This window comes from Plantactinospora sp. KLBMP9567, assembly GCF_033446045.1.
GTDB lineage: Bacteria > Actinomycetota > Actinomycetes > Mycobacteriales > Micromonosporaceae > Plantactinospora.
Map to the genome: position 1 here is coordinate 1 of NZ_JAWQRR010000022.1, position 115,343 is coordinate 115,343.

The following is a 115,343-nucleotide window of genomic DNA, read 5'->3' on the forward strand; positions in this document are numbered from 1 at the left end:
AGTCGGTCATGCAGGCCGACAAGGACCACAAGGATAAGAGTGACAAGAGCAAGAGCGACAAGGACCGTAAGGGCGGTAAGCCGTCGCGGGACAAGCTCGTGCCGCATGGTGTCCGGGGTGAGCAGTCCCGGATTCCGTTGTCGGGTGAGCAGTCCGAGAATGTGAAGGCGATCGTGAAGGCCACGAAGAAGGCTGGTCTGGACGAGCGTGCCGCGGTGATCGCGGTCGGTACCAGCCTTCAGGAGTCGAAGCTGGAGAACCTGGGTCATCTGGGTGACCGTAACGACCACGACTCGCAGGGGCTGTTCCAGCAGCGTCCGTCGTCGGGTTGGGGAACGCCGGAGCAGATCACCGATCCGGAGTACTCGACCACCGCGTTCCTGAAGGGACTGCGCCAGGTTGACGGTTGGCATGACCTGCCGCTGACTGCCGCGGCGCAGAAGGTGCAGGTGTCGGCGTACCCGGACGCGTACGCGCAGTGGGAGGACCAGGCTGCTGACCTGGTCGCCAACACCTGGAACAACAGCTAACGAACGAACAAGCAAGCGACACACCCGCTGGCCGGGTCCCCACCACGGGGACCCGGCCAGCGGCGTCTCCACCCCCGGGTGCCGGCCCAGTCGTACCGTCGAGGCCGTCTCACATGTCGGTTAGCCCGCGCCGCGCGGGCATCCTGACCAGTCACTCGGCGGCGGCCGGCGCGTCGGAAGTCCTTTCAAGAAATTTGGCGAGTGACTTGCGGATGTCTTCGGCGGTTCTGGTCCATACAAAGGGTTCCGCGCTCTTGGCCCAGGTGGCGACCCATCGGCGGACGTCTCGGTTGCGAGGGCGCCGGCCCGGGTGACCGCCGGGGCCGAGGAGGTCCTCGACGGCCAGGACGAACCAGCGTTCCACCTGGTCGAGCCAGGACCAGCCGGCCGGAGTGAAGTGGACGTGGAACCGGGGGTGCCGGTCCAGCCACGTTCCGACCGTCGGCGTCCGGTGGAGGTCCTGGTTGTCGCAGACGACGTGCACCTGCAACTCGGCGGGGACGGCCCGCTCGATCGCGACGAGGAACCTCCGGTATTCGACGCCCCGGTTACGGCGCTGCCGTTGACCGGTCACGATGCCGTCGACGGGGTCGAACGTGCCGAACCGGCTGGCCGGGCCGGGGCGCCAGAGGTCCGCAGCCGGATGTCGGGGCGTCGCCGGGGTGGCCGGCTGGGGGCGGTGTCGGTCCCGCCCCGGGGGTCTCGGGTCCACGCAGAGCACGACCGCCCGGTCCGGCGGGTTGTGGTAGAGGCCGACCACGTCGACGACCCTGGACACGAAGGCCGGATCGGTGGCGAGGGTGAACCCGTCCTGGACGTGCGGCTTGAGGTCGAACCGCCGCCAGATCCGCCCGACCGTCGACGGGGAGAGTCCGCTGTGCGCGGCCATCGACGCCCGCGACCAGCGCCGGGCGTCCTGTGGCATCGACTCGAACGTGGCGTGCAGCACCTGCTCGACCTGGTCCGCCCCGACCGACGGCCGGCCGGCGCGCCGCTTGTCGGCGAGCCCGGCAATCCGCTGCGCCGCGAACCGGGACCGCCACTTGCCTACCGTCGGCAGTGAGACGTCGAACCGGGCCGCGACCTCGGTGTTCGTGGCGCCGTCGGCGCAGGCCAGCACGATCCGGCAGCGCAGGGCGTACGCCTGCGTGGAGTGTGCCGCGCGGGCACCCCGGATCAACAAGGCCCGTTCCTCGTCGGTAAGCACTAATTCGATCTTTCCCCGCCCCCGTGTCATGGGCGCGATTATACATCGACGTAAACGAATTAAAGGCGCGTACCGTACGGCGTGGTGCCGGTGTCGGTGGCACGATAATCCCCTCCTGGACAGCCCATGGAAGTCGTCGGTATGTTCCCGACCAGTACCCGAGGTGAGGGAAGTCCGCTGTCGCAACGTCGCGGTGGCCCCGTGGAATGACATGGAGACCGCCCTAAGTGACCACGAGCGATCTGCAACTACAGATGACATCGATCTGCACGGAAGTGCTCAATCGGTCTACTCTCGGACCCGACGACGATCTGATCGAACTCGGCATGGACTCGGTCGCCGCGGTCGAGATCGTCACCCGGGTCGAGACGACCTACGGGGTGGACGTCGTCGACGTCATCTTCGACACCCCCACGGTGAACCGCCTCTGCGACGTCGTCTCCGGAGCCACCCGACGTGGCAAACCCCATGCCGCCGCCTAGCCCGCTGGCCGAGCCGGATCCCGCGGTCACCACCAACCTGCTCGACCTCGTCTCGGGCGCCGCCGAGGCGTACGGCGACCGGCCGTACCTGCTGCCGGCCGAGGAGGGCGGCCCGGCCGTCACCTTCGCGGACGTGCTGACCTTCACCAGGGGCTGCGCCGCGCTCCTCGACGAGTACGACGTGCCGCCGGGGGCCCGGGTCGCGACGGTCATGCACAACTCGCCCCTGGCGGCGCTGCTGTTCCTCGGCGTCATCGCCGCGCAGCGCACCCTGGTGCCGCTGAACCCGAAGTCCGGGGCGGGTGAACTGGACGCACTCCTGGCCCACTCCGGGCCGGTGTTCGGGTTCGGACCCGCGTCGGCTGCGGCACAGCTGCGGGCCGACCTGCCCTGGAGATCCGTCGACGACGAGGCGGCGGTCCTCGCCGACATCCTGGCCCGGGGTGCGGCGTACCGGGGGGAACTGGCCGGTCGCGGCGCCGACGGCGGAGGCGACGCCGAAATCGTCTACACCTCGGGATCCACGGGTACCCCCAAGGGGGTCGTGCTGTCCCACCGGGCCCTGCTCGCCAACTCGCTGGCGATGGTGCACTGGGCGGACGCCGGACCGGACGACGTCCTGCTCAACGTCGTTCCGCTGTTCCACGCCGGCGGCCAGGGGTTTCCGACCCTGACCCCGCTCTGGTCCGGCGGCCGGACCGCCTGCGTACGCTCCGAGCTGGCGATGGTGCGGTTCTGGCACTATGTGGACCGCTACCACCCCACCTGGACCCTGGTGGTCAACGCCTACCTGGCGAACCTGGTCGAACGCCCGGAACGACCGGCCGCGAGCCGGCTCAAGGGCGTGCTGGCCGGCGGCTCGGCGCTCAGCCCGGAACTGATCCACCGGTTCGAGAGCACCTTCGACATCCCGGTCTACCAGGTGTACGGGATGACCGAGATGACCTCGCTGACCACCGTGGAACCGCGGGACCGCAAGCCGGGCGAGCCGCGTACCGCCGGAGCGCCGGTGTCGTTCGCCCAGGTCCGGGTGGTCGACCCGGCGGGCCGCGACGTTCCGGCCGGTGAGAACGGCGAGGTGCTGCTCAGCGGCCCGAGCATCTTCACCCGGTACGAGAACGCGCCGGAGCTGACCCGGCAGCGGTGCAGCGACGGCTGGGTCCGCAGCGGTGACCTGGGACATCTCGACGAGAACGGCGAACTGTCCATCGTCGACCGGATCGACAGCATGGTCATCGTCAGCGGCGAGAACGTCTATCCGGCCGAGATCGAGAACGTCGTGCCCCAGCTCGAAGGCGTCGAGGATGCGGTGGTCGCCGCCCTGCCGCACCCGGTGACCGGCGTGGAGCTGGTGCTCGTCTACCGCCTGCTCCCCGGTGCGGTCGCCCGGGACGACGAGTGGCGCGGCGCGCTGCGCAGGAACCTCAGCACCTTCAAGGTGCCGCGCCGGTTCGTCGCCGTCGAGGAGATCGGCGTCGACAGCTTTCCGCGTACGCCACTCGGAAAGATCCAGCGACCGGAGGTCCAGCGACTGGCGATCGCACACCTGACCTGAGCGGTATGGCGACCGCGGTCCGGAGAAACGGGGGACATCTGTAAAAACGGTGTGGCGGACAAGTTACAGCAACGTTTAGCGACGGGAACGCAGATTCCTTTTTGGTCCCAATAGTGTGTGGTTGTCGACGCGAGGTGGTTCTCCATGTCAGTCCAGATCTTCGACGACGAGGAAGTCGTAGTCCGCACTCCTGAAGAGCTGAAGCGCATGCCTCGCGGCTATCAGAAGGCGCTGATCAGCCAGATCATGATCAATACGGAGGGCGAGCTCTCCGGCGGGGACGACTACACCATGATGTTCCTGCCGCTGGCCCCGAACGCCGAGGAGCGCCAGGTGTGTGCGGAACGCGCGGCGGAGGAGTACGACCACTACAAGATCGGCAAGCGCGTACTCGCCGAGATCGGCATCGACACCTCGCACATGGAGAGCCAGACGATCGAGGAACGCCGGCTCTTCGCGGACAAGCGGCTGCACCAGTGCACGACCTGGGCCGAGCGGGGGATCTACTCCTACATCGGCGAGGAGAGCGCGCTGATCATGATCAAGGAGTTCGCGCAGGGCAGCTACAAGCCCTGGGCCGACGCCGTCCGGACGATCATCCTCGACGAGAAGATCCACATCGCGCACGGCGCCCGGGTGTGCCGCAACCTGGCCACCACCGAGGAGGGGCGCGCGCAGTTGCAGGCCGGGCTGAACCGGCTCTGGCCGGTCTTCCGGGACCTCTTCGGCACGCCGGAGTCCGAGCGCGCCAAGCGGGCGGTCCGGTACGGGCTGCGCAGGACCACCAATGCCGAGGCGCTGGCGCAGTGGGAGAAGACCGTGACCCCGCGCATCCACGCCCTCGGCCTCGTCGTGCCCGACTGAACCTTCCCGCCTGAACAGCGCGCGGCGCACGCGCCCCGACCTGCCGCTTGCGGCCACGACCGACCGCGGGCGGAGGTCGAGGAGGAACACCCCGCGCGCCGATCAGCCGGACCCGAGGACCCCGAAAGGACGTCGTGCCATGCCCACGCCGATCGTGATCAATCCACGGACACCGTCCCGCCGGGAGGCGAAGGCCAAACTGCACGCGTTGCTGGCCGGCCGTCCCGACCTGGCCGAGCGGCTCCAGGTGGTCCGGGACATGGGGCTGCGGGTCAGCGCCTGCGAGGTGCACCTCACCACCACCTGCAACATCCGCTGCAAGGGATGCTGGTATTTCGAGGGCGGCTTCGACGGCGCCGTCCGGGAGACCTCGGACCCGGTGCTGATCGCCGAGTTCGTCGACTCGCTCGTCGCCCGGGGCGTCACCCAGGCGACCCTGATCGGCGGGGAACCGACGCTGGTACCCGCGCGGATCGCGCCGTTCGTCGAGCGGCTGCCGTACATCACCATCTCGACGAACGGGCTGCGGCCGGTACCGCGCGCCGGGCTGGAGAGCGTCGCGGTCGCGATCAGCCTGTTCGGGGGCGGCCCGCTGGACGACGCCCTGCGCGGGTACCGGGTGAACGGCTCGGCCTTCTCCGGGCTCTTCGAGACCGCGCTCGGGCACTACCGCAACGACCCGAGGGTGATCTTCGTCTTCGCGCTCTCCGAGGAGGGCCTCCAGTACGTCGAGCCGACCGTGCGGGCGATCCGGGACAACGGCAACCAGGTCACCTTCAACTTCTACTCCGCGCACGGCAGCGATCACGCGCTGCGGATCGAGAACGAGCAGCGCACCCTCGACGAGGCGTTGCGGGTCAAGGAGTCCTATCCGGAGACCGTGGTCAGCCACCCGTACTTCATCGAGACGCTCATCTCCGGGCGTACCCACTGGGGTGGGCAGTTCGGTTACGACGTCTGCCCGAGCATCAGCGTCGACCACCCGGACCACGCCGAGCGGATCCGCAACGGCAACCCGGTGCTGGACGGCTTCGCGGTCTACGGCGCCGACTACCAGACCCTCCAGTTCTGCTGCACCTCCGGCAACTGCGCCGACTGCCGGGACAGCCAGGGCGTCTACAGCTGGCTGCTGGTCAGCATGAACCGGTTCCTCGACGACGTGGGCCGGCTGGAGACCTGGCTGGACCTGGCCGAGAGCTACTGGCGGCAGTGGTACTGGGCGCAACTGCACTCCGCCAACTTCGCCCGCCGCGCACCGATGGCGGCCTAGCCACCCGATCCGACCGAAGGAGCCCGCGTATGTCCTCGCCATCGACCTCCGTCACCGCCTCCGCCGTCGAGGAGCGTCTGCGCGCCGAGCTGATCGACCTCGGCGTCGACGAGGAGGCGATCACCCTGGACGCCAAGTTCGACAAGCTCGACATCGATTCGCTGGACGTCGCCGACCTGATGGCCATGGTGGCCAAGGAATACAAGGTGGAGATCCCGCGCAGCGAGCTGGCTGACGTCACGATCGGGCAACTCGTCGAGCGGATCGTGGCGGGCGTGTCGCGTTGACCTCGCTGCTGAGCCTGGACAAACACACCTATTTGGTCACCGGGGTCCTCAACAACGAGTCGATCGCCTGGCACGTGGCGGCCGCGCTGCAACGGGAGAACTGCGAGGTCGTGCTGACCTCGTACGGGCGGGTCGCCCGGATCACCCGCAAGGTGGCGGAGCTGCTGCCGTCCCGCCCCGAGGTGCTGGAGCTGGACGTCATGTCCGACCAGAGCGTCGACGCGCTGGCCGCCACGGTCGAACGCCGCTGGGGGCACCTGGACGGGGTGGTGCACAGCATCGCCGCCGCACCGCCGGAGGCGCTCGGCCCAGGGTTCGGCAGCACCCCGGCCGGCGAGGTGCTCGACGGGTTCCGGGCATCGTCGTACTCGTTCCAGCAGCTCGGCACCGCGCTGGCGCCGCTGCTGGCGCGGGCGCCCGGCGGTGGTGCGGTGGTCGGGCTGACCGTCGACTCCGCCCGGGCGCTACCCGGCTACGGCTGGATGGGCGTCTACAAGTCGGCACTGGAGGCGATCGCCCGCTATCTGGCGATGCACCTCGGACCGTCCGGCATCCGGGTCAACCTGGTGGCCGCCGGCCCGATCGAGACGGTCTCGGCGCGCGGCGTGGGCACCTTCGCCGCGCTCGCCGAGCAGTACGAGCGGTGGGCGCCGCTCGGCTGGGACCGGGCCGACCCGACCCGGGTGGTCGGGGCCGTGCTCTTCCTGCTCTCGGACCTGTCCCGCCACACCACCGGGCAGGTGGTGCACGCCGACGGCGGGATGCACGCCGTGTTCGGCGGAGTCGACCCGGCCGCCGGCAGCACGGCGTCGCGGCCGGACGCCACGGCCGGCTGACCACATACTGCGGGGAGGGAACGTGCGTCTCGTCGTCAAGGGGACGAGCGAACCGCTGGTGGGCGAACTCGACGTACCGGCGTCGAAGTACCACGCCCACCGCGCGCTGATGCTGGCGTCACTGGCCGACGGGACCAGCCGGATCCACGGCGGCTGCGGCGCCGGCCACGTGCAGCACACCATCCGGGCCCTGCGCGACCTCGGCACCTCGGTCACCGTCACCGGCGACACCTTTCTGGTACGCGGCGGCCGCTACCGACCGCGCCGCCCGGACATCTCGGTCGGCAGCTCCGGCACCACGCTGTACTTCCTGACCGGGCTGACCGCACTGGCCGAGACACCGGTGACCATCACCGGCCAGAAGTACTTCCGGCGCCGGCCGATCCGGCCGCTGCTCGACGCGCTGGCCGGAATCGGCGTGGAAATCACGTCGGCGGACGGGTTTCTGCCGATCCGGGTCGCCGCCCGCCCGCCGGCCGGGGGCCGGGTGGAGATCCCCGGCACCCTCTCGCAGTGGATCTCCAGTCTGCTGCTGGTCGGCGCGTTCGCGACCGGCCCGACCGTGGTCGAGGTGGTCGGTCCGTTCAACGAGCGCAGCTACGTGGACCTGACGATCGCGATGATGCGACGGTTCGGCCTGCACGTGGCGGTGCACGGCGGCGGGCGGCGGTTCGAGATCGAGCCCGGACAGCGGCCCACCCCGGCGGTGGTGCACCTGCCGCCGGACGTCGGCGCGGCGGCGTTCGGCCTGGCCGCGACCGCCCTGCATCCGTCCGACGTGCTGTTCCGCAACCTGCCGGCGGTCGCCCCCGGCGAACTCGACCATCCGGAGGCCGACCTCTTCGAGAGCCTGCGGGTGATGGGGCTGCCGCTGCTGCGCGACCCGGCGACCGGCTTCCTCCGGGTCCGGCACGACGGGTCCAGGCTCGATCCGGTACGCGTCGACTGCCGCGCCGTGCCGGACATGCTGCCGGTACTCAGCGTGCTCGGCGCGCACGCGCACGGCAGCACCGTACTGGAACACGTCGCGCATGTCCGGCTCAAGGAGTCCGACCGGGTCACGGCGATGCTGCAACTCAACCGGATGGGCGGGCGGCTGCGGCTGGACGGCGACCGGCTGGTCTGCGAGGGCGTCCCCCGGTTGCGCGAGGCGGACCTGTCGTCGTTCAACGACCACCGGGTGCTGATGGCGCTGGCGGTGGCTGCCACCCGGGCCGGCGGGCAGAGCCGGTTGACCTATCCGAACGCGCACCGGATCTCCGATCCGCAGTTCCTCGACCAGATGAACTCGATCGGCCTGAACATGTCGGTGGACCGCTCCCGCGTCATCCGCACCCCGCGCCGGCCCGCCCTGCCCACGCCGGCCCGGCTGGCCGCGACCCCGGTCTCCGAGCTGGTCCGCCGGCACGCCCGGGAGCGCCCGTACGCCGACGCGGTGGTCGAGGTCGAGTCGCCGGGGCGGCCCGGTGGAGTGCTGAGTTGGCGCGACCTCGACCGGCGGGCCGACCAGGCGGCGGCCCTGCTGCTGGAGCTCGGCGTCGCCCCGGGCGACGTGGTCGCCTGGCAACTGCCGAACTGGCCCGAGTTCGTGGTGCTCGCGCTGGCAGCCACCCGGATCGGGGCGGTCTGCTGCCCGCTGATGCCGTTCTTCCGGGAGCGGGAGGTCGAGTCGCTGCTGCGCCGGTCCCGGGCCCGGGTACTGGTGATCTGCGCCGAGTTCCGCGGCCGGGCGTACGTCGCCGAGACCGTGTCGGTGCTGGACCGGCTCGCCCCGCCGGAGGTGGCCCACGTACTCGTGGTCGGCGGCACCGGTCCGCTGCCGGCCCCCACCGGCGGCGTGCGGTGGCAGCGGTTCGCCGAGGCGCTGGCCCGGCAGCGGCCGCACCCCGCGACCCTGGCCGCGAGGGCACCCGCCCCGGACGCCCTCGCGCAACTCCTCTTCACCTCCGGCACCTCCGGAGAGCCGAAGGGCGTGCTGCACCGGATGGCGACGCTGACCCGGGCCGCCGCCATGCAGGCCCGGCACCTCGGACTGACGGCGGAGGACCGGCTCTTCATCCCCTCGCCGCTGGCCCACCAGACCGGCTTCCTCTACGGGATGTGGCTCGGCTTCGTCCTCGGCGCCCCGGCGGTGCTGCAACCGATCTGGGACGGCCCGGCCGCCCTGGCCGCGCTGCACCGCACCGGCGGCACCTTCGTGCAGGCCGCCACCCCGTTCCTGGCCGACCTGGTCGAGGCGGTCGAGGACGGCGGCAAGCCGCCGCCGGCCCTGCGGGTCTTCGTCGCCACCGGCGCCGCCGTGCCGCGCGCGCTCGCCGAGCGGGCCACCCGGACCCTGGAGGCGGCCGTCTGCGGGGCGTGGGGCTCCACCGAGTCCTGCCTCGGCTCGCTCTCCGCGCCCACCGACGAACCCGCCCGGGCCTGGGGTACCGACGGCCGGGCGCTGCGCGGGGTCCGGCTGCGGGTGACCGACGACCACGGCAACGTGCTGGCGGCCGGGGCGGAGGGCAACTTCGAGGTGACCAGCAACTGCCTCTTCGCCGGCTACCTGGACCATCCGGAGTGGACGGCGGCGGCGCTCACCCCGGACGGCTGGTACCGCAGCGGCGACCTGGCGGTGATCGACGAGGCGGGCTTCGTCCGGATCACCGGCCGGGTGAAGGACGTGATCAACCGGGGTGGCGAGAAGATCCCGGTGGCCGAGGTCGAGCAGTTGCTGCACGGCCACCCCGCCGTCCGCGAGGTCGCGATCGTCGCGATGCCGGACCGGCGGCTCGGCGAGCGGGCCTGCGCCTTCGTCGTACCGAGGCAGCCGGTCACCTTCGCCGAGCTTCGGCAGTTCCTGGACGAGCACCGGGTGGCCAAGCAGTACTGGCCGGAACGGCTGGAGACCGTGCCCGAACTGCCCCGCAACGTGGTGGGGAAGGTGCAGAAGTTCGTGCTGCGGGAGCGGCTGCGCGACACACCCGGCGAGGAGGAGCAGTGACCGGCAACGACGACCCCTCGTTCGCGACCCTGGTACGCGAGGTCGAGTCCTTCGTACGCGGACCCGGCGAGGAGTACGCGGCGACGATCGAACGTACCCGTGCGGTCCCACCCGAACTCTGGACCGAGCTGCGCGACCGGGGCTACCTCCGGCTGGCCGCCCCCGCCGAGTACGGTGGCGCCGGCCTTTCCTTCAGCCGCTACCTGGAACTGCTCGAACTCTTCTCGATGTCGCACGCCTCGATGCGGATGATCGTGCACGTCTGCAACGGCGTCTGGCGGGCGATGGACCAGTTCGCCACCGACGAGCAGCGCAAGCGGTTCGTGCTGCCGCAGGTAGCCGGGGACCTGCGGGTGGCGTTCACGCTCACCGAGCCGACCGCCGGCACCGGGGCGGACCTGCGCGCCAGCGTGGTCCGGGACGGCGACACCTACCACCTCTCCGGCGAGAAGCACCTGATCACCTTCGGGGCGAGCTGCGACTACTGGCTGCTCTTCGCCCGGCTCGCCGGCACCAGCGGCAAGGACGGCACGGTCGCCCTGATGGTGCCCCGGCAGGTGCCCGGGGTACGGGTCGAGCCGATGCCGGACACCATGGGCGTACGCGGCACCGACCACGCGCACCTGATCTTCGACCGCGCGCCGGTACCGGTGGCGAACCGGCTCGGCGAGGAGGGCGCCGGGCTGGCGGTCGCGCTCGGCGGCTTCCTCACCCCGAGCCGGATCGGGGTCGCGATGACCTGCGTCGGCCTGGCCCGCCGGGCCCAGGAGCTGGCGGTCGCGCACGCCGGCCGGCGGATCACCTTCGGCAAGCCGCTGGCGGCCCGCCAGGCGGTGTCGTTCGCGCTCGCCGAGAACGCCGCCGACATCGAGGCCGCCCGGCAGCTCACCCTGCACGCCGCCCGGCGGTGGGAGGCGGGCCAGCCCGACGCCGGGGCGCTCTCCTCGATGGCGAAGCTGGTCGCGGTGGAGATGCTGACCCGGGTCACCGACAAGGCGCTCCAGGTGCACGGCGGCATCGGCTACTGGGAGAGCAGCCCGATCGAGCGCGTCTACCGGGACGCCCGCGCCCAGCGGTTCGAAGAGGGCACCAACGAGATCCAGAAGACCGTGATCGCCCGAGAGATCCTGGGAGGGATCCGGTGACCAGCTATCAGGGTACGACCGCGTTGATCACCGGCAGCTCGCGCGGCATCGGGCGGGCGCTGGCGCTGACCCTGGCCCGGGGCGGCGGCACGGTGGTGGTCAACTACAAGAAGAACGCGGAGCTGGCGGAGCAGACCCGCAAGGAGATCACCCAGCTCGGCGGTACGGCGCTCACCGTCGCCGCCGACGTCGAGCAGCCCGAGGAGGTCGACCGGCTCTTCGCGGCGGTGGAGGCGGAGTTCGGCCGGCTCGACTTCTTCGTCTGCAACGCGGCGGCCAGCTCCTTCAAGAACATCCTCGACCTGAAGCAGCACCACCTCGACCGCTCCTACGCGATGAACACCCGCTCCTTCGTGCTCGGCGCCCAGCATGCGGTACGGCTGATGCGCGACGGCGGGCGGATCGTGGCGCTCTCCAGCTACGGCAGCATCCGCGCCTATCCCACGTACGCGAACCTCGGCGCCGCCAAGGCCGCCATCGAGGCGTGGGTCCGCTACATGGCCGTCGAGTTCGCCGGTCGGGGCATCAACGTCAACGCGGTGAACGGCGGCATCATCGAGACCGAGTCCTCCGAGTACTTCTACAACGTCCCCGGGATGGCACCGCTGTCCACCGTGCTGCCCCGGATCCCGAAGGGCCGGATGGGCAGCCCCCAGGAGGTCGCCGGCGTCGTCGCGTTCCTGCTCTCACCGGCGGCCGAGTACGTCACCGGGCAGACACTGGTGGTCGATGGCGGCCTGTCGATCGTCGCCCCGCCGTTCACCCAGGACCTGAGCGCCCCGCTGAACCTTTCTCAACCTGAACAGCGCGGCGTGCCCGTGCCGACTTCCGCCTGCGGCCAGGACGGACCGCAAGGGGAGGTTGAAAAAGGTTCACTCACATGACCTTCCTGGACAACGTCTTCCGGGCCGGCCGGATCGGAGCGCTGGTGCTGCCGCACCGGGTGGTGATGGGCGCCATGCACCTCGGCTGGGAGACCCGGGACGACGGGGGAGCGGCGCTGGCCGCGTTCTATCTGGCCCGGGTCCGGGGCGGTGCCGGGCTGATGGTCACCGGCGGTGCGGCGGTGAGCCCGGCCGGTGCCGGCGGCGCCGGGTACGGCGTGCTGACCGACCCGGCGTTCCGGCACCGGCTGCGCCGGGTCGCCACCGAGGTGGCCGAGGCCGGTGGCCTGCTCGCCCTGCAACTCTTCCACGCCGGCCGGTACGCCAAGCCGGGCCGGGCCGGCCCCCGGCCGGTCGCGCCGTCCGCGGTGTTCAGCCCGTTCTCCCGGCAGCTTCCGGAGGCGCTGCCGGGCACCGAGGTGGAGCGCACCGTCCGGGACTTCGCCCGGGGCGCCGTGAAGGCCCGCGAGCTCGGCTTCGCCGCGGTGGAGATCATGGGCTCCGAGGGGTACCTCGTCGACCAGTTCCTCTCCCCGCTGACCAACCAGCGCGACGACGAGTGGGGCGGCGACCCGGTGCGTCGGATGCGGTTCGGCGTCGCCGTGGTCCGGGCCGTCCGGGAGGCGGTCGGTCCCGACTTTCCGGTGGTCATGCGGATGACCGGGGACGACCTGATGGCCGGCGGTACCGACCGGGAGACCGTACTCCGGTTCGCCCGCGCCCTCGCCGACGCCGGGGCCGACGCGCTGAACGTCGGGGTCGGCTGGCACGAGTCGCCGACCCCGACCGTGCAGGCGATGGTGCCGCCGGCGCACTGGGTACCGGTCGCCACGGCCATCAAGGCGGCGGTCGGCGCGCTACCGGTGATGGCGAGCAACCGGATCGCCCGGCTGGCCCAGGCCGATGCGGTGCTGGCCGGTACCGCCGTGGAGTTCGTCTCGATGGCCCGGCCGTTCCTCGCCGATCCGGCACTGGTCGACCGGAGCCGTCGGGGCCTGCCGGTCAACGTCTGCGTCGCCTGCAACCAGGCCTGCATCGACCGCTCCCTGGTCGACAGCCCGGTCTCCTGCATGGTCAACCCGGCCGTCGGGCGCGAGCCCGTGCCGGCGGCGGCGGAACACGGCGGGCGGCCCGGCACGGTCGCGGTGCTCGGCGCCGGCCCGGCCGGGCTGACCGCCGCCCACCGGCTGGCGCTGGCCGGGCACCGGGTAACGGTCTACGAGGCGGACCGGGACGTCGGCGGCCAGTTCCGGCTGGCCTGCCGGGTGCCGGGCAAGGCCGACTACGCGGACGCGATCGGCTACCTGGTCGCGGAGCTGACCCGGCTCGGCGGCGACATCCGCACCGGCCGGCCGGTCACCGCCGCCGACCACGGGCTGCTCAGCCGCTACGACGGGATCGTGCTGGCCACCGGGGTACTGCCGAGACCGGTACCGATCCCCGGTGCCGACCTGCCACACGTGCGCGACTACGCCTCGGCGTTCTCTGCCGGGGCGCTGGCGGAGCGGGTGGTCGTAATCGGCGGCGGCGGCGTCGCGGTCGACCTGGCCCACCTGGCCAGCCATCCCGCCCCGGACCGTCCGGCCCGGCAGGTGACGGTCCTGCACCGGGGTGACCGGCTCGGACCCCGGCTGGGCCGGTCGACCCGCTGGGCGATCCTCGCGGCCCTGCGCGACCAGGGGGTGCGGATCGTGCCGCGAGTCCGGGACCTGCGGATCGACGCCGACGGCGTGCACCTGGTCGACGCCGAGGGGACGCCCCGGACGGTACCTGCCGACACGGTGGTGATCGCCGCGGGCCAGCTCCGCAACGACGTTCTGACGGCGACGGTACGCCGCACCGGGGTCTGGTACCGGGTCGTCGGCGGCGCCCGGGACACCTCGGGGCTGGACGCCGTCCGGGCGTTCGACGAGGGCTACGCCGCCGCGCACGCGTTCTCCCGGGTCCGCGCACGAGACCGGGTCGAGGAGCAGGTATGACCAGTTCGGAGCGGAAATCCGCGCTCGGGGTGCTCCGGCGGGTCGCTGCTGACCGCTGGCGGATCCTGCGGCTGCTGCCCCGGGCCGGGTGGCCGGCGGTGACCGTCGCGATACTCAACAACCTGCTGCTGGCCGCCGCACCCGTGCTGTTCGTCGTCGAGACGAGCCTGCTGGTCGGCCGGCTGCCCGCCGCGGTCCGCGACGGGGTGGACTCGGCCGCCTTCGACCGGCTGGTGACCGCGTTCGTGGTAGCGGCCGGGGCGCTGTGCGCGCAGCAGGTGCTGGCGCAGCTCCAGGTCGCGACCGGGCTGCTGGTGCAGCGCCGGATCGACGGCGAGGTCGCGGACCAGCTGATGGACGCCGCGCTGAACAGCGTCAGCATGGCGCCGCTGGAGGACCAGGCCCGGCTCGACCAGCTCACCGAGGCGTCCCGCGAGGTCGAGCACGGCATCCAGAGCCCCGGAGCGGCCTGCGCCGGGATGCTGGCCCTGGTCGCCCGCTACGGGCAACTGGCCGGGTACGCGGCCGTGGTCGGCGCCGTCTTCTCCTGGCCGGCCGGGATCGGGCTGCTCGTCGCCGTCCTGGTGTTCCGGCACGGCCAACGCGGCGGCCTGCGCAAGTACGCGGCGATATACGGCTCGATCGTGCCCCGGGTACGGAAGCTCAGCTACTTCCGTGGCGTCGCCACCGGCCTGCCGGCGGCCAAGGAGATCCGGATCTTCGGCCTGCTGCCCTGGCTGCGCGACCAGTACCGGTCGGCGTACCTGGACTGGATGCGTCCGGTCTGGGCGGAGCGGCGCCGGGTCTACCTCAAGCCCTACTTCGGGTACACCGCGCTCGGGCTGCTGGTCGTGGTCGCGCTGCTCGCCGCGCTGGGCCGCAGCGGGGCGACCGGGCAGGTCGACCTCACCCAACTGGCACTGGTCGTCCAGGCCACCCTGGCGGCGATCCAGTTGGGTGACTTCTATCCGGAAGCCGACGTGCAGACCCAGTTCGGCATGAACGCCTACCGGGCGGTGCGGGACTTCGACGCCGGGATGCGCGCCTCGGCCGACCCGACCACGGCCACCGGACCGCCCGGTGCCGCCGCACCGGCTACGGCTGCCGGACCGACCGGCACCACCCCGGCGCTCGCGGCCCGGCCCGGCACCGAACCGGCCGTCCCGGCGGCGATCAGCTTCGAGTCGGTGTCGTTCCGCTATCCGCACCGGGCCACCCCGGTCTTCACCGGCCTGGAGCTGACCCTGCGCCCCGGGGCCTGCACCGCGATCGTCGGGCTCAACGGTGCCGGCAAGACGACCCTGGTCAAGCTGCTGACCCGGCTGGCGATCCCGGACTCGGGCCGGATCACGGTCGGCGGGCGCCCGATCGACGATATCCCGACGGCCCGCTGGCGGCGGAGCCTCGCCGTCATCTTCCAGGACTACCTGCGCCACCAGAGCAGCGCGGCGGACAACATCGCGCTCGGCGCCGTCGAGTACGCCGGGGACCGGGCCGGCATCCGGGCCGCCGCCGAGGCCGCCGGCATCCTCGACGCGCTCGACGCACTTCCGCTGGGCCTGGAAACGCCACTGAGCAGCCAGTTGCGCGACGGGGTGGAGCTCTCCGGCGGCCAGTGGCAGCGGCTGGCCATCGCCCGCGCGCTGTTCGCCGTCCGGCACGGTGCCTCGGTGATCGTGCTCGACGAACCGACGGCGAGCCTGGACGCCCGGGCCGAGGCACGCTTCTTCGACGAGGTGGTCGCCGCCACGGCCGGGGTGACGAAGGTGCTGATCTCGCACCGGTTCGGCACCGTCCGCCGGGCGGACCACATCGTCGTACTCGCGCAGGGGCGGGTCGCCGAGGAGGGTACGCACGAGGAACTGCTGCGCCGGGGCGGCCGGTACGCCCGGCTCTTCGCACTCCAGGCGGCACGGTTCCGCGACGGGCCCGGCCGTACCCCGGTGGGTACCGCCGGAGAGCGGGGGGTCGGATGAGTCGAGGACTGCCCTCGGCCGCCTGGACCCTGTGGCGGACGTCGCTGCGGCAGGACCGGCGCAAGGCGGTCACCGCGCTGGCCCTGGTGGTTGCCGGTGCGGCGGCCTGGCCGCTGGTGGCGGTGCTGCTGCGTACCCTCTTCGACGCCGCGAGCGCCGGGCGCCCGCTGGCGGCGAGCCTGGCCGGGATCGGCGTGGCCGTGCTGCTGATCGCGGGGCTCACCCTCGGGCACTTCGCGCACATCGCCTACTTCGAACTCTCCGAACTGGACGTGCTGCACCTGCACCAGGAGCTGATGGCGGCCACCAACGGGTCGTCCGGGATGGCGCACCACGAGCGGCCCGAACTCGCCGACAAGGTCGCGGTGCTGGAGCAGGACATCGAGCAGTTGCGGGTCGGTCTCCAGGCGGTGCTGACCGGGGTCGGGCTGGCCGTCGCCATGGCGCTGACCACGGCGGTACTCGGCTCGCTGCACCCGCTGCTGCTGCTCCTGCCGCTGGTCGCCGTACCGCCGCTGCTGGCCGGCAGGTGGGCGGAGCGGATGGTGGACCGGAGCCGTGAGGCCACCGCCGAGACCACCCGGCGGGCGCTCGGGCTGTTCCGGCTGGCCACCTCCGCCGCCGCCGGCAAGGAGCTGCGGGTCTTCGGCCTGGCCGACGAGGTACGGCACCGGCACCGTGGACTGTGGCAGGACGCCACCGGGCGGCTGTGCCGCAGCCAGACCGTGGCGAGCCTGGTCCGGATGCTCGGCCAGTCGGCGTTCGCGGCCGGCTACATCGCCGCGGTACTGGTGATCCTGCGCGACGCGGTCGCCGGCCGCCGCAGCGCCGGTGACGTCATCCTGGTGATCGCGATCGCCGCCCAGGTCAACCAGCAGGTGGCCGCGGCGGTCGGGGTGTTGCAGGACCTCCAGCGGCTGCGCAGCGTCTACCACCGGTTCGACGAGGTGCACGAGCTGGTCCGGGCCGACGAGCCGGCTCCCGCCCGGTCGCCCGGCACCCTCGCCCCGGCGCCGGACCGGCTGCGCGACGGCATCCGGCTGGTCGGCGTCGCCCTGCGGTATCCGAGTGCGTGCCGGACCGTGCTCGCCGACCTCGACCTGCACCTGCCGGCCGGCAGCACGGTCGCCGTGGTCGGCGAGAACGGCGCCGGCAAGACCAGCCTGGTCAAGCTGATCTGCGGTCTGCTCCGGCCGACCGCCGGCCGGATCCTGGTGGACGGCGTCGACCTGGCCGAGCTGTCGGCGCCGCACTGGCGCGAGCGGATCGCGGCCGGCTTCCAGGACTTCGTACGGTTCGAGCTGCCGGCCCGGCGCACCGTCGGTCTCGGCGACCTGCCCCGGCTCGACGACGAGGCGGCGGTGCGTACCGCGCTGGACCGGGCCGGCGCCGGCGACCTCCCCGGAGCGCTGGAGGCGGGCCTGGACACCCCGCTCGGCAAGAGCTATGCCGACGGCGTCGAACTCTCCGGCGGCCAGTGGCAGAAGCTCGCCCTCGGCCGGGCGCTGATCCGGGACGATCCGCTGCTGGTGGTGCTCGACGAGCCGAGCGCGGCGCTGGACGCCGAGGCCGAACACGCGCTGTTCGAACGCTACCGGCAGCAGGCCGCCCGGGTCGGCCGGCGTACCGGTGCGGTCAGCGTCTTCGTGTCGCACCGCTTCTCCACCGTCCGGCTCGCGGACCTGATCGTGGTACTCGCCGACGGCCGCGTCGAGGAGGTCGGCAGCCACGCCGAACTCGTCGGCGCCGGCGGCCGGTACGCGGAGATGTTCGACCTGCAGGCCAAGGCGTACCGATGAGCAGGGCGGCGGGATCCTGCGCGACCCAGGTAGGGAGGAGATCGCAGTGACCAGTGCGACGTACACCGGGGAGTTCGACCCGTTCTCCCCGGAAGCCATGGACGACCCGTACCCGGCGTACGCCGAACTCCTCCGGCACGAGGAGCCGCTGTACCTGGAGCAGCGGGACATGTGGCTGGTGATCCGCTACGACCACGTCCGCGCGGCGGCGAAGGACCACCCGGGCCTCTCCTCGGCCGAGGGGATCGCCTACCACCGTTCGGCGCTGCCGGTGCTCTTCGGCATCGACCAGCCGGACCACACCCGGCTGCGCGGGCTGATCAGGCACGCCTTCTCGCCCCGCGGTGTGCAGGTCTGGCGCACCTTCATCGAGCGGGCCTGCGCCGAGCTGCTCGACGAGGCACTGGCGATGGGCGACGTCGACATCGTGCAGCAGGCGATGATCCCGCTGCCGGTACGGGTCATCACCACCATCGTGGGGGTACCGGGCGACGACCTCACGACCCTCAAGCTCACCGCCGGGGTGCTGGAGAGCTTCATCCCGAACGCCCGGGTCGGGCCGCCCGCCGAACTCGAGCCCGACGACCCCGCCGAGTCGGCACTCCGGCTCAAGGCCGCCAAGCAGACGCTCTCCGCCGTCGCCGGCCTCACCGGCTTCCTGCGTGGCGTCCTCGAACAGCGGCGCGCCCAGGCGCCCCGGGGCGACCTGGTGTCGAAGCTCTTCGCGGTGGAGCAGGACCGGGTGAGCGAGGACGAGATCCTCTGGCTCTGCCTGACTCTCCTGGTCGGCGGCCAGGAGACGATGACGCACTTCCTGGGCAGCATGGTGGATGCCCTGCTGCACCACCCCGACCAGTTCCGGATGGTGCGCGAGCGGCCCGAGCTGATCCCGGCGACGATCGAGGAGACCGCCCGGTTCTATCCGGCGGTCCAGAACGTCTTCCGGACCGCCACCACCGACGTGGTGGTCGGCAACACCCGGATCCCGAAGGACGCCCGGGTGGAGCTGTCGTTCGCGGCGGCGAACCGGGACCCGCGCCGCTTCCCGGACCCCAACCGGTACCGGATCGACCGGGTCACCGACGGCCACCTCGGGTTCGGCGCCGGCATCCACACCTGCGTCGGCGCGCACCTGGCCCGGCTCCAGGCGGCGACGTTCCTGCGCCTGCTCATCGAGCGCACCGACGACATCGAACTGATCGGCGAGCTGGTCAAGGTGCAGAGTCCGGCGTTCCGGGGGCTCGACCACCTGCCGTTGCGGCTGACCCCGAAGTCCGGCACCGGAGCGCCGGCCGGTGCGGACAGCCGAGCCGGAACGTCCCGAGCGGGAGAATCCGAGTGACTGACGTGACCGGGACCGGCCGGGCCGGTACCGCGACCGGGCCGGACTCCGTCCGTCTGGAGTTCGCCGCGGGCGAGCCGGCCACCGCGCCGTTGACCTGGGCCCAGCGGGTGATGTGGGGACCGATCCAGTGGTTCGGCAAGGAGGCGAGCCAGTTCAACCTCACCGGTACGCTGGTGCTCGCCGCGCCGGCCGACCAGGCCCGGGTGCTGGCAGCCCTGCGTACCCTGGTCGAGCGTCACCAGGCGTTGCGGAGCCACTACGTCGACGCCTCGGACGGGCCCCGGCAGCGGGTCGCGGCCGAGGGCTGCCTCGGCATCACCGTGGCCGGCGACAGGTCCGACCCGGCCCGGGTCCTCGACGAGCTGACCGCGCGGCTGTCCGAGGCCGCCTTCGACCACGAGGTCGAGTGGCCGCTCCGGCTCGGCTGGACCGTCGACCGGGCCGGCCGGGTGACCGGGATCGCGCTGGCCGGATCGCATCTGGCCCTCGACGGCTGGGCGTTCACCACCCTGGTCGACCTGCTGCGCGAACAGTTCGCCGACGAGCCGGGAGAGCTGCACCCCGGCGCGGGTGCGGGTGCGGCCGAGTCCGCGGACGACCGGTGGCCGAACCCGGTTGCCCTGCCCGACCGCTCCCGCTCCGGCCCCGGCCACGTCGGCGAAGGGGCCGGGGCGGCGCCGACCGGCGCGCCGGCCGGACCGACCGCTGCCGGCTTCCAGCCGGTCGAGCAGGCCGTCCTGCAGTCCTCACCCGAGGGCGAACGGCAGGGCCGACTCGCGTTGCGGCACTGGGAAGACGCCCTGTCGGCGTCGCCGGCCTCGATGTTCGACCTGCCCCGGGCGGAGACCGGCGACCACCCCATCGAGCGGCACCTGCTGGACTCCGTCGCGGCCGCCGAGGCGGCGTCCTGGCTCGCGGCGCGCACCCGGACGTCCTTCTCCAGCGTGTTGCTCGGGCTGACCGCGATGATCCTGACCGCGTACAACGGCCACCACACCTGCGTACTCAAGCTGATCGCCGGCAACCGGCTCGACCGGCGCAGCCGCGAGCTGATCGCGATCAACGCCCAGGACGCCTTCCTGGCGTTCCCGGTGCCGGAGACCGATCTGCTCGACACCGTCCGGCAGGTGCACCGTCCCGCCTTCGACGCCTACCGCCGCGCCCAGTACGACCCGGTCGCGCTGGACGCCCTGCTCGCGGAGACCGGCCGGCGGCGGGGGGTCGGCTTCGACCTGTCGGCGTACTTCAACAACGGGCACCGGGGCAACGACTGGCCGCCGGCCAGCCCGGACCTTCCGGCGGTGCGGCTCGACCGGCTCCGCCGGGAGTCCCGGTACACCCGGCTCGACCCGCTGTCCAAACACGACATGAAGTTCATGGTCGCCGCCAGCAACCCCGGCGGCGGGGTGTGCCGGCTCGGGCTGCTGGTCGACACGGCGTACCTGCCGGGGGTGCTCGGCGAGGTGATCGTGCGGGGGATCGAGACGTTGCTCTGCGACGCGGTCACCGGTGAGGTCCGGTCCGCCGACATCGCCGCCAGGGTCGGCATGACGCCCGCCCGGCGCGGCCCGGACTGGGTGCGTACCCCGGACGGCTGGGTCCGCCCCGACGACGTCGCGGAGCTGGTACGCGAGGCCGCCGGCGGCGCCACGACCGGGGTGTTCGCACCGGTCCGGGTCGATCCCCGGGGCACCCGGGAGCTGACCGCGTACGTCGCCGCCGGATGGATCTCGCCCGAGGAACTGCACCGGCGGGTACTCGATGCGCTGCCCGGCCGGCCCGGCCTGGTGGCGCCGGCCGAGTACGTGATCTGCGAGCCGGTCCGCCGGATCGGCGCCGGCTTCGACGCGTGGCGGGACGCCACCGTCGTCGCCACCGGATCCGGGCGGCCCGGGTGAGCGGACGGGGCTCGAAATCATTATCGTGGGTCGATCTCAGGTGCACCTGTGGCGACCGGTAGTGTGCGCTGAGTAGTTGGAGGGATGTCGGTGGGGAACGGGAGTTCTCGCGGGATGATCGGGGACGGCGTCGTCATCACCGGCATCGGCGCGGTCACGCCGCTCGGCCTCGACCGGGACAGCACCTGGCAGGGCCTGCTCGCCGGTAAGTCGGGCGTCGGCCCGATCACCGCGTTCGACGCGGGCGACCTGGCCACCCGGATCGCCGCCGAGGTGCGCGGCTTCGTACCGGAAGAGCACTTCACCGCCAAGCGGATGCGCCGGATGGCGCGGTTCAGCCAGTTCGCGGTGGTCGCCGCCCGGGAGGCGGTCGCCGACGCCGCGCTCACCATCGACCCGGACCTGGCCGAGCGGGTCGGCGTGGTGGTCAACGCCGCGGTCGCCGGCTTCGACACGGTCGAGGCGGCCACCCGCAGGCTGACCGGGCCGGATCCGGCCGCGCCCGGCGCCCACTTCGTGCCGGCCTCGCTGACCAACATGCCGGCCTGCGAGGTCGCCATCGACCTCGGCGCGCACGGCCCGGTCAACGCCAGCGCGCTGGCCTGCGCCAGCGGCACCTACGCGCTGCTCGACGCCGCCCGGCTGATCCGGGCCGGCGAGGCCGACGTGGTCGTCTGCGGTGGCACCGACGCGGCGATCACGCCGGTGATGTTCGCCGGCCTGGTCAGCATGGGAGCGATGTCGGAGCGCAACGACGACCCGACCGGCGCCAGCCGGCCGTTCGCCGCCGACCGGGACGGGTTCGTCTTCGGCGAGGGCGCGGTCGTGATGGTCCTGGAGTCGGCCGCACACGCCCGGCGGCGCGGCGCGACCTGGTACGCCGCCGTCGCGGGCGGGGCGCTGACCTCCGACGCCTTCCACGTCAGCGCGCCCCGGCCGGGCGGGGTGCACGCCGCCGCGGCGATCCGGCAGGCCCTCCGGCGCTCCGGGGTACGCCCCGAGGCCGTCGACTACATCTGCGCACACGGCACCTCCACCAAGGCCAACGACCTTACCGAGACCGTCGCGATCCGCTCGGTGCTGGGCGAGGCCGCCGACCGGGTCACGGTCAGCGCTCCGAAGTCGATGCTCGGCCACCTGATCGGGGCCGCCGGTGCGCTCGGCGCGATGGTCTGCGCCATGGCGATCCGGGAGCGGGTCGTGCCGCCGACCATCAACCTCTACCAGCCGGATCCGGAGTGCGATCTGGACTACGTGCCGCACCAGGCCAGGGAGATGCCGGTGCGGACCGCACTGACCAACGCGTTCGGCTTCGGCGGGCAGAATTGCGTCGCCGTGTTCACCGATGCACCGTCGCCGGGAGATTGCGAATGACTATTCAGTTTCCGTTGACCCGCACCGACCACCCGACTCCGGAGCAGACCCGGGAGGAGATCCTCGCCGATCCCGGGTTCGGCCGGCACTTCACCGACCACATGGCGACGGCCGTCTGGACCCCGGACGCCGGATGGCACGACCACCGGGTGAGGGCGCTGGCGCCGTTCACCCTGCACCCCGGCTCGGCGGTACTGCACTATGCGCAGGAGATCCTCGAAGGACTGAAGGCGTTCCGGCACGCCGACGGCAGCGTGTGGCTGTTCCGGCCGGCGCTCAACGCCCGCCGGTTCGCCGCGTCGGCCCGCCGGATGATGCTGCCCGAGATGGACGAGGAGACCTTCGTCGAGAGCGTCGCCGCGCTGGTCCGCGCCGACGACGCCTGGGTGCCGGTGTACGGCGGCGAGCAGTGCCTCTACCTCCGGCCGTTCATGTTCGCCTCGGAGGCGTTCCTCGGGGTACGCCCGGCGAAGCACGTCAGCTACTGCGTGCTGGCCTGCCCGGCCGGGCCGTACTTCCCGAACGGTCTCACCGGGGTGACGCTCTGGATCAGCACCCGGTACAGCCGGGCGTCGATCGGCGGCACCGGCGCGGCGAAGTGCGGCGGCAACTACGGTGCCAGCCTGGCCCCCCAGTTCGAGGCGCTGGAGCACGGCTGCGACCAGGTGCTCTACCTGGGCGGGGAGAACCGGCGCAACATCGACGAGTCGGGCACCATGAACGTCTTCTTCGTGACCCGGGACCAGCAACTCGTCACCCCGACCCTCGGCACCATCCTGGACGGCGTGACCCGGGACAGCGTGCTCAGGCTGGCCGCCGAACACGGGCTCACGCCGGTCGAGCGCTCGATCGACATGGACGAACTGCGCGACGGGCTGGCCGGCGGATCGATCACCGAGGCGTTCGCCGCCGGTACCGCCGCGGTGATCACCCCGATCGTCGGGCTCAAGAGCGAGGAGTTTTCCAGCACGGTCGGCGACGGCAAGCCGGGCACGTACACCCAGCAGTTCCGCGAGCACCTGCTGGACATCCAGTACGGCCGGACCGTCGACACCGCCGGCTGGATGTACCGGGTGAACTAGTGAGCGCACCCGTCGCCGTCGTCGGGATGGCCGTCCGCGCGCCGGCCGGGGTGAGCAGCCTCGAAGCGTACTGGTCGGCCGTCGTGCACGCCCGTGACCTCACCAGCGAGCTCCCCGCCGACCGGCGCGGTGCGTTCGGGGCGCAGTGGGACGGCATGGTGACCCGAGGCGGCTACCTGGACGCCCCGTTCGACTTCGACCCGAAGTTCTTCGGCATCTCGCCGAAGGAGGCCCGGGTGATCGACCCGCAGCACCGGCTCCTGCTGGAGGTGGTGTGGGAGGCGTTCGAAGATGCCGCGATCCCGGTCGCCGAGGTGGCGGCGGGCACCGGCGTCTTCGTCGGGATCACCGGCCGGGACTACCGGCAGTGGCTTTCCGGGGAGCCGAACCCGTACTCGACGATCGGCAACGGGCACAGCTTCGCCGCCGGCCGGATCGCGTACACCCTCGGGTTGCAGGGGCCGGTGTTCGCGCTGGACACCGCCTGCTCGTCGTCGCTGGTGTCGGTGCACCAGGCCTGCCGGGCGCTGGCGGCGGGTGACTGCGACACCGCGGTCGCGGGAGGGGTCAACCTGATCCTGGCGCCCAGTACCACCCGCTGGGTGAACCAGACCGGCGCGCTGTCGCCGGACGGCCGCTCGCGCCCGTTCGACGCCGCCGCCAACGGGTTCGTCCGGGGCGAGGGGTGCGGCATGCTGGTGCTGAAGCGGCTGGCCGACGCCCGCCGGGACCGGGACCGGGTCCTCGCGGTGCTGCGCGGCACCGGGATCAACCACGACGGTCGGACGCCGGCCTTCACCGCGCCGAACATGTCGGCGCAGGCGAAACTCATCGACTCGGTGCTGGCCGCCGCCGGGATCTCCGGGCAGGAGATCGGTTTCCACGAGGCGCACGGCACCGGGACCCCGCTCGGCGACCCGGTCGAGATGGCCGCGATCGTCGCCGCGCTGGGCCGCCGCGCCGACCGGCCGCTCTACGTGGCCTCGGTGAAGGGCAACGTCGGGCACACCGAGGCGGCGGCCGGGGTGCTCGGGCTGGTGAAGGCGATCCTCTGCCTGGTCCGGCGCACCATCGCGCCACAGGCGAACTACCGGACGCTGAACCCCCGGATCGACCTCTCCGGGACCGGTATCACCATCCCGGTCCAACCGGTGCCCTGGGAAGGCCGGCTCGGCGACTGCGCCTCGACCAGCTCGTACGGGATGAGCGGCACCAACGCGTACGCGGTGCTCTCCCCGGCCCCGCCGGTCGACCCGGCGGTGGAGCTGCCGGCGGCACCCGGGTTCCTGGTCTCGGCCGCCACCCCGGGCGCGCTGGCCGCGCTGGCCCGCCGTTACGCCGAGCACCTGGGCACGCTGCCCGACCGCGACTATCCCGCCTTCGCCGGCACCGCCACCGCCGGACGTACCCGGCTGAAGCACGCGGTCTGGGTACGCGCCGCCGAGCCGCGCGACGCGGTGCCGGCGCTGACCGCGCTCGCCGCCGGCTCGGCGCACCCGGCCGTCCGCCCGCTCGACCCCGACGAGCCGGTGCCGATCCCGCCGGGCCGCGCGGTCGTCTCCCTACCGGGCTATCCGTGGCAGCGCGGCAACTATCTGGCCACCGTCTCGGCGTGACCGTCGGCCAGCGCGACCCGGGTGGCCCGGGAGGGGAGCGCGAAGTGCAGCGTCGAGACCGCGACCAGGTGCTCGCGACCGTCGCTGACCCGGACGTCCACCACCGCCGAGCGGCTGGCCAGCTTGACCACCTCGGCCGCCACCCGCAGGATGCCGGGCTCGGCCGGTTCGAGGAAGCTGACGCTGCTGTGCGCGAGCGCCATCGCGGGTGTCGGGCCGACCAGGACGTTGACCGCGACGAACCCGGTCAGGTCGATGGCCCAGAACATCGCCGGCCCGGAGATGGCGCCGTCCAGCCGGCGCTCGAGCCCGTCCGGGCCGGCGGCGCAGACCACCCGGGGACCGTCGACGGTCTCGATTCGCAGCCGGTCGGTGCCGGAGATGACGTCGGCGAGCCAGGCGCGCGCCTTGTCGAGCGGCATCACCGCTTGGCTGCGCATAGAGCACACTATATGCGTCGATCAGGTTGCCACCCGGACGACGCGGCGTCGACGCGCCGGTCGCGGCAACCTGGGCATCGACGCTTATGGATTGCGCCGGGGTGTGGCGGAGCGTACCGTGCATCCACGAGCCGGATCATCCAGTAACGAGCCAACGGACTGTGCCCATCCCACCCCCGAGAGCAGGGCAGCGATCGTCGGGGGCCCACGCCGGTGGCCAGCCCGTCCTGCCCCGGTACCGGGGCCCTCAGCCTGAGGTAGGTCATGAAGAGACGACTCGCTGCCTTCGGCGCCGTGCTGCTCGCGGTCGCCAGTTCCGTCCTGATCTCCGTGGGACCGGCGGACGCCGCCGTAGGCCTGCACGTCAGCGGCCGGAACATCGTCGAGGCGAACGGCCAGACGTTCGTCATGCGCGGCGTCAACCATCCGCACGTCTGGTACACCAACCAGACCAGCTCGTTCGCCAACATCAAGGCGCTCGGTGCCAACACCGTGCGCGTCGTACTCGGCAGTGGCAAGCGGTGGGGCCCCTCCACCGACGTCGGCGCCGTGATCTCGCTGTGCAAGCAGAACCGGCTGATCTGCGTCCTGGAGGTGCACGACACCACCGGCTACGGCGAGGAGGCGGCGGCCGCCTCGCTCGACGAGGCGGTCGACTACTGGATCAGCCAGAAGAGCGCACTGGTCGGTCAGGAGAACCACGTCGTCATCAACATCGGCAACGAACCGATCGGCAACACCGACGCCGGGCAGTGGACCGCCGCCACCACCGCGGCCATCGCCAAGATGCGCGCCAACGGCTTCCAGCACCTGCTGATGGTTGACGGACCCAACTGGGGCCAGGACTGGCAGTACGTCATGCGGGACAACGCCCAGACGATCCTGGACGCCGACAGCCAGCGCAACACCGTGCTGTCGATCCACATGTACGCCGTCTTCAACACCGCCGCCAGCATCACCGACTACCTCGACCGCTTCCAGTCCAACGGCTGGCCGCTGGTCATCGGCGAGTTCGGCTGGCGGTTCAACTCCGGCGAGGTGGACCACGAGACGATCCTGTCCGAGGCGAACGCCCGCGGCCTGGGCTATCTCGGCTGGTCGTGGAGCGGCAACACCGACCCGATCCTCGACATGGCCACCAACTTCGACCCGAACCAGCTCACCAGCTGGGGCGAGCGGATCTTCAACGGCGCCGACGGCATCAGGGCGACCGCCCGGCAGGCCACCGTCTACGACAGCGTGACACCGGGCCCGACCACTCCGCCGGTCACCCCCACGACCGGGCCGCCGGTGACCCCCACCGGCACCCCGCCGGGCGGGAGTGGTGGCTGCACCGCCACGTACGCCGTGGCCGGCCAGTGGACCGGTGGCTTTCAGGGCGACGTACGGGTGACCGCCGGTAGTTCGGCCGTCAGCGGTTGGACGGTGACCTGGACCTTCGCCAACGGCCAGCGCGTCTCGCAGGCCTGGAACGCGACCGTGACCAGCAGCGGGTCGAGCGTGACCGCCCGCAACGTGAGCTACAACGGCAGCCTCGCCGCCGGGGCGAGCACGACCTTCGGCTTCCTCGGGTCGTGGACCGGCACCAACAGCGCGCCGACGCTGTCCTGCACCGCGAGCTGAGCCTGCGGGCGGTGCGGCCCGGGTCGGGGCGACCCGGCCCGGCCGTACCGCCCTCGCCGCTCCGACCGGCGAAGCCGGTGACGCCCCGGGACCCTGCCGACCGCCGCCGGGCCCGGGCGCGCCGCCGAGCCGCCCGTACCTACGCCGCCGGCCGGAGCGGAACCCGCTGCCGGCGACCGATGGTCCGCTGCCGGCGACTACCGGTCCGGCTGCTGTCGCCCGCCGGTCACCGCCGGGTAGACCCGGGTCTCGGTCGCCTTGACCGCGGCCCAGAGCGGCTGCCCCGGGGTCAGCCGGAGCTGGGTGGCGGCCGCCGGGGTGATGTCGGCGGCGACCTGGATCGGGCCGGTGAGCTGGATCCGCAGGTTGTCACCGTGGCGTTGGATCGCCGAGATGGTGGCCGGCCAGATGTTGCGGGGGCTGCCGTCGGGGCGGCCGGGGTAGAGGGCGACGGCGGAGGGCGGGAACGCGACGAAGACCTCTCCGTGCGGGTGGTCGGTGGTGGTGAGGGAGAAGTCGTCGCTGATCCGTACCGCGTCCCCGTCGGCCCGGCCGCGATAGAGGTTGAGCCCGACGAGTCGGGCGACGTAGTCGGTGCGGGGTTGCGCGGTGATGGTGGCGGCGTCACCCTCCTGGACGACCCGGCCGTTCTCGACGATCACCAAGCGGTCGGCCAGGACGAGGGCGTCGAGCGGGTCGTGCGTGACCAGCAGGGTGGCGCCGGGATGCGCGGCGAGGTGGCGTTGCAGTTCGGTACGGGTGTCGAGCCGGGTCCGGGCGTCGAGTGCGGCGAGTGGCTCGTCCAGGAGCAGGAGTGCGGGGTCGACGGCGAGGGCGCGGGCCAGGGCGACCCGCTGGGCCTGCCCACCGGAGAGCTGCCGTGGTTTCCGCCGGGCCTGTCCGGCCAGACCCATCCGGTCGAGCCACTCGGCGGCGCGCAGCCGCGCCTGCCGGCGGTCGGCGCCGTGCCGGCGTGGCCCGAAGGCGACATTGTCGAGCGCGGTGAGGTGCGGAAAGAGCAGGTAGTCCTGGAAGACCACGCCGATCGGCCGCCGTTCGGGCGGGGTCCAGCGATTCCGGTCGGGCCGGTCGAGGTCCCGGCCGGCGAGGGTGATGCGTCCGCCGGTGAGCGGCAGCAGGCCGGCGAGCGTCCGGAGCGCGGTGGTCTTGCCGGCACCGTTCGGGCCGAGCAGCGCGACGACCTCGCCGGCGCTGATCCGCAGCGGGAGGTCGAGCCGGAAGGCGCCCCGGTCGGCGACCAGGTGCGCGTCGAGCAGCGGCGCGCCGGCCTCGGCACCGGCCCGGGTCACGGAGACGGCGGTCACGGGCTGGTGATCCAGCGGTCCCGCAGGCTGGCCAGAATGGCCACCGAGACGGCGAGCAGCAGCAGACTCAGCACGATCGCCGCCTCCAGGTCGGTCTCCAGGGCCAGGTAGACGGCGAGCGGCATGGTCTGGGTGCGGCCGGGGAAGTTGCCGGCGAAGGTGATGGTGGCGCCGAACTCGCCGAGCGCCCGCGCCCAGCACAGTACCGCCCCGGCGGCGATGCCCGGCGCCACGAGCGGCAGCGTGACGTGGATGAAGGTGGTCCACCGGCCGGCGCCGAGGGTGGCCGCCGCCTCCTCGTAGCGGGTGTCGGCGCCGCGCAGCGCCCCCTCGACGGCGATGATCAGGAACGGCATCGCGACGAACGCCTCGGCCAGGACCACCCCGGCGGTACTGAACGGCAGAGTGATTCCGAAGGTGCTGTCGAGCCAGCCGCCGAGGAGCCCCCGGCGACCGAAGACGAGCAGCAGGGCGACGCCGCCGACCACCGGCGGCAGGACCAGCGGGACGGTGACCAGCGCGCGTACGACCCGGCGGCCGGGGAACTCGACCCGGGCGAGCAGCCAGGCCAGTGGTACGCCGAACAGCAGGCAGAGCAGGGTGGCGAGGGTGGCGGTCTGTAGGGACAGCCGGAGCGCGGCGAGTACTCCCGGCTCGGTGAGCCGGTGCGGCAGCGTGCTCCATGGTGCGCGTACCAGCAGGCCGATCAGGGGCAGCACCAGGAAGAGCAGGCCCAGCGTGGCGGGGATGAGCAGCGCGGCCGGCACCTGGCCGGTACGCCGTCGTCGCCGGGGCGATCGGCTCCTTCCGGACGGGGTCGCCGCGGGTACGTCGTCGAGGAGGGACACCGGCTACGGCGCCTGGAATCCGGCGGCGGTGAGTACGCCCCGGCCGGCGTCGGAGAGCACGTAGCCGACGAACGCCTGCCCGGCCGCCTTGTTGGGCGCGTCCTTCAGCACCACGATCGGATAGTCGTTGACCGCCCCGGCCGACTCGGGGAACTCGATTCCGTCGACATCGCCTGCGGCGGCCCTGGCGTCGGTCCGGTAGACCAGCGCCGCGTCGACCTCGCCGAGCCGCACCTTCGACAGCGCCGCCTTCACGTCCTGCTCCAGGGTGACCGGCGTGAGCGTCACCCCGGCGGCGGTCAGAGCCTTCTTGGCCGCCGCTCCGCACGGCACCTGCTCGGCGCAGAGTGCCACCTTGGCGCCGGGCCTGGTCAGGTCGGCCAGCCTGCTCACCGCGCCGGGGTTGCCCTTCGGCACGGCGATCACGAGTTGATTCCGCGCGAAGGTGCTCGGGGTGCCGTCGTCGTTACCGGCGTCGGTGACGGTCTTCATGTTGGCCGGCGCGGCGGCGGCGAACACGTCCGCCGGGGCGCCCTGGTTGATCTGGTTGGCCAACGCGGAGCTGCCGGCGAAGCTGAAGGTGACCCGCACGCCCGGGTTGGCGGCCTCGAAGTCCCGGCCGAGCCGGGTGAACGACTCGGTCAGCGACGCCGCCGCGAAGACGGTGACGTTTCCGGTGATCCGGGTGCCGCTGCCGTCCGGCGCCGGGCTTGCGGCGTCGTCGCCGTTGCCGCACCCGGAGAGCCCCAGCACCGCCAACGTGGTGAACGCGGCCAGGGCGGTCCGGGATGGCGCTGCTCTCACGGACTGGTCCTCCCTCGGCTGCCGGCGGTCGTCGCGGGCTTCTCCACCACGACCGTGGTTGACTTGATCACCGCGACCGCCACCGAGCCGACCTGCAGGCCGAGGTCCTCGACGGCTTCCCGGCTCATCAGCGACACCAGCCGGAACGGCCCCGCCTGGATGTCCACCTGGGCCATCACGGTGTCCTTGACCACGGCGGTGACGATGCCCCGCAGCCGGTTGCGCGCCGACGACTCCTCGGTGCGCTCCTCCGGCTCGCCTCCCTGCGCCTGGACGAATCCGGCGAGCGTCGCCCCGTCGATCAGCCGGTGCCCGTAGTCGTCGCGCAGGGCGGGCAGGCGTCCGGCGTCGATCCAGCGGCGTACCGTGTCGACGCTGACGCCGAGCAGTTCTGCGGCCTCACCGATCCGGAACATCGTCACCCGGCCAGGTTACCGATCCGCATCTGCAATGTGAAAGTGGTTGGGCGGTTTGCATCTGCCGCAGTGGGTAGCGGGATGCCCCCAGCACCTGCATGATGGAGCGATGGCTGGCGACGTGCGTCCCGTACCGGCATGGCCCACCCTGACCGGTGAGCAGGCCCGCCGGTGGGCCGAGGTCCTCGGCCATCTTGCCGCCGCCCTTCCGACTGGTGCGGCCACCGTGCTGGTCGACGGCGGTCCGCTCGCGGGCGTCGTCGCCGACCGCCTCGCCGACACGCTCTCCGCCGCCGGCCGCCCCTGCGCCCGGCTCACCGACACGACGCCGCTGGCCGACGAGGACACCTGGTGGGCCGGCCGGAGCCCGGAGACCGTCGCGCTGGCCGACGGGTCTCGCTGGCAGGCCCGCCCACCCACCGGGCGCTGGGACGTGGTCGTCCGGCTGCGCACCCGGCCCGCCCAGCCGGGCGGGCCCGCCGCCGACGGGGAAAGCGGCGACATCGTCGTCGACCTGCGCGATCCGACCTGGCCGGTGATCCGGCAACTCTCCGACCGGCTCGCTCCCGTGCATCGCTGGTACGTCGGTGAGGCCCGTGCCTTCTTCGGCGTCCGCGCCGCCACCTGGGACGCCAAGTTCGGCGACGACCTGCCCGCCTACGCCGCCGCCGTCGCGGAGGCACGACTGCCGGCCGGGGGAGTGGCGGTGGACGTCGGCTGCGGCACCGGTCGCGCGCTGTCCGCGCTCCGGCGCGCGGTCGGGCCCGCCGGGACCGTGATCGGACTCGACCTCACCCCGCAGATGGTGACCGCGGCCGCGACGCGCGGCCGGGACGCGACCGCCGCCCTGCTGATCGGCGACGCCCGGCACCTTCCGCTCGGGGACGCGACCGCCGACGTGATCTTCGCCGCCGGGCTGCTCACCCATCTGCCCGACCCGGTGGCCGGGCTCGGCGAGCTGGCCCGGGTCACCCGCCCCGGCGGTCGCCTGGTGCTCTTCCATCCGTCCGGCCGCGCCGCGCTGGCCGCGCGGCACGGCCGGACCCTGCGCCCCGACGAACCGCTCGCCGAAGACCCGCTCCGCCGGTCGGCCCGGCGCGCCGGATGGCAGCTCAGCAGCTACGACGACGCGGCGCACCGGTTTCTCGCCACCGCCGTCCGCCAGCCGGGCTGATCTCCCTTTGCCCAGTCGACCGGGCCGGTCGCTCAGCCGGCCGCAGCCGGTGTCGCTGCCCCGGGTCGACCTGGGTGAGCGGACGGTCCAGGAGGGCAACCCCCGGGACGGTTACCTACCAGGTGCCGGCCCAGGTCCCCGGCAGCGGCAACGGCCAGGTACGCGTCTTCGTGGTGGACTCCGCTGACCGGGCTCGCCACGACCAGCGCACTGACCGTCACGCCCGGCAGCACCACCATCGCCATCCCGATCGCGCATCTGCGGCCGGGGCCGAGTACCCGACCGGGCGCCCCGCACCCGACGGGACACCGCACCGCCGGTCGGTGCGTCAGCGGGCGACGAGCGCGCGGAGTACCCTGCCGATCTCCTCCGGCGCCTCCTCGGCCATGAAGTGCCCGGCCGAGGTGGTCCGGTGCACCAGGTCCGGGGCCCAGGCCCGCCACAGCGCGGCGGCGTCGTAGCCGAGCGCCGCCCCCCAGTCCTGCTGGACGACCGTGACCGGCATGGCCAGCCGGCGGCCGGCGGCCCGGTCCGCCTCGTCGTGCGTGACGTCGATCCCGGCCGAGGCGCGGTAGTCGGCGACGATGGACGGCACCGCCTCGCGGGACGCCCGGAGATACTCCGCCCGCACCTCCGGCGGGATCGCCCGCGGGTCCCGGGCCCAACCGTCCAGGAAGTAGCCGAAGAAGGCATCCGGACTGGCCGAGATCATCTGCTCCGGCAGGCCCGGCGGCTGGGCCATCAGGTAGAGGTGGAAGGCGACGGCGGCGCGGGCGCCGTGCAGGACGTCCCACATGTCGAGGGTCGGCAGCACGTCGAGCGCGGCGAGGTGCGAGATCGCGTCCGGGTGGTCGAGGCCGGCGCGGACGGCGACCAGGGCGCCCCGGTCGTGGCCGGCGAGCGCGAAGCGCGGGTGGCCGAGTTCCCGGGCCAGGGTGACGACGTCGGCGGCCATGGTCCGCTTGGCGTACGTCCCGTCGTCGCGGACGGCGGGCTTGTCGCTCGCCCCGTAGCCGCGCAGGTCCGGGCAGATCACGGTGTGCTCGGCGGCCAGGTCGGCGGCGACGTGCCGCCACATCAGGTGAGTCTGCGGAAAGCCGTGCAGCAGCACGATCGGGCTGCCCGCACCGCCCACCGCCACCGACAGCGTCACGTCGTCGTCGACCCTGACCCGACGGTAGTCGAAGCCGGAAATGGCAGCAGCCATGGTGTTGTCCTCTCCTGGTCGGTCCTGCCCGGCTGGGCCCGTCCAGCGTGCCGATCGCCGATGAGCAACCGATGAGCGCGATACGTTGGTCGCCTCGGCGCGGAAGGGTGAATCGGTGCAGGTCAGCTTCGGGGTGCTCGGGCCGGTCGTCGTCTGGGACGCCTCCGGAGCGCCGATCGACGTGAAAGGGCCGAAACACCGCGCCGTGCTGGCCCGGCTCGTCGTCGCGCGCGGTCGGGTCGTCCCGGTCGGCCGGCTCGTCGACGCCCTGTGGCCGGAGCCTCCGCCGGGTGCGGTGAGCGCGGTCCGGACGTTCGTGGCGGCGCTGCGGCGCGCGCTGGAGCCGCACCGGCCACCGCGCGAGCCGGCCCGGCTGCTGGTCACCGAGGGACCGGGGTACGCCCTCCGGACCGGGCCGGAGACGGTCGACGCCTGGCGGTTCGAGGAGGCCGTCGGCGCCGGCTCCGCCGGACCACCTCAACCGGCCCTCGACCGCCTCGACCGGGCGCTCGGCTGGTGGCGAGGGCCCGCGTACGCCGGCTTCGACGACGAGTCGTGGGCCCGCCCGGAGCGCGGCCGGCTCGAAGAGCTACGGCTGCACGCGGTCGAGTCGCGGGCCGAGGCGCTGCTGGCGCTCGGCCGGGCCGCCGAGGTGGTGGCGGATCTCGACGCCCACGTGGCCGAGCATCCATGGCGGGAGGAGGCGTGGCGGCTGCTGGCCCTGGCCCTCTACCGCACGGACCGGCAGGGGGATGCGCTGGCCGTGCTGCGCCGGGCCCGCCGTCTCCTCCTCGACCAGCTCGGCGTCGACCCGGGTCCCCGGCTGCGCCGGCTGGAGACCGACATCCTCCGGCAGACCGACCCGGAAGCCGGCCCCGCACCGTGGGCGGCCGACCGGGTCTGGGCGGAGGCCACCGCGGCCTACGACCGGGCGGTGGCGTCCGGCGCCCGGGCCCGGCTGGAGTCCACGGTCGGCCTGCTGCGAAGTCTCGCGGTGGCCGGCGGAGGCGGACTCGAAGCCGCCCGGGAACAGCGTTTCGCGGCCATCGCCGCCGCCGAGCAGCTCGGTGACCCCGAACTCACCGCGCGGGTGATCGGCGGCTACGACGTACCGGCGATCTGGACCCGTTCCGACGACCCGGCGCAGGCGGCCCGGATCGTCGCGGCGGCCGAACGGGCTCTGGCCGCCCTGCACCCGGACGCGTCCGCCGCCACCCGGGCCCGCCTGCTCGCCACGATCGCGGTGGAGTCCCGCGGCACCCGGGCGGCACGCGGGCCCGAGGCGGCCCGGGAGGCGGAGCGGACAGCCCGGCAGTTGGCCGACCCGGCTCTGCTGGCCTTCGCGCTCAACGGGGTGTTCATGCAGAGCTTCCGACGCGCGGGGCTCGCCCCGCAGCGCGACGAGGTCGGCGCGGAACTGGTCGCGCTCGCCACCCGGCACGACCTGCCGACCTTCGAGGTGCTCGGCCACCTGATCCGGCTCCAGGCCCGCAGTGCGCTCGGGGACTTCGCCGCGGCGGACGCGCACGCGGCCGAGGTGGACCGGGTCGCCGAGCGGCACGAACGGCCGCTGGCGGCCGTCTTCACCCGGTGGTACCGGGCGATGCGGCTGGCCGCGACCGGGGCGCCGGCGCAGGAGGCCGAGGCCGGGTACCGGGCCGCGGCGGCACAGCTCGCCGGCGCCGGCATGCCCGGGGTCGAGCGGGGACTGCTGCCGCTGGCCCTGCTCTGCCTGCGGGTCTGGCACGGCCGACCGGCGTCCGCCGCCGAGCACACCGACTGGGGCCCGTACGCGCCCTGGGCCCGACCACTCGTCCTGTTGGCTCGGGACCGTCCGAACGATGCCGCCGTGGCGCTGCGCCGGACCCCGGATCCGCCGCACGACCTGCTCGTCGAGGCGCTCTGGTGCCTCACCGGCCAGGCGGCGATCATGCTGGACGACCGGGCGATGCTGGAGCGTGCCCACGCCGCACTCGCACCGGCGGTGCACGAGCTGGCCGGGGCCGGCAGCGGCATGCTCACCGCCGGCCCGGTCGCCGAGCACCTCGACCGGCTCGGCGCCGCCCTCGGCCGCACCGCCGCCCGGGACCTGTCCGGCTAGCGCGGCCCGCCGGCGCCCACCCCGCGCCGGTCGAACCCGCCCTGCCCGATCCGGCGGTCGCAGGCAGGATCAGGCAAGAGGTAGGGAGGATAGTTCTATCTGCCGGGCAGGTCGGGCTGCTGTAGTGGAATGGTCCACATCTCCGACAGGACGCTTGGGAGCCCAGACATGTCGCTCGATTCCTACCTCACCCTCGGCCGCTCCGGGCTGCGGGTCAGCCCCTTCGCCCTCGGCGCGATGAACTTCGGCGAGGAGGGCGGCTGGGGCAGCTCGGTCGAGGAGTCCGAGAGGATCCTGCAGGCGTACCTCGACCGCGGTGGCAACTTCGTCGACACCGCCAACTTCTACACCAACGGCCACTCCGAGGCGATCCTCGGCGACTTCTTCGCGGCCCGACCGGGCCTGCGCGACCGGGTCGTACTGGCCAGCAAGTTCTTCGGCAACATGTACCCGGGCGACCCGAACGGCGGCGGCGCCGGCCGCAAGGCGATCGTCGCCCAGCTGGAGCAGACGCTGCGGCGGATGAAGACCGACTACCTCGACCTGTACTGGCTGCACAACTGGGACGCGCACACCCCGGTCGAGGAGACCATGCGGACCCTCGACACGTTGGTCACCGCCGGCAAGATCCGCTATGTCGGCTTCTCCAACACTCCCGGCTGGTACACGGCGCAGGCGCACACCATGGCACTGCTGCGCTCCTGGACGCCGGTCATCGCCCTCCAGGTCGAGTACTCGCTGCTGGCCCGTACCGTCGAGGGTGAACTGGTCCCGCTGGCCCGCGACGCCGGGATGGGGCTGACCCCGTGGAGCCCGCTGGCCGGTGGATTCCTCACCGGCAAGTACCGTCGCGGCCTCGCCGAGGTGGCCGACACCCGGCGTGGCCAGATCACCGGCGGCCCCACCGAGGCCCAGTACGTCGTCATCGACGCGCTGACCGCCGTCGCCGCCGAGGTCGAGGCGAGCGAGGCCGCGGTGGCCCTCGCCTGGCTGCGCGCCCGCCCCACGGTCACCGCACCGATCCTCGGACCACGCCGCGTGGCGCACCTCGAGGCCAACCTGGCCGCACTGGACGTCCGGCTCAGCGAGCAGCAGATCGCGGTACTCGACGAGGCGTCGGCGCCGAAGCTGAACTACCCGTACGACCTCAACCGGCAGACCGGCGCGATGCTGCAGTTCGGCGGTGCCACCGTCGACGGCGTCTCCTCGGCCGGCTATCCGCCGCTGCTCCAGGACAGCACCCGGTACTGAGGCGGGGCCCCGCCGGAGCGTTGGCGGCGGAGGCCACCCGGGGCGCCGAGGGGCGCGGCCCGACCCGGCTACAGATACCTGCGCGCTCCGGCGTACTCGTGGGCGTACCGGTGCTCGTCGAGCTTGACGTACTCGACGCCGCTCTCCTCGGTGTCGGTGTTCGTCGGCGCGTCGACCAGGTAGCCGTCACCGGCGTACATGCCGACGTGGTGCACCCGTCCGGTGCCGTTGTTGCGGGCGAAGAAGACGAGGTCGCCGGGGGCGAGCCGGTCCCTGGCGACCGGAGTGCCGGCGTTGGCCTGGTCCTGGGCGTCCCGGGGGATGGTGATGCCGTGCGCGGCGTACACGGAGTGGGTGAGCCCGGAACAGTCGAAGGCGAATCCGGTGGTACCCGCCCACAGGTACGGCAGGCCGAGGAACATCCGGCTGGCCGCCACCAGGTCCGGGCCGGTCGGCCGGGGGATGTCGGCGGACGAGGCGTACACCGAGACGTCCGAGGCGGCCAGCCACTTCGTGCCGTCGCTCGGAGTGGCCACCAGCACCGCCCGGTCGAGCCGGGCCAGCACCGGTAGCCGGGTGTTGTAACTCAACTCCATCGCCCGGCGGGTCCGGCGCGGGTCGTCGTAGAGCCAGGTCGTGGGGGTCTGCACCAATGCGAACGGACGACCGGCGAGGCGCGGGAAGACCGTCGGTTCGGTCAACTGCGCCGTCGGCAGCCAGCCGGGGTAGCCGAGCTCGTGCCGGGGGGTGGGCTGACCGGGTACGACCACCTTCACCCAGTCGTCGGATTCCTCCAGGACCAGCACCCGCTGACCGTAGGTCGCCTGGGTCTCCAGGTCGCCGATGAGCCAGCGCCGCTCGGCGAGGGTCATCCCCGCCGTCCAGGCCCGCAGGTCCACCGGGTTCGTGATGGAGGGCAGGTCGACGGGACGCTGTCGACCGGGCTCCACCCACAGGGTGGCCGCCGAGACGTCGACATAGCCGACGGGTGGCTCGGCGAGGTCTGCCGGGCCGGCGGCGCGGGCGACCGGTGTCGTCGTGAGCAGCGAGCCGAGGACCAGCGGGGTGGCCAGGAGGGTGCGGCGCGGCAGTCGTGTCACGGCGATATCTTCCACCACGACAACCTCGCACGACAAGAACCTACATCGATGCCCCGGGTCCCCGGGTGCCGGACCTGGCTACCGGGCGCCCCGATCGACGGCTACCGCGACCGGGTCGCCCTCCGGGCCGTCGTCGTCTTCGCCGTACTCCTGCGGGCGCCCGCCGCTGTGGCCCTCTTCGCGGCGGCTTTCCTCGGGGTGGCCTTCCCCGCCGTAGCCTTCTTCGCGGTGGCTTTCTTCGCGGTGGCTTTCTTCGCCGGCTTCGCGGTGGCCTTCTTCGCCGGCTTCGTGGTCGCTTTCTTCGCGGTCGCCTTCTTCGCGGTCGCCTTCTTCGCCGGTACCCGCTTCGACGGTGCGGTCCGCGTGGCCGGGGCGGCCTTCTTCGCCGCCTTCGCCGCAGAGACCGCCCGCTTCTCCGGGGTCTTCGCGGCGGTCGCCCCGGTGGCCCGTCGGGTGGCGGTGGCTACCTTCTTCGCCCTCGCGCTGCTCTTCGCCGGGGCCTTCTTCGCGCCGGTGGCCTTGCGGGCCGCGGCGGGCCTGGTGGGGGTGCGCTTGCTGCCGCCTCGACCGTCCGCCGGCCGTCTCCCCTGGGTGACGGTGGATCGGATCGGGCCTGCTCGTCGTGCGTTGGCCACCTCGACTCCTCCTCGTCCGGTACGACCCCGGCGGACCGGTACCGCCGCAACGGCGGATCGTCCGGCGGGTGGGTCCCCGTCCGGAGACGCTGTCTCCCCACCGCGCGAGCCGCTAAACACGCTCCGGCCCGCACCCGGCCCGCACCGGCCGGGTCCGGCGGTCGGGGCAGGCCGGAAAGCGCGGCGCCCGGCCAGGATGTCCCAGCCGGGCGCCTGTCCGAAACACCCGCCGCCGTCGCCGGCCGACCCGCCACGCCCCGACAGGGGCGGCGAGCCGCACCGGATCACCGGACGGCCCGGCTCAGAAGACCGGTACGCCCTCGCGGACCAGCCGCCAGTTCGGCTGGAAGAAGTCGGCCGGGTCGATGCTGCCCTTGGCCTGCGCCCAGTCGATCAGCAGTTGGCGGATCTCCTGCTGCTCGTTGTAGATCTGCGGCTTCACGATGCCGGGGAAGTTGCCGCCCCCGCTGCGCCGGTAGTTGTTCACCGCGATCACGAACTGGTCGGTGTCGGCGACCGCCGCCCCACCGGCCGGATGGGTCAGCCTGGTGATCCGCTGGCCCACCGGGCTGCTGATGTCGATGTCGTAGTCGACTCCGGAGATGGTGTCGTAGTTGTAGTCCGGCACGCTCGGGTCGTTGAGCTGCGCCGGGTCGACCGGCGCGCCTGGGGAGAGCGTGCGGAAGTACTTCGCCGAGTACTCCAGGTAGGCGCGCAGCTCGGCGCCGCTGACCAGTACGGCCTCCAGGGTGTTGTCGTAGATGTAGAGCCCGGCGACGTCCTTGATGCGTACGTCCCCGGCCGGGAAGACCGCTGTCCGGCTGAACGGCGCGGCGATCGACAGCACCGGTAGGTCGGCGTACTCGCCGCCGGCCAGCGCGGTGCTGACCGTGTCGGTCTGCACCCGGTTGATGTAGTCGAGGATCGGGGTGTCCTTGTAGCGGGACTCCGCCGCCGACAGCTCGACCGCCGAGGTGGCGACCACCTGGTTGACGTACGCGACCGTCTTGCCGTGTTGCCGGCGTACCGCCGCGAGCACCTTCGGGTCCTCGGGCACGGTGTTGCTGTTCAGCATCGTGGCCCGCTTGCCGGTGATCCGCCAGCGGTTGCGGTCCCGCTCCAGGGTGAAGTCCATCCGGGTCAACCGCTGGCCCCACTTCGACGGCTCCGACATCAGCACCCGTTCCCCGGTCCGGGTGTTGGTGACGAACCGCTCGACCACCTCGGCGTGGGCGTGCCCGAACAGGATGGCGTCGATCCCGGGCACCTGCTCGGCGATCATCGCGCACGGGTTCTCGTTCGGCAGTTCCGGCCCGTAGCTGGAGGTACCGCTGTCGCCGCCGTGCGCGGAGACCAGCACGATGTCGGCGCCGCGCTGGCGCATCACCGGTACCCACTTCGCGGCGGTCGCGACCATGTCCTCGAAGCGGAGCCTGCCCTCGACGTGCCCCCGGTCCCAGATCGCGCTGCCGGGGTTGGTCAGGCCGAGGATGCCGACCCGCAGCGTTGGCGCCCCGGGCCCGAGCGACACCTTCTTGATGAGGTACGGGGTGAACGCCGGCTTGCCGGTGCGCTCGTTGACCGCGTTCGCGGCCAGGGCCGGGAAGCCGAGCTGCTTGATCCACTTGTCCAGCAGCGGCAGCCCGTAGTTGAACTCGTGGTTGCCGAGCGTCACCGCGTCGTAGTCGAGGATGTTCATCGCCCGGGCCATCGGGTGCGTCTCGCCCGTTTCGGTGATCGGCTCCTGCTTGGCGTAGTAGGTCGCCAGCGACGTGCCCTGGATGGTGTCACCGGCGTCGAGCACCAGCGTGGCCCTGCCACGCCGCTCGGCCCGGATCTGCTTGACCAGGCTCGCCAGCTTCGCCACGCCGACGTCGTTGTGCGCGCTGTCGTCGTATTCGGCGTCCCGGTAGTAGTCCCAGTTGTAGACGTTGCCGTGGGTGTCCGAGGTGCCGAGTACGGTCAGGTCGTAGGTCTTCGGCCTGGTCTGCCGATGCGCCTGCGCCGGTGCGGCCCCGACGAGCGGTGCCGCCGCGGCGGCCGCGGCGACGGCGAGCACCTGGCGTCGCGAGGGGCCGGGAAGAGGGGTCATGCCGCGCCTTTCCTAGACTTGGGGAGCGCCGGGTAGGCGCGCCGACGGCACCATAACGACCGGTCGCGGGTCACGCCAGCCGAGCCGCCGGTGGACAACCCCCGGCCATCCGGGCTCCGCCCGGCGGACGGCTGCCGGTCACCCGCCCGCCGGTTCCGCCGCCCGCCGGCCGGTGCATCGGGGCACCCGGCCGTCGGACCACCGCTGTCTCGCCGGCCGGCCGCACCGTTGGCTCGCCGTCGGACCACCGGTGTCTCGTCGGCCGGCCACACCGGCGGCCCGGTTGTCGGGTCGACCAGCCCGTCTTGGTCCGGCCGACGGCCGGGACGAACTGGCCCGGATGATGGACCGTTACTGCGACGAGGGCGCCACCGGTAAGGCCAGGGCCACCAGGAACCCGTGCCGTTCGTCACGTCCGGCGCCCGCGCATGATCATGAGACTTGATCGTCCGGGTCGGCTCCGTAGGATCTCGATATCCCCGAGGTCCGGGTGCGGACCCGCCACGACGGAGGCGTCCGAGACCTCGGCGGCAGCGGCCACGGCGGTACGACCAGGCGGGGGAGAGACGGATGAGCCTGCGCGAGGATGCGGCGGAGATCCAGGCCGAGCTGGCCGGGCTGCGCCGGGAGCTGCACCAGATCCCGGAGGAGGGCCTGCACCTGCCGCGTACCCAGGAACGGGTGCTGGCCGCGCTCGAACCCCTGCCGTTGGAGATCAGCATTGGCACCGGACTCTCCTCGGTCACCGCCGTGCTGCGCGGTGGTGCGCCCGGACCGGCGGTGCTGCTCCGGGGCGACATGGACGCGCTGCCGATCACCGAGAGCAGCGGTGTCGACTACCGCTCCCGGCACGACGGGGTGATGCACGCCTGCGGGCACGACCTGCACACCGCCGGCCTGGTCGGGACCGCCCGGCTGCTCGCCGCCCGCCGCGACGACCTCGCCGGCGACGTGGTCTTCATGTTCCAGCCCGGCGAGGAGGGCTACAACGGCGCCGGACACATGATCGACGAGGGGGTACTGACCGCCGCCGGTAGCCCGGTCGAGGCGGCGTACGGGCTGCACGTGCTCTCGTCCATCCTGGACCGGGGAGTCTTCTCCTCCCGCCCCGGCCCGCTGATGGCCGGCTCGGCAGGTCTCTTCGTCACCGTCGTCGGGGCGGGCGGGCACGGTTCCCGACCGCACGTGACCCTGGACCCGGTGCCGGTGGCCTGCGAGATGGTCACCGCGCTACAGACGATGGTCACCCGCCGGTTCGACGCGTTCGAACCGGTGGTGCTCACCGTCGGCACCTTCCACGCCGGAACCCGACGCAACGTCATCCCGGACGAGGCGAGCTTCGAGGCGACGGTACGGGCCTTCGACCCCGCCGTGCACGCCGAGCTGGGCCGGCACGCCGTCCAGCTCTGCGAGCAGATCGCGGCGGCGCACGGCCTGCGCGCCGAGGTGCGGTACGAATCGGAGTATCCGGTCACGGCCAACGACCCCGACGAGCACGAGTTCGCCGCGTCGACCGTCCGGGAGTTGTTCGGCGCGGAGCGGTTCGTCGACATGCGCCACCCGATGACCGGCTCGGAGGACTTCTCCCGGGTGCTCGGCCGGGTGCCCGGAGCCTTCGTCTTCCTCGGTGCCTGCGCCACCGACGACCCGGATACGGCGCCCGGCAACCACTCGCCCCGTGCCGTCTACGACGACAGCGTGCTGGCTGACGGCGCGGCGTTCCTCGCCGAGCTGGCCACCCGGCGGCTTGCTCGACCGGCCCCCGGCCCGCTTCCGAGCACGCCCTGACCCGGAGCCGGGGAGCGGGGGCAGCCCTGCCGCCGGCCCACCCCGCGATCGTCTTCGGTTACCTGCTGCCGCCGCTCGGTCGACCAGGGCGAAGGCGGCTGGGTCCAGAAATTGTGCTCCACGGTGCTGCCCGTGGTGCCGAAAGTACTCACCACCCGGTTCTGCTTGCCCACCGGTGCGGGCGCGGCCCGCGCCGGTGGTAGTGGACGCCTAGTGTTCATGCAGAACAGCCTATCGTCCTAGGATGCCGTACGGGTAGTGCGGGCACACACGCCGGAGGACCACGAAGACGGCAACCGCAGCCGATCCATGCCGGGCCTCCGGTTGCCGTGCCGCCGCCGGCGGCATATCAAGGACGCAACCTGACCGTGGAGGGGCAATGAGGCTCACCAAGAGGGCAACATCCCGGATGGCGGTGACGGTCGCCGTGGCCGTCGCCCTGGTCGCCGCATCGCCGCCGGCCAGCGCCGCACCGGGCGCCGCCGGCCAGCTCGGCGCGGCACCGAAGACGCCGACCGCACGCGGGTACGGGGGCGCCGTGTCCACCGTCGACCCGACCGCCACCGCTGTCGGCCTGGAGGTACTCCGTCGCGGCGGCAACGCGGTCGACGCGGCGGTGGCCGCGGCCGCCACGCTGGGGGTGACCGAACCGTTCTCGGCCGGCATCGGCGGTGGCGGCTTCCTCGTCTACTACGACGCGGGTAGCCGACGGGTGCACACCGTCGACGGCCGGGAGTCGGCGCCCGCCTCGATCCGGGAGGACTCCTTCGTCGACCCGGCCACCGGCACTGCGTACCCGTTCCAGCAGGCCCGGGTCAGCGGGCTGTCGGTCGGCGTACCCGGAACGCTTATGACCTGGCAGGAGGCACTGCGCAGGTGGGGCAGCCGGCCGCTGGCGGCGGCGCTCGCCCCGGCTGTCGAGGTCGCCGAGCGGGGGTTCGCGGTCGACCCGACGTTTCGGCAGCAGGTGGCGGAGAACGCGGCGGCGTTCGCCCAGTTCGACGCGACCCGGAAGCTCTACCTGCCCGGTGGCCAGCCGCCGGCGGTCGGCACCACGCTGCGCAACCGGGACCTGGCCGACACCTACCGGCAGATCGCCCGATCCGGTGTCGACGTCTTCTACACCGGACCGATCGGCGCGGACCTGGTCGCGGCGGTGCGCCGCCCGCCGGTCGCCACCGACCCGGCCGTGCCGTGGCAGTTCCCGATCCAGGCCGGCGGGATGACCCGGGCCGACCTCGCCCGCTACGAGCTGCGGTTCCCCGCGCCGACCCGGTCGGACTACCGGGGCTACCAGGTGTACGGCATGTCGACGCCGTCGAGCGGCGGTGTCGCGGTCGGCGAGGCGCTGAACATCCTGGAGCGGTTCGACCTGTCGAAGCTGACCGTCACCGAGGCGCTGCACCACTACCTGGAGGCGAGCGCCCTGGCCTTCGCCGACCGCAACCGGTACGTCGCCGACGGCACCTCCCGGCGGATCCTCGGTGAACTGCTCGACGACCGGTACGCCGCCGAGCGCGCCTGCCGGCTCGACCCCGCCCGGGCCGCACCGAAGCCCGTACCGCCCGGCGACCCCGACGGCCGGTACGGCGACTGCGCGACCGCGGCGGCCGGTGCCGAGGCCAACCCCGGGCGGAGCACCACGAACCTGACGGTGGCCGACCGCTGGGGCAACGTCGTCGAGTACACCCTGACGATCGAGCAGACCGGTGGGAACGCGATGGTGGTGCCCGGACGCGGATTCCTGCTCAACAACGAGCTGACCGACTTCACGTTCGCCCAGACCCCGGGCGCCGCGCCGGACCCGAACCTGCCCGGGCCGGGCAAGCGACCACGCAGTTCGATGTCGCCGACGATCGTGCTCGACGACGGTCGCCCGTTCCTGGCCCTCGGCACCCCCGGCGGCGCCACCATCATCACCACCGTGCTGCAGATCCTGGTCAACCGGATCGACCTCGGGATGTCCCTGCCACAGGCGTTGGCGGCACCCCGGGCTTCGCAGCGCAACAGTGCCGCACCGCAGGCGGAGCCGGCCTTCGTCGCCGCGTACGGCGGCGCACTCGGTGCGCTCGGCCATCCGGCGTTCGCCGTCACCGCCGAGCTGGGCGCGGCCACCGCGATCGAGTTCACCGGTCGGCACGGTCTGCTGGCGTCGGCGGAACCGGTACGGCGCGGCGGCGGGGCGGCCGGTGTCGTTCAGCCCGGTCGGTGGGCGGCGTCGGGGTGAGAGGATGTCGGGATGCCGGCGCTGACGTTGCCCAGGGTGACCTACCTCGGCGGGCATCCCGACCGGACCGGGCAGAGCGCACAGCTCACCGTCGTCCTCGACCGCTCCGGCATCGTGGTACGCGGACGGTTCCGCCGCTTCCTCGGGTTCCGCTGGCCCGACCTGCGCGGACTCGACGTACGGTCACCGGACATCGTGACCTTCGTACTGTCGACGTCGCTGTCCGAGGTGGACGCCGACGGCGCGACGCTGCACCTGCAGACCGACCGCGGGCTGTCCCGGCTGCACGTCAACGGCGTCCGCCAGGCCGACCTGCGGGCGGCGCTCGCCGGGTGGGTGACCCGGGAGGCCGGGCCGGACGCCCCGTTGCCGGCGACACCGCCGCCCGCCCCGCGCCAGGTCGACGGCCAACTCGGTACGGTGCGGATGGCCCTCGACGTCTGGCGGGCGGCCAGCCTCGGCCGGGAGCCGCTGGCCGACCGGAGCACCCTGGCCTACCGGCTGGCGGTCGCCGAGAACCATCGGTTCGGCGGGGCGTTCACCGAGGCCGTCGCCGTGCTCGGGCCGCTGGCGGCCGAGGCCGCCCGGGCGTTCGGTCCGACCGACGACGACACGTTGAAGGTCCGCAACGCGCTCGGCCAGACGTACCTCGCGGCCGGGGCGGTGGACGACGGGTTGGACGTGCTGCGCGAACTGGTGGCGGTGACCGAGCACCTGCACGGCGTCGACGGCGAACTCACCCTGGTGTTCCGGAACAACCTGGCGGTCGGCTACCAGCAGGCCGGCCAGTACGCGCTCGCCATCGACCTGCACGGGCGCAACGTCCGGCACACCGAGCGGCGGCGCGGGCCAACCGACCTGGAGACGATCGGCCGGCGCAACAACCTGGCCGCCACCCTCGCCCTCGCCGGCCAGCGGGAACGGGCGATCACCGGGTACTGGGCGGTGCTCGACGCGCTGGCCGGCGCCGATCACGCGCTGGGGGTCACCGCCCGGCAGAACCTGGCCATCCTGCACAACCCGTCCTGGCGGCCCTGACCGTCGCGACGCCTCGGCCGCGCCGTCGGTAACCGTAGGGGCGCCGGAGCGCTTGAGTAGCGTGCGGCCGGCACGCCGTCAGCCGTGCAGCAGCGGCAGTGGCAGCGGGGGAGCAGAGCCGGCGGGCGTGATCGGGCGGAGTTGGCGTACCACGTCGTCCTTGCGGACGATCGCGCTGATCTCCGCCCCGGTCTCGGCGGTGAGTCGACCCTGGCCGGACAGTCCCAGATGGGTGGCGAGCTTCCGTCCGTAGAGGTCCACCGCGGCCTCGACCAGGTCGGTGTAGACGCCGACGGCGAGCCGGGCACGGTACCGGGCGGTGAGCAGGGCCACCGCCCCGACGAACAGGGCCGGCCACCAGAGGGCGCTGAGAAGCACGTACAGCACACCCCAGCCGGCGAGCCGGGCCGCCGAGGCGCAGCGGTCCTGCACCGCCGTCACCTCGCCGCGTACCGCCTCGGGCAGCACCAGCCAGAGGCGTGGCCACACCGTCGTCAGGTCGATCGCGTAGCTGCGGTGTACCCGGACGTCGGCCGCGTGCAGCCGGTCGCCGATCCAGGTCGGCCGCTCCGCCGCCACCAGGCCGATGGCGTCCCGCCGGGCGATCGCCCGCCGGGCCCGGGCCCGGGCCGCCGGATCGGCCGGATCGGCCAGCAGCGCGCGTTCCGCCTCCGCCACCTCGGCGTCCGCTGTCGCCCACCGCCGCTGCCGGGACCCGGCCAGCCAGCGCAACACCGGCGCCGAGCCGGCCAGTCCCCAGGTCCACTCGACGAGCAGGCCCACCGCCCCGGCCAGCAGTCCGGCCGCGGCGGCGCCGAGCAGGAATCCGGCCGCGGCGATCAGCAGGGTCGCGTTGCGCCCGCTGGTCGGGGTGGCGCCGACCGTCCCCAGCCAGGTGCCGAGGACCCGACGGTCGACCGCGTGGCGGTGCCCGAGTACCTGCGCCAGCACCACCGCCCCGGCGAAGAGCGCCCCCGGCACCATCAGGGTGGCGGTCCACCGGGTCACCAACTGCTTGCCGAGCTCGGCGAGGAACGCGGTCACAGCGTGACCCTGGTCTCGACGAAGGGCAGCCCGGTCAGGGCGCAGGTCGGCCGGTCACCGTCACCGGCCCGCTCCGCCCGGGCACATGCCTGTCGGTTCGGGCAGGTCCAGCCGGTGACCGTGGGATGCCCGCCGCCGCCCCGCCAGGTCTCGAAGCCCCGGCTGCCGGTGGTCAGCCCGTCGACGCCGTGCCGGGCGAACACGACGTCGAGCCGGTCCAGGTCGGCTTCGAGTTGCCGGTCCAGCCGTCCCTGCCCGATCGCGTCGGCGATCCGGTCCAGCACGTCGGCGGCGCCGAACCGCTCGGCGTACTCCCGGAGTTGTCCGCCGCCCGCCTGGCCGCAGAGCCGCCCGATGCGCTGCGCGACGAGTTCCATGTCCGCTCCCCGTGCGTCGGCCGGCCGGATTCCGCTGACACAGTAACGCCCACCGCACCGCGTCGTCGCGAGGTGCGGGCACCCGGTGGCATCGCCTCGCGCCCACCACCCCGGTCGGTGAGACTGTGTGGAGACTGTGTGCCGGAAGGCGACCGCGGGTCAGCTTCGGTAGCCCGGCCGGACGATGGGACGCAGCGATGTCGAGAAGCGACCTGGACCTGATCACCGCCGCCCTCGACGAGTACGAGCGCAGCGCCGATCCGTCGATCCCGCTCGACGCGGATCTGGCCGACGCGGCGCAGCGCCTCGGCCCACAGGTCGGTGACCGGGGCCCGGGTCGGCAGGTGGCGGGGGTGCTGGCTCGGCTGCACTGGTGCCGCTATCTGCTGCTGCCCGGGCTGGACGGGCTGCGGGAGCGCCGGGCGGCGGTCGAGTTGTTCCGCCGGCTCCAGCTCCGGGAACCGGATCTGGTGCCCGAGCCGCTGCGCGACGAGTGCCGTGAGCCCGGTCCGTCCGGAGTCGACGAACTCTCCGCCGTCCTGTTGAGCCGGCAGCAGGCGGAACGGGTCGACCGCCTGCGGCAGCGGCACCTGGCCGGCGACGATCGGGCGCTGCGGATGCTGGTCAGCCTCTACCGGGAGTGGCTCCCGTACGCGGCCCGGCAGCGTGGCTGGCCCGGCGTTCTGCTTCAGGCCGCGCTGCTGACCGACCTCGCCGACGCGCTGCTCGCGGTCGCCGAGCACGCCCTTGACGGACGCAGGTACGAGGACGCGCTGGACACTGCCACGAAGGCGCTGACGGTCACCGCGGTCCGGGACCCGCACCGGCCGGCCCGGCTCACCTTCCGGGGCCGTCTCTTCGAGCGGTACTTCGACGAGGGTGCCGGCCCGAGGGCGCTGGAGATGGCGGTCGGCGACTACCGTCGGGCCGCGCAGCTCGGCTGGCATCGGCGGCCGACGGACCTGGACCTCGTCGGTCGGCTCGGTGCCGCGCTGCGCCGCCTGTCGGAGCTGCCGGAACAGCCGTCGGTGGAGATCCTGCTCGAGGCGACGGCGGCCTGGCGGGACGCGGTGACCTCGTCGGTCCCGGAGGATCCGGAGCTGCCGTCCCGACTGGGGCGGCTCAACGAGGTCGGGAACCTGCTGGCCCATGCGGTCGGCCTCGAACCGGTGCGTACCGTGCTGGGTGCCGCCCAGGAGCCGGGGCTGCTGGACCGGCTGTTCCGGCGTACCGGGGAACTGGCCGACCGGGTCGGCATCGACACCTCGCCGGAGGTACTGGCCGAGCGGCTCGACTCGGCCCTGGTGCTGTGCGCCGCGGTGCCGGCCTTCGACCCCGCCCGGCCGCGTGCCCTGCTCCTGCTCGGCCAGGCGGAGCACGACCGCTGGCAGCACGGCGGTGAACTGGACGGGGCCGAGCGGGCCGCGATCTGTGCCCAGATCGCCCTGGACGCCGCCGGCCCGGAGCATCCGCTGCGCCGGGAAATCCTGAATCTGCTGGCCGGTGCGGCCGGTGACGCGGGACTGCACAGACGCTCCGACGAGCTGGTCGAGGTGGCCGTCGGCGCCGCCCGGGCCGCCCTGGAGTTGGCCGACGCGCACCCGGAGGCCCGACCGACCCAGCTCGGCGTGCTCGCCGACGCGTACGCCCGGGCCGGACGGCTGGCCGGCGACTGCGACGCCCTGGACCAGGCGGTGCGGCACCAGCGGGAGGCGGTCGCGCACACCTCGGCCGACCAGGAGGTGTATCCGCTGCGGCTGATGAGCCTCGCCAGCATGCTGGTGCACCGCGACGCCCTGGCACCGGACGACTCGCTGCTCGCCGAGGCGGTGGAGGCGAACGGGCGTGCGCTCGCCGCCCTGCCCGGCGACGACTCCCGCCGGGTCGGCTTCACCTACAACCTGGCGAGCAGCCTGTCCCAGCACGCCCTTCGGCGTAAGGACCCGGTGGAGCTGCTGGCGGCCGAGCAGGTCTTCGAGGAGGCGTTCGCGCTGCTGCCGCCGGGTCATCCCGACGAGCCGCGGATCCGTAGTTCGATCGCGGAGATGCGGTACCAGCGGTTCGTGCTCGGCGGTGACCTGGACGCGCTCACCGCAGCCGTGGCACTGGCCCGGCAGGCGCTCGACGAGACTCCGGCCGGGCACCACTGGTGGCCGATCCGCGCCCTGATCCTGGCCCGGGCATCGGCCGAGCTGGCCGGCCTGGGCGGGCCCGAGGCGGCGGCGGCACGCGCCGAGGCGATCGCCACCTACGCCGCGATCGCCGCCTCGCCGATGACCGATCCGCAGCGCCGGATCGACGCCGAACGCCGCCAGGCCGAACTCGCCGTCGACGCGGCAGATCCCACCGCCCGGCTGGCCGCGCTCGAGCGTGCCGTCCGGCGGATCCCCTCGGTGATCAGTCGGTCGACCGCCGGCCGGCGCCGGCTGGACGCCATCGCGAGACTCGGCGGGCTGGCGTCCGAGGCCGCCGCCGTCGCGGTCGCGGCGGGAGATCCCGACGCCGCCGTGGAACTCCTGGAGCGGGGGCGCGGCCTGCTCTTCAACGAGGCACTGGACATCCGCGTCGGCGGAGCGGAGCTGGCTGCCGTCGATCCGCTGCTCGCCGCGGACCTGGCCAGGGTCGAACGTGAACTGGCCGAGGCGGACGCGTACACGCACGTCCGCAAGTTCATCATCGAGGTGGAGCGGACCACGGCGTCCGGCGAGTCGCTGGCCAAGAGCACCCGGGAGTGGGATCCCCGGACCGGTTGGCTGCCGCGGACCCGCGAACTCGCCGCCGAGCGGGACCGGCTGGTGGCCCGGATCCGCGCGTTGCCGGGCTTCGCCGACCTGCTGCGGCCACCGTCGCTGCCGGTGCTCCGGGAACGGCTCCGGGGCCTGCCGGTGGTCGTGGTCAACACCTTTGGCGACCGGGGCGACGCCCTGCTGGTCCCGGCGGAGCCGGGACGGCCGGTGGACCTGGTCCGGCTGCCCGAGTTGCGCGAGGCCGCCGTCCAACGCCAGGTCACCCGGATGTACGCGGCCGTGCTCGACGCGACCGACCCGGCGGTACCCTTCGACCGGCGGGTCGCCGCCCAGGAGGACCTGCTCGACGTGCTGGCCTGGCTGTGGGACGCCGTCACCGGGCCGGTACTCGACCGGATCGCCCCGGCGGAGGGTCCGGCGCCGAGGATCTGGTGGTGCCCGGTCGGCTCGCTGGCCCGGCTTCCGCTGCACGCGGCCGGTCACCACCGCGCGGCGGACGGGTCCCGTACGGTGCTCGACCGCACCGTGTCGTCGTACACTCCGACGCTCAGCGCGCTCGCCCACGCGGCGACCGGGCGGCCCCGGCCACCGGCCACCGCAACGGCGGCGGTCGTCGGCGTACCGGGCGCACCGCGGTTGTCGGCGCTGCCGGAGGTACGCGCCGAGGTCGAGCAGGTCGCCCGACTGATCCCCGGTTCCGCTCTGCTCAGCGGGACGGAGGTGGCGCTGCGCGATGTCGAGGACCTACTCCGGGTCCACCCGATCGCGCACTTCGCCTGCCACGGCGCCGCCGACACCAGTGCCAACGCGATGCTCGGCGGTGGCCTGCGACTTGGTGCGGCGACGCTCAGCCCGCACCTGGTCCGCTCGTACCGGCTGGACCGCCCGGAACTGGCCTTCCTGTCGGCGTGCAGTACCGCCGAGGCCCATCCGACCTTCACCGACGAGCCGCTGCACCTGGCGTCGGCGTTCCAGCTCGCCGGGTTCCGTGGGGTCGTCGGCACGATGTGGCGTACCACGGACAGTGCCCGGGTCGCCGAGGCCTTCTACGGCACCCTGACCGGCGGTGGCACCAGGCCACCGGAGACGGCCGACGCCGCGCGGGCGCTCATCGACACGGTGCGGGCGCTGCGCGACGAGTTTCCGTCGACTCCGACCCGATGGGCCGGATACCTCCATGTGGGGCTGAACCGGCCACTCTCCCCGGCTCCGACCTGACGGACCACCGGCGTGGACGGGGCGACCGGACCGGGGCGCCAAGGCCACCGGGAGGCGGGCTCCCCGGCCTGCTGGTCGGTCGGTGGGGCTGCCGGCCGTCCCGGCGGTGGGACGGTCGGGCGGGTTACGTCGAGCGGCGAGTGCGGGCGACCGGTCCTGGGGGGATGTGGTTGCGGAGCATGCGGAGCATGGCGTGGAGGACGTCGACGCGGCGTCGGGCCAGGCAGATGATCGCGGCGTTGTGCTGTGCCGGCGGCTTCTTGCGGTCGTCGTAGAGCCCGGCTGGTCGGCCGGGAGGGTTCGGCCATACTGGTCCGCCATGGACCTGGACGAGTATCAGCGGGGCGCCCTCCGTACGGCCGCTCCACGTGACAAGAGGAACGAGCTGCTCCACCTGGTGCTCGGGCTGGTCGGCGAGTCGGGTGAGATCGCTGAGAAGTTCAAGAAGTGGGTCCGCGACCTCGACAGCGAGGAGTCGCGGATCGACCGGGCCGACATCGCCAAGGAGCTCGGTGACGTGCTCTGGTACGTGGCGGTGCTCGCCGACTACCTCGACCTGTCGCTGGACGACATCGCGACGGCCAACCTGGCCAAGCTAGCCAGCCGTCAGGGCCGTGGCGTGCTGGGTGGTCATGGCGACAACCGCTGAACCGGCCAGGTCCTGGGCGCCACCGCTCATCCGACCGCCGAGATGCCAGACTCTGATTGTCGGTCCGCCGCCGATCGACGATGACGTACGGACCGCGCGGTTAGCGACCTCGCGTCGGCCGGAGTGTCGCGAGACGGGCATGCCGTACGTTCGGCCGTCGGCCCGCGCCAACAACACGCAGAAGCTCGGGGTCGGAACGGGTCCCCTCAGTACCATCTCCGAGGTGTACGCCGCGATGTCCGGTTCGATTTCATGATCGAGTCGGGTGGGTGGAATGTTGGTGGCCTGCCGGTCGTTACATTCACCGTGCGGCTGAGTGTCACCGCCTGTGAGCTGGGCTGGTGGCGGGGTCTCCGGGAATGATCCGGGGCCGCCGGTCGTTACATATGGTGTTCGCCCGAGTACCGGCATCCCCCCGCAGGTGATCGGGCGTTCTTGTGTCCCTGGAGACCAGCGTCAGCGTGTGTCTCGGGACGAGGTTTCGTTTCCAATGGCACCCCGCGTCCCCCGCTGGGGTGTTTATCCCCGATTGGAAGGACCATCATGAACAAGACTCTGTTCAGCCGATGGCTCCCGGCCGTCGAGCAGACTTCTCTGGTTCGTAGGACCGCGCTGGGTGTGGCTGGTCTGGCGTTCGTCGGCGGCGCTGTCGCCGGCCCCGCCGTGGCCGCGCAGGCCGCTCCCGAGCATGCCGGCTCGCCGGTGTCGCAGTCGGTGTTGCAGGCCGACAAGGACCACAAGGATAAGAGTGACAAGGGTAAGAGTGACAAGGACAAGGGCAAGGACCGTAAGGGCGGTAAGCCGTCGCGGGACAAGCTCGTGCCGCATGGTGTCCGGGGTGAGCAGTCGCGGATTCCGTTGTCGGGTGAGCAGTCCGAGAATGTGAAGGCGATCGTGAAGGCGACGAAGAAGGCTGGTCTGGACGAGCGTGCCGCGGTGATCGCGGTCGGTACCAGCCTTCAGGAGTCGAAGCTGGAGAACCTGGGTCACCTGGGTGACCGTAACGACCACGACTCGCAGGGGCTGTTCCAGCAGCGTCCGTCGTCGGGTTGGGGAACGCCGGAGCAGATCACCGATCCGGAGTACTCGACCACCGCGTTCCTGAAGGGACTGCGCCAGGTTGACGGTTGGCATGACCTGCCGCTGACTGCCGCGGCGCAGAAGGTGCAGGTGTCGGCGTACCCGGACGCGTACGCGCAGTGGGAGGACCAGGCTGCTGACCTGGTCGCCAACACCTGGAACAACAGCTAACACAGGAAACCGAAGGCCGGATCCCACCCGGGTCCGGCCTTCGGCGTGTCCGGGCCGATCCCGGCTCGGGCCGGGGCGTGCGGTCCGGGCGCCCGGTTCAACCGGCCGACGCGGTCGCCCCGGCGGAGTGCCTGCGGCCGCGCAGAGCGTCCGTGACCGCGACTCCGGCCAGCACCAGGGCGGCCACGGCCGGTACCGGCCGAGCGGAGGCAGCCGCAGCAAGCCCGGCACGGCCGCGACGAGTACGAGGATCGCGGCGGGGCGTACCGGGGAGACGCGACCGAAGACCTCGTACTCGAAGAGGGCCGACCGGCCAGGAAGAGTGCCGGACCGCCCAGGATCGTGGCGACCCACCCGGTTGTCGGCTCGCCGGTCGGACCCACGATGGCGAGTTCGAAGCCGGCGGCGGTGGCGGCAACCCCGGCGACCATCACCACGTGGTTGTACGGCGAACTCTGGCTGAACCGTGCCGGACGCCTGGGCGCCCCGATCGCGGCGGGCAGCACCTGCCCGGCGCAGTGTACGTAGATCCGCCACAGCAGGACGGTGCTGCCGAGGGTCACCCCGAACCCGGCCAGGTGTACGGCGGTGAACCCGGTACGACTCATCGCCAGCCCGATGATCAGGATCGCGTCGCCGAGCGAGACGATGAAGAACTGCTGAAACCGCTCGCCGAAGTGCTCGGCCACGCTGAGGAGTTGGGCGGCCCGGGGGCGCCGGACAAGGCGGGGCACGACAGGGTCAGCGAGGCCAGCCGGCCAGTTTCGCGCGGATCTTCCGGACCTGTGCGGGGTCCCGGCCGTACCGGGCGAAGCGCTGGTCGGGCAGCCGGTCCAGGTAGCGGCCGGCGGCGGTGATGTCGTCCGGCTCGATCGCCGGATCGTACTCGGCGGCGAGCCGGATCAGGTCGTCCACGGCGTACCGGTCGAGCGCCGCCGCGACGTCGATGTAGTCCCGGACCTCGCGGCGGGTGACCAGGGCGGCGGTCTTGCTGGCCACCAGGTCCTGGACGTGCATGACCGGCCCGAGGTCCATCACCACCGGGCTGCGGTGCCGGTCCAGCCGCCCCAGGCTGAGCCGTAGCCGCCGCCCGCCCCGGCCGACCAGGAAGTCCTTCATGTCCAGCTCGAACCCGCTGAACAGCCCGGCCAGGTCGCTCGACGGGTCCTCGTCGACGACGGTGAAGCCGGCCGCCTCGAGCGCGGTCCGGACCTCCGCCCCGGCGCTGGCCGCCGCGCCGTCGACGTCGGCGAAGAGGTCGACGTCCTCGGTCGGCCGGGAGACCAGGCCGTGCGCCGCCCAGGCCACCCCGCCGCCGAGCACGAATCCGTGCTTGTCGGCCACGGAGAGGGCGACCCGGGCGACCTGGCGGTAGAAGTCGTCGAGATGGGTGGTGGTCATGCCGCCCGGCGATCACCGGCGGCCAGTGACGGGTGCCGCCGCTCCCACGCCGCCCGGACCCCGCGCGGCAGGTTCAGTGCGGACCAGATCCGGCGGAGCACCCGGCCGTTGAGGAACCGGCGCAGGTCGTCGGAGCGGGTGCTCTCGCGCAGGACGTTCTCGTACATCCAGAGCAGTTGGTCCGGATCGTCCAGGTCGAAGCTGCGCTCCGGCCCCCACATCAGGCGCAGCGGCAGCACGACCGTGCCCCGGGTCGGGCCGGTCAGTTCGGCGACGGTCGGGGTCACCACGGCAGGCCGGCCCGGGCGGGCCAGGTGGACCACGCCGGTTCCGGCCGCGGCGGCGTACTGCATGCGCTCAGGGTAGCCGGAAGCTGGCGGGTACGGATCGTCCGTACCCGATTTTGCTGGTCTGTCCGGCCTGCCGCCGCCCCCGGACCGGCCCGGACCCGGCGTCGTGACCGCCGGTCCCGGTCGTGACCGCAGGACCGGACCGGCGGCCGACGCCAGCCAGGCAAATCCGGAATGCCGGACTGGGCGGGCTGGTTGTTTATCTCGGTACGCCCGTGAGCTCAGCCCCCTGGACCGCGGGCGTACCTCCCTTGTGCGCTGGGGCTGCCCCCAGCGCGTCGCAGTGCCTCCCGGAATCCAGACGAAAGGGCAACCATGAATCCGATCTTCGGACGATGGCTCCCCGCCATCGCGGAGACCGCTCGCACGCGGTGGCTTCCCGCCATCGCCGCACATCCGGTGACGCGCCGGCTTCCGGCCGTCGCGGAAACCCCGATCGCCCGCCGGTCCGCGCTGGCCGTCGCGGGCCTCACCTGCGCGGCCGCCTGCTCGGCCGTGGCCGGCCCGGTCGGTCTGGTGGCCGCCTCCGGGCACCCGGGCGCGCAGCCGGCGGCGTACAGCCAGTCGATGCGGGACGACGACTCGCACGAGGACGACCGCAACCGGCCCGCCGAAAGCGGAAACTCGGACCGCAGGGCGTCCCGGGACAAGCTGGTCCCGCACGGCGTGCAGGGCTACCAGTCCCGGATCGACCTCGACGACGAGCAGCGGGACAACGCCCGCGAGATCGTCCGGGTGGCCCGGAAGCTCGACATGGGTCAGCGGGGCGCGGTGATCGGCGTGGCGACCGCTCTCCAGGAGTCGAAGCTGCGCAACCTCGGGCACCTGGGCGAGTGGAACGACCACGACTCGCTCGGGCTGTTCCAGCAGCGGCCGTCGTCCGGCTGGGGCTCGCCGGACCAGATCCGGGACCGCGACTACTCCTCGGCCGCGTTCTTCGAGGGGCTCAAGCGGGTCGACCGCTGGTGGGACCGGCCGCTGACCGACGCCGCCCAGGCGGTGCAGGTGTCCGCGTACCCCTACGCGTACGCGCAGTGGGAGGACCAGGCCGCGGATATCGTGCAGGACGTCTGGTCGCGGTAACGCCGTTGACGGAACCGTTTCGGGGAGGCCCGGCCACGCGCCGGCCTCCCCGAGCCGTCAGCTGGCCCGGAAAACCAGCCGACCCGGTCCGTCCTCGGGGACGTCGCGCTGGCGAGCAGCCGGCAGCGGGCAACCGGCCCGGGCGGCCGCTCAGATCCAACTCTTCCGGCGGAACACCACGTACAGGGCGATCGCCAGCCCGAACGTCACGACCAGCGAGACGATGAACTCCGCCGGGGTGTGCCGCCAGGGGAAGGCGAGGTTCTGCCCGAAGAACCCGGTCACCGCCGTCGGTACGGCGATCACCGCCGCCCAGGCGGTGACCTGCTTGACGATCAGGTTGAGCTGGTTGTTCTGCAGCATCAGGTTCGTCTCGAGCATGGTCGTGTTCAGGTCGCGCAGCGAGTCGCTCCACTCGATCACCCGCAGCACGTGGTCGTACAGGTCCTGGTAGTACGGCAGCATCTCCTCATCGACGGTGTGCATGGTGGGACGCATCAGGGCGTTCACCACCTCCCGCATCGGCAGGGTGACCTGGCGGAGCCGGACCAGGTCCCGCCGGGCGAGGAAGATCTGCCGCTGCACCTCGTTGCGGTCCATCTCGCCGGCGGCACCGGCGTCGCCGCCCCGGCCCGCGTCGCCGGCCCCGCCCGCCCGACCGTCCTTGAACATCGAGCCCTGCACCCGCTCCAGCGTCGCGTCGAGCTGCTGCACCGCGGAGAAGTGGCCGTCGATCAGGGTGTCGAGCAGGCCGTAGAGCAGGAACGCGATCCCGTGCGGGGCGAGTTCGGCGCTCTCGTCCCAGCGGGCCAGCACGTGCCGGATGTCGAACTTGTCGGTGTAGCGGACCGTCACCAGGGCCCGGGGTTTGATGAACGCCGACAACTCGTCGTCGGTCAGCCCGCCGTCCGCGTCCAGCCGCACCATGTAGGTGTTCAGGAACAGGTGCGTGTCGTACCGGTCGAGTTTCGCCCGCTGGGCCTGCTGGACGATGTCCTCGACCGCCAGTTCGTGCATCCCGAGTTCCTCGGCGAGCAGCTTCAGGTCGTCCTCGGTCGGCCGGCAGATGTCGAGCCAGATCACCACCCGGTCGTCGCCGGCGAGCCGGTCGCCGACCTCCCGCGCCGGGAAGCCCTGGTCGACGAGGGCGCCGTCCCGGTACATCCGGGTGTTGCTCACCTGCACGCCGTCTCTTCCCCCACGCACCTGACGGTAGGCCGACGGTGCCGGCCGGCGTGCTGGTTCGTCGAACCTCGGCCGCCGTTGGTGATGGCGACGCGGACGAGGTCCCGCCGGGCGGGAGGAGCCCGGTCAGCCGCGCTCGTCCGGCGGCGCCGCCTGCCAGTGCCAGCGCCGCACCCGGGGCCGGCCGGGCAGCTCGGTCCGGCCGGTGGCCCAACGCAGTGCCGACCACGGGTCGACCTCGGCCAGCTCGGCGGCGACCTGCGGAAACATCCGAGCCAGCACCCGGGCGCAGACCTCGGCCGGCGGTGCGAGGGTCAGCCCGAGGGCCCGGGCGATGTCGTCGCCGTGCAGCAGCGCCTCGACACAGCCCATCCCGGCGAAGCCGGCCGGGTCGCCCATGCCGTAGGGGTGCCAGGCCCGCACCGCCGCCGGGGCGGTCCGGACCATCGCGGCGAGGACCCGCCCACTGCCCTCGACGAACTCCAGCAGCTGGGCCGGGGTCGCCTCCGGGGCGACGGTGGCCAGGAACCGCACGTACCGGTCCGCGGGGCGGGAGCCGAGCTGCATCGCGTACGACAGCAGGCAGTCGCCGAGGTGCTCCCCGGTGTGCCAGCAGTCCCAGTCCAGCCCGTCCGCCGGAACACGCCAGTCCCGGTCGGTGCCGGGCCGGAGCGTGTCGACGACACTGGCCACCGCCGTCTCCAGGTCGTCCGCGCTGACGGCCATCGCTACCTCCGTACGGTGGATCGGTTGGTGGTCAGCGGAGACCGTACCCGCTCCGGCCGACGGCCGGGCGCCCGCCGGGACGCTCCCGGCGACCGCCCGGACCGGCGACCGGGCGACCTGCGCCGGTCAGTCCGGCCGGCATCGTCACGCCGAGCGGTTCGCCCGGGGTGAACGTCGCCGGCATGCTGCCGAAGCCGTTGATCACGCCGAGGCTCTCGTTCTGCTTGGTGGCCGCCCGGTCGATGGCGATGTCCGGCATCCGTTCGAGCACCCGCCGCACCATCAGCGGGAACCAGGCGCGGGCATGGTTGAGCCCGATGCAGCGGTGGATGCCGAGCCCGAAGCTGGCGTGCCGGTTGGGGGAGCGGTCCAGCCGTACCTCGTCGGGGTCCGGGAAGACCGACGGATCCCGGTTGGCGGCGGCGAAGGACATCATCACCCGGTCGCCGGCCCGGATCTGCTGCCCGCCGACCACCACGTCCCGGGTGGCGGTCCGGGCGAAGTCCATCGCCGGCGGGAAGACCCGGAGGAACTCCTCGGTCGCGTCTTCGCAGAGCGCCGGATCGGCCATCAGCGCCGCCCGGTGCTCGGGGTGGTCGGCCAGCCAGAGCATGGTGTGCGCGAACAGCGCGGTGGTGGTGTGCAGGCCGCCCTGGATCACCAGTAGCGCGATGCCCACCACCTCCTCTCGACGGGCAGCGGTGCGCCGTCGACGGTGGCCCTGGCCAGACCGCTGAGCAGTCCCTCGCCCGGCTCCTCGCGCAGCCTCGGCACCTCGGCGGCGATGGCACTGCCGAGCTGCCCCATCACCTGGACGTTGCGCGGGTAGTCGGGGTCGCTCGGCGGCGAGGCCGCGACCCAGTGCATCGGCCCGGCGTACGTCTGCCAGTCGTCCAGCGGGAGCCCGATCAGCTTCATGGTGGCCAGCGCCGGCAGCGGGTTGCCGTAGTCCAGCACGAGGTCGATCCGGCCGCCCGGGCGGACCCGGTCCAGCAGGGCGTCGGCGGCCTGCTCGGCGAAGGGCAGCGAGTCGCGGGCCGCGCTCGGCGAGAAGTACGGGCTCATGATCCGCTGGTACGGGCCGGCGAAAATTTCCGGTGGATTTCCGGCTCCGCCGGGTTTCGGCGCTTTTCCTCGGGGCACCGTCTGGCTGACCTACCCTCGGGTGGTCGGGAAACCGGCCTCGCCATCGCAGGAGGTGCTGAGGTATGGGGGTCCGCACCTGGATCGAGGGGTGGCCGGTCTACCGCCAGCTCACCGGCACCGACCCGCTCGGCCGGGGTACCGCCGCGAAGTCCGCCCGCTCCGCCGAACTGACGCCGCGTACCGACACCGCCGACTCGGTCGCCCGGTCCATCTGCCCGTACTGCGCCGTCGGCTGCGGCCAGCGGGTCTACGTCGCAGGCGGCCGGGTCACCCAGATCGAGGGAGACCCGGACAGCCCGATCTCCCGGGGCCGGCTCTGCCCCAAGGGCGCCGCCAGCCTGGGCCTGGTCACCAGCGACCTGCGGCAGCAGCGGGTGCTCTACCGCCGTCCGTACGCGACCGAGTGGGAAGAGCTGGACCTGCCGACCGCGATGGACATGATCGCCGACCGGGTGCTCGCCGCCCGGGACGCCACCTGGGAGGACGTCGACGACCAGGGCCGGCCGCTGCACCGCACCCTCGGGATCGCCAGCCTGGGCGGGGCCACGCTGGACAACGAGGAGAACTACCTCATCAAGAAGCTGTTCACCGCGATGGGCGCGATCCAGATCGAGAACCAGGCCCGGATTTGACACTCCGCCACGGTCCCCGGTCTGGGGATCAGCTTCGGTCGCGGCGGCGCGACGGACTTCCAGCAGGATCTGATCAACAGTGACTGCGTCATCATCCAGGGCTCGAACATGGCCGAGGCGCACCCGGTCGGCTTCCAGTGGGTGATGGAGGCGAAGGAGCGGGGCGCCAAGGTCATCCACGTCGACCCCCGGTTCACCCGGACCAGCGCGCTCGCCGATGCCTACGTGCCGATCCGGGCCGGCACCGACATCGCGTTCCTCGGCGGCATCGTCCGGTACATCCTGGACAACGAGCTGGACTTCCGGGAGTACGTCGTCGCGTACACCAACGCGGCCACCATCGTGAGCGAGGACTTCCAGGACACCGAGGACTGCGACGGGCTCTTCTCCGGCTACGACCCGGACCGGACCAGCTACGACCAGACGAGCTGGCAGTACGCCGGGCACGAGGGTGACGGGCAGAACGACACCGCCACCGAGCGGGAGAGCGCGGCCGGGCTGCGGCACGAGTCGCACGGACCACCGGTGGACCGCGAGGCGGAGCGGGACGAGACGCTCCAGCACCCGCGTTGCGTCTACCAGATCCTCCGGCGGCACTACGCCCGCTACACCCCGGAGATGGTCGAGCGGGTCTGCGGGGTGCCCCGGGAGAAGTTCGAGGAGGTCGCCCGGGCCTGGGTGGCGAACTCGAACCGGGACCGCACCACCATGCTGGTCTACTCGGTCGGCTGGACCCAGCACAGCGTCGGGGTGCAGTACATCCGGACCGGGGCGATCATCCAACTCCTGCTCGGCAACGTCGGCCGACCCGGCGGCGGGGTACTGGCGCTGCGCGGGCACGCCAGCATCCAGGGCTCGACGGACATCCCGACGCTGTTCAACCTGCTGCCCGGCTATCTGCCGATGCCGAACCACGCCCAGCATCCGACCTTCGACAAGTGGTACGACAGCATCCAGCACCCGGGCCAGAAGGGCTTCTGGGGCAACGCCCGGGCGTACGCGGCGAACCTGCTCAAGGCGTACTGGGGAGCGGCGGCCACCCCGGAGAACGACTTCTGCTACGACTACCTGCCCCGGATGAGCGGCGACCACGGCACGTACCAGACCGTGTTCAACATGATCGACGGCAAGGTCAAGGGCTACTTCCTGCTCGGGCAGAACCCGGCGGTCGGCTCGGCGCACGGCCGGGCCCAGCGGCTCGGCATGGCCAACCTGGACTGGCTGGTGGTCCGCGACCTCTTCATGATTGAGAGCGCGACGTTCTGGAAGGACAGCCGAGAGGTGGAGACCGGCGAGATCGCCCCGGAGCGGTGCCGTACCGAGGTCTTCTTCCTGCCGGCCGCCTCGCACGTGGAGAAGCCCGGCAGCTTCACCCAGACGCAGCGGCTGTTGCAGTGGCGGGAGAAGGCCGTCGAGGCACCCGGCGACTGCCGCTCGGAACTCTGGTTCTTCTACCACCTCGGCCGGATCATCCGCGGCAAGCTCGCCGGCTCCACCCGGCCGCGCGACCGGGCCCTGCTCGACCTGGCCTGGGACTATCCCACCGAGGGCCCGCACGCCGAGCCGGATGCCGAGGCGGTGCTGCGGGAGATCAACGGGTACGAGGTCGCCACCCGCCGCCCGCTGAGTTCGTTCGTGGAGATGAAGGACGACGGTTCGACCCTCGGCGGCTGTTGGATCTACACCGGGGTCTTCGCCGACGGGGTCAACCAGGCGGCCCGGCGCAAGCCCGGCGGCGAGCAGAACTGGGTCGCCGCCGAGTGGGGCTGGGCCTGGCCGCTCAACCGGCGGATCCTCTACAACCGGGCCTCCGCCGACCCGGAGGGGCGGCCGTGGAGCGAACGCAAGCGGTACGTCTGGTGGGACGCGGAGCGGGGAGAGTGGACCGGGTACGACGTACCGGACTTCGAGAAGACCAAGCCGCCGTCGTACCGGCCGGACCCGGACGCGACCGGAGTGGCCGCGCTGGCCGGCGACGACCCGTTCATCATGCAGGGCGACGGGAAGGGCTGGCTGTACGCGCCGGCCGGAATACTGGACGGGCCGCTGCCGACCCACTACGAACCGGTCGAGTCCCCGGTACGCAACCCGCTCTACGGCCAGCAGGCGAATCCGACCCGCAAGACGTACGAGCGGCCGGACAACCCGACCAACCCGAGCCCGCCGGACCCGGGTACGGACGTATTCCCGTACGTCTTCACGGTCAGCCGGCTCACCGAGCACCACACCGCGGGCGGGATGAGCCGCAACGTCCGGCACCTCGCCGAACTGCAACCGGAGATGTTCGTCGAGGTCGGGCCCGAGCTGGCCGTCGAGCGCGGCCTGACCCACCTGGGCTGGGCGCACCTGGTCACCAGCCGGGGCGTGATCGAGGCGCGGGTGATGGTGACCGACCGGCTGACCCCGCTGCGGATCGAGGGCCGGATCATCCACCAGGTGTGGCTGCCGTACCACTTCGGCAGCGCCGGGCTGGTCCGGGGTGAGCCGGCCAACGACCTGTTCGGGGTCACCCTCGACCCGAACGTGTTGATCCAGGAGAGCAAGGTCGGCACCTGCGACATCCGGCCCGGGCGGCGCCCGACCGGACCGGAGGTGCTCGACTACCTCGCCGACTACCGGCGGCGGGCCGGCCCCGACGGGCACTACCCGCCGGTCGTGACCGCCGGACCGGACGTGCCCCCGGGCGCCGGACCCGCGCCGGGTGAGCCGGCGTCGGCCGAGCGCGGGCCCGGCGCCGGGGCGGGATCGGCGGGGCGCAGGGCAGACGGCGGCGACCCGGAACGGGAGGGATGAGCATGGTCGAGACGCGGCGCCCGGACGCGCCGGTCAACCCCGCCGAGCAGGCCGGTCACCTCGACCCGCCACCCCGGATGGGGTTCTTCACCGACACCAGCGTCTGCATCGGCTGCAAGGCCTGCGAGGTGGCCTGCAAGGAGTGGAACCTCGTACCGGAGAGCGGGCTCGACCTGCTCGGCATGTCGTACGACAACACCGGGGCGCTGACCGCCAACTCGTGGCGGCACGTCGCCTTCGTCGAGCAACCCCGGCCGGTCGGCTGGCAGTCGTCACCGCCGCTGGCCGGTACCCCGGGCGGGCCGCCGATCACCCCGGCCACCGCCGAGGCGGCCGCCGGTACCAGCACCGACCAGGGGAGCAGGCCCGGGGTGCCGCGGGCCCCGGAACCCGGACCGGCCGGTCGGATGGCGGACGGAACCCAGTTCCTCGGCATGCCCAGCACCGAGCTGCCCGGTCGGGAGCAGGACCGGGACGGGCGTACCGACCTGCGCTGGCTGATGATGTCGGACGTCTGCAAGCACTGCACCCACGCCGCCTGCCTGGACGTCTGCCCGACCGGCTCGCTGTTCCGCACCGAGTTCGGCACGGTGGTGGTGCAGCAGGACATCTGCAACGGCTGCGGCTACTGCATTCCCGCCTGCCCGTACGGAGTCATCGACCAGCGCAAGGGCGACGGCCGGGCGTGGAAGTGCACGCTCTGCTACGACCGGATCGGTGCCGGGCGCACGCCGGCCTGCGCCCAGGCCTGCCCCACCGAGTCGATCCAGTACGGCGAACTCGACGAACTGCGCGAGCGGGCCCGGGCCCGGGTCGAGCGGCTGCACGCCGACGGCGTCCCCGAGGCACGGCTCTACGGGCACGACCCGGACGACGGTGTGGGTGGGGACGGCGCATTCTTCCTGCTGCTCGACGAGCCCGAGGTGTACGGCCTGCCGCCGGATCCCGTGGTGACCACCCGGGACCTGCCCCGGATGTGGCGCCGGGCCGGGCTGGCCGCACTCACCATGACGGCCGCCGCGGTGGCCGCGTTCGTCGGGCGGCCCTGGTGAGCGGCCGGATCGGGCCCGTCGGCCGACCGGCGGTGCCGGGTCGGCACGACGGGCGAATCGGGGAGGCGCCATGACCGGGCCAGGACCGGACGGCGGCGGCCCGCTCGGCGAGCGGCTCCGGGAGGTCGCGGACGGCCTCGGCCAGCGCAACGGCGGGGAGCTGCGACGCCGCTCCGCGCGGCGCGGCGATGGGGGACCGGGGGTCGTCGCCGGGCAGCCGGTGGTCGTCCCGCCGGCCGAGTTCAGCTCGTACTACGGGCGGCCGGTGGTCAAGGCGCCGGTGTGGCGCAAGGACATCCCGGCGTACCTCTTCACCGGTGGGCTGGCCGCCGGATCGGCGCTGCTGGCCGCCGGTGCGGACCTGACCGGTCGGGCGGCGCTGCGCAGGGCCGGCCGGCTCGTCTCGCTCGGTGCGGTCGGTGCGAGCGCCTACTTCCTGGTCAACGATCTCGGCCGGCCGGACCGGTTCCACCACATGCTGCGGGTCGCCAAGCCGACCTCGCCGATGTCGATGGGCACCTGGATCCTCGCCGCGTTCGGGCCGGCGGCCGGACTTGCCGCGGTGAGCGAGATCGCCCCGGCGCTGTCCCGGCGCGGCGGGCTCGGGCTGGTCCGCCGGCTGCTGCCTCCGGCCGGCCGGGTCGCCGGACTGGTCGCGGCGGCGGCGGCACCGGGGCTGGCCACGTACACCGGGGTGCTGCTCGCCGACACCGCGATGCCGGCCTGGCACGACGCGTACCCGGACCTGCCGTTCATTTTCGGCGGTAGCGCGCTGGTGGCCGGCGCGGGCGCCGGGCTGGTCGCCGCACCGGCCGCGCAGAGCGGCCCGGCGGCCCGGCTGGCGGTGGCCGGCGCGGTGGTCGAGACGTTCGCCGAGCGCCGGATCGCCCGGATGGGGCTGACCGGCGAGCCGTACCGGACCGGCCGGCCGGCCCGGCTGATCCGGGGCGGGCAGTTGCTGCTGGCCGCCGGTACCGCCGGCGCGCTGCTGGCCCGGGGCAACCGGACCGTCGCGGTGCTCTCCGGTGCGGCCCTGGTCGCCTCCTCGCTGCTGACCCGGTTCGGGGTGTTCGAGGCCGGGGTCGCCTCCGCCCGGGACCCGAAGTACACGGTGCTGCCGCAGCGGGAGCGGCGGGCGAGACGGGGGGCCGGCGCCGGCCCGTAGCCACGAGCGGGTGCCGGCCATGAGCCGAGACGGGGGTCACGGGACAGTCGAACCCGTACGGGGACAGCGCAGCCCGACGGCGGGCGTCCCCGGCGTGACCGGCCGCACGTTCCACCGGCCCGGGGTGGCGCGGTCCGGTGCTGCGGGACGTATGGTGGGCGGGCTCGGACGACCGGACCATGACCGGATTTCCGCGACTGCCGGGCCGCCCCGGACGGGCAGGGCGGGGAACGGACGTCAGGTGCCCGGCTGGCACACCTGGCACTTCTCCGGACGCTTCGGTCGAATCTCGTGATCGTCTCCGGTTGCGGGACGCTCGATGCCCGCAGTGACCCACGGCGCCGGCCGATGAGCCGGGACCCTGTGAATTTGTCAAGACCAGGTCACGAAATCTTGCGAAACTTCCTCGCTTTCCAATAAGTTCCTCCAGGCAACAAAAGTATGTCAGCCGGTCTGACGACCTGCCCGGAGGCAACAATGATGTTGATGACGCGGCGCGGCGACCAGCCGCTGGACGCGCGCGGTTCCCTCTGGCGCCCCGACGACGGGCGGCCGGCCCCGGCTGCCCCCCGCCGGCCCGCCGTACCGGCCCGGACCGGGGAGCGTCGGCGATGAGTGACGCTCCCGTGCTGCTGGAGATGCGCGCGATCACCAAGGAGTTCCCGGGGGTCAAGGCGCTCTCCGACGTCAACCTGGTGGTCCGGCGCGGCGAGATCCACGCGATCGCGGGCGAGAACGGCGCCGGCAAGTCGACCCTGATGAAGGTGCTCAGCGGGGTGTACCCGTACGGCAGCTACTCCGGGGAGATCATCTATCGCGGTGAGGAGAGCCGGTTCCCCGACATCCGGGCCAGCGAGCAGGCCGGCATCGTGATCATTCACCAGGAACTCGCCCTGGTGCCCGGGATGTCGATCACCGAGAACATCTTCCTCGGCAACGAGCCTCAGCGCGGCGGTGCGATCGACTGGAAGAGCGCGAACCGGCAGGCCCTGGAGCTGATGGCCCGGGTCGGCTTGCGGGAGGACCCGGACACGCTGATCAAGGACATCGGCGTGGGCAAGCAGCAGCTCGTCGAGATCGCGAAGGCCTTCGCCAAGGACGTCAAGCTGCTCATCCTGGACGAGCCGACCGCCGCACTGAACGAGTCCGACTCGCAGCACCTGCTGGACCTGCTGCGCGGCTTCAAGCAGCGCGGCATCACCTCGATCATCATCTCGCACAAGCTCAACGAGATCGCCGAGATTGCCGACTCGATCACCATCCTGCGGGACGGCAAGACCATCGAGACCCTGGACGTCAAGGCGGACGGGGTGGACGAGGACCGGATCGTCCGGGGCATGGTCGGCCGGGAGCTTTCCAGCCGGTTCCCCGACCACACCCCGAAGATCGGCGAGGTCTTCTTCGAGGTGCGGGACTGGACGGTCCGGCACCCCATCTCGGCCGACCGGATGGTGGCCAAGGGCTCCAGCTTCACCGTCCGGCGGGGCGAGATCGTCGGGTTCGCCGGGCTGATGGGCGCCGGCCGTACGGAGCTGGCGATGAGCGTCTTCGGTCGCTCGTACGGGGTCTACCAGGGCGGCCAGATCTTCAAGGACGGGCAGGAGATCGTGCTGAAGTCGGTGGCCGACGCCATCAAGCACGGCCTGGCGTACGTCAGCGAGGACCGCAAGTCGCTCGGCCTGAACCTGCTCGACGACATCAAGACCTCGGTGGTCTCCGCCAAGCTCTCGAAGATCACCGGACACGGTGTGGTCGACCCGGTACGCGAATACCAGGCGGCCGAGGGCTACCGCAAGAGCCTGCGGGTCAAGGCCCCGAACGTCGACGAGGGCGTCACCAAGCTCTCCGGCGGCAACCAGCAGAAGGTGGTGCTGGCCAAGTGGATGTTCACCGACCCGGACCTGCTCATCCTCGATGAGCCGACCCGGGGCATCGACGTCGGCGCCAAGTACGAGATCTACGGCATCATCCAGCAGCTCGCCGACCAGGGGAAGGGCGTCATCGTCATCTCCTCGGAGCTGCCGGAGCTGATCGGCCTCTGCGACCGCATCTACACGGTCTTCGAGGGCACCATCACCGGCAACATCGAACGGCGGGACGCCGATCCGGAACTCCTCATGAAGCAGATGACCTCAGCGAAGAAGGCGCAGATCCGGTGAGTCGCATAAAGGAACTCCAGAAGTCCCTGTTCGCGGGGACGACATCCAACGCCCGGCAGTTCGGGATGATCTTCACGTTGGTGGCGATCGTCCTGCTGTTCCAGATCCTGACCGACGGGCTGACGCTGAACTCGAGCAACCTGATCTCGCTGGTCAGCCAGTACTCGTACATCCTGATCCTGGCCATCGGGATGCTGATGGTGATCGTCGCCGGCCACATCGACCTGTCGGTCGGCTCGATCGCCGCCTTCGTCGGCATCGTGGTGGCCCGGGCCATGCAGGACTGGTCGCTGCCCTGGCCGGTGGCGATCCTGTTCGGCCTGCTGGTCGGCGCCGCGATCGGCGCCTGGCAGGGCTTCTGGGTGGCCTACATCGGGGTGCCGGCGTTCATCGTCACGCTGGCCGGGATGATGCTCTTCCGGGGCGGCAACCAGTTCATCGGCAGCGCCGACACCATCCCGGTGCCGGAGGGCTTCAAGGTGATCGGCGCCGGCTTCCTGCCGGAGGTCGGCCCGAACACCGGCTACAACAACCTCACGCTGCTGCTCGGGTTGCTCGTCGCGGTGGCCATCGTGGCGCGGGAGTGGAAGGTCCGGCGTACCCGGCGGGAGATGGATGCCGACGTCGCGCCGATGTGGATCTCGCTGATCCGGGTCGCCGTGCCGGTCGCGGTGATCCTGTACGCGGCCTTCCGGTTCGCCGGCGGCCGGGTAGGTACCAGCTTCCCGGTCTCCGGCATCATCCTCGGCGTACTCGTGGTGATCTACTCCTTCATCACCCGGAACACCGCCGGTGGCCGGCACATCTACGCCGTCGGCGGCAACTCCCGAGCCGCGGAGCTCTCCGGCGTCAAGCTCAAGCGGGTCAACTTCCTGGTCATGATGAACATGTCGATCCTGGCCGCGCTGGCCGGCATGATCTTCGTGGCCCGGTCGGCCGCCTCCGGGCCGCAGGACGGCATCGGCTGGGAGCTGGACGCCATCGCCGCGGTCTTCATCGGCGGCGCGGCCGTCTCCGGCGGCCTCGGCACCATCAGCGGGTCGATCGTCGGTGGCCTGGTGATGGCGGTGCTCAACAACGGTCTCCAGCTGATGGGTGTCGGCTCGGACCGGGTACAGATCATCAAGGGTCTGGTTCTGCTGCTGGCCGTCGCCCTCGACGTCTACAACAAGAACCGCGGGCGTTTCTCGATCATCGGATCGGTGACCCGCCCCTTCCGCCGGGAGACACCCACCGGGCCGGCGCCCACGCCCAGTGTCGAGACGGGTCAGGAGCCCGCCAAGACTCCGGTGGCCGGCTGACGGTCACCGCCGGTGGGGCGGAAAACCTCCGCCCCACCCCCCACCACCTTGTTAAGAAGGGCAACCTGCAATGCGTAGATTCCTAGCCAGGGGTGTCGCCGCCGGCGCCATCGCCCTGCTGGCCCTCACGGCCTGCTCCGAGCGGTCGGGCGACGGCGGCGAGGAGGCCGGTGCCGAGAAGGGCTTCGCCGCCAACTCGCTGATCGGTGTGGCGCTGCCGGCCAAGACCTCCGAGAACTGGGTGCTCGCCGGTGACCTGTTCACCAACGGGCTCAAGGAGGCTGGTTTCCAGTCCGACGTGCAGTACGCCGGAGCCACCAGCACGGTCGCCGACCAGCAGGCGCAGATCTCGGCGATGGTCACCAAGGGTGCCAAGGTGATCGTCATCGGCGCGACCGACGCCGCGCAGCTCACCACCCAGGTCGAGCAGGCCAAGCAGAACGGTGCCACCGTCATCGCCTACGACCGGCTGATCAAGAACAGCAAGGACGTCGACTACTACGTCGCGTACGACAACTTCAAGGTCGGCCAGCTCCAGGGCCAGGCGCTGCTGGAGGGCATGAAGGCGAAGAAGCCGAACGGCCCCTACAACATCGAGCTCTTCTCCGGCTCGCCGGACGACAACAACTCGGGCGTCTTCTTCGACGGCGCGATGGACGTGCTGAAGAAGGAGATCGACGCCGGCAACGTGGTGGTCGGCTCGGGTCAGACCGACATCAAGCAGACCGCCACCGACGGCTGGAAGGCCGAGAACGCCCAGCGGCGGATGGACTCGCTGCTCACCTCGACCTACAGCAGCAAGACGCTGGACGGTGTCCTCTCCCCGAACGACACCCTGGCCCGGGCGATCCTGACCTCGGTCAAGGGCGCCGGCAAGCCGCTGCCGGTGGTCACCGGCCAGGACTCCGAGGTGGAGTCGGTCAAGTCGATCGTGGCCGGCGAGCAGTACTCGACCATCAACAAGGACACCCGGAACCTGGTCAAGGAGACCATCGAGATGGTCAAGGCCCTCCAGGCCGGTAACGACCCGAAGACCAACGACACCGAGTCCTACAACAACGGTGTCAAGGTGGTTCCGGCCAACCTGCTGGAGCCGCTGATCGTCACCAAGAAGAACGTGGTCGAGGCGTACGCCAACGACCCGAAGCTGGCCCCGCTCACCGCTGGCGCCAAGTAAGCAGCAGTAGCAGCGGGTTGCACCGTCCGGGTCCCCGGGATCGACGATCCCGGGGACCCGTCCCGCGTTCTCGGCCGGTCACCACCGTTCTCAGCCCGCGACGACCAGGGTTCGCCCGTCGTCCCGGGCCGGCAGCAGCTCGCCGATCACCGGATGGCCGGGCAGCTCACCGGCGACCAGCAGGCCACCGGAGGTCTGCGCGTCGGCCAGCAGCAGCAACTCGTCCTCGGAAACCCCGGCGCTTTCGAGGTGCGGCCGCACCCAGGCCAGGTTCCGCCGGGTGCCGCCGCTGACGAAACCCTCGGCCAGCGCCGCCCGGGCCCCGTCCAGATAGGGTACGGCCGACGCGTCCACCCGGGCGGTCAGCCCGGAGGCCCGGGCCAGCTTGTGCAGGTGACCGAGCAGCCCGAAGCCGGTCACGTCGGTGCCACAGCGGATCCCGGCCGACACCGCCGCCGCCGAGGCTGCCCGGTTCAGCCCGGTCATCGCCGCCACCGCCCGCGGAAAAACCTCGCCGGTCTGCTTGTGCCGGGAGTTGAGCACCCCGACGCCGAGCGGCTTGGTCAGGGTCAGTGGCAGCCCGGCCCGGCCGGCGTCGTTGCGGATCAGCCGCTCCGGGTCGGCGATCCCGGTGACCGCCATCCCGTACTTCGGCTCGGGGTCGTCCACGCTGTGCCCGCCGGCGACGTGGCAGCCCGCCTCCCGGGCGACGTCCAGCCCGCCGCGCAGCACCTCGGCGGCGAGGGCCAGCGGCAGCACCTCGCGGGGCCAGGCCAGCAGGTTCACCGCGACCACCGGGGTGCCGCCCATCGCGTAGACGTCGGAGAGGGCGTTGGTGGCGGCGATCCGGCCCCAGTCGTACGGGTCGTCGACCACCGGGGTGAAGAAGTCGGCGGTCGCCACCACCGCGGTACCCGACTCCAGTCGGACCACCGCCGCATCGTCGCCGTCGTCGAGCCCGACCAGCAGCTCGCCCGGCCCGGCCGGAACGGACGTACCGACCAGACCGGCGACCACCTCCTCCAGCTCACCGGGTGGGATCTTGCAGGCGCAGCCGCCGCCGTGCGCGTACTGGGTGAGCCGGTGTCGTTCGGTAGTGGTCACCCGACCACTGTCGCACCTTCCGGGGGAGGGATCGCAGCCGTCGCGCGTCGTGCCGGTGCGCGGGCTACGGAAACTGTTCCAGTTGAGAGACGCAGACTTTTAATCCGCGGGTTCGAGGTTCGAGTCCCTGGCGGCGCACCACTGATCAAGGCCCTGACCTGGGGTTCCACCTGGGTTCGGGCCTTCTTAATGTTCCGTGCCGTGGGCGGGTGCTCGGCGGGTGCTCGGGAGCCGTTGGACCGTTTAGCTCGACTGCGACCGCAGCCTGTGTAGAACGCCGGAACTGTCAGCATGCATCTACTTCGATGCCTCTCGCTCGGTGGAGCATGGCTTCAGGAATCTCTTGGCTCCGTGGCCAGCCAGGTACTTACGGCTGATCACCGAGCTGATTGGGTGTGGCAGTCGTATCGGCTGACTGGCGAGTGGTGATGGCCAGTTTTCTCTCCGTGACCGCCGCTGGTGTAATATCGTGAGCCAAATTCCGGTTGTCTCTGTGTCTCGTCGGTGTGATCCTTCGTGCTGAACGTGGAGGACGCGCAGCATGGCATACGCCCGTTGGCACCACATTCTCGTCGAGTCGCAGCGACATGCCCTCAAAGCAGTTGACGAGTGGAACTCTTCAAACGGCAACTACTCCGACTTCTTGACCCACATGCACAAGGCGTGGCACTACCTGCTCCATGCGGAGTTCCACAGAGCCAAGATCGACTATCGCTACAAGGATCCCAAGACCGGTCAGTACAGGCTCATCGACGGTGAGCCGAAGGCCTGGGACCTTGAGTGGTGTCTGAAGCGGCGCTATCCGAACAGCGGTGACCCGATTCGGCTGAACGCCGAACTCTTCGTAGCGCTTCGCAACAAGGTGGAGCACCGATACGAGCACAACCTGAAGATCGCTACGGGCGGCAAAGCACAGGCGCTTGTAATGAACTACGAGCACGAGATGGTGAGCCACTTTGGACCCGCCTTCAGCCTTGCCGATCGGCTTCGCTTTCCCGTTTCGCTTCAGTCCCTTACAGCTGAGGGGCGTGAAAGGCTCCGAGTGGCGGCTGCCAAGCTGCCGAAGGGCGCCCGCGATCTGGTAGCAAAGTTTGAAGCGGCCATCGATCCAGCTGTATTGGACGACCTGAAGTACGACTATCGGGTTCGATTGGTGCCCATCGTCGGTTCGAAAACCGATGCCGATTTGGCGATCAACTTCGTCAGGCTTGACGACCTGAGCGAGGAGGAGCGCAAGGTCATGGTGCAGGCGGGCCGTCAGGGAACCGTCATCGTCAAGAACCGACATGTCGAGGTGGCGGGTAAGGACAAGCTGCTCCCCGCTCAGGTTGCTCGTCTCGTCGAAGATCAGCTGCCCTTCGAGTTCAGAGTTCGCGAGCATACCGAGATGTGGCAGCGGCTCAAGGTGCGGCCTGTTGCTGGAGCTGATGATCCATACGGCACCGATGCTTGCTACTGCGTCTACAACGAGGCGTTCAAGGGCTACGCCTATACGCCGGCCTGGGTGGCGCTGATTCTCAAAGAGATCGGTACGGTGGAAAAGTACCGAGCCTTCTTCCTGCGTGAACCACGCATGAAAAAGGTAATAAACATGCCGAGGCAGGCGACGCCGTCCAGTTCGGGTGATCAACAGCTCGGGAGGAAGATCAGCGTGAGACCGGTTGATAATTCGGCTCGACCAGGATAGCCACCTCGCCGAGTTCTGACCATTAGCGCGCGCTTAGCTCAGCGGCAGGGGCGTTTGTGCTGCACGACCTGGTCAGGGCGTCGAAGCAGGCGCAATGCTCAATCACCTGGTTGTCCGTGGCGGTGAGCGGGCCGTACTCGTCGAGGAAGCTATCGCGTAGGTCCGGTCGCAAGGGCCAGATGCGAGTCGCGAGGCGTACGAGGTCTCGGGCGGGCAGGTCGTAGCGGCTGTGTTCGAAGTCGATCAGGCGAACGATCCTGTCGTCGCCGTAGATCATGTTTCGGGGCGTGAAGTCGAGGTGACACGGCTGGGCCGGTAGCGGGGCGAGGGCTTGGAGGGCTCGCATGTGGGCCCGTACCTCGGCTCGGTAGCTAGGCGTTATCCGGTCTCCGGCTCGGTGAATCCAATACTCGGATCGATCGGCGAGCCAGGCTGTCCAATCCGGCTCCAGCCTCGGCGGTCCGGCGGCGTGAAGCGTCTTGAGTAGCCGCCCGGCTTGGCGGTATGCATCCTGCTCGGCCTCGGGGCAAAGTCTTCGCTGGTTCAGCGGTACACCTGGCACGACGGTGATGATGATCGCGGGCGGATCGTCGGCTGTCGCGAGTAGGCGGGGGGCCTGGTCACCGAGGGCCAGAACCCAGGTCCGGTAGGCATGTACCTCCTGCGTGTGCCGTTCTTGGCTGCGGTGTGGTTTGACTATCACCTCCCCGTGCTCGGCGGTCGAGGCGCGGAGCAACTGAGTACCTGCGTGGCCCGGGTACCACGTCACGGGTACCGCGCCGGTGTCGAGAAGACGCCGGCAGAGTTGGAGGAGGTCGGTGCTGCTCATCGCCCGGGTTCGAGGTGGCGGGTGTCGTTGTGGGCGACGAGTTGCCAAGTGGTGCGGCCGAACCGGTTGGTCGGTCGCTGCCACCGGGTGACCGAGGCGTGGTCGGTGACGAAGCCGAGCCGCAGGCAGGCGTCCTGGGGGAGTGTGAAGAGTAGGTTGTTGGCGGCCTCGATGGTCTCGCCGTGGGCGGCGATGAGGATTCGCTGGCCCTCGTGCCGGGCGAGGATCTCCTGTAGGGCTTTGGTTGCCCGGTCGAGGTATTGGTTCCACGTTTCGGACCCGTCGGCGTATGGGGCGTCGGGGGCGTGTTGGGGCGGGCCCTGAAAGGCGGTCTTGACGTCCGCCCACGGGCGGCCATCGGCGTCGCCGTGGTGAGGCCCGCGAAGTTCCGCCTCAACGGTGGGCGGTAGGTGGAGAGCCTTCGTGATGATCTCAGCGGTCTGGACTACCCGGAGTCGGGGGGTGGAGTAGAAGACCGCATAGGGGCGGGTTGCGTGCTCGGCAGCCAGCCGGGCAGCGAGCCGGGTGACCTGGTGGCGCCCCCGGTCGGTCAGTCCGGTGCAGCCGCGTTCGCCGCCGACGATTCCGGCGACGTTGCAGGCGGCTTCGCCGTGGCGGGCGATGACGAGTTCGGTGGTTGGGGCCATCGGCAGGGCTCCTTCGGGGCGGTCAGGTCGGTGTGAAGGCGTCGGGCCACGGCCGGACGGTGGGCCACGGGTGCCGGTATCCGTTGGTGCCGAGGTAACGGAGGGTCAAGAGGTGGTGCAGTTCGGCGTACTGCCGCAGTTCGTCAAGGTCGCAGACGTTCGGCGCGATTGCGGCTCGGTAGGCATCGACGCAGTTCATGATGGTCTGCTGGCGGAGTCGGCCGTATGTCATCGAGGCGGTAACGAGCAGGCCGGCCAGGTCGTAGCCGAAGGGGGCGAGGGTGAGATCGTCGAAGTCGACGACAGCGACGCTCTCTCCCTCAACGAGGTAGTTGCGTACGTTTGGGTCCTTGAAGAAGGACGCAGGTCGACCATGCCTGTCGAGAACAGCGTCCAGCGCGGCCAGGTCTACGCCGGTGACACGGGCGGCCCGATGCAGCGCCTCCCGACGCGGCCTGGTGAAGTCGGGAAGCACCTGCCCGGTCGACGTGGTGTGCGGTTGGTCGAGGCGCGCGGAGTGCAGCTCTCTCCGATACGCGGCGTTGTGCAGTCGACCGAGCGCGGACGCCACGCGAGGCAGGTCGGGCACCTCGGGTGTCCGGCCCGGCAGCCGCTCGAAGGCTAGGTGACGACTCGTCCGTGCGACCAGGTGCGGGAGGCGGACCCCGGACTCCAGCGAAGTGAGCCAGGCGTAATGGGCCGCCGCTGCCGAGCAACGTTGTGGGTCGTCGTACCGCTTGAGGAAGAGGTTGCTGGTCATGGCCGTGCTGCCAGGACGTAGCTGACGGTGGACCGGGTCGGAAACGGCGGCACCGGCAGCCGTTCCCGGAGGATCGCGGCCAGGTCAGCTGGCCCGCCCGCCGGGTGGATCCGGTATTTCGGGGTCGTCGCTAGGTATCGGGCGAGGTGCGTGGCATCGGCGAACTCGAAGAGGTGCTGCTCGTGCAGGACATCGAGCACGGTGAGATGAGTGGCGGCGATGTTGACCAGGTTGCCGCTGTGGAAGCTCTCGTAGAGGCTCGGCCGGCTGGCAGCGTCGGGGTCGAGGTTCGCTGCTTGGACGAGCTGATCGAGTTCGGCGTAACTGTCCAGCGACTTGGTCACCAGGACGGCGACACCTCCGGGACGGAGGCAGCGGGCGATCTCCGCGACCACGGCGGCCGGTGTGGTCGAGTGGTAAAGACAGAACGCGGCCACCGCCGCGTCGGCCATCGCATCGGGCAACGGCAGCTGGTGGAAATCGGCGCAGACCGCCGAGCCGACCTCGCCGGCCTCGGCCAGCCGGGTACGGACGGTGTCCAGCAGCGTGGCCGAGGCGTCAACCGCGATAAGCCATCGAGGGCGGAGACCGGCAGCGATCCGGAGCGCGGCGGTGCCTCGCCCGCAGCCGATGTCGAGCACGACCGCACCGGGTGAGGTCCGCTGGGCGAGCAGGTCGACGACGACTTGGGCGGCGTTTCGCCCAACGATCTTGGCCTGGTGTAGCGCGCGGGTGCGTTCCGCGAGCCGGTCGTCGGTGCAGTACAGGTCGCCGCGGACCAGCGCGGGGTCGAGGAACGGGTTAGCCGACACCGGCCGCCTCCCGTCCCGGCCCGGTTACGTCATCGGCTGGGCCTGTTGTCGTAGCCGGTCGACCAGTCGGTTGGCTTGCCGGCGGCTGCGCAGTGAGATCAGTCGGACGTGCGGCCCGTGTTCCCGGACGAGGGTCTCGACCCGGGGCCGCATGGTGCGTCGGTAGCCGAGGATGTAGCGGACGAAGTTCCAGGTGATCCGGTCGTAGACGCCGTCGGCCTGGTGCTGGCCGCCCCGGTAGCGCCAGCGTCGTTGGGTGATGCCCCAGAGGCAGGTCATGGCGGGTAGGTCGAGGAAGATCACGGTGTCGGCGGCGGCCAGCCGGATGGGTAGGGTGCCGGCGTAGTTGCCCTCGATGACCCACCGTTCGCTGGCCACGAGTTTCTCCTGCTGGGCAGCGAACTCGTCCTGGGGCAGCGGGTTCCACTGCTCGTCGTAGTAGATCGAGTCGAGGTGGGTCAGCGGCGCGTCGAGGATGTGGGCCAGTTGCCGGGCGACGGTGGATTTGCCGCTGCCGCCGCAGCCGATGATGGCGATCCTGTCCATGGTCCTCCAGGGTAGGGGTGGGACGGGGTGAGGTCGGGCGGACACGGCGGGTCATGACGGCACCCGGCCCGAATGGCGCAGAAGATCATCGAGTACGGCGAGTTGGGTGGAGAGCCGGAACGGGGCGAGACGGCGCAGGCAGGCGGCGATCAGGTCGGCGTGGTCGTTGGTGCCGGCGACCTCGGCGAGCCAGCCGACCCGATCCCGTACGTCGGTGGCGTCGGTGATGTGCAGGCTCGCTGGTACGAGTTCGGCGGCGCTTCGGATGGTGGCGGGCAGGAGCGGAGCGCAGCCGGCGAGGACCGCTTCGAAGATCCGTTGGGTGATCTGGCCGACACGGGCGTAGCGGTCGGATAGCAGCAGCACGGTGGCGAGGGCGTTGGCATGGATCTCGGTGACCTGCGGGAACGGGACCCGGCCGATGAAGTTGAGGCCGGGCCAGCGGTTGGTGTCGGGCCACTTGCCGGCGATCAGGTGGGGTAGCTGCGCGGCGGCGGGCGCGAAGAAGGTGTCGAACGCGTCGTCGCGGTCGTACTGGTTGCCCACGTATACCAGTGGGTTCGGCCGGGGGTGGGCGGCGAGTGCAGCGGGATTGGCGGTGTCGATGGCAGCGTCGGCGACGGGGAAAAGCAGCGGCACCGCCCCTGGGCTCGGGTGCAGCGCAGGCTCGCAGACCGTGACGTGGTTGAGCTGGCGGAGTGAGGCATGCCGGTCGAGTTGTCGGTCCTTGTCCCAGATGATCGTCGGGATGCCGATTTTGTGGGTGTAGTGGGTGAGGAGTTCGGCTTGCCGGTGTAGGTCACAGGTGTGACCGGACCGGCCGCAGGGCGTGATGTTGCGGCCGGGGATGGGCCAGCGCCACTCGAGAAACAGGACGTCGATGTCGGGCAGGTCGTTGTCCCACCGGTAATACTCGGTGAGGTCGTTTCCGGCTTCGTCCAGGTCGCGGTTGCGCTGGAGGAACAGGATGTCGTGGCCGGTGTGGCATAGGCCGTCGATGAGTGTGCGGCGGTGGCTGCGTCCGCCGTCGGGGGTGTCGAGGATGCCGGGGCCGAGGAATCCCCAGCAGCTGTAGCCGATCAGCACTTGGTCACCCACCAGCCTTCGATGAGCAGAGCGTCCAGGCCGGTCGCGGTGAGGCAGGCCAGGGCCATGTCCGGGGTGCCGCAGATTGGTTTGCCCTTGACGTTCAGCGAGGTGTTGATCAGGACGGGGTGTCCGGTGATCGCGCCGAACGCGGTCAGGACGTCGGCGAGAAAGGGATGCTGTGCGTGGGTGACGGTCTGCACCCGGGCGGTGCCGTTGGCGTGGACGATCGCGGGTAGGCAGGTACGGGTCAGGTCGGTGACGGGGGCTGCGATGGACATGTACGGCGAGGGTTGACGCAGCTGGACGTAGTCGGCGGCCTTGTCAGCGAGGATGACCGGGGCGAACGGCCGGAACGGTTCGCGGAACTTCACGGTGGCGTTGAGCCGGTCCACGACGCCGGGCGAGAGGGGGGAGGCGAGGATGGACCGGTTGCCCAGCGCGCGTGGCCCGGCCTCCAGCGAGCCGGCGAAGAGCCCGACGATCGCCCCACTAACGAGCCGCTGGGCAAGGTGGTGGACCGGATCGTCCAGGCGTTCGGCGGCCAGGCCGGGGCGCGGTTCGGTGTGCAGGGTCAGCTTCGGGTACGTCGGGCCGAGGTAGCAGCGCTGTTCGATGCCGGTGGGTGGCCGGCCGGTGGTGTCGAGCCAGGCGGCTGCTGCGGCGCCGATTGCGGTGCCGGAGTCTCCGGGCGCGGGCGGTACGTGCACCTCGTCGACGATGCCGGCTTGGGTGATGAGTCCGGCGGCGACGCAGTTCATCGCCACGCCGCCGCCGAGGCAGAGCAGGCCGGACCCGGTCAGCCGGACGGCTCGCTGGGCCAGGTGCAGCATTACCTGTTCGGTTCGTTCCTGGAGTGCGGCGGCCAGGTCGGCGTGCACGAGTTCGACCGGTGCGCCGGGCAGGCGGGGTGGGCAGGTGGCGGCGGTGAATGCCGGTGTGGTCCGGCCGTACCGGCTGGAGAGCACCCGCAGCGGCAGCAGGGTCGGATCGAGGGTGAAGCCGTTCTCGGTGAGGCGGATCGCTCGGCTCATCAGGTCGTGGAAGCGTTCTGGGCTGCCGAGCGCGGCCAGTGCCATCACCGTGCCTTCCTCGTCGCCCCGACGCCAGCCCAGGTGCTCGGTGACGGCGCCGTAGGCGTAGCCGAGCGATGCGGGGTCGTCGACCGCGTCGTGCAGGGCGAGTCGGAAGGGTCGGGCGTCGTGCTGTGCGGCGTGCCAGATGGTGGTGGTCTGGAGTTCGCCGAGGCTGTCCACGATCAGGACGGCTGCGTCGTCCACCCCGGCGGAGAGGAACGCGTAGAGGGCGTGTGCGCGGTGGTGCTGTATCGGGCGGAGGCGGGCGTGCGGGAACCGTCGGGACAGGTCCCGCATCCTGGCCTGGTAGCGGCGGCGGACGGTGAGAAAGCTGCGAGCACGGGGCACCGCGCGGGCGCGCGTCACGGAAGCGGCCAGGTGCGCGGGCAGTTGACCGAGCGCGGGCAGGTAACGGCGGCCGTCAAAGTTGTACGCGACTGTTGTCACCTGGTCTGCGGTCAGCCCAGCCTCGGCCAGAAGCCAGGCGACAGCGTTGGACGGGTACGCCTTGCTGTGCTTGACCCCGTCGAGGCGCTCCTCTTGGACGAAGCCGATGAGGTGTCCGTTGACCAGGAGCGCGGCGGCCGAGTCGTGCGTGTACGCGCACAGGCCCAGCACGACGTCGGCGTGGCGGCTGTCCAGTCGCGCCTTCATCCTCGTACGCCCTGCGTGGCTGTGGCGACGGTTGGGGCGAGGTGGTCGTACCAGCTTGAGAGGGCGTGGCCGAGCGGGCCGGGAGTGGCGGCGGCCAGCTTCCGCGCCTGGTCACGGTTGCCTGTCTTCCAGGATCGGTAACTGCTGAGGGTCCGGCCGAAGGCGTCCCAGGTCGGCCCGTCTGCCGAGTCGGTGGCGCCGGAGATCACGCGTTGGAGAAGGGTGTCGAGGTCCGGCCAGGGCACGGTGACCGGCGCCAGTTCGGCGTCGCCGGGCAGACCGTGCAGGCAGGCGGCGGCTGTTCCCGTGTTGTTGGCATAGAGGTGCAGGGAGTCGACGTGGTGGTGGTACTCGCCCAGGTCGACGCCGAGCCAGCCGGCCATCAGCTCCTGAATCAAGGTCGTGGTGAAGATGTCGTAGGGGAAGCCGAGCCACAGGTCCTGGCTGCGCATGCTGGTGTGCACCACCAGTCGGCCCTGGCGGATGAAGAAGCGGTAGCCGAGGGTGCAGGGCACGTCCCGGTATCCCCGGTGGTCGCGGGACGGATCGTAGAGCTGGATCACCGCTCGCCGGGAATTCCGGTCGGCGTGCAGTTGGCGTCGTACGGCGTCGAGTTGATCGACCGTGGCATCGAGCTGGTCGATCCGGCCGCCCCACCGGCGCAGCCGTGGGCCGTAGGCGCCACGGAGCACGCCGTCGTCGGCGTACTGGCGGAGGTTGTCGTTGTAGTCGAAGATCCACGGGTCGTCGGAGCCGGAGAGGATCCACAGCGCCTCGGCAACGGCGAAGGCCGGATTGATCACGCGGGCTGGCGGTACGTGGACGATCCGTCGTCGGGGATTCGTCAGGCAGAGGTGGGCGCCGATGACCTCGGTGGTGGCGTGGTCGCGTGGGGATGCGGTGCGACCGTTGAGTAGTACGGCCTGGCAGGCGGCGGTGAAGAGTTCGCTGGCCGAGTCGGCGGTCAGAACGATCATGAACGGGCTCCGTTGCGGTGTTCAGGAGGTGAATGTGGCGAGCCGGTCGCGGGACAGGTCGACCAGCCAGGCGGCCTGGCGGGCGAGTCCCTCGTGCAGGCCGACGGTGGGCCAGTAGCCGAGCAGCCGGCCGGCGCGAGTCAGGTCGGCTGCGGTCGCCGGAACATCGCCCGGCTGGGCGGGTACGACCTTGATCGGCACCTGCCGGCCGGTGACCTTCGATGCCTCGTCGATGACGCCGCGCATGGACACGCTCGCGCCGCCACCGACGTTGACGGCTGTGGCCCGAACGTCGAGATGAGCTGCGGCGATGGTCGCGGTGACGACGTCGCTGATGTAGGTGAACTCACGGTGTTGACTGCCGTCGCCGAAGAGGGTCATCGGAAACCCGGTGTAGGCGGAGAACAGGATCCGACCGATCAGCATGTCGGGTCGCTGCCGAGGCCCGTACACGGTGAAGTAGCGGAGTGCGACGACGCTGAGCTGGCTGTCGGGGCGGCGGGCGTAGGCCAGGCACAGGTGCTCGGCGGCGAGCTTGCTCACGCCGTACGGGGATATCGGACAGGTCGGATCGCCTTCCCGACTCGGCCGGTTCGTCGGACCGTAGACGCTGGACGACGATGCGAAGACCAGCCGTCGTACGCCCTGCCGGACGCACGCGTCGAGGAGTCGATGAGTGCCGAGGACGTTGGTCTGGGCGTAGTCGAGGAAGTCGCTGCCCCAGGACTGACGGACGCCGGGCCGGGCGGCGAGGTGGAAGACAGTCTCACAGCCCTTCACCACGTCATCGAGTTGATCGGTGGCCAGGTCCAGGTGGCATGGCGTGAACGACGGGTTGGAGACTGCGGCGGCGAGGTTCTCGTCCGCGAGGGCGTGCTCGCCCAGTCGGCGACGGTCCAGGCCGATCACCGTCACGCCTCGGGCCAGTAGCGCGTCGACGAGATGCGAGCCGATGAACCCAGCCGCCCCGGTCACCAGGACTCGGAACATGGATCGTCACGCCTCCTTTCGTGTGCTGCGTTCGAAGATCAGCCGCCAGGAGTGGGCGAGCAGGGGAGGATCGACCGCCGGAACGCATGCCCGACCGATCGCGGTCCGGCGGCTCCTGCACTCCTGTCCGTCGGCGCCGTTGGCAGCCGTCGTGGCGGCGTTGCGGGAGAGGTAGATGGTCATCGCCGTACCGCCTTCTTGCCGGCTCGGTGGTACGGGGCGTGCCGGCGGTGCTTGCCGGAGACGGGCCGCTTGCGGCCGATGTGGCGGACCCGCCGGGGGGACAGCGGGTCCGCCACCGCAAGGCTGCGGGTGGGAGCAACCCGCCGGTCACCCGCCCGCGCAGCCCCAATGGCAGTACGCAGGCGAGGAGACAGCCCCACGACATTGGAGCCATGAACCATCGCCGCAACCAGGCGCGGGCCCGAGATCGTCTTGTCGAGACTGATCAACGTGTCCACGATCTACCCCCTGAGCTGTAGGCGATTCGGACTGGCCGCGTAGCCGCCGTCGGGCGGCACAGTTCGAGGCTCGGCAATAGCGAACCGTCTTGGGCCATCGGCCGGTACCGTCCACTGCCCGTCCAATCGCAACCAGGTAGTGACGAGCCGTAGCCGGACTGGCTAGCGTGATCTACGTCGATTGGCAATGCCCGGAGGTGTCCGATGGCGGAGCGGCGCTATCCCCCGAACCGGCGGCTCGCGTGGGAGAGACTCCAACGCGGGTGGTCGTACGAGGAGATCACCGAACGAATCCGTAGTGAGATGACCCGCGCCGGCGAGACCGACACCGGGCTGAACGCCAACACCGTCCGACGCTGGGAGATCGGCGAGCGGTGGCCGGACCCGCGCTACCGCAAACACCTCGTCGCGATCCTCGGTAAGCCAGCGAGCGACCTTGGCCTGCTCACCCCCGACGAGCTGGCCGTACGCCCGGAGGCGGAAACACTGCACGAGTTCAGGAGGTTGTGGGACATGCTCACCGGAGACGACAACGGCAACGGTTGGGACCGCGCGTCCGTACTACGCGCCTTCGTCGGCGCCAGCATGCTGCCCCTGGTCGCGCCACTGCTGTCCCTCGACCCCGACGCCGCACACGCCGACAGCAAGACCGTCGACCCGGACGCGTACCGGCTGATCGTGCGTTGCCAGCGCGAGCTGTACTGGACCAGCCCGGCCCGGCCGCTCTACGAGGCCGCCTACGCCCACACCCAGCTTGGCATCGGGCTCCTACGCGCCGCCACCGGCACCAACCGCGCCAGCCTCGCCAGCGCCCTCGCGGAATCCGCGCTGCTTACCGCCCGGCTCGCCTTCTTCGATCTCAGCCAACCCGCCATCGCCGAACGCTGCTACGACGTCGCCCTCGCCGCCACCCGCGAAGCCGGCGACCACGCCCTGGCTGCGGCTGTTCTCGGCCACACCGCCTTCATTCCCGCGTTCGGTCACGACCCAGCCAGCGCTCGCCCGCTGATCGACGCAGCCATCCAACACACCTGGCACGGTGTCAGCCCCATGGTCCGCTCCTGGCTGCACTGCGTCGCCTCGGAGGTGGAGGCACGGGCCGGAGCGGCAGCCGCAAGCCGCCGTCACATCGACCTGGCGGCAGGGGCGATCGACGGCGACTCCACCCCGCCGGAATGGCTCGACTTCTACGACAACGGCCGCCTGCACTCGTTTGCCGGGTACGCCGCCCTCGCCAGCGGCGACCACCGCGAAGCCACCGGCCAACTCGACCAGGCGCTCGTCGGGCTCACCGGCACCAGCGCGAAGCAGCGCAGCGTTGTCCTCGCCGACCTCGCCACTGCCAATGGCAGTGACGGCGACCAGGCCGCCGACTACCTCAACCAGGCCGTCGACGCCCTGCACACCGACTGGTACGGCACCGGCCTCGACCGGGTCCGCGCCGTCCGGCCCCTACTCGGCGACAGCCGACACGGTGCCCAACTCGACGAACGCATCGCCGCTCTCACCGCCGGCCGAGCGGCTCTTCCGGGTAGTTAGCCGGCCGACTCGTTGTGCTTGCGAACGAGGTCGGGCAGCTCGGCCAGCGAGTCGAGCTGGAACAGGCAGCGGTCGCTGACCGCCCTGTCGTCGAGGATGTAGCCCCACGGGCCACGACGGACCAGAGCGGTCGTAATCCCCGCCTCCTGCGCCGGCCGGATGTCGTTGTCCAACCGGTCGCCGACGTAGAGCACTTGACCAGCCGGGCAACCCGCCTCGGCCACCACCCGTTCGAAGAACGCTGCGGACGGCTTCTCCACACCCCAGCCGTCCGAGGTGCCGATGACGTCGACCGGCAGGTCCAGGGCACGCAGGATCGTCTCCGCCCGCGCGGTCTGGTTACCGGCCAGGCCGACCCGCAGCCCCGACTCGCGCAGCGCGGCGAGGCACGGTCGGGCATCCGGGTACAGGTCCTCCTGGGTGAACGACTCCGGCTGTCCCGCCGCCGTGCGGCGCTCCCGCTCCACGGCCAGGTCGAACCCTGGCCGGAACACCTGGAACGTCTCCCGGTAGTCGAGGCCCCGAGCGATCGCCGCGCCGAAGACGGCGGAGAAGGTGTGGCGCGGTACGCCGAGCCAGTCCGCCCAGGTTCCGTACTCCCGGGACTCGTCGACGATCGTTTCGCCCACATCGAAGAACACGCTCGCGATCACACCTCGATTGTGCCCCTGGACACGCAGAGTGACCTACGGGGGGTCTGCGTGGCGTCGGAAGGTTACTGGGATAACTGGAACAGGAAGAAATGACTGCTGACACAGTTGTAGGCATTCGATCGGGGGCGCTGCCGCCCCCGCGTCCCGAACAGACTGGGGACTCATGCGGACAACCACCATCGGTGACGTGAGGCTTCTGCTCCCGGATCTCGACTCGGAAGATCTTGATACCGTCCACGATCCGGCGAGCGACCTCACCAAGGCCAGCATCGAGGGTGTCTCCTGGCACGGCGCACAACTGGACGATGTCAGTATCCGTAGCAGCCGGATCAGTGGCGCGGACTTCAGCGAGAGCATCTGGGAATCCGGGACCATCTGGGGCAGCGAGATCACTCGCACCGACCTTTCCGGTGCGGCTCTGACCGGGGTCGCCATCGAACGCTGCGCGTTCACCGGCTCGCGGTTCACCGGTACCCGGCTGACAGATGTACGCCTCAAAGACGTCCTCTTCGACGGCTGCCGCTTTGACTACGCCACCTTCCAGCGCGTCGTCGCCGCCGGAGCCGTGGCCTTCACCGACTGTACGTTTAGCAACGCCACATGGTCGTCCTGCCGACTACCCAAAATCGCCATCAGGTCCTGCCAGTTGACCAGCCTTGAACTCGAGTCCTGCCAGCTCCAAGGCGCTGACCTTCGGGACAGCCGCCTCCACGATCTCAGGGCAGCACTCGTCAACCTGCACGGGGTTACCCTCGGCCAAGAACGACTTTCGGAGCTCACTCAGATGGCTATCGCGGAGCTACGCCTTGACGTGCGGGCCGACTTAGAGCTTCGGAGCGCGCAGCCCTCCCAGGCGGCGACCGCCGCAGAGCAGCCCGCTATCCATCCAGGCACTCGACGCTCTGCACACCGCCTGGTACGGCAGCGGCCTCGCCCGTTCTGACCTGGTCGAACTTCCGACATCCGGCGACCGGGTCGGCAGATGATCGGGCGATCGTGCTGGCCGTCTCCGCCGGGACCTCGCTGAGACTTACCCCGGGCGCGGAGAGATCAAATGTGGTTAAGTGCCGATGGAGGATGCAGGAGCGAGGTGGGGATGAACGGGGCGGTCGATCCTCGGCGGCGGGTGCCACGCACCGACGTACTGCTCGCCGATCCCCGGCTGGCGGCCGCCGAGGCCACCCTCGGGCGGGCCCGGCTCAAGATTGCACTCGGCGCCGCCCAGGACCGGGTCCGGCGCGGCGAGATCCCGCCCGAGGAGGTCGTCCCGGCCACCCTGGCCGCGCTGCCGGAGACCGCCGCCGGGCTGCGCCCGGTGCTCAACGCCACCGGGGTGGTGCTGCACACCAACCTCGGCCGGGCGCCGCTGTCGGCGGCGGCCGTCGACGCGGTGGTGGCGGCGGCCGGGCACACCGACGTGGAGCTCGACCTGCGGACCGGGCGGCGGGCGCGGCGGGGCCGGGGCGCGCTGGCCGCCCTCGCCGCCGCGGTGCCGGCGGCCGGGGCGGTGCACGTGGTCAACAACGGCGCCGCCGCGCTCGCCCTGGTCGCCACCGCGCTCACCACCGGGCTCCGGACACCCGGCGAGGGCCCGGCCGGCCGGGAGATCGTGGTCAGCCGGGGCGAGCTGGTGGAGATCGGCGACGGGTTCCGGCTGCCGGACCTGCTGGCCAGCACCGGCGCGACGCTGCGCGAAGTGGGCACCACCAACCGGACCGGGCTGGCCGACTACGCGGCGGCGGTCGGGCCGGGTACCGCGTTCGTGCTCAAGGTGCACCCGTCGAACTTCGTCGTCCGGGGCTTCACCGCCGCCGTACCGGTCAACGAGTTGGCCACCCTCGGCGTACCGGTGGTGGTGGACATCGGCTCCGGGCTGCTGGCGCCGGACCCGCTGCTGCCCGACGAGCCGGACGCCGCCTCGGTGCTGCGGGCCGGCGCGGCACTTGTCACCGCGAGCGGCGACAAGCTGCTCGGCGGTCCGCAGGCCGGACTGCTGCTCGGCGACGCCGAGCTGGTCGAACTGCTCCGCCGGCATCCGCTGGCCCGGGCGTTGCGGGTGGACAAGCTGACCCTGGCCGCCCTGGAGGCGACCCTGACCGGTCCGGAGACGCCGACCTGGCGGGCACTGCGGGCCACCCCGGCCGCGCTGCGGCTGCGCACCGAACGGCTCCGCGACCAGCTCGCCGCCGGCGGCCTGAAGGCCGAGGTGGTCCCGCACGACGCCGTGGTCGGCGGCGGCGGGGCGCCGGAGGTCAGCCTCGACTCGTGGGCCCTCGCCCTCCCCGAGGAGTACGCCGAACCGCTGCGCCTCGGCGACCCGCCGGTACTCGGCCGGCTGGAGCGGGGCCGGCTGCTGCTCGACCTGCGCTGCGTGCCCGTCGACCGGGACGAGGCGGTGCGGGCCGCCGTCGCCCGGGTGCCCCGAGGATGGCGGGGGAGCTGAGGTGCAGGTCGTCGCCACCGCCGGACACGTCGACCACGGCAAGTCCACCCTGGTCCGGGCGCTGACCGGGATGGAGCCGGACCGCTGGGCGGAGGAGCGGCGCCGGGGCATGACCATCGACCTCGGCTTCGCCTGGACCGCGCTGCCGTCCGGGACGGTGCTGGCGTTCGTCGACGTACCCGGACACCAGCGGTTCGTCCCCAACATGCTCGCCGGGATCGGCCCGGCCCCGGCCGCGCTCTTCGTGGTCGCCGCCGACGAGGGCTGGATGCCGCAGTCCGCCGAGCACCTGGCCGCGCTGGACGCGCTCGGGGTCCGGCACGGGCTGCTGGTGGTGACCCGGACCGACCTGGCCGATCCCGCCGCCGCCACCGAACTGGCGCTCGCCGAGATCGCGGCCACCTCACTCGGCGAGGTCAAGACGGTCGCGGTCAGCGCGACCACCGGCGCCGGGCTGCCGGAGCTGCGCGCCGCCCTGGACCGGCTCGCCGCCCGGCTGCCGGTGCCCGAGCCGAGCGCCCCGGTGCGGCTCTGGGCGGACCGGGCGTTCACCATCAGGGGCAGTGGCACGGTGCTGACCGGCACCCTGGGCGCGGGGACGCTGCGCACCGGCGACGAGCTGGAGCTGACCGGCACCGGGCAGCGGGTCCGGATCCGGGGCCTACAGACCCTGGGTACCCAGGTGTCCGAGGTCGCCGGGGTGGCCCGGGTCGCGGTCAACCTGCGCGGGGTGCCCCGGGAACAGGTCGGCCGGGGCGACGCGCTGCTCACCCCGGGACGGTTCCAGCAGACCGGCCTGGTCGACGTCCGGCTGGCCGGCGACCCGGTGGCCGGGCTGCCGGCCGAGGTCACCCTGCACGTCGGCTCGGCCGCGGTGACCGCCCGGGTACGCCCGCTCGGCGCCGACACCGCCCGGCTGCGGCTGGACCGGCCGCTGCCGCTGCGCATCGGTGACCGGGCGCTGCTGCGGGATCCCGGCCGGCGGCACGTGGCCGGCGGGGTGACGGTGCTCGACGTCGTACCGCCCCGGTTGGGCCGGCGGGGTGCGGCGGCCGACCGGGCGGCGGTGCTGGCCGGGTTGGACGGCCGTCCCGACGAGTCCGGGGAGCTGGCCCGGCGCGGCCTGGCCCGGCGCTCCGAGCTGGAGCGGATGGGCGTGACCGCGCGCACCGCACCGGTGGCCGGGGAGTGGCACGCCGATCCGGTGCGCTGGCGGGAACTGCGGCGGCGACTGGTCGACGAGGTGACCCGGTGGGCGCAGGCGCATCCGCTGGAGCCGGGCGTACCGGTCGAGACCGCCCGCCGGCTGCTGGAGCTGCCGGACCGGGCCCTGGTCGAGGCCCTGGTCGTGGCCCCGCTGCTGGCCCGCGACGGCCGGATCGGCCGGGGTGGGGCGACCGGCACCCTGCCCGAGCAGGTTGCCCGGGCGGTACGGCGGGTCGGTGCGGAGCTGGCCGAGCGACCGTTCGTCGCCCCGGAGGCGGCCCGGCTCGCCGAGTTCGGACTCGGCCACCGGGAGATCGGCGCGGCGGTACGGGCCGGCGCGCTGCTCAAGCTCGCCGACAACGTCGTACTGCTGCCGGACGCCCCCGAGCAGGCGATCCGGGTACTCGCCGCGCTGCCGCAGCCGTTCACCCTCAGCACCGCCCGGCAGGCCCTCGGCACGACCCGGCGGGTCGCCGTGCCCCTGCTCGAACTGCTGGACCGGCGCGGCGCCACCCGCCGGCTGCCGGACGACGCCCGGATCGTGCTGGCCGGACCGGGCGAGGCCTGAGCCCACCGGCCGCCGGTTTCCGGCCCCGTCCCACCCGCTGAGAGCGCCCCACTGGTCACGCACCCGCCAAGAGCATCTGCGCCAGCCGCGAGTCAGGGCAGCGCCGGTCGCCGGTCTGCCAGCAGGCGTCGCTTGTCGGGCTTGCCGGCCACCGAGACGGGAACCTCGGCGATGAAGGTGACGTGCCGAGGGCTGCTCGCCGCTCCGAGCCGCTCCCGGACGAGGTCGCGCAGCACGTCCGGATCCGGCCGCCGGTCGGGGGCGGGGACGACGAAGGCGTGTACCGCCTCGCCGGTCTCCTCGTCGGGCACGGCCACGACGTACGCCTCGGCCACGTCGGGATGGCCGGACAGGACCCGTTCGATCGGCCCGGCGTACTGGAGGTCGGCGTTCACGATGACGACGTCCCGGGCCCGCCCCAGCAGGTGCAGGTACCCGTCGGCGTCCAGCCGGGCGAGGTCGCGGGTGCGTACCCAGCCGTCGACGAACACCCCGGCCGTCTCCGTCGGATCGGCCCAGTACCCGCTCGCCTGCGCCGGGGTGCGGACGAAGAGTTCCCCCTCGACCCCGGTCGGCACCGGTCGGCCGTCCCCGTCCCGGACCTGCACCTCGACGGCGGCCGGTGGCCGGCCCACCGAGGCGAGAGCGGCTGGCACGGCGGCCAGCTCCGCCGGGGTCAGCATGGAGATCATGCCGGTCTCGGTCTGGCCGTAGCCGTGGTAGACGACCGGCCCGAGCACCGAGATCGCCTCGGCGAGCCGGGCCGGGGCGAGCGGGGAGCCCGAGACCAGCAGGGCGCGCAGCGTGTCGAGGTCGACCGGTGCGGTGCGCTGGATCGCGACCAGCTTCGCCAGCCGGGGCACGGTGATCACGCTGGCGGTGGCCCGGTGCCGGACGATCGCGGCGGGGAAGAAGGGCTCCGCGCCACGCGGTGGCTCGGCGACCACCATGGTGCCGCCGGCGGCCAGGGTGAGGATGCCGTACTCCAGCATCACCTGGCTGCCCAGCGAGCCGAAGACCAGGTAGCGGTCGAGGTTGGCGGCGAGGTCGCGGACCGCCGGGGGCCACCGGTCCGGGTGCGGTGCCCAGGCGGCACCGAGCGCGGCGTAGGTCTGCAGGCAGCCCTTCGGGTTGCCGGTGCTGCCGCTGGTGTAGATGACCCGACCGACGTCGTGCGGGCGTCCGGCCGGGAGTGGCGTACGCGGGTACGCCCGGCTGGCGGTCAGGTCGGGTACCCCGTCGACCGGGCCGACCGCCAGCACCCGGCGGCCGGCGGCGGCCGACCGGAGCTGCGGGGTCGCGGTCGACGGGTCGACCAGCACCGCCGCGATCTGATGGCCGAGCAGGTGCCGGAGCTGGCCGGGGGCGAGCCCGGGACGTACCCCGGCCATCCGGGCACCCACCACCTGCACCGCGACGATCGCGGCGAACGCCTCCGGCGAGACGCCGAGCACCACCGCCACCCCGTCGCCCGGGCCGATCCCCGCCTCCCGCAGGCCCGCGCTGATCCGGCCGACCAGGTCCGCCAGCTCGTCGGCGGTGACGGTACGCGGGCCGTGCTCGAAGACCGGGCGGTCCCGGCCGGCGCCGAGCAGGTCCAGGATCGCCTGCGGATAGCCCGGCTCAGCTTCCGGCATCTGCCCGGACTTCCTGGACGGCCCCGTCGCCGGCCAGGGGCGTCCGGAGGATCTCGCCGTCGGCCAGGCGTTCCTTGAGGAAGGCGGCAAGCGGCTGTTGGTGCACGGTGGGCAGGTTCCACTGGTTCTCCAGGTTCTCCGCCAGGTGGTGCACCGCCACCACCGTCCCATCCCGGTAGTGCCGCACCACCGGGTGCAGATAGCTGGCCCGGTGCGCACCGTGCGGGTCGTTCTCCGCCACCCGGGGGATCGAGACATCGAACGGGTCCACCGCGTCGTGGTCCGGCCCGTACTCCAGCGTCACCGCGAAGGCGGGCGCGGAACCGGGACCGAGTCCGCCGTCGGCGAGGTACGCCACCGGTACCTCCTCGTGGTAGTACGCGCTGTCCCCGCGTACCGTCACGACGTCACCGAGCACGCCGAACTGCTGCCACAGCGCGGACGAGCGGTTGATCCGGGCGATGATCGCGTCGGTGATCGCCTCCGGGGTCGCCGCGACCTCCACGGCGGGCCACCCGACGTCGTGGTAGCGGGAGTTGAGGATCCGGTGCAGCGCCCGGACGCCGTACCGGAAGCCGTGGATGAATCCGCTGGTCGACCGCTTGAAGTCGCGTTGCTGGGTGAGCGTGCCGGCGAAGTACAGGTCGGGTACGGAGGTCGACTCGTAGCCCGGGGTCTGCTCCGGGAAGCGGTCGTTGATCACCAGTCGCGGCCGGCAGGTGTCGTCGAAGACGCTCGCGTCGAAGCGGAAGCCGGTGCAGGCGATCACCCGGTCGTACTCGATCTCCCGGATCGCCTCGACCGTGCGGGCGTACCGGAACCGTACGAGGTAGCCGCCCTCCGGGCGCCGGTGGATGCTCTCGACCGTGCCGTCCAGGACGGCGTTCTGCGACTTGAGCTGGTACGTGTCGAGGAAGTTGTTGTTCACCGCCCGCAGGTGCCCGACGTAGTGCGTCTGCCAGGCGAACCGGACCGAGTGCGGCCCGGCGACGTGCACGACGGCGGCGGTCTCCACCAGGGCGTCGGCGGTCTCGAACCCGGAGTTGCCCTTGCCGATGACCATGACCCGCTGGTTGACGAAGTCGCGCGGGTCGACGCTCACCGTGTCGTACCGCTCGGCGGTCTCGATCCCCTCGATCGGCGGCAGGTGAAGCTGGGACACCCCGGTCGCCACCACCAGGCGGCGACCGCGCCAGGTGCGGCCGCCGGCGTCGAGCGCGTGGAACCCGTCGCCGTCGCGGCTCACCCGGACCACCGTGGTCCGGTACTCGACCCGTACCCCGGTCGCCGTGGCGAAGTCGGCGAGATAGCGCACCAGGTCGTCCGCGTCCGGGAAGTACCGTTGGCTGTACCGGCCGAACAGCAGGTCGGGCTCGTCGCTGAGCAGCGAGTTCCAGTCCATCCGCAGGTTGAACTCCGGATCGTCGGAACCGGTGTAGACCTTGTTGATGGAGATCAGCCGGCGATGTCGCGGATACGTGCTGAAGAACGTGCCGGGTGCGGCGCCGGCCTCCAGCACGACGTAGTCATGACCGTCGCGTTCGAGCAGGGCGGCGAGTTGCAGTCCCGCAGGCCCGGCCCCGATGATCAGGTAGTCGTGCGTCATGCGCGGGACGGTAGCCACCGGTAATCAGAGATGTCTCAGACCGCTCTGAGATTGCCCGGCTACGGTCGGCCCGATGACGATCCAGGCCCGCAAGGCGATCCGTCCCATCGACCTGACGCGGCCGCTGCGGGAGACGGACCTGCGCCGGGCCGCCGCCGAGATCCGCGTCGACATCACCGCCCCGGTACGCGACCGGCTGCGGCGCTCCCGCGACCACCTGCGGGCGGTGCTCGGCGACGACCGCCCGGTGTACGGCGCCACCACCGGATTCGGTGCACTGGTCGGGTTCGCCGGCCGGGACGACGAGGCCGACCAGTGCGACAACACGCTGGCCCATCTCGGCGCCGGTCAGGGCCCGGACATCGATCCGGCGGTCAGCCGGGCCGCGATGCTGGTCCGGGTCTGGTCGCTCGCCCAGGGCGTCTCCGGGGTTTCGGAGCGGGTCGTCGAGGGGCTCGCCGCGATGCTGGCGACGACGTTCGCGCCGGCGATGCCCCGCCTCGGCTCGGTCGGGGCCAGCGGCGACCTGATCCCGCTCGCCTACGCCACCCAGGCGCTGCGCGGCCGGGGCTGGGCCTACCTCGACGGCCGGCGCGTGCCGGCGGCCGAGGCGCTGGGCAGGGCCGGCCTGACCCCGCTCGCCCTCGACGGGCGGGACGCCCTGGCACTGGTCAACGGCACCTCGCTGACCACCGCCGCCACCGCGCTCGCCCTGGACGACATCCGCCGGTCGCACCGGGCCGCCCAACTGCTGACCTGCCTCCTCGTCGACCTGCTCGGCTGCGATCCCGGCCAGTTCCCGCACCCCCGGCTGCTGGCCGCGTACGGGCACCCCGGCGCGGTCGACGTCGCCGGGCGGATGCGCGGGTACCTCGCCGGTGCGGTGCCGTCCGGTGCCCGCCCGCTCCAGGAGGCGTACAGCATCCGCTGCACCCCGCAACTGCTCGGCGCGGCCGAGGACGCGCTGCGCTACGTCGACGGTGTGGTGGCGGCGGACCTGCGCGGCGTGAGCGACAATCCGCTGTTCTTCCCGGACGACGACCTGGTGCTGCACGGCGGGAACTTCTTCGGCCAGCCCGCCGCCTTCGCGGCCGACGTGCTGGCGACGGTCGCCGCCCAACTCGGCAACCTGGTCGAGCGCCAACTCGACCTGCTGGTCGACCCGGCCCGCAACGGGGGACTGCCACCGATGCTGGCGGCCGGACCCGGCCGCCAGCACGGTTTGCAGGGCGCGCAGTTGGCCGCCACCGCGATGGTCGCGGAGATCCGCCGGGCCGCCACCCCGGCCAGCATGCAGAGCCTGCCGACCAACCTGCACAACCAGGATGTCGTGCCGTTCGGTACCCAGGCCGCGCTCCGGGCGGTGGACCAGGCCCGGCTGCTCCGGCTGGTCTGCGGCACACTCGCGGTCGGGCTGCGCCAGGCTCTGCACGTCGGCGCGCGTACCCCCACCGCCTCCGGCTGTGCCGCCGCGCTGGACCGCCTCGTGGCGCTGGTGCCGCCGATCGACCCGGACCGGCCGCTCGACGCGGACGTCGTCCGGGCCGCCGACCTGCTCGACCTGTTGACCGAGCCGCCGAACTGATTTTTCTCTGAGTTCTCCTCCGTACGTTTTCCCGCGTGACCGCAGAGATGCTCGACTATCTGATCATCGGGGCGGGGCCGGCCGGACTACAGCTCGCGGCCCTGTTCGAACGGGACGGCCGGCGGGACTACCTGGTGCTGGAGGCGGCCGACGCCCCGGGCGCCTTCTTCACCCGCTTTCCACGGCATCGCCAGCTCATCTCCATCAACAAGCCGCACACCGGCTCCGACGACCCGGAACTCAACCTGCGGCTGGACTGGAACTCGCTACTCAGCGACGACCCGGCGCTGCGGTTCACCCGGTACACCGAGCGCTACTTCCCGGACGCCGACGTGCTGGTCCGCTACCTGGCGGACTTCGCGGCGGCCACCGGGGTCCGGGTCCGGTACCGCAGCCGGGTGGTCCGGGTCGCCCGGGTCGCGGACGGCGGTTTCGCGGTCACCGACCAGACGGGTACCACGCACCGCGCCCGCCGGGTCGTCGTGGCGACCGGGGTCTCCGAGCCGTACGTCCCGGCGATCCCCGGCATCGCGCACGCGGAGCGGTACGACGAAATGCCGGTCGACCCGCGGGACTTCCTCGACCAGCGGGTGCTGATCATAGGGAAGGGCAATTCCGCCTTCGAGACCGCCGACGCCCTGATGGAGACCACCACGCTGATCCACGTCGCCGGGCCGAGTTCGGTGCGGATGGCATGGCGCACGCACTACGTCGGACACCTGCGGGCGGTGAACAACAACTTCCTCGACACCTACCAGCTCAAGTCGGCGAACGCGATCCTCGACGGGCACGTACGCGGCATCGAGCGGGCCGCGGACGGCTACCGGGTCACCTTCAGCTTCTCCCGGGCCAACGAGGTCACCAAGGAGTTGCGCTACGACCGGGTACTGGCCTGCACCGGCTTCCGGTTCGACCCGTCCGTCTTCGCCGACGGCTGCCGTCCGACGCTCGTCATCAACGACCGGTTTCCGGCCCAGACCGCGCAGTGGGAGTCGGTGAACGTACCGGACCTCTTCTTCGCCGGCACCCTCTCCCAGCAGCGGGACTTCAAGCGGTCGACCAGTGGTTTCATCCACGGCTTCCGGTACGGGGTCCGGGCCCTGCACCGCATCCTCGAACGGCGCTACCACGACAACCCGTGGCCGGCCGAGAAGGTCGACGCGACCGCCGACGCGGCCGCCGACGCGATCATCGAACGGGTCAACCGCAGCTCCGCGCTGTGGCAGCAGTTCGGGGTACTCGCCGACGTGCTGACCGTGGCCGGGACGGACGCCCGCTACCACGAGGAGGTGCCGGTCGACTACCTCGTCGACGCCGGGCTCGACACCGCCGACCATCCGGTCGAACACGCCTTCGTCGTCACGCTGGAGTACGGCCCGCAGCACGACCAGGTCGACCCGTTCGACATCTCGGTGGGTCGGATCGCCCAGGACGTGGCCGGTCAGGCGCACGACGCGGCATACCTGCACCCGGTGGTCCGACACCACCACCGGGGCCGGGTGGCGGCGGTGCACCACCTGGCGGAGAACCTGGAGAACCGGTGGAACCGGCCGGACGTGCACCGCAGGCCGCTCGTCGCCTTCCTGGACCGCTGCCTCTCGGGCACCGTGGGCTGACCGCCATGCCCCCGGTCACGGACCAGGCGGGCCCGCGCCGCACACCCACGGCCGGCGCGGGCCCCCTGCTCAACGTCGACGACCTGTGGACGGAGGCACACCGCCGGCTCGACCCGGTGCACCGGGACTTCTTCGCCGGCGGATCCGGCGACGAGCGTACGCTGCGGGCCAACGAGACGGCGTTCGATGCGTACCGGATCCTGCCCCGGGTGCTGCGCGGCGGGGGCGCGCGTGACCTCCGTACCGACCTGCTCGGCGAGACGCTCGCGATGCCGGTGTTGGTGTCACCGACCGCCTTCCATCGGCTGGCCCACCCCGACGGGGAGGTGGCGAGCGCCCGGGCGGTCGCGGCGGCCGGCACCGTGATGGTGGTCAGCATGGCGGCCACCGCGCCGATCGAGGCGGTCGCCGGGGCGACGGATCCGGCCGGCCGGCCGGCGCGGCTGTGGTTCCAGCTCTATCCGCAACCGGATCTCGGCTTCACCGAGTCGGTGATCAGGCGGGTGGAGGCCGCCGGCTGCCGCGCCCTGGTGGTCACCGTCGACTCGCCGGTGCTCGGGCGCCGCGAGCGCGACCTCCGCAACGGTTTCCTCGACCTGCCGTCCGGGCTCCGCTGCGAGAACATGCGGGACCCGGAGACCGGGCGGGTCCGGGACATCGTGCTGGACGCCGACCTCGACTGGGCCCGGATCGAGTGGCTGCGCGGGACGACCCGGCTGCCCGTGGTGCTGAAGGGAATCCTGCACCCGGCCGACGCCCGGCTCGCCGTCGCGCACGGGGTCGACGCCGTGCTGGTCTCCAACCACGGCGGGCGGCAACTGGACGGGGTACCGGCGAGCATCGACGCGCTGCGGGCGGTCGTCGAGGCGGTCGAGGGGCGGATTCCGGTACTGCTCGACGGCGGGATCCGCCGGGGCACCGACGTCCTCACCGCGCTGGCGCTCGGCGCGGTCGCGGTCGGGGTCGGCCGGCCGGTCGTCTGGGGGCTCGCGGCCCGGGGCGAGTCCGGGGTACGCCAGCTCCTCGACCTGCTCCGCGCCGACCTCGGCCGGGCCATGACGCTGGCCGGCGCGGTCCGCCCGACCGACCTCGCTCCGGACATGATCGCGACGCGAGTGCCGCGATGAGCCGGCTCCCCGGGTTTCCGTGGTACGCGGTGGGCGTCCTGGTGGTGGCGGCGGTGGCGTGGACGCTGCCGCGGTGGTTGCCGCGGGCCGTGGTCCGGCTCCGCGAATGGATCTTCGTCCGGGTGAACGGCGTCGAGGGCATCCCGGTGCCCGGCCCGCTGGTCCGCCCGGAGCACTTCGAACGGGTGTACTCGGACCCGGCGGCAGACGGGCGCAGCCGGGGGGCCGGGCTCTCCGACCTGTTCTGGTACTGGCTCGCGCCCGGACCGCAGATGCACCAGGAGCACCTGGAGCCGGGCGAGCGCTACCGCACGGTCGCCCGGACGACCCGGCGGGTGCTGGCGGTGTCGCACCGCCGGTCGGCCGAGCTGGCCGGGGCGGCGGCCCGACGCGTCCTCGACGAACTGCCGGCCGGCCGGACCAGCCAGGTGCGGCTGCGTGACCTGATGATGCCGATCTGGGCGGAGGTCTACCACGAACTCGTCTTCGCCGAGGCGTGCCCGGCCGACGTCCGGGCGCTGATCGTGGCCAACGCCGACGACGTGGTCACCGCGCTCAAGTGCTGCGGGCTGCGGCACCTGGACCGGCGGGACCGGCTCACCCGGCATCTGCGGGCCCGGGTCGAGGCCGGCACGGCACCGGTCACCCTGCCGGAGCCGTTCACCGCCGAGGAGACGACCTGGTATCTCCAGGGCACCTTCTTCAACACCGCCGTCGTGCAGATGTCCGAGGCGATGGCGCACCTCCTGCTGGCCCTCGCCCAACACCCGTCGGCCCAGCGGGACCTGATCGCGACCCTCGACGACCTCGACGGCGAGGGCGACCGGGCGCTGGACCGGGTGATCGACGAGGCGCTGCGGGTGCACCCGCTCTTCGGCGTGGCACACCGGATCACCTCCGGCCCGATCGAGGTCGAGCCGGGGGTCACCATCCCGGCCGGCTCCGTCCTGCTCTTCAACTATCTCGCCTTCCAGCGCACCGGGCCGGCCGCCGACGACACCTTCGACCCCGCCCGCTGGCTGACCCTGCGCCGGGGCGACGCGCACTTCGTCCCGTTCGGCGTCACCGCCAACCGGGCCTGTCCGGCCCGTGGCGTCGCCCCGGTGATGATGCGCGCGGTCACCCGGGAGGTGTTGCGCCGGTACGCCCTGGTGTCCACCGTGCGGCACACCCGCTCGCTGCCCAGCCGCGGCCCCTGCCTCCTGGTCCCGCCCGGGGCACCATCGCCCGGGGGCGTGCGGCGGTGGTGGATGCGGTGGACGGACCGCTGGGCCGATGTGCGGCGCAGCCTCGTCCAACTGGTCCTGGGCACCTGGATGGTGGTCGACGCGCGACGCGTACGACTCTGCACCAGCTACTTCGAGGAGGTTCGGCCATGATCGAGGTCGGGTCCACAGCGGAGACCAGGGAAGGCGGGACGGCATGAATCCCGTCGAGCTGGCGCCACGGTTCTTCATCGCCGTCGCGGCCATCCTGCTCGTCTGCCGGGCGACGACGTGGCTGCTCGGCAAGGTCGGCCAGCCGCCGGTGGTGAGTGAGATGCTGGCCGGTGTCCTGCTCGGACCGTCGCTGCTCGGGCTGCTGGCCCCGGCCGTGCAGGACGCACTCTTTCCGGAGCAGCTCTATGCGGTGCTCTACATCGTCGGTCAGGTCGGTCTGGTCATTTTCATGTTCCAGGCGGGCTACGCGTTCACCTCGCACCCGGTGACCGGACTGGCCGGCACCGCCGGCGCGGTGTCGCTGGCCGGGGTACTCGTGCCGCTCGGCCTCGGCGTACTGCTGGTACTCGCCACCGCGGGACGCGCGCCGGTGCTCGCCCCGGGCACCTCGGTCGGGGTCTCCGCCGCCTTCGTCGGGGTCGCCCTCGCCATCACCGCCTTTCCGATGCTCGCCAGGATCATCACCGAACGCGGGCAGGAGGGCACCCGGCACGGGTCGCTCGCCCTGGCCAGTGGCGCCCTGGACGACGCGGTCGCCTGGATCCTGCTCGCCGTCGTCCTCGCCACCGCCACCGGCCGGCCCGGCCCGGCGCTCGTCACGATCGCCGGCGCGATCCTGTTCGGGCTGCTGCTCTGGTCGGTGGGCCGGCGGGTGGCCGCGGCGCTGGTCGGCAGCGACCGGCTCGGTGACCAGTCCCGGCTGCTCGGCCTGGTGGCGCTGCTCTTCGTGGTCGCCTGGTACACCGACGAGATCGGCCTGTACGCGGTCTTCGGCGCCTTCTCGGTCGGCGCGGTGATGCCGCACCGCGCCCGCACGGATCGGATGGTCGCCACCGTCACCCCGGTCTGCCAGATCGTCTTCCTTCCGCTCTTCTTCACCTACTCCGGGCTGCACACCGAATTCGGGCTGCTCAGCCAACCCTCGGTGCTGTTCTTCGCGCTCGGCTGTGTCGCGGTCGCCGTGGTCGGCAAGTTCGGCGCCTGCTGGGCGGCGGCCCGGCTCCGGGGTGAACCGAAGGGCGTCGCGGTGCGGATCGGCGTACTGATGAACGCCCGCGGGCTGATGCAGCTGATCGCGATCAACGTCGGCATGGCGGCCGGGATCGTCAACGCGACCCTCTTCACCGCCCTGGTGCTGGTCGCGCTGGTCACCACGCTGATGACCACGCCGCTGCTGAGCTGGATCGACCGGCGCGAGGCTCGGAACCCCATTCCGGTTGCCACGAAGGATCCGGTGCCGGAGGTTCAACCGGTGGCCGACACGGTATAGAGATATCTATCACAGTCTATGTATGTCGGCGGGTGTGGGATTCTCAGCCTGTGCTACAGGCAAGCGAGGCGTCACCCACCGTACGCCGCCTGCTCCTGGTCGAGGACGACAGGGAACTCGCGGAGCTGCTCACCGAGGTCCTGGCCGACGAGGGATACCTGGTCGACGTGGCCCCGGACGGCCAGCGCGGCCTGCATCTCGGGCTCACCCGACGCTACGACGTCATGGTGATCGACCGGTTGCTGCCGGCGCTCGACGGGCTGCACCTGCTGGCCCGGCTGCGCTCCCGCGCGGTCGGCGCCCGCGCCCTGCTGCTCACCGCGCTCGGCACGGTCGACGACCGGGTCGCCGGCCTGGACGCGGGCGCCGACGACTACATGATCAAGCCGTTCGACCTCGACGAGCTGAGCGCCCGGATCAGGGCGCTCTGCCGGCGTACCTCGGACGGCGCCGAGGCGCTGCCGATCGGTGCCGGCCGGCTCGACCTCGGGCTGCGGGACGTGGTGCTCTCCGACGGATCCCGGGTGGCTCTCTCCGCCCGGGAATTCGAGCTGCTCCGGGTGCTCGCCGTACGCCCGCGGGCGGTGCACTCCCGGGCCGAGCTGCGCCGCCGGGTGTTCGACGAAGCCGCCGCCTCGTCCATCGTGGACACCTACGTCTACTACCTGCGCCGCAAGCTCGGCCGGGCGGCGATCCGTACCGTGCACGGCCTCGGCTACCGGCTCGGCGAGCTGTGAGGGCCCGGCGGCCGGCGGCGCCGGCAGGGCTCTCCTGGATGGCGGCCGAGCGGGCGGTGGTCGCCCGGGCCCGTCGGCGGGTCGGCCTGCTGGTCGGACTCGCGGTGACCGTCCTGGTCTCGCTGGTCGGCGCCGTCTCCTACGGCATGCTGGTACGTGGCCAGGAGCGTCAGATCCAGCGGGAACTCGCCTACACCGCCGTCCGCGGCGACCCGTCCGGGCCACCCGGGTGCACCTGGCTCTTCCTGCTGCACGACGGCCAGCTCGTCTCCGGCGCCGTACCCGCGCCGGCCGGGTTCCCCCTCACTGCCGCGATGACCGCGACCGCCGCCACCCGGACCCCGGCCACCGACAGGATCGAGCGCAACGGCACGGTCTACTTCGTCCTCACCGAACCCCGTGGCGAGGACGTGGTGCAGGCGATCTTCGATGCCCGGTACCAGCTCGCCGACCGCCGCCACCTGCTCCTCGCCCTCGTCGTCGCGGAGCTGGTCGGACTGCTCGCCGCGGTCACCAGTGGGTTGGTCGTGGGCCGGCTCACCGTCGCGCCGCTCGCCGAGGCACTCGCCCGGCAGCGCCGGTTCATCGCCGACGTCAGCCACGAGCTGCGTACGCCCATCGCGCAACTGCACACCAGGGCACAGGTGCTGGCCCGGCGGGCCGGCTCGACCGGCGTTCCGGCCAACTACCGGTCGGAGCTGGACCGGCTGGTCGGCACCAGCAGGCGGCTCGGCGAGGTCGTCAACGACCTGCTGCTCTCCGCCCGGCTGGCGGCCATGCCGGACGACCGGCCGGCCACCACTCCGGTGGACCTGGCCGCGCTCGCCGAGGCGGCGGTCGTCGCCGAGACCGACCGCGCCGCCGAACAGGGCGTGACGCTCACCCTCAGCCGTCCCGACGTGCCGGTTCCGGTGCCCGGGGTGGAGTCGGCACTGCGCCGGGTGATCAGTGAACTTCTGACGAACGCCCTGCGGCACACGCCCGCGCACGGGCGGATCGACGTGACGGTGCGACGCCGGGACGACGTCGCCGAGCTGATGGTGGTCGACACCGGTGAGGGCTTCGATCCGGCCGACCGAATCTTCGACCGGTTCCACAGCGGCGTGGGCGCCGAGAAACGACACACCGGCCTCGGGCTGGCGCTGCTGCGCGAGGTCGTCACCGGCCACGGCGGCACGATCGAGGCCCGCAGCCACCCCGGCCAGGGTGCCCAGTTCGCCGTCCGGCTGCCGCTGCGGAGCAGTCCGGACCCGTGAGCCGCCCGGCGACCGGTGGCGGCCGGCATTCGGTCCTAGGTGATGCCGGGGGTGCCGCGCGGTTCCCGGACGGTCACCGCGTCGGCGACGACGACTCCGAGCAGGACGAGCATGACGGCCACGGAGACGAGCAACGGCGGCAGCAGGACCATCGTCGGCGCGATCAGGATCAGCACGCCGATCCCGACCAGCCACGGTCGGGACACCCGGACGAACACCTCGTGCCCGAGCAGGACCCGGCCGGCGAGGAAGAGCACCGGACCACCGACGATCACCGCGACCCAGCCCCGGGGTGTCCTCCATCGGGTGCCGGATGGTCAGCTCGTCGCTGACCGTGGTCAGGACGACGCCGGCCACCACGCACGGTCCGGGCGGTGATCACCACGGTTTCGCCGAGGGCGATGATGACGAACTGGCGGTACCGCTCGGCGAGGTGCTCACCGGGGGTGTTCCACTCCCAGGCCGGCGAACGTCCGATCCTCGGGGTGGGCCAGCGCACCACCGGCCCCAGGTACTCCATGGCCAGGGCCGCCGTCCAGAGCAGCAGCCGTGGCGTGCCGGAGACGAAGACCCCGCCGAACCAGAGCGTGCCGGAGAGACTGAACCAGAAGATCCCGCGCAGCGGCCGGTTCCGTAGCCGGTGGCCCCGCAGGATCACCGCGAGGATCGTGCTGCGGAACAGGTGGATCCCGACGTAGGCGGAGGCGAAGAGCAGGGCCTGACCGTCGAACGCCTCGGGCAGCGCGGTCGAGATCAGCAGGCTGCCGAGCATGATCGTGATGATCACCAGTTGTACGGCGAGTCCAGGGTGTCGGTGGTCAGGTTGGTGTACGACCACACCCACCAGATAGCCAGCAGCAGCAGAAACGTCTGGTAGGCCCCGCGCGGGTGCAGATTCATGAGCAACGCTTCGGCCAGCCGGGCCAGCATGAAGACGAAGACGAGGTCGTAGAAGAGCTCCACCGGAGTGGCCCGCTGCGGCTGACTCGGATCGCGGATCAGCGTGGCGCGTCTCCCTGTCGCCATCGACCGTCTGTTCTCCCAACCCGCCGCACGCGGCCGCCGCCCAGCGCTCTGACCCGCGCGGACCCGTCACACCCCCACCGTCGAAGCAGTCGTACCACGGCGGGGTGGTCCGGTTCCCGACTTCACCGCGACGGGGCGGCCGGCGCGCGGCAGCACCCGGTACGGCGGGGGACCGTGCCAGCAGACGTCGGCGCGAGCTGCGGCGGTTCGCTGCCACCGCTGGCCCGGCCCGGCCCGGCCCGGCCCGAGCGCTCAGGCCGGTGCGGGTGCGGCTTGCCGCCCGGGAGTAGGGGAGCCGCAGCAGCGAGTAGATGTCGGTGATGGGTGGTGCCGACCGTCGACCGGGAGCCACCGCCGAGCCGCTTCTGGTCGACCACGATGGCCGCGGAGAGGCTCTCGATGGTGTCCACGTCCGGCTGGCCGTGGCGGGGGAGGAAGTTCCGGGCGAAGGCGGTGCAGGTTTCGTTGAGCTGGCGCTGCGCCTCCGCGGCGATGGTGTCGAAGACGATGGAGGACTTCCCGGAGCCGGAGGCGCCGGTGAAGACGACCAGCTTGCGTTCCGGCACCCGCAGCAGCGAGACGTTCCTGAGGTTGTTCTCCCGGGCCCCGGTGATGACGATGCCGTCGGCCGCCACGCGCTCCCCCCATTTCCCGTGTGCTGTACGACAACGAGCCATCGCACAGCATGCGGGGCGGGTCCGACGCTGGCTCGGGGCAGCGGCCGGGCCGGCGCACCCCCGGAGTGACCGAGCCCAGGTCGCGCACTCGGGGGTGCGTGGTCAGCCCCGCAACTCGGCAAGGAACCGCGCGCGGCGGGCGACCCGGGCGGGATCGCGGGCCGGCGCCACCCAGCCGAGCACCTCGTACGCGGCCCGCACCGGGTCCGGGAAGAGCGCCGCCTGCACCGCCCGCCCGGCGGAGTGCCGGCGGAACGCCTGCTGGCGCTGGGCGTCCGTCATCCGGCCCCGCTGGGTCGGCAGCGCCAGCGAGGCGCCGGCGACGCCGGCCTGGCAGGCCAACTTGCGCAGCAGCAGACCGAGCGCCGAGTCGTCCGGCACGATCCGCGTCCCGCCACGGTCCACCTGGGCCATCGCGTCGGCCACCACCGGCTCGGTGGCGATCCCCGCCTCGTCGGCGCGCCGCAGTGCCTCGGCCGCCACCACCCGGCGCAGCAGGTCGGGCGGGGCGGAGGTGATCGCGGTCAGCAACTCGTGGTCCTCGCGCAGCATCCAGGTCGGCAGCGCGGGCGGATCCGGGAGCAGGGGCACCAGCCGGCCGGTGCTCAGTGGCCCGGCCAGCCGGTCGGCATCGAGGTGCACGCCGGTGACCAGATCGGCGAGGCGCAACCCCGCGTCGAGGCCGGCGCTGGACCAGCCGGCGTCGCCGTGCTCCGGCAGGCCGGCCTGGCGCATCAGCGGGACCAGGGCGTCCGGTGCCTCGCCCCAGCGGCGTACCGGCGAACTCGGGTCGAACCCGGTGCGCAGTACGCCGTCCACGGCGTACCCGAACCGCCGGTTGCCGTTCACGTTGGTGTAGACCGACACCGCCTCGGTACCGCCGGAGACGGCCCGCAGCACCTCAATCCGGCTCCCCTCGAAGCCGTTCTCCTCCAGTACGAAGACCCAGCCGTCGAGTCGGCCGGCCAGCACGAGGTGGTCGAACGGCAGTTCGGTGGCGTCGGCGAGGCCGGTCAACGATCGAAGGCTGGCCGGCTCGACGCCGAACCGGCGCAACACCGCCTCCTCGTCCGGGTCCCGGACGAACGTCAGGCAGAACGCCTCGCGGAGGCCGTGGTCGTCGAGCCAGTCGTAGTCGGCCATGCCGCCCCCTCCCGATCCGCCGGGCACCTGCCGGCTGTTGGCCCGGCGCCCCGATCGCCAGAGGCCAGCGCGTCGGCCACCACCGGCTCGGTGGCGATCCCCGCCCAACACCCGGCGTACGACAAAACTCGGTGAACGCTACCGGAGCCGGCACTACGGTGAGGGGCATGGACCCATCCGCCATCTGGCGGGACAAGAACCATCGCTGGCGGATTGAGGCGATCCACGCTCCCGACCTGCGGTTCGCCATCTACGCCACCAACGGCACCACCGAGTCCGCACCCCTGTGGCTGTACGGCATGCCGGCGCTGGCCCGGTGGCTGATGATCCAGAACATCGAACTCGGTGACCTGGAGGCGGAGGAGCTCTGAGTCCGCTGTCGTAGTTTTCCTTCTTGACCAACCATTGTGATGTAGGTAACTTCCGACACGTCCCTGCCCGCAGCCCCGCCCCCGGGAGGCCGCCGTGCAACGCAGAAGGTTCCTCGCCAGCACTGCCGCCGTGAGCGCCATGGGCGCGACGGCCGGCACCCTCGGTGGCGCCACCGCCGCCGCTCCGGACACCGGGGCGGACCGCTCCGGGGCGGGCGGGCGCGGCCGGCGGGTCAGCACCGGCCTGGACGTGCTGGTCGACTCCAGGTTCGCGGTCCTCGCCGGCCAGCGGGTCGGGGTGCTGTCCAACCCGACCGGCGTGGACGCCCGCTACCGTCACCTGGTCGACCTGATGCACGCCTCCGGCCGGGTGCGGCTCACCGCCGCGTTCGGGCCGGAGCACGGGTTCCGGGGCTCCGCCCAGGCCGGCGGCAGCGAGGGGACCGGCATCGACGCCCGGACCGGCATCACCGTCTACGACGCGTACGGCGCCTCGCAGGCGAAGTGGGGTGAACTGATCACCCAGGCCGGTGTCGACACCGTGGTCTTCGACATCCAGGACGTGGGCGCCCGCTTCTACACCTACATCTGGACCCTCTACGACTCCATGGTCGCCGCCGCCCGGCTCGGCCGCCGGTACGTCGTACTCGACCGGCCGAACCCGATCGGCGGGCGGGCGTACGGGCCGATGATGACCACGCCGTTCACCTCGGGCGTAGGCAAGAAGGAAATCGTGCAGCAGCACGGCATGACCGTCGGTGAGCTGGCCCGGTTCTACAACGGCGAGTTCCTGCCGGCGGAGGCGGGCCGGCCGGTCGACCTGACGGTGGTCAGGTGCCGGGGCTGGCGGCGCGGCGACTTCGCCGTCGACACCGGCGTGCCGTGGGTGCTGCCCAGCCCGAACATGCCGACCCAGGACACCGCGCTGGTCTATCCCGGCACCTGCATGTTCGAGGGGGTCGCGTCGATGACCGAGGGCCGGGGCACCACCCGGCCGTTCGAGCTGATCGGCGGCCTGGCCACCGAGTTCGACTACCACCTGGTGGACCGGCTGGTCGCCCGGGACCTGCCCGGAGTCGAGTTCCGGGAGGCGTACTTCTCGCCGACCGCTGCCGGGCAGAAGCCGGACCTGCTCAACAAGCTCTGCGCGGGGGTGGAGGTGAAGGTCACCGACCCGGCCCGGTTCGACCCGGTGCGCACCGGGGTGGCGCTGCTGGTCGAGTCCCGCAAATATCCGGCGTTCGCCTGGCGGGCGGACACCTGGGACACCGCCCGGCCGTACTGGATCGACAAGCTGACCGGCTCCACCCGGCTACGTACGATGATCGACGCCGGTGCCGACGTGTCGGACGCGGTCGGAGCCTGGTCGGCCGAGTTGGCGGAGTTCGACCGCCGACGCCGGCCCTACCTGCTCTACTGAACCTTTCCACCTATCCGGCGGTCCCACGGACCGCCGGATAGGTGCAGGCCGAAGGAATTCACTGACCCGTCGTCGTCACAGTCCCGCACAGGGCTGGTCGCCCACTGCGCAGCTCGTCGGCTGCTTCTGGGCGAGCGCGCCGGCGCGCTCCACGTCGAACCGGATCGTCGCCGAGCCGTTGGCGGCGAGCGGGGCGCCGGTGAAGGTGACCTGCTGCTCCTCCTGCCGGTAGCTCTCCGCCCCCGTGACGCTCGCGACCTGGGCACCACCGGCCAGGGTGATCACCACCGTCCACCGGGTCGCGGTCGCCTCGCCGTCGTTGGTCACGACCACCTCGCCCTGATAGCCGAGGAGCCGGCTCGACAGCGTGCGGTACTGGGCGGTCAGGCTCGGCTGACCCGGCCTGGGCGGGTTGGCGGTGGCGGCCGGCGACGTCCGGCGCGGGGTCGCGCCGGGCCGGGCGGTACGGCTGGGCTGGACCGGGGTGACACCGCTGGCCGGGGTCCGGGCGACCGGAGTGGTCGTACCCGGTGGCGTGCTCGGCGCGGTGCTGGCGACGGTGGCCGCCGCTCCGGACGGCGAGTCGCCGCCCCGGCCACGGGCCAGGCCGGCGACCACGACCACCGCGCCGACCGCCAGGGCCAGCACCGCCAGCCCGGCGCCGAGTCGGCGCCGTGACCGCCCACCTGGCCCGGCCGGCACGGCACTGATGATCTGGGTCGGCCCGGGGAGGTCCACCTCGCGGAACGCCAACCAGTCGAGTACGGCGGGCAGCCGGGTGTCGAGCAGCCCCTGGTAGCACTCCTCGCGCCGGGGTGGGTCGGCCGGCAGCCAGGGCTCCTCCTCGCCGCTCTGCACGACGGTCAGCCGGCAGCCCTCCGCGGTGGGGGTCAGCTCGCACTCCAACCGGGTCGGCTGGCCCTCCTCCGGCCAGCGCAGCACCATCCGGTGTGGCCGGTCGACCTCGATCAGCTCGATGACGATCAGCTCGTCGAGTTCGGGCAGGTCCACGGGGCGCAACTCGAACCGGCTGATCGACGTGGGTCGTGGTTCGATCGAGGCGAACCACTTCGGCAGCAGCTCGCGGTCGGTGAGGGCCCGCCAGACCCGCTCCGGGGGATGGCGCAGCTCGACGGTGGTCCGGATTTCGGTCACGGCGGAACTGTACGTCCATCGGTCAGCGCGGATGTCTCGGCCCTGCCCGACCGACGTCGCAGCCGGTACCCGGCCGGGCGATCCGGCGGGGTCACCGGATCGGGGTCGTTGGCCGATTCCCGGAAGAGAAGGCTCTGCCGTAATTAGTATGATTTGCGTGAAAAACAAGGGACTGCGGACCCTGTTGTCGGTCGGCGCCGCGCTCGCCGTCATCTACTTCGGCAGCACCGGGGAGGAGGAAGGCAGGGTCACCAACACCGTCCTGCTGCTGGCGGTCGCAGCCGGACTGACCGTGTGGTATCTGACCAGACCCACCTCGGGCAAACCGGTGAGCTGACCGCCAGACCACCGCCTGCCGAGCGGGTCCGGTCAGCGGCCGGCGGCCGCCCTGGTCAGCTCGCCGATCGACTGCTGACCGAGCGAGACCCGGACCAGTGCGGAGGCCAGCCGCGGAAAGTCGGCGCCGCCGGCCAGTCTGGCCAGCTTGTCCGGTGTGGACGGCAAACCGAGCCGACCGGCCGCGTTCACCGCCCGGCGGTCGGCGTACGGGCGGACGTCCGGCCAGACCGCCTGCGCCTCCCGGAGGAAGATGTCCGCCCCGGTCGGCCCGATTCCGGGAAACCGGGTCAGTTCGCGGCGGAGCGCGCTCGGGTCACCACCGGCCTCCCGGTGCAACCGGCGCAGGTCGCCGTTCCAGCGTTCCAGACACAGCCGTGCCCCGTTGCCCAGCATCGTCGCGGTCCGCTCGTCGTAGCGGCGGTAGTGCCCCCGGCCCAGCGCGTCCACCCGGTCCTGCCAGCTCAGCGCGTCCGTGCCCTGTGGGGTACGGCAGCCGGCGGCGAAGAGTTCGCGGGCGGCGGCGACCGCCACACCCGCCCGGATCCGGGTGCTGAGCAGCGTGGTCAGCACCAACAACTGGTAGAGCGGGCCGGGCCGGTCGGCCAGCCGGATGCCCGCCTCCTCGGCGTACGTGCGGCCCTGCCGGTCCAGCAGCACCCGCACCAGTGCGCGGTCACGGTTCATTCCGTCCGGTTACCCACGCAGCGGGTCCATGCACCGGCGCGGCCGACCGAATGGCGCCACCCGCACCGGGTAACCCCACGTCGGGTACCCGGGTGTGCGTGACGCGCTCGCCGAACGGGCGGTTGCGAACCCCCGGGGCACCCCGCCGGTCGGCGACCACCGCCGGCCGGCGCCCACCATCGAGGGAGTACGACGGCGGAAGGGGACGGCGATGACGAACGTGCAGCAGCCGGAGATGCGCCGCAACGAACTGAACCCGACGGTGCAGGACAGCAAGGGTCCGCGCCCGGGTGACCCGACCCGGGTCCGGGGTGGCGACGGCCGGCGGATTCCGCCCGAGCAGGTGTCTCCGTACGGGCCGTCGGCCCGGCCCGTTGCCGAGGATCCCGACCGGAAGGCCGCGGGCCGCAGCGAGGCACGCCCGGTCGAGTGACCCGGACGGCGGGGGACCGGGTGCGGGATCCCGCACAGCGGTGTCACCCTCGGCACCGGGCGTGCCGTAGCTGCCCGAGCGTCGCGACGGCGGCCAGCCCGTACGCCAGGTGCGGCACCGTGTCGGTCAGCCAGTCCGCCCGGCTCCACCGGCGCGGATCGGTGATGCCCAGGGCCGTCAACGTACCGTCCGACGCCAGCATCACGCCGGCGCCGAAGAGCCCGGCCGCCACCGGTCCGGGAAGACGGCGCAGCCCGATAACGGTGAGCGCGGCCCCGGAGAGTACACCGGTCGCGTAGCCGAGCAGGGGCCCGAGGCCCGAGCGGCGGTTCGCCGCCCGGTCCTCGGGCCCCAGACCGATGTGCAGCATCTCGGCCAGCCGCTGGGCGATCTCCTCCGGGCTGCTGCTGGCCGGCCGGCCCCGCAGGGCCATGTCGAGGTACGTGACGACGTTCAGCGCCACACTGCCGACCGCACCGGCGATCGCCCCGTCCACCGCATCGGTCACCGGACCACCCCTCGCCGGCCGATCCAGCAGGCCGGCGAGGGCGTGCTGCCCGGTCACTTCGGCTCGCCCGGGCCGCGTTCACCCTTCGGGCCGAGCCCCCGCTCACCCCGGACGAATCCCCGCCGCCCGCGATCCTCCTGGAGATACCGGTTCGCGGTGTCGTCGGCCTTGCCGTCGTTGGTCCGGCGGCCGGAGTCGTCGATCCGCTTGCGCAGCCGCGCGCGCTCCAGGTCGTACGCGTTGCTGCCCGGTCGTGGTCCTGGCATGGGGTGCCTCCCGTCGTGTCGGCGCCGTCCCGGCTGGTCTACCCGCCCGGGTCCGGGCCATTCACGGAGAGTGACGTACCGGGGGGCTTGCCCGGCGCCCGCGTAGTCTCGCAGTCGCGGTCCGGGATGGGCCGGCGCAGGTGATCGGACATATGGGACGATCGACGGATGGTGCCGGGTTGCCCGGTAAGCGTGCGGGAGCACCGCAGGTGGGTCGTTGCCGGCCAACGGAGCAGGCGGAACGGGTACGGGTGAGCGGGTCATGCGCGACGTGCTGGACGAACTGGACCGGTGGTGGCGGGCGGGTGAGCCGGTCGGGATGGCGACGGTCGTCGCGACCTGGCGTTCCGCGCCCCGGCAGGCCGGCGCCACCATGCTGGTCGGCCCGGACGGCGCCGCGGTCGGCAGCGTCTCCGGCGGCTGTGTCGAGGGCGCGGTCTACGAGTTGACCCGGCAGGTGACCGCCACCGGTCAACCGGCCCTGCAACGCTACGGCGTGACCGACGACGACGCGTTCGCGGTGGGCCTGACCTGCGGGGGCCTCCTGGACGTCTACGTCGAGCGGGTAGACCCGGCCGGGTTCGGCGAGTTCGCCGAGGTGGCGGCCTCGATCCGCACCGGTGCGCCGGTCGCGGTGGTCACCTGCGTATCGGCCGGCGAGTCCGATTCGGCCGGGCGACTCGGCCGGCGGCTGGTGGTCTGGCCGGACCGCACCGCCGGCTCGCTCGGCACCGACCGGCTGGACGCGGCGGCCACCGACGACAGCCGGGGCCTGCTCGCCACCGGCCGCACCGGCACGCTCCGGTACGGCTACCACGGCCAGCGTCGCGGCGACGACCTGCTGCTCTTCGTCGCGGCGTACGCCGCCCCGCCCCGCATGATCGTGTTCGGCGCGATCGACTTCGCCGCCGCGCTGGCCCGGATCGGCGCGTTCCTCGGCTACCGGGTGACGGTCTGTGACGCCCGGCCGGTCTTCGCCACCTCCCGCCGGCTGCCGGACGCGCATGAGGTGGTGGTGGACTGGCCGCACCGCTACCTGCGGGCCGAGGCGGAGGCCGGCCGGCTGGACGGGCGGACCGTGGTCTGCGTGCTGACCCACGACCCGAAGTTCGACGTGCCGGTGCTGGAGGTGGCACTGCGGCTGCCGCTCGGCTACGTCGGCGCGATGGGCTCCCGGCGGACCCACGACGACCGGTTGGGCCGGCTGCGGGCGGTCGGTCTCTCCCCGGAGGAACTGGGGCGGCTCTCCTCTCCGCTCGGGCTCGACCTGGGCGCGCGTACCCCGGAGGAGACCGCGGTGAGCATCGCCGCCGAGGTGGTCGCCGGCCGCTGGGGTGGCACCGGCAGCCCGCTGTCGGCACTGTCCGGCCGGATCCACCACGAGGTGCCCGCATCCGACGAGGCCGCCCCGGTCGGCTGATTCCGGCCCGCCGGGCGCCGCGGGGGAGGGACGGGCGCGAGACGCCGTCCGCGCGCCGGGCGACGGATCGCGGATACCGCGAAGAGACAGGTCTAGCGGCGAACGTCGATCCTCTGGTAAGAATTCCTTCAATCTCCCCCGCCGTCATCAAAGAAACCTTCAACCCCCGTTCACCTGGAGGTCCACGTGACCGGCAACCCCCTGTCCCGCCGTGACGTCGTACGCGGCGCGGTCTTCCTCGGTGTCGGCGCCGCGACCGGCGGCCTGTCGATCGCCGGCGCGCCACCGGCGCTGGCCGCGCCCGACGAGGTCGACGCGCTCGCGGTGCCCGTACCCACCATCGCCAGCTGCGCCACCTGGGGGGCCCGGTCGCCGGGCTCGCTCAGCGTGATCTCGTCCTCGCCGGACAAGATCGTGATCCACCACACCGCCGGCTCGAACACCACCAACTACACCCAGGCGCACGCGTACGCGATGGCCCGCAGCATCCAGAACTTCCACATGGACGGCAACGGCTGGTCCGACTCGGGACAGCACTTCACCATCAGCCGTGGCGGCTACATCATGGAGGGCCGGCACAACAGCCTGTCCCGGCTGCGTGCCGGCAGCGGCATGGTGGTCGGCGCGCACTGCCCGGGCCAGAACGACAAGGGCATCGGGATCGAGAACGAGGGCACCTACACCAGCGCCACCCCGACGGCCGCGCTCTACGACAGCCTGGTGCAGTTCTGCGCGTACATCTGCGACCAGTACGGCATCGCCGCGTCCCGGATCTACGGCCACCGGGACTACGTGGCGACCGCCTGCCCCGGCAACGTGCTCTACGGCATGCTTCCGCAACTGCGCGCCGACGTCGCCGACGCGCTCGACGGCGGCACCACCCCGCCGCCGGCCTTCAGCGCGATCGTCGACAACACCACCGGCGGCCGGTTCACCGCCAGCGCCAACTGGCTGACCTCGTCCTACTCCACCGAGCGGTACGGTGCGGACTACCGGTACGCCGACCCGGCCGCGATCAGCGACGTGGCGTACTACAAGGTGAACATCCCGGCCGAGGGGACGTACCGGGTCGACGCCTGGTACCCGGGCATCGCCGGCTACAACACCGCCACCCCGTACATCGTGCTGGCCAAGAGCGGCAACCAGACGGTCGTGGTGGACCAGAGCACCGGCGGCGGGACGTGGCGCTCGCTGGGCACCTTCACGCTGACCGCCGGGGACAAGAACGTGGTCGGGGTGAGCCGGTGGAGCGGCGCCACCGGGTACGTGATCGCCGACGCGGTACGGGTCACCCGGGTCTGACCCGTACCGACTCTGTCGCCGATACCCGCCGGAACGCATCAACGGCGTGCCGGCGGGTATCGGCGTACCGGAGGCTGGCTAAGGGGGCGGGGCAGTGCGGTACGACGAGTTCGTCGCCAAGGTGCGCGACCGCGGCGAGTACGCCGATTCGGCGGAGGCGGAACGGGTCACCCACCTGGTGCTCGGCATCCTCGCCCAGCGGCTGCACCCGGACGAGGCGGAGGATCTGGCCGCCCAGTTGCCCGGCCCGCTGGCCGCGACCCTGATCTCGGCCGGGCAGGGTGCCGCAGGTGCGTTCGGCGCACGGGAGTTCCTGGGCCGGGTCGCCACCGGGGCAGGGGCGACCGCCCGGACCGCCGAGTGGGACGCCAGCGCGGTGCTGTGCACCGTGGCCGAGGCCATCTCCGGCGGTGAGCTCAACGACGTGCTGACCCAGCTCCCGTCCGGGTACGCCGTACTCTTCGGCCGGGCCGGCCTGAGCGGCTGAGCAGCCGCTCACCTCTGCGCCGTCTCCGATCTCGCTTGGCCGCGCCCGCGCCCGCCTGTTGTCGTCCGATCCGGCCGGCTTCACCCCCGAGCTAGCGTCCTAGGACGCCTTACGGGGTGTACGACCCGTCACAGCAGATCGACAGAAACGGAGGACACCGGACACGGACGGCCGCGCCAAAATCGGGCCGGATATAGTGGCACGGCAATTGAGCAGCCACGGGAGCCGAATGTGCCGTAACCGGGGCTGCGTCAGGTGCCGTCACTCGTCCGGAATGCGTCACCGTTCCCGGGGGAGAGGTCGGCCGGAGCGCGCACCGGTTCTGGACCGTCCTCCGTCATCGTGCGGACGCCGGGCCGTGGCGCAGAGGGAGGTTCGGTGTCGCGTCGGCCGGCGCGGGCGCATGACGCCCAGCCAACCGGTGACGCCGCCGCCGGGCCTGCCGGCTCGACGGGGCGGATCCTCACCGTCCCCAACCTGATCAGTTTCGTCCGGCTGCTCGGCGTACCGCTCTTCCTCTACCTCTACCTGGTCGCCGAGGCCGACGCGGCCGCCGTGGTCGTCCTCGGCGTCGGTGGCATGAGCGACTGGGTGGACGGCTTCGTCGCCCGGCGACTGCGCCAGGTCAGCCGGCTCGGTGAGCTGCTCGACCCGGTCGCCGACCGGCTCTACATCCTGGCCACCCTGGTCGCGCTGACCGTACGCGACGTGGTGCCGTGGCAGTTCACCGTCGCGCTGCTGGCCCGGGATGTCGTGATGACCGCCAATCTGGGCGTGCTGCGCTACTTCGGCTTCCGTCCGCCGCCGGTGCACTATCTGGGTAAGACGGCGACGTTCGTCCTACTGGCCGCTTTTCCGGTACTGCTGCTCGCGGCTACGGTGCCCGGGGCGGCTACCGCCGCCGGGGCGATCGGCTGGGGGCTGGCACTGTGGGGACTGGGCCTGTACTGGCTGGCCGGCGGGCTCTACCTGATCCAGGCGGGCCGGCTGATCCGGGCGGCACGGGCGGAGGTGGGATGACCGGGCAGGGCAAGCGGACGTACGCGGCCGACTTCCTCACCGAGCTGTTCCAGAACCCGCTCGACCCCGGTTACGCCGACGCGGCCGAGCGGCGCCGGCGCTCGGCTCCGGCGACCGGGTGGCGGCGGTCGACGCCCCGGGCGGTGACCCTGGTGACCCTGGTCGTGCTGGGGCTGCTGCTCGCGATGGCCTACCGCCAGACGGTGGCGGCGGAGCCGAGTCGCAGCAAGGCGCGGGCCGGCCTGGTGAGCCAGATCAAGCAGCGGGAGGCCGAGACCGCCGCGCTGACCGAGCGGGCCGACCGGCTGCGTGCCGAGGTGCTCCGGCAGCGGGACGCGGCGCTGTCCGGCAGTGCGGCGGCGAACCTGCGGAATCTGGAGGCGGCCACCGGGCTGGGCCGGGTGCGGGGTGACGGTCTGGTGGTGCGGGTCGCGGACGCGCCCGAGGAGCCGGACGCGGTCACCGGTGCCGGTGGGACGAATCTCGGCCGGGTGCTCGACCGGGACCTCCAGGACATCGCGAACGCGTTGTGGAGCGGCGGGGCGGAGGCGGTCTCGATCAACGGGCAGCGGCTGACCGCCACCTCGACGATCCGGGCTGCGGGTGGCGCGATCCTGGTCGACTTCAAACCGGTGATCGGCCCGTACGAGGTGTCCGCGATCGGTCCCGGCCAGTTGGAGCGGCGGTTCCGGGACAGCGCGGCGGCGCGGTTGCTGGACAGCGTCTCCGAGGAGCACGGGATGTCGTTCGAGTTCCGTAGGGTCGACGATCTGACTCTGCCGGCCGCGACGGAGCCGCGGCTGCGCTATGCCACACCCTCGCCCGAGCCCACCCCGACGCCGTCCGGGTCGTCGGTGGGTGGCGGGGCGTCCCCGAGTCCGCAGGGAGGCGGCCGATGATCGCTGTGCTCGCATTGCTCGCCGGGGTGTTGCTCGGCGTCTGGCTGGATCCGACGGTTCCGTCGGCGCTCCAGCCGTACCTGCCGATCGCCGTGGTGGCGGCCTTGGACGCGGTGTTCGGCGGGGTGCGGGCCAAGCTCGACGGCATTTTCGACGACAAGCAGTTCGTGATCTCGTTCATCTCGAACGTGCTGGTCGCCGGGCTCATCGTCTACCTGGGTGACCAGCTCGGCGTCGGTGGGCAGTTGTCCACCGGCGTCGTGGTGGTGCTCGGGGTCCGGATCTTCGGCAACGTGGCGGCCATTCGCCGGCACCTGTTCCGGGCGTAGGCGATGGCGGGAGCGAGCGAGCAGAGCAGTCCGGACGGGGCGGCCGTGGGTCCGGTGCCGGGTGGTTCGTCGGCGGACCAGCCCCCGGGTACGTCGGAGTCGCCGGACGCCGCCGCGAACGGGCCGGCTGCGGCGGAGCCGGCCGGTGGCGCGGAGCCGGATGCCGATCGGGGTACGGTCCCGGCGGACGACGGGCCGACGGTGCGGCTGTCGGCGGACGACGGGCCGACGGTGCCGTTGCCGGGGGACGACGAGACGGTGCCGATCCCGGCCCCGGAGCCGCCGGAGCGGGTCGGGCCGGTGTCGGCGGTTCGCCGGCTGCTGCCCCGGCTGACCGCGGCGAACGCGATGATCGGGGTGTTGCTGGCGCTGCTGGGGTTCACCCTGGCGGTGCAGTTGCGGACCAACTCCACGGACGCGTCGCTGGAGACGACCCGCCAGGAGGACCTGGTGCGGATCCTGTCGGACCTGGACGCGCAGGAGGAGCGGGTCCGGCAGGACATCGCGGCGCTGGAGGAGAGTCAGCGGCAGTTGAACTCCGGTGCCGAGGGGCGGCAGGCGGCGTTGGACGAGGCGACCCGGCGGGCCGACGAGTTGGGCATCCTGGCGGGGACGTTGCCGGCCCGGGGGCCGGGGTTGACGGTCAGCTTCATGCCGGTGAGCAAGCCGATCGCGGCGTCGCGGGTGTTGGACGCGGTGCAGGAGCTGCGGGGCGCGGGGGCGGAGGCGATGCAGATCTCCGGCGGAGACGGTGCCACGGTGCGGATCATCGCGTCGACGTACTTCCTCGACGCGGACGGCGGTATCTCGGTGAGTGGACGGCGGTTGACCGGACCGTACATGATCTCGGTGATCGGCGATCCGAAGACGATGCAAACCGCACTGAACATCCCGGGCGGGGTGGTGGCATCGGTCAGCGGGGACGGCGGTAACGTGGCGATCCAGGAGCGGGAGGTGGTCGACGTGACGGCCCTCAGCCCGCCGAAGGATCTGCAACATGCGCGTCCGGTCTCCTGACCGGGCGTGGTCGGGGCGGCGACACGGCGTCCCGGTTATTGGCTGGTGCGACGAAGAAGGACGCGTCTGGTGATTCCTGAGGACCTGCGGTACACCGCCGAGCACGAGTGGGTGGCTGGCGACGGCAGCGGACCGGTGCGGGTGGGCATCACCCACTTCGCGCAGGACGCGCTGGGCGACATCGTTTATGTCCAGCTTCCCGACGAGGGTGCGACGGTGCAGGCCGGCGAATCGTTCGGCGAGGTCGAGTCGACCAAGAGCGTCTCAGAGATCTACGCCCCGTTGACCGGTACGGTGGTGGCGCGGAACGAGCAGCTCACGGATACCCCTGAGGTGATCAACACCGACCCGTACGGCTCGGGTTGGCTGGTCGAGATCGCGCCCAGTGAGGCGTCGGCGGTGGCTGGTTTGTTGACCGCCGAGGCTTATCGGGAACTGACCGAGAGCTGATCGTGGTGACGCCGTCGCGTGGTTGTGTCCGCGCGTCTGGTTGCCCTGTATTTCGGCGCTGGCTAGGCTCGCCCAGTCGACCGAGAACCAATAGTTGCGCGTTGCGGAAATGCCTTCCCGGGCACGGGGGAGCCAGCCGCTGGGCCCTGAGGGCGCCCGGCGGCCAGACCCGTAACACCCGACGCCGACCGAACAGATCCGTGAGGTGGTCCCAATGACGCGCCCAGACGACGAGTTCCCCCCACTCGACGTCACATCGACGCTGAACCTTGGTTCTCTCGACGAGATGTTGGAGGGGCCCGAGACCGACGTCGTGCCGAGCCGGATGTCAGGTTCGCTGCCTCCGGGTATGGCGTTGCTGGTGGTTCGGCGTGGTCCGAATGCCGGCGCCCGGTTCCTGCTGGATCACGATGTGACGACGAGTGGCCGGCACCCGGACAGTGACATCTTCCTGGACGACGTCACGGTGTCCCGGCGGCACGCCGAGTTCCACCGGGACGGTGGCACGTTCACCGTCCGGGACGTGGGCAGCCTGAACGGGACGTACGTGAACCGGGAGCGGGTGGAGGCAGCGACGCTGAGCAACGGCGACGAGGTCCAGGTCGGGAAGTTCCGGCTGGTCTTCATCGCCGGTCCGCGTCCGGAGGAGGGGGCCGTCCGGGGGTGAGCGAGCGTGCGGCGGCGGCTGTTCCCGGGCCGGGGGCGGCCGCTCGGGGCCAGCCACCGAACCTTTTTTCACCTGAATTGCGCGGCGCGCGCCCTTCGACTTCCACCCGCGGCCACGACGGACCGCAGGGGGAGGTTGAGCAAGGTTCGCTGATGAGTATCGGTGAAGTACTGGCGCAGCTTCGGGTGGAGTTTCCCGACACGACGATCTCCAAGCTGCGCTTTCTCGAGTCCGAGGGTCTGGTCGAGCCGCAACGCACGCCGGCGGGTTACCGCAAGTACAGCTGGGACGACGTGGCGCGGTTGCGGTTCGTGTTGACCGCTCAGCGTGACCAGTACCTGCCGTTGCGGGTGATCCGGGAGCAGCTCGCGGAGGCGGGTCGGGACGGGTTGTCGGGTCCGGAGCGCCATCGGCCGTCGCTGGTGGCGGTGGGGCCGGACGGCGAGGTGCCGGGTCGGGAGCCGGCCGCTCCGGTCGGTGAGTCGGCGGAGACCCGGCTGGACCGGACCGAGTTGCTGTCCCGTAGCGGGCTCGGTGAGGCGTTGCTGGCCGAGTTGGAGCGGATGGGTCTGGTGGTGTCGCAGCCGCCCGGCTGGTACGACGCGGACGCGCTGGTGGTCGCGCAGGCGGTGGCGGGGTTGGCGGCGTACGGGTTGGAGCCCCGGCATCTGCGGGGTTACCGGACGGCGGCGGATCGCGAGGTGGGGTTGTTCGCCCAGTTGGTGTCGCCGTTGGCCCGGCAGAACGATCCGGCGGCCCGGGCGCGGGCGGCGGAGGCG

102 protein-coding genes and 1 pseudogene (1 of these 103 running past the window's edge) are annotated in these 115,343 nt (G+C 72.1%); 61 read left to right on the forward strand and 42 right to left on the reverse strand.

Features of this window, described 5'->3' with window-relative positions; all coding sequences use genetic code 11:
* The first annotated feature begins 8 nt into the window (after positions 1-8).
* On the forward strand, positions 9-530 hold the full coding sequence (locus R6Y94_RS17725; RefSeq protein WP_318397233.1) for a hypothetical protein: 522 nt from the start codon (positions 9-11) through the stop codon (positions 528-530).
* Between the two features lie 151 nt (positions 531-681).
* Here the strand turns inward: R6Y94_RS17725 and R6Y94_RS17730 are convergent, their stop codons facing one another.
* Positions 682-1,767 carry an IS630 family transposase gene (locus R6Y94_RS17730; RefSeq protein WP_318396974.1) on the reverse strand — a complete coding sequence of 362 codons (1,086 nt, stop codon included), beginning with the start codon at positions 1,765-1,767 and terminating at the stop codon, positions 682-684.
* A 197-nt stretch (positions 1,768-1,964) separates the two neighbouring features.
* Here R6Y94_RS17730 and R6Y94_RS17735 point away from each other — a divergent pair, with 197 nt between their 5' ends.
* The 17 genes from R6Y94_RS17735 to R6Y94_RS17815 all read left to right on the forward strand — a co-directional run bounded on the left by R6Y94_RS17735 (position 1,965) and on the right by R6Y94_RS17815 (position 25,115).
* Positions 1,965-2,219 carry an acyl carrier protein gene (locus R6Y94_RS17735; protein ID WP_318396975.1) on the forward strand — a complete coding sequence of 85 codons (255 nt, stop codon included), beginning with the start codon at positions 1,965-1,967 and terminating at the stop codon, positions 2,217-2,219.
* The gene (locus tag R6Y94_RS17740) at positions 2,206-3,774 is read left to right on the forward strand and encodes a class I adenylate-forming enzyme family protein (protein ID WP_318396976.1); all 1,569 of its coding nucleotides are present in this window, start codon (positions 2,206-2,208) and stop codon (positions 3,772-3,774) included. Before R6Y94_RS17735 ends, R6Y94_RS17740 begins: the two co-directional genes overlap by 14 nt.
* A 144-nt stretch (positions 3,775-3,918) precedes the next feature.
* The gene (locus R6Y94_RS17745) at positions 3,919-4,638 is read left to right on the forward strand and encodes a Phenylacetic acid catabolic protein (RefSeq protein ID WP_318396977.1); all 720 of its coding nucleotides are present in this window, start codon (positions 3,919-3,921) and stop codon (positions 4,636-4,638) included.
* A 139-nt stretch (positions 4,639-4,777) separates the two neighbouring features.
* Positions 4,778-5,908: a 4Fe-4S cluster-binding domain-containing protein gene (locus tag R6Y94_RS17750; protein ID WP_318396978.1), complete on the forward strand. Its 1,131-nt coding sequence runs from the start codon at positions 4,778-4,780 to the stop codon at positions 5,906-5,908.
* A 29-nt stretch (positions 5,909-5,937) separates the two neighbouring features.
* Positions 5,938-6,195, forward strand: a complete 258-nt coding sequence (locus tag R6Y94_RS17755; protein ID WP_318396979.1) for an acyl carrier protein — start codon at positions 5,938-5,940, stop codon at positions 6,193-6,195.
* Positions 6,192-7,031, forward strand: a complete 840-nt coding sequence (locus R6Y94_RS17760) for an SDR family oxidoreductase (protein WP_318396980.1) — start codon at positions 6,192-6,194, stop codon at positions 7,029-7,031. The genes R6Y94_RS17755 and R6Y94_RS17760 overlap by 4 nt, the downstream gene beginning before the upstream one ends.
* Positions 7,032-7,053: 22 nt before the next feature.
* Positions 7,054-10,017, forward strand: a complete 2,964-nt coding sequence (locus tag R6Y94_RS17765) for an AMP-binding protein (RefSeq protein WP_318396981.1) — start codon at positions 7,054-7,056, stop codon at positions 10,015-10,017.
* Entirely contained in the window at positions 10,014-11,162 is a 1,149-nt protein-coding gene (locus R6Y94_RS17770) for an acyl-CoA dehydrogenase family protein (RefSeq protein ID WP_318396982.1), read from the forward strand. Before R6Y94_RS17765 ends, R6Y94_RS17770 begins: the two co-directional genes overlap by 4 nt.
* Positions 11,159-12,046: an SDR family oxidoreductase gene (locus tag R6Y94_RS17775; protein ID WP_318396983.1), complete on the forward strand. Its 888-nt coding sequence runs from the start codon at positions 11,159-11,161 to the stop codon at positions 12,044-12,046. Before R6Y94_RS17770 ends, R6Y94_RS17775 begins: the two co-directional genes overlap by 4 nt.
* Complete coding sequence (locus R6Y94_RS17780) at positions 12,043-14,025, forward strand: FAD-dependent oxidoreductase (RefSeq protein WP_318396984.1); 1,983 nt, start codon at positions 12,043-12,045, stop codon at positions 14,023-14,025. The genes R6Y94_RS17775 and R6Y94_RS17780 overlap by 4 nt, the downstream gene beginning before the upstream one ends.
* A complete protein-coding gene (locus R6Y94_RS17785; RefSeq protein ID WP_318396985.1) occupies positions 14,022-16,001 on the forward strand; it encodes an ATP-binding cassette domain-containing protein in 1,980 nt (659 codons plus the stop codon). The genes R6Y94_RS17780 and R6Y94_RS17785 overlap by 4 nt, the downstream gene beginning before the upstream one ends.
* The gene (locus R6Y94_RS17790; protein ID WP_318396986.1) at positions 15,998-17,800 is read left to right on the forward strand and encodes an ABC transporter ATP-binding protein; all 1,803 of its coding nucleotides are present in this window, start codon (positions 15,998-16,000) and stop codon (positions 17,798-17,800) included. The genes R6Y94_RS17785 and R6Y94_RS17790 overlap by 4 nt, the downstream gene beginning before the upstream one ends.
* Before the next feature lie 46 nt (positions 17,801-17,846).
* Positions 17,847-19,142 (forward strand): cytochrome P450, encoded by a 1,296-nt coding sequence (locus R6Y94_RS17795; RefSeq protein ID WP_318396987.1) that lies wholly within the window; start codon positions 17,847-17,849, stop codon positions 19,140-19,142.
* Positions 19,139-21,043 carry a hypothetical protein gene (locus R6Y94_RS17800; RefSeq protein WP_318396988.1) on the forward strand — a complete coding sequence of 635 codons (1,905 nt, stop codon included), beginning with the start codon at positions 19,139-19,141 and terminating at the stop codon, positions 21,041-21,043. The genes R6Y94_RS17795 and R6Y94_RS17800 overlap by 4 nt, the downstream gene beginning before the upstream one ends.
* 114 nt (positions 21,044-21,157) lie before the next feature.
* Positions 21,158-22,417, forward strand: a complete 1,260-nt coding sequence (fabF, locus tag R6Y94_RS17805) for a beta-ketoacyl-ACP synthase II (RefSeq protein ID WP_318396989.1) — start codon at positions 21,158-21,160, stop codon at positions 22,415-22,417.
* A complete protein-coding gene (locus tag R6Y94_RS17810) occupies positions 22,414-23,499 on the forward strand; it encodes a branched-chain amino acid aminotransferase (protein WP_318396990.1) in 1,086 nt (361 codons plus the stop codon). Before fabF ends, R6Y94_RS17810 begins: the two co-directional genes overlap by 4 nt.
* Complete coding sequence (locus R6Y94_RS17815) at positions 23,499-25,115, forward strand: polyketide synthase (RefSeq protein ID WP_318396991.1); 1,617 nt, start codon at positions 23,499-23,501, stop codon at positions 25,113-25,115. Before R6Y94_RS17810 ends, R6Y94_RS17815 begins: the two co-directional genes overlap by 1 nt.
* Here R6Y94_RS17815 and R6Y94_RS17820 read toward each other — a convergent pair.
* Positions 25,091-25,555, reverse strand: a complete 465-nt coding sequence (locus R6Y94_RS17820) for a PaaI family thioesterase (protein WP_318396992.1) — start codon at positions 25,553-25,555, stop codon at positions 25,091-25,093. The genes R6Y94_RS17815 and R6Y94_RS17820 overlap by 25 nt on opposite strands.
* Before the next feature lie 264 nt (positions 25,556-25,819).
* Between R6Y94_RS17820 and R6Y94_RS17825 the strand changes: the two genes are divergently transcribed.
* Positions 25,820-27,178, forward strand: a complete 1,359-nt coding sequence (locus R6Y94_RS17825; RefSeq protein WP_318396993.1) for a cellulase family glycosylhydrolase — start codon at positions 25,820-25,822, stop codon at positions 27,176-27,178.
* Positions 27,179-27,375: 197 nt separating this feature from the next.
* Here the strand turns inward: R6Y94_RS17825 and R6Y94_RS17830 are convergent, their stop codons facing one another.
* The 4 genes from R6Y94_RS17830 to R6Y94_RS17845 all read right to left on the reverse strand — a co-directional run bounded on the left by R6Y94_RS17830 (position 27,376) and on the right by R6Y94_RS17845 (position 30,577).
* On the reverse strand, positions 27,376-28,503 hold the full coding sequence (locus R6Y94_RS17830; RefSeq protein ID WP_318396994.1) for an ABC transporter ATP-binding protein: 1,128 nt from the start codon (positions 28,501-28,503) through the stop codon (positions 27,376-27,378).
* Positions 28,500-29,270, reverse strand: a complete 771-nt coding sequence (locus R6Y94_RS17835; protein WP_318397234.1) for an ABC transporter permease — start codon at positions 29,268-29,270, stop codon at positions 28,500-28,502. Before R6Y94_RS17835 ends, R6Y94_RS17830 begins: the two co-directional genes overlap by 4 nt.
* Before the next feature lie 84 nt (positions 29,271-29,354).
* Positions 29,355-30,155, reverse strand: a complete 801-nt coding sequence (modA, locus tag R6Y94_RS17840; RefSeq protein ID WP_318396995.1) for a molybdate ABC transporter substrate-binding protein — start codon at positions 30,153-30,155, stop codon at positions 29,355-29,357.
* Positions 30,152-30,577 carry a TOBE domain-containing protein gene (locus tag R6Y94_RS17845; RefSeq protein WP_318396996.1) on the reverse strand — a complete coding sequence of 142 codons (426 nt, stop codon included), beginning with the start codon at positions 30,575-30,577 and terminating at the stop codon, positions 30,152-30,154. The genes modA and R6Y94_RS17845 overlap by 4 nt, the downstream gene beginning before the upstream one ends.
* Before the next feature lie 103 nt (positions 30,578-30,680).
* Between R6Y94_RS17845 and R6Y94_RS17850 the strand changes: the two genes are divergently transcribed.
* Complete coding sequence (locus tag R6Y94_RS17850; protein ID WP_318396997.1) at positions 30,681-31,745, forward strand: class I SAM-dependent methyltransferase; 1,065 nt, start codon at positions 30,681-30,683, stop codon at positions 31,743-31,745.
* 328 nt (positions 31,746-32,073) lie between these two features.
* On the opposite strand, the gene R6Y94_RS17855 is transcribed toward R6Y94_RS17850, so the two are convergent.
* Complete coding sequence (locus R6Y94_RS17855; RefSeq protein ID WP_318396998.1) at positions 32,074-32,952, reverse strand: alpha/beta hydrolase; 879 nt, start codon at positions 32,950-32,952, stop codon at positions 32,074-32,076.
* Between the two features lie 115 nt (positions 32,953-33,067).
* Here R6Y94_RS17855 and R6Y94_RS17860 point away from each other — a divergent pair, with 115 nt between their 5' ends.
* Entirely contained in the window at positions 33,068-35,053 is a 1,986-nt protein-coding gene (locus R6Y94_RS17860) for a BTAD domain-containing putative transcriptional regulator (RefSeq protein WP_318396999.1), read from the forward strand.
* A 168-nt stretch (positions 35,054-35,221) separates the two neighbouring features.
* Complete coding sequence (locus R6Y94_RS17865) at positions 35,222-36,304, forward strand: aldo/keto reductase (protein ID WP_318397000.1); 1,083 nt, start codon at positions 35,222-35,224, stop codon at positions 36,302-36,304.
* Between the two features lie 68 nt (positions 36,305-36,372).
* Here the strand turns inward: R6Y94_RS17865 and R6Y94_RS17870 are convergent, their stop codons facing one another.
* From R6Y94_RS17870 to R6Y94_RS17880, 3 genes are all read right to left on the reverse strand, one after another.
* Entirely contained in the window at positions 36,373-37,404 is a 1,032-nt protein-coding gene (locus R6Y94_RS17870) for a C40 family peptidase (protein ID WP_318397001.1), read from the reverse strand.
* 101 nt (positions 37,405-37,505) lie between these two features.
* Positions 37,506-38,039, reverse strand: coding sequence for a hypothetical protein (locus R6Y94_RS17875; RefSeq protein WP_318397002.1), 534 nt, complete (start codon positions 38,037-38,039; stop codon positions 37,506-37,508).
* A 301-nt stretch (positions 38,040-38,340) separates the two neighbouring features.
* Complete coding sequence (locus R6Y94_RS17880) at positions 38,341-40,131, reverse strand: bifunctional metallophosphatase/5'-nucleotidase (protein ID WP_318397003.1); 1,791 nt, start codon at positions 40,129-40,131, stop codon at positions 38,341-38,343.
* A 570-nt stretch (positions 40,132-40,701) separates the two neighbouring features.
* Here R6Y94_RS17880 and R6Y94_RS17885 point away from each other — a divergent pair.
* From R6Y94_RS17885 to R6Y94_RS17895, 3 genes are all read left to right on the forward strand, one after another.
* Positions 40,702-41,919, forward strand: a complete 1,218-nt coding sequence (locus R6Y94_RS17885; protein WP_318397004.1) for a M20 family metallopeptidase — start codon at positions 40,702-40,704, stop codon at positions 41,917-41,919.
* Between the two features lie 379 nt (positions 41,920-42,298).
* Complete coding sequence (gene ggt / locus R6Y94_RS17890) at positions 42,299-44,146, forward strand: gamma-glutamyltransferase (RefSeq protein WP_318397005.1); 1,848 nt, start codon at positions 42,299-42,301, stop codon at positions 44,144-44,146.
* A gap of 12 nt (positions 44,147-44,158) precedes the next feature.
* Positions 44,159-45,184 carry a tetratricopeptide repeat protein gene (locus tag R6Y94_RS17895; RefSeq protein ID WP_318397006.1) on the forward strand — a complete coding sequence of 342 codons (1,026 nt, stop codon included), beginning with the start codon at positions 44,159-44,161 and terminating at the stop codon, positions 45,182-45,184.
* Between the two features lie 78 nt (positions 45,185-45,262).
* Here the strand turns inward: R6Y94_RS17895 and R6Y94_RS17900 are convergent, their stop codons facing one another.
* Together R6Y94_RS17900 and R6Y94_RS17905 are read right to left on the reverse strand one after the other, a co-directional pair.
* Positions 45,263-46,228: a hypothetical protein gene (locus tag R6Y94_RS17900; RefSeq protein ID WP_318397007.1), complete on the reverse strand. Its 966-nt coding sequence runs from the start codon at positions 46,226-46,228 to the stop codon at positions 45,263-45,265.
* Positions 46,225-46,605 carry a hypothetical protein gene (locus R6Y94_RS17905; RefSeq protein WP_318397008.1) on the reverse strand — a complete coding sequence of 127 codons (381 nt, stop codon included), beginning with the start codon at positions 46,603-46,605 and terminating at the stop codon, positions 46,225-46,227. The genes R6Y94_RS17900 and R6Y94_RS17905 overlap by 4 nt, the downstream gene beginning before the upstream one ends.
* 197 nt (positions 46,606-46,802) lie before the next feature.
* Between R6Y94_RS17905 and R6Y94_RS17910 the strand changes: the two genes are divergently transcribed.
* The 3 genes from R6Y94_RS17910 (at position 46,803) to R6Y94_RS17920 (ending at position 52,470) form a co-directional block, all read left to right on the forward strand.
* Positions 46,803-50,570: a CHAT domain-containing protein gene (locus R6Y94_RS17910; protein WP_318397009.1), complete on the forward strand. Its 3,768-nt coding sequence runs from the start codon at positions 46,803-46,805 to the stop codon at positions 50,568-50,570.
* Positions 50,571-50,889: 319 nt separating this feature from the next.
* The gene (locus tag R6Y94_RS17915) at positions 50,890-51,219 is read left to right on the forward strand and encodes a nucleoside triphosphate pyrophosphohydrolase family protein (RefSeq protein WP_318397010.1); all 330 of its coding nucleotides are present in this window, start codon (positions 50,890-50,892) and stop codon (positions 51,217-51,219) included.
* A gap of 543 nt (positions 51,220-51,762) precedes the next feature.
* On the forward strand, positions 51,763-52,470 hold the full coding sequence (locus tag R6Y94_RS17920; RefSeq protein ID WP_318397011.1) for a hypothetical protein: 708 nt from the start codon (positions 51,763-51,765) through the stop codon (positions 52,468-52,470).
* Here R6Y94_RS17920 and R6Y94_RS17925 read toward each other — a convergent pair.
* The 3 genes from R6Y94_RS17925 to R6Y94_RS17935 are packed head-to-tail and all read right to left on the reverse strand — an operon-like array spanning position 52,467 to position 54,224.
* Positions 52,467-53,204 carry a low temperature requirement protein A gene (locus R6Y94_RS17925; RefSeq protein ID WP_318397012.1) on the reverse strand — a complete coding sequence of 246 codons (738 nt, stop codon included), beginning with the start codon at positions 53,202-53,204 and terminating at the stop codon, positions 52,467-52,469. The two genes, R6Y94_RS17920 and R6Y94_RS17925, sit on opposite strands and share 4 nt — an antisense overlap.
* Before the next feature lie 7 nt (positions 53,205-53,211).
* Positions 53,212-53,871 (reverse strand): nucleotidyl transferase AbiEii/AbiGii toxin family protein, encoded by a 660-nt coding sequence (locus R6Y94_RS17930; protein ID WP_318397013.1) that lies wholly within the window; start codon positions 53,869-53,871, stop codon positions 53,212-53,214.
* On the reverse strand, positions 53,868-54,224 hold the full coding sequence (locus R6Y94_RS17935; protein ID WP_318397014.1) for a hypothetical protein: 357 nt from the start codon (positions 54,222-54,224) through the stop codon (positions 53,868-53,870). The genes R6Y94_RS17930 and R6Y94_RS17935 overlap by 4 nt, the downstream gene beginning before the upstream one ends.
* Positions 54,225-54,536: 312 nt before the next feature.
* Here R6Y94_RS17935 and R6Y94_RS17940 point away from each other — a divergent pair, with 312 nt between their 5' ends.
* Positions 54,537-55,304, forward strand: coding sequence for a hypothetical protein (locus R6Y94_RS17940; protein ID WP_318397015.1), 768 nt, complete (start codon positions 54,537-54,539; stop codon positions 55,302-55,304).
* Positions 55,305-55,454: 150 nt separating this feature from the next.
* Here the strand turns inward: R6Y94_RS17940 and R6Y94_RS17945 are convergent, their stop codons facing one another.
* The 4 genes from R6Y94_RS17945 to R6Y94_RS17960 form a co-directional block, all read right to left on the reverse strand.
* Positions 55,455-56,489, reverse strand: coding sequence for a magnesium transporter CorA family protein (locus tag R6Y94_RS17945; protein WP_318397016.1), 1,035 nt, complete (start codon positions 56,487-56,489; stop codon positions 55,455-55,457).
* A 126-nt stretch (positions 56,490-56,615) separates the two neighbouring features.
* Positions 56,616-57,215: a maleylpyruvate isomerase N-terminal domain-containing protein gene (locus R6Y94_RS17950; protein WP_318397017.1), complete on the reverse strand. Its 600-nt coding sequence runs from the start codon at positions 57,213-57,215 to the stop codon at positions 56,616-56,618.
* Between the two features lie 31 nt (positions 57,216-57,246).
* Complete coding sequence (locus tag R6Y94_RS17955; protein ID WP_318397018.1) at positions 57,247-57,894, reverse strand: cytochrome P450; 648 nt, start codon at positions 57,892-57,894, stop codon at positions 57,247-57,249.
* Positions 57,873-58,280 carry a hypothetical protein gene (locus tag R6Y94_RS17960; RefSeq protein WP_318397019.1) on the reverse strand — a complete coding sequence of 136 codons (408 nt, stop codon included), beginning with the start codon at positions 58,278-58,280 and terminating at the stop codon, positions 57,873-57,875. Before R6Y94_RS17960 ends, R6Y94_RS17955 begins: the two co-directional genes overlap by 22 nt.
* A gap of 143 nt (positions 58,281-58,423) precedes the next feature.
* Between R6Y94_RS17960 and fdh the strand changes: the two genes are divergently transcribed.
* The 6 genes from fdh (at position 58,424) to R6Y94_RS17990 (ending at position 68,640) form a co-directional block, all read left to right on the forward strand.
* Positions 58,424-61,786, forward strand: a complete 3,363-nt coding sequence (gene fdh / locus R6Y94_RS17965) for a formate dehydrogenase (RefSeq protein WP_318397020.1) — start codon at positions 58,424-58,426, stop codon at positions 61,784-61,786.
* Positions 61,787-61,788: 2 nt separating this feature from the next.
* On the forward strand, positions 61,789-62,838 hold the full coding sequence (locus R6Y94_RS17970) for a 4Fe-4S dicluster domain-containing protein (protein ID WP_318397021.1): 1,050 nt from the start codon (positions 61,789-61,791) through the stop codon (positions 62,836-62,838).
* Positions 62,839-62,908: 70 nt separating this feature from the next.
* Positions 62,909-64,003 (forward strand): NrfD/PsrC family molybdoenzyme membrane anchor subunit, encoded by a 1,095-nt coding sequence (gene nrfD / locus R6Y94_RS17975; RefSeq protein WP_318397022.1) that lies wholly within the window; start codon positions 62,909-62,911, stop codon positions 64,001-64,003.
* A gap of 611 nt (positions 64,004-64,614) precedes the next feature.
* Positions 64,615-66,162 carry a multiple monosaccharide ABC transporter ATP-binding protein gene (gene mmsA, locus R6Y94_RS17980; RefSeq protein ID WP_318397023.1) on the forward strand — a complete coding sequence of 516 codons (1,548 nt, stop codon included), beginning with the start codon at positions 64,615-64,617 and terminating at the stop codon, positions 66,160-66,162.
* Positions 66,159-67,463 (forward strand): multiple monosaccharide ABC transporter permease, encoded by a 1,305-nt coding sequence (gene mmsB, locus R6Y94_RS17985; protein WP_318397024.1) that lies wholly within the window; start codon positions 66,159-66,161, stop codon positions 67,461-67,463. Before mmsA ends, mmsB begins: the two co-directional genes overlap by 4 nt.
* 70 nt (positions 67,464-67,533) lie before the next feature.
* Positions 67,534-68,640, forward strand: coding sequence for a sugar-binding protein (locus R6Y94_RS17990; RefSeq protein WP_318397025.1), 1,107 nt, complete (start codon positions 67,534-67,536; stop codon positions 68,638-68,640).
* A 90-nt stretch (positions 68,641-68,730) separates the two neighbouring features.
* On the opposite strand, the gene selD is transcribed toward R6Y94_RS17990, so the two are convergent.
* Positions 68,731-69,744: a selenide, water dikinase SelD gene (gene selD / locus R6Y94_RS17995; protein ID WP_318397026.1), complete on the reverse strand. Its 1,014-nt coding sequence runs from the start codon at positions 69,742-69,744 to the stop codon at positions 68,731-68,733.
* 541 nt (positions 69,745-70,285) lie between these two features.
* Between selD and R6Y94_RS18000 the strand changes: the two genes are divergently transcribed.
* A complete protein-coding gene (locus R6Y94_RS18000) occupies positions 70,286-71,431 on the forward strand; it encodes a DUF3644 domain-containing protein (protein ID WP_318397027.1) in 1,146 nt (381 codons plus the stop codon).
* Between the two features lie 22 nt (positions 71,432-71,453).
* Here R6Y94_RS18000 and R6Y94_RS18005 read toward each other — a convergent pair whose 3' ends face one another.
* The 10 genes from R6Y94_RS18005 to amcA are packed head-to-tail and all read right to left on the reverse strand — an operon-like array spanning position 71,454 to position 79,991.
* Positions 71,454-72,260, reverse strand: coding sequence for an aminoglycoside phosphotransferase family protein (locus tag R6Y94_RS18005; RefSeq protein WP_318397028.1), 807 nt, complete (start codon positions 72,258-72,260; stop codon positions 71,454-71,456).
* Entirely contained in the window at positions 72,257-72,907 is a 651-nt protein-coding gene (locus R6Y94_RS18010) for a histidine phosphatase family protein (protein WP_318397029.1), read from the reverse strand. Before R6Y94_RS18010 ends, R6Y94_RS18005 begins: the two co-directional genes overlap by 4 nt.
* Positions 72,908-72,929: 22 nt before the next feature.
* Positions 72,930-73,667 (reverse strand): phosphotransferase, encoded by a 738-nt coding sequence (locus R6Y94_RS18015; protein WP_318397030.1) that lies wholly within the window; start codon positions 73,665-73,667, stop codon positions 72,930-72,932.
* Positions 73,664-74,479 carry a class I SAM-dependent methyltransferase gene (locus R6Y94_RS18020; protein ID WP_318397031.1) on the reverse strand — a complete coding sequence of 272 codons (816 nt, stop codon included), beginning with the start codon at positions 74,477-74,479 and terminating at the stop codon, positions 73,664-73,666. Before R6Y94_RS18020 ends, R6Y94_RS18015 begins: the two co-directional genes overlap by 4 nt.
* Before the next feature lie 24 nt (positions 74,480-74,503).
* Entirely contained in the window at positions 74,504-75,025 is a 522-nt protein-coding gene (locus R6Y94_RS18025; protein ID WP_318397032.1) for a topology modulation protein, read from the reverse strand.
* 51 nt (positions 75,026-75,076) lie between these two features.
* A complete protein-coding gene (locus tag R6Y94_RS18030; protein ID WP_318397033.1) occupies positions 75,077-76,123 on the reverse strand; it encodes a hypothetical protein in 1,047 nt (348 codons plus the stop codon).
* The gene (locus tag R6Y94_RS18035) at positions 76,105-77,841 is read right to left on the reverse strand and encodes a carbamoyltransferase (protein WP_318397034.1); all 1,737 of its coding nucleotides are present in this window, start codon (positions 77,839-77,841) and stop codon (positions 76,105-76,107) included. The genes R6Y94_RS18030 and R6Y94_RS18035 overlap by 19 nt, the downstream gene beginning before the upstream one ends.
* On the reverse strand, positions 77,838-78,818 hold the full coding sequence (locus R6Y94_RS18040) for a thymidylate synthase (RefSeq protein ID WP_318397035.1): 981 nt from the start codon (positions 78,816-78,818) through the stop codon (positions 77,838-77,840). The genes R6Y94_RS18035 and R6Y94_RS18040 overlap by 4 nt, the downstream gene beginning before the upstream one ends.
* Positions 78,819-78,839: 21 nt before the next feature.
* Complete coding sequence (locus R6Y94_RS18045) at positions 78,840-79,808, reverse strand: NAD-dependent epimerase/dehydratase family protein (RefSeq protein WP_318397036.1); 969 nt, start codon at positions 79,806-79,808, stop codon at positions 78,840-78,842.
* A 6-nt stretch (positions 79,809-79,814) separates the two neighbouring features.
* The gene (amcA, locus tag R6Y94_RS18050) at positions 79,815-79,991 is read right to left on the reverse strand and encodes a multiple cyclophane-containing RiPP AmcA (protein ID WP_318397037.1); all 177 of its coding nucleotides are present in this window, start codon (positions 79,989-79,991) and stop codon (positions 79,815-79,817) included.
* A 482-nt stretch (positions 79,992-80,473) separates the two neighbouring features.
* Between amcA and R6Y94_RS18055 the strand changes: the two genes are divergently transcribed.
* The gene (locus tag R6Y94_RS18055; RefSeq protein ID WP_318397038.1) at positions 80,474-81,808 is read left to right on the forward strand and encodes a helix-turn-helix transcriptional regulator; all 1,335 of its coding nucleotides are present in this window, start codon (positions 80,474-80,476) and stop codon (positions 81,806-81,808) included.
* Here the strand turns inward: R6Y94_RS18055 and R6Y94_RS18060 are convergent.
* Positions 81,805-82,461 (reverse strand): HAD family hydrolase, encoded by a 657-nt coding sequence (locus R6Y94_RS18060; protein WP_318397039.1) that lies wholly within the window; start codon positions 82,459-82,461, stop codon positions 81,805-81,807. The genes R6Y94_RS18055 and R6Y94_RS18060 overlap by 4 nt on opposite strands.
* 163 nt (positions 82,462-82,624) lie before the next feature.
* Between R6Y94_RS18060 and R6Y94_RS18065 the strand changes: the two are divergent.
* From R6Y94_RS18065 to selB, 3 genes and pseudogenes are all read left to right on the forward strand, one after another.
* Positions 82,625-83,284 (forward strand): annotated as a pseudogene (locus tag R6Y94_RS18065) (pentapeptide repeat-containing protein); the annotation flags it as partial.
* Between the two features lie 273 nt (positions 83,285-83,557).
* The gene (selA, locus tag R6Y94_RS18070; protein WP_318397040.1) at positions 83,558-84,904 is read left to right on the forward strand and encodes an L-seryl-tRNA(Sec) selenium transferase; all 1,347 of its coding nucleotides are present in this window, start codon (positions 83,558-83,560) and stop codon (positions 84,902-84,904) included.
* Between the two features lies 1 nt (position 84,905).
* Positions 84,906-86,678, forward strand: a complete 1,773-nt coding sequence (selB, locus tag R6Y94_RS18075) for a selenocysteine-specific translation elongation factor (protein ID WP_318397041.1) — start codon at positions 84,906-84,908, stop codon at positions 86,676-86,678.
* 92 nt (positions 86,679-86,770) lie between these two features.
* Here selB and R6Y94_RS18080 read toward each other — a convergent pair whose 3' ends face one another.
* Together R6Y94_RS18080 and R6Y94_RS18085 are read right to left on the reverse strand one after the other, a co-directional pair.
* Positions 86,771-88,315 (reverse strand): class I adenylate-forming enzyme family protein, encoded by a 1,545-nt coding sequence (locus tag R6Y94_RS18080; RefSeq protein ID WP_318397042.1) that lies wholly within the window; start codon positions 88,313-88,315, stop codon positions 86,771-86,773.
* A complete protein-coding gene (locus tag R6Y94_RS18085; protein WP_318397043.1) occupies positions 88,302-89,921 on the reverse strand; it encodes an NAD(P)-binding domain-containing protein in 1,620 nt (539 codons plus the stop codon). Before R6Y94_RS18085 ends, R6Y94_RS18080 begins: the two co-directional genes overlap by 14 nt.
* Positions 89,922-89,994: 73 nt before the next feature.
* Here R6Y94_RS18085 and R6Y94_RS18090 point away from each other — a divergent pair, with 73 nt between their 5' ends.
* Genes R6Y94_RS18090 through R6Y94_RS18120 form a run of 7 tightly spaced genes read left to right on the forward strand, consistent with a single transcriptional unit; the run spans position 89,995 to position 98,951 of the window.
* Positions 89,995-91,506 carry an aromatic amino acid ammonia-lyase gene (locus tag R6Y94_RS18090; RefSeq protein ID WP_318397044.1) on the forward strand — a complete coding sequence of 504 codons (1,512 nt, stop codon included), beginning with the start codon at positions 89,995-89,997 and terminating at the stop codon, positions 91,504-91,506.
* 35 nt (positions 91,507-91,541) lie between these two features.
* A complete protein-coding gene (locus R6Y94_RS18095; protein WP_318397045.1) occupies positions 91,542-93,122 on the forward strand; it encodes an FAD-dependent oxidoreductase in 1,581 nt (526 codons plus the stop codon).
* A gap of 5 nt (positions 93,123-93,127) precedes the next feature.
* A complete protein-coding gene (locus R6Y94_RS18100; protein WP_318397046.1) occupies positions 93,128-94,249 on the forward strand; it encodes an alpha-hydroxy acid oxidase in 1,122 nt (373 codons plus the stop codon).
* On the forward strand, positions 94,246-95,628 hold the full coding sequence (locus R6Y94_RS18105) for a cytochrome P450 (protein WP_318397047.1): 1,383 nt from the start codon (positions 94,246-94,248) through the stop codon (positions 95,626-95,628). Before R6Y94_RS18100 ends, R6Y94_RS18105 begins: the two co-directional genes overlap by 4 nt.
* Before the next feature lie 43 nt (positions 95,629-95,671).
* Positions 95,672-96,958 (forward strand): cation:proton antiporter, encoded by a 1,287-nt coding sequence (locus R6Y94_RS18110; protein WP_318397048.1) that lies wholly within the window; start codon positions 95,672-95,674, stop codon positions 96,956-96,958.
* Positions 96,959-97,008: 50 nt separating this feature from the next.
* Positions 97,009-97,695, forward strand: coding sequence for a response regulator transcription factor (locus R6Y94_RS18115; protein WP_318397049.1), 687 nt, complete (start codon positions 97,009-97,011; stop codon positions 97,693-97,695).
* 38 nt (positions 97,696-97,733) lie between these two features.
* Positions 97,734-98,951 carry a HAMP domain-containing sensor histidine kinase gene (locus tag R6Y94_RS18120; RefSeq protein WP_318397050.1) on the forward strand — a complete coding sequence of 406 codons (1,218 nt, stop codon included), beginning with the start codon at positions 97,734-97,736 and terminating at the stop codon, positions 98,949-98,951.
* Between the two features lie 35 nt (positions 98,952-98,986).
* Here R6Y94_RS18120 and R6Y94_RS18125 read toward each other — a convergent pair whose 3' ends face one another.
* The 5 genes from R6Y94_RS18125 to R6Y94_RS18140 all read right to left on the reverse strand — a co-directional run bounded on the left by R6Y94_RS18125 (position 98,987) and on the right by R6Y94_RS18140 (position 101,797).
* Positions 98,987-99,226, reverse strand: coding sequence for a hypothetical protein (locus tag R6Y94_RS18125; RefSeq protein ID WP_318397051.1), 240 nt, complete (start codon positions 99,224-99,226; stop codon positions 98,987-98,989).
* On the reverse strand, positions 99,223-99,738 hold the full coding sequence (locus tag R6Y94_RS18130; protein ID WP_412102796.1) for a low temperature requirement protein A: 516 nt from the start codon (positions 99,736-99,738) through the stop codon (positions 99,223-99,225). The genes R6Y94_RS18125 and R6Y94_RS18130 overlap by 4 nt, the downstream gene beginning before the upstream one ends.
* On the reverse strand, positions 99,735-99,977 hold the full coding sequence (locus R6Y94_RS45165) for a low temperature requirement protein A (protein ID WP_412102797.1): 243 nt from the start codon (positions 99,975-99,977) through the stop codon (positions 99,735-99,737). The genes R6Y94_RS18130 and R6Y94_RS45165 overlap by 4 nt, the downstream gene beginning before the upstream one ends.
* A gap of 122 nt (positions 99,978-100,099) precedes the next feature.
* Positions 100,100-100,612, reverse strand: a complete 513-nt coding sequence (locus tag R6Y94_RS18135) for a hypothetical protein (RefSeq protein ID WP_318397052.1) — start codon at positions 100,610-100,612, stop codon at positions 100,100-100,102.
* A 144-nt stretch (positions 100,613-100,756) separates the two neighbouring features.
* Positions 100,757-101,797 carry a DUF6461 domain-containing protein gene (locus tag R6Y94_RS18140; protein ID WP_318397053.1) on the reverse strand — a complete coding sequence of 347 codons (1,041 nt, stop codon included), beginning with the start codon at positions 101,795-101,797 and terminating at the stop codon, positions 100,757-100,759.
* A gap of 167 nt (positions 101,798-101,964) precedes the next feature.
* Between R6Y94_RS18140 and R6Y94_RS18145 the strand changes: the two genes are divergently transcribed.
* Together R6Y94_RS18145 and R6Y94_RS18150 are read left to right on the forward strand one after the other, a co-directional pair.
* Positions 101,965-102,168: a hypothetical protein gene (locus R6Y94_RS18145; RefSeq protein WP_130462943.1), complete on the forward strand. Its 204-nt coding sequence runs from the start codon at positions 101,965-101,967 to the stop codon at positions 102,166-102,168.
* A gap of 94 nt (positions 102,169-102,262) precedes the next feature.
* Positions 102,263-103,588, forward strand: a complete 1,326-nt coding sequence (locus R6Y94_RS18150; RefSeq protein ID WP_318397054.1) for a DUF1343 domain-containing protein — start codon at positions 102,263-102,265, stop codon at positions 103,586-103,588.
* Between the two features lie 75 nt (positions 103,589-103,663).
* Here the strand turns inward: R6Y94_RS18150 and R6Y94_RS18155 are convergent, their stop codons facing one another.
* A complete protein-coding gene (locus R6Y94_RS18155) occupies positions 103,664-104,743 on the reverse strand; it encodes an SRPBCC domain-containing protein (RefSeq protein ID WP_318397055.1) in 1,080 nt (359 codons plus the stop codon).
* A 157-nt stretch (positions 104,744-104,900) separates the two neighbouring features.
* Between R6Y94_RS18155 and R6Y94_RS18160 the strand changes: the two genes are divergently transcribed.
* Positions 104,901-105,080: a hypothetical protein gene (locus R6Y94_RS18160; protein ID WP_412102798.1), complete on the forward strand. Its 180-nt coding sequence runs from the start codon at positions 104,901-104,903 to the stop codon at positions 105,078-105,080.
* A 32-nt stretch (positions 105,081-105,112) separates the two neighbouring features.
* On the opposite strand, the gene R6Y94_RS18165 is transcribed toward R6Y94_RS18160, so the two are convergent.
* The gene (locus R6Y94_RS18165; RefSeq protein WP_318397056.1) at positions 105,113-105,766 is read right to left on the reverse strand and encodes a hypothetical protein; all 654 of its coding nucleotides are present in this window, start codon (positions 105,764-105,766) and stop codon (positions 105,113-105,115) included.
* 94 nt (positions 105,767-105,860) lie between these two features.
* On the opposite strand from R6Y94_RS18165, the gene R6Y94_RS18170 reads away from it, so the two are divergent.
* Complete coding sequence (locus R6Y94_RS18170; protein ID WP_318397057.1) at positions 105,861-106,199, forward strand: hypothetical protein; 339 nt, start codon at positions 105,861-105,863, stop codon at positions 106,197-106,199.
* 43 nt (positions 106,200-106,242) lie between these two features.
* Here the strand turns inward: R6Y94_RS18170 and R6Y94_RS18175 are convergent, their stop codons facing one another.
* Positions 106,243-106,707 (reverse strand): hypothetical protein, encoded by a 465-nt coding sequence (locus R6Y94_RS18175; protein WP_318397058.1) that lies wholly within the window; start codon positions 106,705-106,707, stop codon positions 106,243-106,245.
* A 53-nt stretch (positions 106,708-106,760) separates the two neighbouring features.
* On the reverse strand, positions 106,761-106,973 hold the full coding sequence (locus R6Y94_RS18180; protein WP_318397059.1) for a phosphatidylethanolamine-binding protein: 213 nt from the start codon (positions 106,971-106,973) through the stop codon (positions 106,761-106,763).
* A 262-nt stretch (positions 106,974-107,235) separates the two neighbouring features.
* On the opposite strand from R6Y94_RS18180, the gene R6Y94_RS18185 reads away from it, so the two are divergent.
* The 10 genes from R6Y94_RS18185 to R6Y94_RS18230 all read left to right on the forward strand — a co-directional run.
* Positions 107,236-108,393, forward strand: coding sequence for an XdhC family protein (locus tag R6Y94_RS18185; protein WP_318397060.1), 1,158 nt, complete (start codon positions 107,236-107,238; stop codon positions 108,391-108,393).
* Positions 108,394-108,579: 186 nt separating this feature from the next.
* The gene (locus R6Y94_RS18190; protein WP_318397061.1) at positions 108,580-109,695 is read left to right on the forward strand and encodes an N-acetylmuramoyl-L-alanine amidase; all 1,116 of its coding nucleotides are present in this window, start codon (positions 108,580-108,582) and stop codon (positions 109,693-109,695) included.
* Positions 109,696-109,789: 94 nt separating this feature from the next.
* Positions 109,790-110,182, forward strand: a complete 393-nt coding sequence (locus tag R6Y94_RS18195; protein WP_318397062.1) for a DUF2267 domain-containing protein — start codon at positions 109,790-109,792, stop codon at positions 110,180-110,182.
* Between the two features lie 378 nt (positions 110,183-110,560).
* The gene (locus R6Y94_RS18200) at positions 110,561-111,202 is read left to right on the forward strand and encodes a CDP-alcohol phosphatidyltransferase family protein (RefSeq protein WP_412102799.1); all 642 of its coding nucleotides are present in this window, start codon (positions 110,561-110,563) and stop codon (positions 111,200-111,202) included.
* Positions 111,199-112,101, forward strand: coding sequence for a DUF881 domain-containing protein (locus tag R6Y94_RS18205; protein WP_318397063.1), 903 nt, complete (start codon positions 111,199-111,201; stop codon positions 112,099-112,101). Before R6Y94_RS18200 ends, R6Y94_RS18205 begins: the two co-directional genes overlap by 4 nt.
* A complete protein-coding gene (locus tag R6Y94_RS18210) occupies positions 112,098-112,430 on the forward strand; it encodes a small basic family protein (protein ID WP_203866211.1) in 333 nt (110 codons plus the stop codon). The genes R6Y94_RS18205 and R6Y94_RS18210 overlap by 4 nt, the downstream gene beginning before the upstream one ends.
* Positions 112,431-112,433: 3 nt before the next feature.
* Entirely contained in the window at positions 112,434-113,447 is a 1,014-nt protein-coding gene (locus R6Y94_RS18215; protein ID WP_318397064.1) for a DUF881 domain-containing protein, read from the forward strand.
* A gap of 69 nt (positions 113,448-113,516) precedes the next feature.
* Positions 113,517-113,897: a glycine cleavage system protein GcvH gene (gene gcvH, locus R6Y94_RS18220; RefSeq protein ID WP_318397065.1), complete on the forward strand. Its 381-nt coding sequence runs from the start codon at positions 113,517-113,519 to the stop codon at positions 113,895-113,897.
* A gap of 214 nt (positions 113,898-114,111) precedes the next feature.
* Positions 114,112-114,564: an FHA domain-containing protein gene (locus R6Y94_RS18225; protein WP_101365931.1), complete on the forward strand. Its 453-nt coding sequence runs from the start codon at positions 114,112-114,114 to the stop codon at positions 114,562-114,564.
* 152 nt (positions 114,565-114,716) lie between these two features.
* On the forward strand, positions 114,717-115,343 hold the 5' portion of the coding sequence (locus R6Y94_RS18230) for a MerR family transcriptional regulator (RefSeq protein ID WP_318397066.1). 81 nt of this gene lie beyond the right edge of the window; only the first 627 of its 708 coding nucleotides appear in the window; the start codon lies at positions 114,717-114,719; its stop codon lies beyond the right edge, outside the window.

Bases quoted from the DNA above. Each gene is read 5' to 3' on its own strand.
- R6Y94_RS17725 (WP_318397233.1), top strand. From the start codon at position 9: ATGCAGGCCGACAAGGACCACAAGGATAAGAGTGACAAGAGCAAGAGC.
- R6Y94_RS17730 (WP_318396974.1), bottom strand. From the start codon at position 1,767: ATGACACGGGGGCGGGGAAAGATCGAATTAGTGCTTACCGACGAGGAA.
- R6Y94_RS17740 (WP_318396976.1), top strand. From the start codon at position 2,206: ATGCCGCCGCCTAGCCCGCTGGCCGAGCCGGATCCCGCGGTCACCACC.
- R6Y94_RS17745 (WP_318396977.1), top strand. From the start codon at position 3,919: ATGTCAGTCCAGATCTTCGACGACGAGGAAGTCGTAGTCCGCACTCCT.
- R6Y94_RS17750 (WP_318396978.1), top strand. From the start codon at position 4,778: ATGCCCACGCCGATCGTGATCAATCCACGGACACCGTCCCGCCGGGAG.
- R6Y94_RS17755 (WP_318396979.1), top strand. From the start codon at position 5,938: ATGTCCTCGCCATCGACCTCCGTCACCGCCTCCGCCGTCGAGGAGCGT.
- R6Y94_RS17780 (WP_318396984.1), top strand. From the start codon at position 12,043: ATGACCTTCCTGGACAACGTCTTCCGGGCCGGCCGGATCGGAGCGCTG.
- R6Y94_RS17785 (WP_318396985.1), top strand. From the start codon at position 14,022: ATGACCAGTTCGGAGCGGAAATCCGCGCTCGGGGTGCTCCGGCGGGTC.
- R6Y94_RS17790 (WP_318396986.1), top strand. From the start codon at position 15,998: ATGAGTCGAGGACTGCCCTCGGCCGCCTGGACCCTGTGGCGGACGTCG.
- fabF (WP_318396989.1), top strand. From the start codon at position 21,158: ATGATCGGGGACGGCGTCGTCATCACCGGCATCGGCGCGGTCACGCCG.
- R6Y94_RS17810 (WP_318396990.1), top strand. From the start codon at position 22,414: ATGACTATTCAGTTTCCGTTGACCCGCACCGACCACCCGACTCCGGAG.
- R6Y94_RS17820 (WP_318396992.1), bottom strand. From the start codon at position 25,555: ATGCGCAGCCAAGCGGTGATGCCGCTCGACAAGGCGCGCGCCTGGCTC.
- R6Y94_RS17825 (WP_318396993.1), top strand. From the start codon at position 25,820: ATGAAGAGACGACTCGCTGCCTTCGGCGCCGTGCTGCTCGCGGTCGCC.
- R6Y94_RS17850 (WP_318396997.1), top strand. From the start codon at position 30,681: ATGGCTGGCGACGTGCGTCCCGTACCGGCATGGCCCACCCTGACCGGT.
- R6Y94_RS17855 (WP_318396998.1), bottom strand. From the start codon at position 32,952: ATGGCTGCTGCCATTTCCGGCTTCGACTACCGTCGGGTCAGGGTCGAC.
- R6Y94_RS17865 (WP_318397000.1), top strand. From the start codon at position 35,222: ATGTCGCTCGATTCCTACCTCACCCTCGGCCGCTCCGGGCTGCGGGTC.
- R6Y94_RS17880 (WP_318397003.1), bottom strand. From the start codon at position 40,131: ATGACCCCTCTTCCCGGCCCCTCGCGACGCCAGGTGCTCGCCGTCGCC.
- R6Y94_RS17885 (WP_318397004.1), top strand. From the start codon at position 40,702: ATGAGCCTGCGCGAGGATGCGGCGGAGATCCAGGCCGAGCTGGCCGGG.
- ggt (WP_318397005.1), top strand. From the start codon at position 42,299: ATGAGGCTCACCAAGAGGGCAACATCCCGGATGGCGGTGACGGTCGCC.
- R6Y94_RS17895 (WP_318397006.1), top strand. From the start codon at position 44,159: ATGCCGGCGCTGACGTTGCCCAGGGTGACCTACCTCGGCGGGCATCCC.
- R6Y94_RS17905 (WP_318397008.1), bottom strand. From the start codon at position 46,605: ATGGAACTCGTCGCGCAGCGCATCGGGCGGCTCTGCGGCCAGGCGGGC.
- R6Y94_RS17910 (WP_318397009.1), top strand. From the start codon at position 46,803: ATGTCGAGAAGCGACCTGGACCTGATCACCGCCGCCCTCGACGAGTAC.
- R6Y94_RS17915 (WP_318397010.1), top strand. From the start codon at position 50,890: ATGGACCTGGACGAGTATCAGCGGGGCGCCCTCCGTACGGCCGCTCCA.
- R6Y94_RS17920 (WP_318397011.1), top strand. From the start codon at position 51,763: ATGAACAAGACTCTGTTCAGCCGATGGCTCCCGGCCGTCGAGCAGACT.
- R6Y94_RS17930 (WP_318397013.1), bottom strand. From the start codon at position 53,871: ATGACCACCACCCATCTCGACGACTTCTACCGCCAGGTCGCCCGGGTC.
- R6Y94_RS17935 (WP_318397014.1), bottom strand. From the start codon at position 54,224: ATGCAGTACGCCGCCGCGGCCGGAACCGGCGTGGTCCACCTGGCCCGC.
- R6Y94_RS17940 (WP_318397015.1), top strand. From the start codon at position 54,537: ATGAATCCGATCTTCGGACGATGGCTCCCCGCCATCGCGGAGACCGCT.
- R6Y94_RS17950 (WP_318397017.1), bottom strand. From the start codon at position 57,215: ATGGCCGTCAGCGCGGACGACCTGGAGACGGCGGTGGCCAGTGTCGTC.
- R6Y94_RS17960 (WP_318397019.1), bottom strand. From the start codon at position 58,280: ATGAGCCCGTACTTCTCGCCGAGCGCGGCCCGCGACTCGCTGCCCTTC.
- R6Y94_RS17970 (WP_318397021.1), top strand. From the start codon at position 61,789: ATGGTCGAGACGCGGCGCCCGGACGCGCCGGTCAACCCCGCCGAGCAG.
- nrfD (WP_318397022.1), top strand. From the start codon at position 62,909: ATGACCGGGCCAGGACCGGACGGCGGCGGCCCGCTCGGCGAGCGGCTC.
- mmsA (WP_318397023.1), top strand. From the start codon at position 64,615: ATGAGTGACGCTCCCGTGCTGCTGGAGATGCGCGCGATCACCAAGGAG.
- R6Y94_RS17990 (WP_318397025.1), top strand. From the start codon at position 67,534: ATGCGTAGATTCCTAGCCAGGGGTGTCGCCGCCGGCGCCATCGCCCTG.
- R6Y94_RS18000 (WP_318397027.1), top strand. From the start codon at position 70,286: ATGGCATACGCCCGTTGGCACCACATTCTCGTCGAGTCGCAGCGACAT.
- R6Y94_RS18005 (WP_318397028.1), bottom strand. From the start codon at position 72,260: ATGAGCAGCACCGACCTCCTCCAACTCTGCCGGCGTCTTCTCGACACC.
- R6Y94_RS18010 (WP_318397029.1), bottom strand. From the start codon at position 72,907: ATGGCCCCAACCACCGAACTCGTCATCGCCCGCCACGGCGAAGCCGCC.
- R6Y94_RS18015 (WP_318397030.1), bottom strand. From the start codon at position 73,667: ATGACCAGCAACCTCTTCCTCAAGCGGTACGACGACCCACAACGTTGC.
- R6Y94_RS18025 (WP_318397032.1), bottom strand. From the start codon at position 75,025: ATGGACAGGATCGCCATCATCGGCTGCGGCGGCAGCGGCAAATCCACC.
- R6Y94_RS18035 (WP_318397034.1), bottom strand. From the start codon at position 77,841: ATGAAGGCGCGACTGGACAGCCGCCACGCCGACGTCGTGCTGGGCCTG.
- R6Y94_RS18040 (WP_318397035.1), bottom strand. From the start codon at position 78,818: ATGATCGTTCTGACCGCCGACTCGGCCAGCGAACTCTTCACCGCCGCC.
- R6Y94_RS18045 (WP_318397036.1), bottom strand. From the start codon at position 79,808: ATGTTCCGAGTCCTGGTGACCGGGGCGGCTGGGTTCATCGGCTCGCAT.
- amcA (WP_318397037.1), bottom strand. From the start codon at position 79,991: ATGACCATCTACCTCTCCCGCAACGCCGCCACGACGGCTGCCAACGGC.
- R6Y94_RS18055 (WP_318397038.1), top strand. From the start codon at position 80,474: ATGGCGGAGCGGCGCTATCCCCCGAACCGGCGGCTCGCGTGGGAGAGA.
- selA (WP_318397040.1), top strand. From the start codon at position 83,558: ATGAACGGGGCGGTCGATCCTCGGCGGCGGGTGCCACGCACCGACGTA.
- R6Y94_RS18080 (WP_318397042.1), bottom strand. From the start codon at position 88,315: ATGCCGGAAGCTGAGCCGGGCTATCCGCAGGCGATCCTGGACCTGCTC.
- R6Y94_RS18085 (WP_318397043.1), bottom strand. From the start codon at position 89,921: ATGACGCACGACTACCTGATCATCGGGGCCGGGCCTGCGGGACTGCAA.
- R6Y94_RS18090 (WP_318397044.1), top strand. From the start codon at position 89,995: ATGACGATCCAGGCCCGCAAGGCGATCCGTCCCATCGACCTGACGCGG.
- R6Y94_RS18100 (WP_318397046.1), top strand. From the start codon at position 93,128: ATGCCCCCGGTCACGGACCAGGCGGGCCCGCGCCGCACACCCACGGCC.
- R6Y94_RS18105 (WP_318397047.1), top strand. From the start codon at position 94,246: ATGAGCCGGCTCCCCGGGTTTCCGTGGTACGCGGTGGGCGTCCTGGTG.
- R6Y94_RS18110 (WP_318397048.1), top strand. From the start codon at position 95,672: ATGAATCCCGTCGAGCTGGCGCCACGGTTCTTCATCGCCGTCGCGGCC.
- R6Y94_RS18120 (WP_318397050.1), top strand. From the start codon at position 97,734: ATGGCGGCCGAGCGGGCGGTGGTCGCCCGGGCCCGTCGGCGGGTCGGC.
- R6Y94_RS45165 (WP_412102797.1), bottom strand. From the start codon at position 99,977: ATGGCGACAGGGAGACGCGCCACGCTGATCCGCGATCCGAGTCAGCCG.
- R6Y94_RS18140 (WP_318397053.1), bottom strand. From the start codon at position 101,797: ATGGCCGACTACGACTGGCTCGACGACCACGGCCTCCGCGAGGCGTTC.
- R6Y94_RS18145 (WP_130462943.1), top strand. From the start codon at position 101,965: ATGGACCCATCCGCCATCTGGCGGGACAAGAACCATCGCTGGCGGATT.
- R6Y94_RS18165 (WP_318397056.1), bottom strand. From the start codon at position 105,766: ATGAACCGTGACCGCGCACTGGTGCGGGTGCTGCTGGACCGGCAGGGC.
- R6Y94_RS18180 (WP_318397059.1), bottom strand. From the start codon at position 106,973: ATGCCAGGACCACGACCGGGCAGCAACGCGTACGACCTGGAGCGCGCG.
- R6Y94_RS18185 (WP_318397060.1), top strand. From the start codon at position 107,236: ATGCGCGACGTGCTGGACGAACTGGACCGGTGGTGGCGGGCGGGTGAG.
- R6Y94_RS18205 (WP_318397063.1), top strand. From the start codon at position 111,199: ATGACCGGGCAGGGCAAGCGGACGTACGCGGCCGACTTCCTCACCGAG.
- R6Y94_RS18210 (WP_203866211.1), top strand. From the start codon at position 112,098: ATGATCGCTGTGCTCGCATTGCTCGCCGGGGTGTTGCTCGGCGTCTGG.
- R6Y94_RS18215 (WP_318397064.1), top strand. From the start codon at position 112,434: ATGGCGGGAGCGAGCGAGCAGAGCAGTCCGGACGGGGCGGCCGTGGGT.
- R6Y94_RS18225 (WP_101365931.1), top strand. From the start codon at position 114,112: ATGACGCGCCCAGACGACGAGTTCCCCCCACTCGACGTCACATCGACG.